Source organism: Clostridium sp. FP2 (genome assembly GCF_011065955.2).
Classification (GTDB): domain Bacteria; phylum Bacillota; class Clostridia; order Clostridiales; family Clostridiaceae; genus Clostridium_AD; species Clostridium_AD tagluense.
In genome coordinates, this window is the sequence record NZ_JAAMNI020000001.1 from 1,211,103 (window position 1) to 1,326,445 (window position 115,343).

Sequence of the window (115,343 nt, forward strand, 5' to 3'; positions counted from 1 at the left end):
GTGCAGATGCAGTAGCTATAACAAATAAGGAGTATATATTAGCTCATGTAGGTGTAGGTGCTGATCATCATATAAAGGGGCATAGAATTATAACAGAGGCTACAAAAAAAGTTATTAAGGAGGGGAATTTGGTCTCCTTAGCTAATGCAGAGCAAATAGATTGTCCTAATATAAATTGCAATTTAAAATCCGCAATTATTGCTCCTTTAAGAGAAGGAAACAAAATGACAGGCACATTAAAAATATATTATTGCAAAAACAATGCAATTTCCTTTAGAAATATAAATTTAGCTGTAGGATTATCTCAAATTATTTCTACTCAATTAGAAATAAGTAAACTTGGAGAGCTAAAGCATATGGCAAATAAGGCTGAAATAAAGGCATTGCAAGCTCAAATAAATCCACATTTTTTGTTTAATGCACTAAATACTATAATTTCTTTTATTAGACTTAATCCTAATCGCGCAAGAGAGTTAATTATAAATTTATCCACTTACTTAAGGTATAATTTAGAAGCAGGTGAAAAGCCTGTAGACATTTATAGAGAACTTGAGCAGGTTAAAGCCTATATAGAGATAGAAAAAGCAAGGTTTGGGGAAAAACTTCATATAATTTATAATATTGAAGATAATTTAGATGTTAAGATCCCAAGTCTTATAATTCAACCAATAGTTGAAAATTCTATAAAGCACGGTATTTTAGAGGGCAGTGGACATGGAACAGTGACAATTGAAATAAAGAAAATTGTGGGCAATAATATTATGATAACAATTGAGGATGATGGGGTGGGTATTTCAGAAGAGATTATAGAAAAAGTCTATGAAAGCAAAATGGAAGAAAATAGAATAGGTATGTCAAATGTTCATAATAGATTAAAATATATTTATGGCGAAGGATTAAAAATAGAAAGACTCCAGAATGGCACCAGAATCCATTTCAATGTTAGGAAAATAAGGGAGTGACAATGTGAACTGTATTATTGTTGATGATGAATTTCCTTCAAGAGAAGAACTAAAGTATTTCATAAACAATTTTAGTAACATTAAAATAATGGAGGAATTTGATGATTCGATTATTGCACTAGAATACATTGAACTAAACAAACCCGACATTATTTTTTTAGATATTAATATGCCCAAATTGGATGGAATGGCACTCGGCAAAATTATTAGCCACTTCCCCAAAAAATCTCTTGTTATTTTTATTACGGCTCATAAAGATTATGCTGTAGATGCTTTTGAAATTCAAGCTTATGATTACATATTAAAGCCCTATTCAGAAGAACGTATAGTTAGTACATTGAAAAAAATTGAGAAATGTTCAGATGAAAAATTTACAAATAGCAAAATAACCCTTTGGAAAGATAATAAAATGATTGTAAGGAGCATAACTCAAATTTCTTACTGCGAAGCAAAAGAACGGGAAACATTAATTTATATCAATGGGGAACAGTACAATGTGAGTTGTAGTATATCAGAATTCTATAAAAAGCTTCCAAAGGAATTCTTTTTTAGAAGTCATAGATCATATATAATAAATATTGATAAAATACTAGAAATAGTTCCATGGTTTAACAATACCTATATGTTAAAGATACAAGGTGAGAGCGCAGATATACCAGTAAGTAGAAATAATATAATTGAGTTTAAACACATAATGGGTATATAAAAGCACTTTATGTGCTTTTATTGTTTTTTCATGTATGAAACCGTCTTCAATTCCTGAAAACATATTATAATTTAGTTATTAAAAGTTTATAACTAGAGTATAGAAGGAGGAGTTCAAATGGTTTCATTTATTTTAGCAATTATTGCACTTATTGTAGGTTATTTTATTTATGGTACAATCGTAGAAAAAGCTTTTGGCGCAGATGAAAAAATTCAAACTCCGGCTGTGAGGCTGGCGGATGGTGTAGATTTTGTTGAGATGCCTGAATGGAAAATTTTCTTAATTCAATTTCTTAACATTGCAGGACTAGGTCCCATATTTGGTGCTATTGCAGGTGCAATGTGGGGACCAGTAGCATTTTTATGGATTGTCTTTGGATGTATTTTTGCAGGTGGAGTTCACGATTATTTTTCAGGTATGTTATCAGTAAGACATGATGGCGCAAGTATTCCTGAAGTAGTAGGAAAATATCTGGGGAAAGGCTTTCAAAACTTTATGAGAGTGTTTTCAATTATAGTTTTAATACTAGTTGGAGTAGTTTTCGTAACAGGACCTGCAGGTATTTTAAAAGATTTAACAGGAATGAATTTTCAAATATTAATTTATATAATATTTGCATATTATATATTGGCAACAATGGTTCCAATAGATAAGCTTATAGGAAAAATATATCCTATTTTCGGATTTTGCTTATTAATTATGGCAGTGGGTATTGCTGGTGCTTTGATTTTCGGAGGATTACCTATTCCAGAAATAACACTATCAAATTTAGTTAACATGCATTCAGCTCCAGATAAAAACCCAGTATTTCCCATGTTATTTATAACCATTGCTTGTGGAGCTATTTCAGGCTTTCATGCAACTCAATCACCTTTAATGGCTAGGTGTATATCTAGTGAAAAACAAGGTAAAAAAATATTTTACGGTTCAATGATAGTAGAGGGAATAGTTGCATTAATTTGGGCAGCGGCTGCAATGAGCTTCTTCGGAGGAGTTGACCAATTAAATGCTACAATGGCTTTGCCAGGCCATACAGCAGCATGGGTAGTAAATGAATCTTCAATTAGTTTACTTGGAAAAGTTGGTGGAATATTAGCTATACTTGGAGTTGTAGCTTGTCCTATAACCTCTGGAGACACAGCATTTAGAAGTGCAAGATTAACTATAGCTGATGCATTAAAATTTAATCAAGGTCCTATTAAAAATAGATTCATGATTAGTATTCCACTATTTGCTATAGGTTTCATATTAACTAAGATGGATTTTGCAATAATATGGAGATACTTTGGATGGTCAAATCAAACTTTAGCTACTATAGTATTATGGACAGCGGGTATGTATATGGTTAATATAGGTAAAAAGCACTGGATGGCAACGGTGCCAGCTACATTTATGACAGCAGTATGTACTTCTTATATTTTAATTGCACCAGAGGGGTTTAAACTTTCGCAAGGAATTGCATACCCTTTAGGAATTATAGCAGCAATTGCAGCAATGGTAATTTTCTTAATTGCAGCAAAAAAGGTAGAAGTAAAGACAACGGTTAAAATGTAAATTTTTTATAAATCCCCTTTATAAAATAAAAAGGCTGCTAACATAATTATTATGTTAACAGTCTTTACTTATTTGTTTTTGATAATTTTACCATTAACCATTACAAATTCTACTTTACTTCTTAAATCAAAGGGATGTCCACTATATATAATAATATCTGCATCTTTTCCAAGTTCTAAGCTTCCAACTTTGCTTTGGATACCAAGTATTTCTGCAGCGTTTATAGTTATTGCCTTAAGAGCCTCTTCTTCATCCATACCCTCTCTTGCAGCAATACCTGCGCATACTGGAAGATATTGAAGGGGAATAACAGGGTGATCTGTCATTATAGCTACCTTTATGCCAGCTTTTGAAAGGATTCCAGGGGTTTCAAAAGTTAGATTTTGAAGTTCTACTTTTGACCTATTAGATAGTGTTGGACCTAAAATTATACCCTTTTGGATGCCTTCTTTTAAATAATCTACAATTAAGTGGCCTTCAGTGCAGTGGTCAAGGGTTATATCTATATCAAATTCCTTGGCGATTCGAAGGGCAGTAAGTATATCATCAGCCCTATGAGCATGGGCTTTTAAAGGAATCTCTTTTTTTATAACCTTTGCTAGTGCTTCCATTTTCATGTCAAATTCAGGTACTTTATCAGGGGTTTCTAAGGCTTTATTTTGTTTTTCTACATACACCTTTGCTTTAAAAAGATTTTCCCTGAGGATAGCAGCGGTTCCCATTCTTGTACTTGGAGATTTTTTGAGGGAGTGATATACTCTTTTAGGGTTTTCGCCAAAAGCTACTTTCATAGCAAGACAATCATTTACAATCATATCATCAATTCTATCTCCATAGGTTTTAATAACTGCAAACTGTCCACCAATAACATTAGCGCTACCTGGACCAGTTGCAACCGTTGTTATTCCAGCTTCTAGTGCATCTTTAAAACATATATCTCTAGGGTTAATTGCGTCGATTGCTCTTAAATGAGGAGTAACAGGATCAACGGCCTCATTACCATCGGCACCTTCAAAGCCCATTCCATCTTCCCACATTCCTAGATGACAGTGAGCATCAATCATTCCTGGCATAACAAACTTACCTTTAGCATCAATGATTTCTGCATTGCCGGGTGGCCTTACGTCATTTCCAATAGCGATAATTTTACCATGATCAACTAAAATCATTCCATTTTGGAAATTATCATTAGCCATTGTATGTATATTGGCATTTTTAATTAAAATCATATAAAAACCCCCTTAATTTCATATTGTTAATTTTGTTGAAGATAGTATTTAGGTTTACGAACATTTCGACAATTAAAATATCTATAAACAATATTATAACATATTTATGAAATATTTATATGAAGACTAGTAACAATCATTACTTAATGAATTAATAATTGTTGCTAGTCGCAATTATCCTCATCTATACATTAGGTGATTGAAAATTTGGTTTAAGATTCCTATTGGGAAGATAGGCAAATTTTAAAAGTATAGGAGTAATTAAAGTAGTTGCGATTACCACAATGATTACAGGTCCAAAAAATTTGTCTGACATAAGATTCATTGCTACCCCAACATTTGCAACTATAAGGGCAACTTCCCCCCTAGAAATCATACCTATACCAATCCTTATAGATTCCACGCTTGTATATTTACAAACTTTTGCCCCGAGTCCACAACCAATAACCTTTGTTAATATTGCTACTATAAGTAGTGCTATTGTAAAAATTATCATAGGTGCGTCCATAGCACTAATAGTGGTTTTTATTCCGATATTAGCAAAGAATATAGGGGAAAGAAGTAGATACGACAGAGTGTCTATTTTAATAGAAACATACCTTGACTCACAAGTGGTTGAAATAATTATTCCAGCAATATAAGCACCGGTTATATCAGCTATTCCAAAATAGCGCTCTGCCATAAAAGCCATTAATAAGCAGAAAACTAATCCGTAAATAGATATTCTTTTTTTAGGACCATGAAATTTGCTTAATTTATTAAAAACATAATAAAATGTAATACCAATTATTGCGGTAATTACAAAAAAAACAATAATTTTAAATAGAACAAAGCCAATATTTACAGAAGAATTTGCTAAACTAGTTATTATGGTTAAGAGAACTATACCAATTACATCATCTATAACAGCTGCGCCCAATATAGCAGTTCCTGAGCGAGTTTTTAGTGTACCAAGTTCTTGTAATGTTTCTACGGTAATACTTACAGAGGTAGCAGTAAGTACAACTCCTATAAAAATGTTTTCTAATAATTTTCCCGTAGACATATTTAATAATTGTCCACTATTATTGTAAAATGCTGCCACAGCAAAACCACCAATAAGGGGTAAAATTACACCTATTATTGCAATTATTAATGAAGCTTTTCCACACTTTTTTAATTCTTTCATGTCAGTCTCGAGGCCTGCGCTAAACATTAATACTATTACACCTAATTCTGACATTTTTGATATAAAGTCAGTTTCATGAATAATACCAAGCATTGAAGGACCTAAAATTAATCCAGCTAGTAGTGCACCAACTACTTGAGGCATGTGAATTTTTTTTGTTACTAGGCCTAAAACTTTGGTACTTAATAAAATGATGGCTAAGTCTATAAGGAAATTGATTTCTAACATAATATGTAACTCCTTTCCAGTTGTGTATTTTTACCGAAAGTTTCTAATATTCTTAAACATTCAGTCATGTTATTTTAACACTATTACAAGAATAATACAATAAATGTAAATAAAAATAAAAAATAGTAAATAAGTAATATTTTAATATAAATTAGCAGTATAAAAAAACTGATTAGAAAGTAAAATTTCTAATCAGTTTTTTTTATTCTAAAACATTTTGTTTGAAAGTTAGAAAGTTTTGCATATCGAAGGTATGCATAAGTAAACCTTATTCAAAGTTAAGTTATCGTCTATGCTCCACAAGATCAATGGCTCCTAGCACTATGTGGGCTAGGCCAAATCCAATAACACCTGCTTCAATCATAGGAAGCATATTTTTCTTTTTCATATTATTTCTTGAAAATGATGCACCTGCAGCAGTTACAACTGTACCTAGCATAGTTGGAATTAATCCTTCACGCATATTAAAAGCCTCCCTTTTAATTTTATATTATTATCTTTTACAAATGTGAGATTTTTAATACTACAAAATATATAGAATATATGCTTTATATTTCTAGTGATTAATCCTTAAAATCTTTAAGGAATTTATTGAGTGCATTGTCTGTTTTTTGTTGATTTTCATAACTATTAGAACGCTTAGGGTCACTGTCTTTTTTTTTCATTTGAAATGAATTATTCTTGGAATTGTTATCATCATACATTTTCACACTTTTAATTTTCTTATTCTGTAAGTTGGTTTTAACTTTATTTGGACTAATATTTTCGTTTGTATTAGATGAATTATTAGAATTTTTGTTTTCAGATTTATCATCCTCTTTAATTTTATCCTCTTTTCTTTTAATTGGTTTATCACTGTTTTTAACTTTTTCTTTAATTTGTGAGGATTTATCATTTGATTTATTAGTATTAATGTCTGCTAAAGATTCTTTTTGAAGATGTTTCTTGGCATTCTCATTTTTACTAATGGACTCTTTTTTGTGACTATTCTCATTCAAAGTAGAGATATCTAGTTTTTTATTATTAACTGTAATATCTACTTTTTTATTATTCCTTGAAGAAGAATTAATTATAATATTTAGGTTATTACTATCTATAATATTTTTAAAATTAGAAATATCTATAGAGTTATCTTTATTACCTTTGATATCAACAGTAATATTTTTTTTATCATTTATATATTCAGCGTTTATAAAATTTTCAGACTTAGCTTCTTTAACTAAAAGCTCAAGACCACTATCTATAGACTTGTTATTTAACACAATATTATTAAGTATTGTTGAGCCATCTGAATTTAATCCTTTAGAACTAATAATTTTATTCCATCTGTTAGCTTTAAGAGAAATAGAAGGATTAATATTAATAACTATATCTGTAACTGGAGTATAGTAGCTATAAGCAGCCACACTAGAAATAAGTAGAAACATTAATGAAGCAGCAGTTATGGCATATTTATAGTGAAATAAATTTTTTTTATATAATTCTCCTGTATGAATTTCACCTACCTTAGGTAATACTTTACTGATTTTTATATATACAAACTCTCCACTTGAGGTCATAATCCCAACTTTTTTATTAACAATACACATTACAATACCTGTTTTAATCATTTAGTTCACCCTCTTTTATATTTAGGTAGGATTTTAAATACACATATTCTGGATTTATAAGTATCAATATCAAAGAAATTATATATATACGCCACTTTTCAATTAATTTTCTATTTGAGGCAGTTAATATTATTATTTCTTTAGTTGGAAGCCTTCTTTTGGTCTTTAAATGATTAAGCACTGATTCTTCTCTAGCACATAAAAAAGCAAGGTTTAATAGATTATTTCTAGTATCCTTGTGAGAAGGAGATAAACTAATAAGAGAATCAAAATTTATTTTGTACTTTAATAACTCCTCTGAAAATAACTTTATTTCATCAGCCCTAAATCCATTCTCAATTTGAATTTCAAAATTGTTAATAGAATTTTTCCCGTCTATGTAATCCACGTTGCCATTATTGTTATCAAAGATTAGATTGGGAGAGTTTTTATTTTTTCTGAAAAAATCTATAAGTGCATTTTTAATGATGATTTTAACAAAACCATAAAAATTTCCTTTAGTTTCATCATATTTGTCACAGGCCATGTTAAAAGCCATAAGTGAAATACTAAGCTCTTCATCATTTTCCCAAATTAAATGCCTTTTGCAGATTTTACTTGTAGTTGAATAAATAAAACCTTTGTTAGCTCCAATAAAATTGCTACGATTTTCGGGAAGTAAAGCATCTATATTAAAACTCTGTTCTTCATCTAAACTAGAGACTGTTTTTTTATTTTTATGAAAAAGAAGTTTTAAGTTCATTTGTCCACCCCTTATATTCTTTATACGTAAATACTACTAATTTTAAGAGGGAAAAGAAACATAAATATATTTTCCAAAGAAATATAAAATGCAATTCAAAAAAATCAAAAACCCTCTAATAAATAATAACATGTTTCGTATATATAGTGGAAATGAAGAATATGGGATAACAATTAATAATTGCTATTTACATAAGACAAATATGAGGATAAATTAACATAAAAAACAATAATAAAAAAACAAAAGAAGAAATAGAGCAGAAATCAAGTGAAACTAGAGAAAATAAAAGTAACTAAATAGAGTAGTATTAACTTAGCATAAAAATTTCTTTACAGGTAAAAATAAGATATTGTAATATACCATTACAATATCTTATTTTAATTGTAGAGGAGGAAAATGAAAATTTATGAAAAAAACAAAATTACCAAAAGGCCAGCATGAAGAACAAGTTGAAAATGTGAAAAATATGCTCCAAAGAGGTATGGGGATAATTGAAATTATAGGCTTAACAAGTCTAAATGAAGAGGAAGTTATAGGAATTAATAATGAATTTAGAGGGGAATAGTAGAAAATAAAATGACGGGGAGTTCCCCCGTCATTTATTTATTATTAATCCCTGCAACAAAATTTAATTCCCGAGCTGCAGCTAAAACCTGTTCCTTATCCACAGTACAAGTAACAGTGGAAAGACCATATTTTTCTAGGATGCTAGTTATTTCCTCATGAGTAATATCCGTAGATGGAGATTCTCCTTGTATTCGTAAATCTAAGTCATTATTATCACGCTTAAAAGAAACTAAATATTCACCTGCATCATTTTTGTCCAGTATAAAACCTTTAGCCATTATTATGCCCCCTTCTTTACACAAATAATACAATTATAGTATAATGCACAACTAATTAATTATCAAAGCATTTTATTTGCACAATAAAATGTATTAAACAAAATAATATGTAAAAGATAATAAATGTAATGTTTAAGTTAAGAAAAATTTAGGAGGGGAAATTATGCCAAAAAAAGGAATGAGTAGACCTCAAGTTCAACCTAAAGGTGATAATAATAAGAAAATGAAGGGTGACGATGCAAAAAGAGTTCCTGAAGTAGGAAAATAAAAAACATTAAAAAGCTGCTTATTTTATAGGCAGCCTTTTATTATTATAAAGCCATAAGCCTATATTTTATAGCTATAATGTAAAAAAATTAAACTTATTGAATATTAATGAATTTATTTATTGTTTTTAAATGGACAATAGGGTAAAATCTACATGTATGAGATAATAAAATAATATTTTTATATTTTAGGGGGATTTTAGTGAAGAGAGTTTGTAAAAAGATTTTTTTTGGATTGATTTTTATGGTTTTTATAATGAGCAAGTCTTTTAATGTTCTAGCAGTTAATTTACAAGATGAACAAAAGGTTACAAAGGATAAAATTTGGACAATAACTTTCAATTATTCTATTTTATCTGATGAACTAGTCCATGACAATATTACTGTAATAAATGATCAAGGGCAAAAGATGAATGTAATTCTAGAGATTAGTGAAGATAAAAAAAAGGTTATAATAAAACCACCTATTGATGGGTATGTAGAAGGTGGAAAATACCAATTAAACATAGGTGATAAATTACAGTCAATTGAAGGTAAGCCACTAACCAAAGCTCACAGTATTATGTTTGTCATAGAAAAACCTGTATCTATATTAAAAGTAAATAATATCAACTTATCTATAAAACAGGGACAAGCATATATTCCTCAAAAAAAAGTAACAGTAGATTTAAGTAATGGTATACGTCAAGATAAGGATGTTATTTGGGATAGCAGTATTGTAGATACAACTAAAGTAGGAATACATACTTTAAAAGGAAAAGTTGAAGGATATGAATCAGAAGTAATTTTAACTTTAACAATTTTAAAAATTGAAGTTAATTATAATGACCTGGTAAAAGCATCACCAGTAATTGCCACCATATCAAGGGATTCAGATTTATATGCGCAAATGTCGACTAAATCTAATAAACTTGCTTTGGCAAAAAAAGGAGTCAAGGTAGAGGTTATTAAAGACAGTGGATATAAATGGTATTATATAAAGACCAATGTAGGGAAATATGGCTGGGTAGAAGCAGAGAGTTTAATAATACCTAATGATCCGAAAACTAACACAGTTAGGCTTTCAACAGCACAACTAGAGGGCTATGTAAATGTTAAAAGCTTTAAAAGCAACACTAAATATTTCATGTGGGTAGATCTTAATCGTCAAATTGTTAACGTATTTCAAGGAACAGAGGGAAAGTACAAGCTTTTAAAAACTATGAGTTGTGCAACAGGAAGAAATATTTCTCCTACAGTGAGAGGTACTTTTGCTATTCAAAATAGAGGGGCTTCGTTTTTTAAAGGTAGTAGTGGAGCGAAGAATTGGGTGGCATGGAATGAACAATATTTATTCCATTCTATAATTATGGACGCCAATGGAAATGTAAAAGATTATACTTTAGGGAAAAGAGCCTCTGCTGGATGCATAAGATTATCAATAAATGATAGTAAATGGGTCTATGATAATATGCCTAATGGCACAGCTGTATGGGTTAATTAATCCTTATAAATGCAAATCAGTGTACAGTAATATTTTAAAAATTGACTTTAAATAAATTAAACACCATGTTGATTATCTCAACATGGTGTTTAATTTATTTAAAGCTGTTCCTTATTCATATAAACCAAAGCCAGTAATAACTAGTGTATCCCAATCAGTTTCTTCATTTTTAACCCAATTGTATTCAATACATAGCTGTTTTAACCAGGCATTAAGGCCACTACTTTTTTTACTGGCATTTGGAGCCTGTCTTCCAAAACTTTCTTTTATGGTTTCAAGTAATTCTATTTGATCGTCTTTTACCATCTCTTTATCTAACATTTCTTCTATAACATCGCAACATTCTTCATAACATTTTTTATCCTCAGCATACAATTCATCTGCCAGTAGCTGCCTTTTGTTATTTAGGGTATCTCGGACAACATTAATTTCTTCTAAATTTGATAAGTACTTTTTAGCTATATTCATAGCTGCAATATCATTATCTATTCTAATTATTGCTCTTTCTAATTTTGCATTTCTCATTTTAATCTTCTCACTTTACATTTTTTATTTAGTCATTAATTTAGGCATCTTGAAAAAAATAACTCATGTGAATGCTTGTTATTTTTTTTAAGATGCCTAATGACAATAAATCAATTATATCATTAAATTTACTATGATACAAAGCTTAGCTTACGATTTATGCAATTTCAATTCTTTATTTACTATTAAAAGATGAGTTAAAGCTGTATATCTGAACATGAAAAAAATAATATTGGAAAATATTGAAATATTATAAGAAAAAGTATAATATTAGAAGTACGATATACTATTAACAATTTTATTTAGTAATGTATATAGAAAATGCTAGATAACACTTGATAATTAGTATCTAAGCCAAACAGAAGGGAGAGGAATGACATGAAAAAATTAAAGGGCGTCTTGAATAATATTTATGGAGGCAAAGTTTTAGATGTAGGCACGGGTAGAGGAGAATTTATCGATTTACTTAAAGAAAATTTAAAGGATTATACAGAGATAATAGGTATAGATATGAATGATATTGCTTTAGAAAATGCAAAAGAGAGATTTAAAGATGAAAATATAGACTTTATAAAAATGGATGCAGAAAATTTGAATTTTAAGGATAACACTTTTGATACAGTATGTATTTCAAATGCTATACACCATCTCCCAAATATACAAAAAGTTCTTAATGAAATGAAAAGAGTTTTAAAACCAGGTGGATATTTTCTGCTTCTAGAAATGTTTTGCGATAATCAAAATGAAACGCAATTTACCTATGTGTATTTCCATCACTTTATTGCAGAAATTCAGACTTTGATTGGAGGATATCATAATAAAACACTAAAAAAACAAGAAATATTAGATATTGCTAATAGTTTAACGCTAGAAAAATTAATCTATTTTGAATGTAATTATGAAGAAGATAATCCAATGAGCGATGAGGAATTAAAAGGTATGCATAAAGCTGTAGATGATTATGTTGAGAAAACTAAAGATTTTCCTCAATATGAAAGTTATAAGAATCAGGGACAAATTATTAAAGAAAGACTTTTAAATATAGGGGTGTCCCTTGCTACAGAATTATTTATTATGGGGAATAAATAATTAAAGGAATCTAAACATATAATTGAAAATTTAAATAACAGGGGTGATATAACATGTTATCAAAAATATTAATCGAGGAAGTATTAAGCAAGGCGTTATGTACAGGAGGGGATTTTTCAGAAATTTTTTTAGAAGACACTGTAAAAAATAATATATCAATGGTTGATGGAAGAGTAGATAATTCTGTATCTGGAAGAGAGTTTGGAATAGGTATTAGGATATTTAAAGGCCTTAATAGTGTATATGCATATACAAATGATGCAAGTCGAGAATCCTTATTAGAAACAGCGTGCAAAGCTGCCTGCGCTGTAGGAAGTATTAACAATGATATATGTATAGATATAAACTTAACAGAAAGAATATGTTCAAACATTCATCCTATTTTATATGTTCCATCCACTGTTAGCAACTTAAAAAAGGTAGTGGAAATGAAAAAAGCCTATACTGCAGCTAAAAATTATAGCAGTGAAATAGCCCAAGTAACAATAACCTATGTAGATGTGGACCAAAAGGTTTTAATAGCAAATAGTGAAGGCTTATTAACTAATGATAGAAGAATAAGGACAAGAGCATTTATAGAAGCAGTAGCTAGTAATGGATTAGAAAACCAAATGGGTTACCAAGGGCCAGGAAGGAAAATGGGCTTTGAAATGTTTGATGCTATTAATATTGAAGAAATAGCAAGACAAGCTAGTAAAACAGCTGTTACTATGTTACATGCAGCAGTTTGTCCAGCAGGGAAAATGCCTGTAGTAATAGATAATGCATTTGGAGGAGTTATATTCCATGAAGCATGTGGTCATGCTCTAGAAGCTGCAGCTGTAGCAAAAGGTAACTCGATATTTGCAGGTAAATTAGGAGAAAAGATTGCATCAGACAAGGTAACTGCAATCGATGATGGTATTATGCCAAATTTATGGGGTTCAATAAATATTGACGATGAAGGAACTCCAGCTAAAAGGAATGTACTAATTGAAAATGGTATTCTAAAAGGATATATGATAGACAAATTAAATAGTAGAAGAATGAATATGGAGATTACAGGAAGTAGTAGACGCGAATCCTATAAATTTGCACCAACTTCAAGAATGACTAATACATTTATTGCTCCAGGAAATGATGATGAAAATGCTATTATAGCCACCACGGAACAGGGCTTATATGCAAAACAAATGGGTGGAGGTTCAGTAAATCCTGTAACAGGAGAATTTAATTTTGCAGTAGTGGAGGGATATTTAATTAAAAATGGTAAGATAGATACCCCAGTAAGGGGAGCTACCTTGATAGGAAAAGGAGCGGATATATTATTCAATATTGATATGGTAGGGAAAAATTTACAACATGGTCAGGGAATGTGCGGCGCATCAAGCGGAAATGTACCAACAAATGTAGGACAGCCTATGATTAGAGTATCAGAGATTACAGTAGGTGGAAGATAGGAGGAATTTATATGACATTAAATGAATTTGTAAAAAAAATATTTAAAAGGGCGAAAGAAGCTTGCTTTAGTGAGTATGAAATATATTATGAATCCGGAGAAAGCTTAGATATAGAAATATTTAAAAAGGAAGTAGATAAATATAGTTTGAATAAAACTATGGGTATAAGCTTTAGAGGTATTTATGAAGGCAAAATGGGATATTCATACACAGAAATTATGGATGATGAAGCAATAGAACTATTAATAGAAAAAGCAAAGTCAAATGCCCAAATTATTGAGAATGAAGAGAAAGAAATTATTTTTGAAGGCAGTAACAAATATGAAGATTTTAATGGATATAATGAGGAGATTAACAGCATATCACCTGAAGATAAGATAAAACTCGCAATGGCGCTTGAAAATGAGGCTTACAAATGCAGTGAGTATGTTAAAAATACAGGAGAATGTTCTTTAGGAACAACAGAAAATGAAAGAAGAATAATAAATTCAAAAGGATTGGACATTAGCACTAAAGTTAATGGTATATATGGATTCATGGAACCTGTTGTTACGAAGGAGGGAAAGACTAATAATTCCTATGCATATAAATTCACAAACGATATGAGTGAATTTGATATAAAAAAAATTGCAAGAGAAAGTGTAGATGAGTCTTTGGCTTATTTTGATGCAGAATCAGTGAAAACAGGTAAATATAGAGTGATGCTTAAAAATTCAGTATCTGCGGAATTTCTTCAAACTTTTGAAGGGATATTTAGCGCTGATAATACTCAAAAAGGCTTATCACTATTAAAGGGTAAAGTAGGAGAAACTATTGCTTCTAACAGTTTAACAATAGTTGACAATCCATTTTTAAAAGGGAGTCTATGTTGTACACCCTTTGATGCAGAAGGAGTAGCCACATATTGTAAGGATATAGTGGAAAAAGGGAGGCTAAAAACATTACTTCATAATCTTAAGACTGCTACAGTGGAGGGCGTAGTGAGTACAGGAAATGCTTCAAAAGCATCCTTCACGTCTCTTATAAAGGTTGCACCTACAACTTTATATATTGAAAAAGGAATAAAATCCTATGAAGATATGATTAGAGCTTTGGACAATGGAATTATAATAACAGAGGTACAGGGAACTCATTCAGGGGCCAATCCTATATCAGGAGATTTCTCACTAGCAGCTAAAGGATTTTTAGTGGAAAATGGTAAAATAATAAGACCAGTTGAGCAGATAACTATAGCTGGTAACTATTTTGAAGTTATGAAAGATACTCTGGAGGTTGGATGTGACTTTAAACTAGGAATACCAAGGTCGGGATCTTGTTTTGGTAGCCCCTGCGTTTTAATAAGGGAAATTTCAGTTGCAGGTCTTTAGATATAAGTAGAAGGCAATTGTGGACAGTTTATAGCTGTCCACAATTGCCTTCTAATCTAGTTTAGATTCTAATTCACTTAAAATTTTAATATATCTATCTTGTAGGTTATTTTTTGTAGCCTCAGTTTCTACTGTAAAGCATAGAGTATCTATTTCTTCTAACTGCTTTTCACTTAAACTTTTTTGTGCAAAAGTATAAATAGCGGTATCCTCCTTGTCGATATGCCTATTAAGTAAATCAGTGTAAGCTATAGCATTGGCGATTATATCTACTCTTGAGTCATTATCACCAGCTTTGAATTTAGCTAAGGCTGCTTCTAGATTGCTCATAAAAAGTCTTCCTAAATCATGTTCAACTAACATGCCCATAATAGGACCATTCGCTATTCTATCACCTAAAACTTCACTCATCTTTTTAAAAAGAATAACCTCTTCTTTATTATGATGGTGTTTATCTGCAAAATTTCTTACAAAATCAATAACAATATTAAAGTCATTATAATCCACTTTTTCATTGTTAAGTACTTTAATAGAGAATTTTCGAACCACAACTAACATTCTTTTTATAAGTTTATGTTCTTCCATCATTAATTCTATAGCATTCATAATACTTCCTCCTAAAATTAATATTTCATCAATTTAATAACCCTAGTTTTATTTTTATAAGAAAAATAAATATCTATATTTTAGTTTAACCAGAAAAGTATATTATATAAATATTTAAAAATTGACAATTATTATTAATCAATAATATATCATACAAAATTCTGAAAGTAAATGCTACTGGATACAGAACATTAAAAAAAATACTAAGTGAGGATATATTATTACAGGTTTAAAAAAACTCCATTTTAATTTCCTTGATTTTTAACATCACGCCTTAAAAATAAGGACAGTATAAAACCAATTACAATGACTATAACTGCAGCTTTCGTGGAATAACGGAAACCACTATATAGTGCTTGTACCTTAAATTCAGCAGTGTTTCCGCTACTTATATTATTTAAAAAATTGTTCTGACCTGCCGTTGTAAGACCGACAAATAGTGTGGATCCAATTGCCGCGGCTATCTGAATTGCTGTGTTTGTAATAGCAACTCCATCCGCTTGTTGCCTACTTGATAATTGATTAAGTGCGTTTGTTTGGCTAGGAGACAGTGATAGAGCAACTCCAAGACATACAAAAGAATATAATATGGCAATTGTTTTTATAGATGTGGAGACGCCAATATGTGATAATAACCACATAAAAATACATATTATAAATAAGCCAACAGGTATCAGTACTTTGCCTCCAAACCTATCAAAAATTTTGCCAGCTATGGGTGTGACTAAGCAGTCAATTACTGCGGCTGGAAGTAAAACAAGGGCTGCGGTTAAAGAAGAAGTATTTAAACCATTCTGTAATACCAGTGGCAGTAGCATATTCATGGAGAACTGTATCATCTGTGCAATTATAAGAAGTGTTATACACAGTGTGAATATGGGTTGCTTAAAAACACGTAGTTCTAACATTGGTTGTTTTAAGGATAATTGACGTTTAGTAAAGAAAATTAATGCTATTATTCCAAAAGCAAAGGATATAATAATAGTTAAATTGTTACCATTTGAATCATTTATAGAACTTATACCATAGATGGTTCCAGCAAAGCCTATAGTTGATAGAGCAATCGACAAGTAATCAATTTTAGGCTTTGTTATTACAGAAACATTCTCTAAAAACATTGCGCCAGTAATTATTGATATAAGAGATAAGGGAATCAACATTATAAATAAGAATTGCCAATTTAAAAACTGTAATATTGTGCCAGAAACTATTGGACCTAATGCTGGACCAACTAAAATTGCGCAGACACATAAACCCATTGCTGAACCACGTTTCTCTGGAGGATTTATTACTAAAGCGGTATTCATCATTATAGGTATTAGCATTCCTGTTCCTGTGGCTTGTATCATTCTTGAAATAAGCAGGGCAGGGAAAGAAGTAGAGAAGACAGCCAATATTGTTCCTACTAAGAATAATATCATTGCACTTAAAAATAGTGGCTTTGTATTGAAGCTATGAATAAGAAAAGCTGTGATTGGTATAAGAATACCAACTACTAGCACATAACCAGTGGCAAGCCATTGTATTGTGGTAGCAGTTACATGCATTTCCGCCATAAGCGAAGGGAATGCTACATTCAATAGTGTCTCATTAAATAGGGATAAAAAGCCCCCAAATAGCAGGACAGCCATCATAGCTTTTACATTATATTTCTTATCTTCTTCAAAATTATTTTTTTTTAATTCCATAAATTCCATTCTCCTTTTTACAATTAGACCAGTCTACATATTTAAAAAAATACTTCCTACATAAAATATGTACTATAAGAATTTAATTGTTTAATAATAGTTCTATTTGGTTACTTACCACTAAAAGTGCTGAAACATCCCTTTTGGTTACAGATACAGTAATTGCACCTTCAATCATTAAATTGATAACCATACCTAATTCTTCAGCTTTTTCTTTATTAAACCCACTTTCAATTAACTTTTCTGTGTATATAGTTTCCATAACTATAATAGCTTTTTTACACGCCTCCCTTAGTTGATCACTTAAGAGATGTGTTTCTAAAGATAACAAGCTAATGGAAATATCCTGAAGTCCATCTTCACTATTCAATTCTTCTATTATGGTTTTTATATTGTATTGCATAGCTTTGATTGGGTTTAAATATTTTCCTAATGCAGTTCTTATACTTTTCGCTATAGCTTCACTTGCCAGTTTTATAGCTTCTACAGCTAGTTCTTCTTTGCCATTTGGGAAATAGTAATATAAGGAGCCTTTAGGTGAAGCACTTTCCTTTAAAATTTCATTTAAGCCTGTGGCATTATAACCTTTAAGCTGAAAAAGCCTAGAGGCGGTGGTAAGTATTTTTTCTCTTGAATCAGTTTTATTATTCATTTACTTTCACCCTCTATCTTAAATTATAGTAACTGGTCTACATATAGTATATTATTATTTCTATATTGTCAATAAAAATCGATTGATGATGTATTCTAATAAGGTATTGCAAGGCAGTAGTAATTGCTGAAGAAATATAGTGAATTTTCAAAAAAAATATGATATTCTTAGATTATAATTTAGGCGTTTGATATTTTTGATAACATATTGAATTAGTAAATGAAATATAAAAGGCTAACAATGGAATATTCACATTTACAAATGTTTGGGGAGGATATGTATGATTGATTTGAATATAGGACAAATAGCAGCATTCGTTACTGCTATTTGTTGGACAATAACTCCTATTGCTTTTGAAGCAGCTGGAAAAAGAGTAGGTTCTCTTTCTGTAAATTTTATAAGACTTATTTTAGCATTTTTCCTAATAGGAATATTTACATTCACTACGAGAGGTATGTTTTTGCCACTAGATGCTTCAATAAACACATGGCTATGGTTAAGTGTTTCTGGAGTTATAGGATTTGTTTTAGGAGATCTATTTTTATTTGAAGCCTTTGTGCTTATAGGCTCACGGATATCCTTATTGATTATGGCAGTGGTTCCACCAATAACAGCATTAATTGGTTTTTTTATTCTAGGTGAAAGACTTACCGTTTTAGACCTCCTAGGAATGTTTATAACTATGGGTGGAATATTTCTTGTTATATTAGTCAAAGGATCTAATGAAAAAAAAGTAAAATTATCTCATCCAATAAAAGGTATTTCTTATGCATTTATTGGTGCAATAGGACAAGCTGTAGGCATGGTATTTAGTAAATTAGGTATGGGTAATTATAATGCTTTTGCAGCAACTCAAATTCGAATTATAGCGGCTACAGTCGCTTTTGCAATGATAATCACATTAAGGAAGAATTGGAGTAGCTTAGCGCTAGCATTGAAAGATTTTAAAGCTGTAAAATATATTTCCATAGGGTCATTTTTCGGTCCATTCATAGGGGTGTCCTTGTCCTTATTAGCTGTGCAATATATATCTACAGGAGTAGCATCCACAATTTCTTCGCTTTCCCGTATTTTAATTATACCTATTTCGATAATTGTATTTAAAGAAAAAGTGTCAGCAAAAGAGGTATTAGGAGCAGCAATAACCATAGGGGGAGTTGCATTATTGTTTATCTAAAGGATGTAGAGCATGAGCAGGCTCCAAGTTTTATGATGAAAAAGTGGAAATTTTTCTGTGTACTTTGCAAACGAGTTTGAAACTGAAATTTTGATTTAGAAATTCTAATGCTTTGCTTATGTAAAATTCAATTCAATAATTTAACAATAAATAAAACAAAATAAGGAATATTGATGATATAATTTACTTACAATATTTGTGCGGAAAGCCCACTCCTTCAGGTGTGGGATGGATAGCATAAGAAACTAGCTTTGTATTTTTTTGGTGGGTATAAAATCATTTACAACATACACATTTTGCGATATACTTTAATTATGGAAAATAAATATAGAACAACTAAAACTACAGTAAGTTTAATTAATTATCATTTTATATTTTGCCCAAGGTATAGAAGAAAAATATTCTTAATACCTAATGTGGAAGAAAGATTTAAGAATATGGTCAAATGTGTATGTGAGGAGATAGATATTGAAATTATCGCAATAGAATGTGATACAGACCATACTCATATGGTTTTGAATTGTCTTCCGACATTAAGTCCTTCTGATATTATGCAAAAAATAAAGGGTGTAACAAGTAGGCTTTTGAGAGACGAGTTTAACGAATTGAAGAAAATGCCTAGTTTATGGACTAGAAATTATTTTATATCAACTGCAAGAAATGTAAGTAGTGAAACGGTAAAAAAGTATGTAGAAAGTCAAAAAACAAGATATTAAAAAGCGAGGTGAATACTGTGCCAAATTATATTTTGACAGTAAAGCTAGATACGGAAAAATATCAAGAAAATATTTTAGATAAAAGATTAGAAATAGGTAGGAGTATATATAATAGCTGTTTAGGAGAATTATATAAAAGATATAATTATATGAGACAGTCTAAGGAATATAAGAAAGTTGTTAAAATGACTATAGGGAAAGACCGTAATAAACAATTCAATGAATTAAATAAAAAATATGGTTTGACAGAGTATTCACTTCATGATTTTGTAAAACCTATTCAAAAACATTTTAAAGGCAATATAGATAGCTTCACCACTCAAAAAATAGCTTCACGGTGCTTTAGTGCATTTCAAGGATTAATGTTTCATACTGCAAATAGGGTTTGTTTTAAGAAATATGGAGAAATGAACAGTGTAGAAGGAAAATCCAATAAAACAGGAATTAGATTTAGGGATAATAAATTAATTTGGAATGGATTAGAAGCAAATGTGATTATAAATAAAAATGATGAATATGCAGAAATTTCGCTATTAAACAAAGTTAAATATTGTAGAATAGTTAGAAAATTTATTCGTGGAAAATATAAATATTATATTCAATTAGTTTTAGATGGTATTCCTCCTGTTAAATATAATAAAGAAACTGGGGAAGTTAAAAATAGTATAGGGAAGGGCAATGTTGGAATAGATATTGGAACTCAAACTATAGGAATTGCTTCAAAATATGATGTTAAATTATTAGAATTAGCACCCGAAATTAATAATATTGAAACAATTAAAAGAAGATTATTAAGAAAACTAGATAGACAAAGGAGAATTAACAATCCTAATAATTTTAATGAAAATGGTACAATAAAACATGGTGTAAAATTAATATGGGTTAAATCCAATAAGTATATTAAAATGCAAAATGAATTAAGAGATATTCAAAGGAAACAAGCTGATATAAGAAAGCAAAGTCATAATATTTTAGCTAATAAAATAGTGGGTTTAGGTGATAGGATATTAGTGGAAACAATGAACTATAAAGGATTGCAAAAACGTTCCCAAAATACTACCGTAAATGAAAAAACAGGAAAATTTAATAAGAAAAAAAGATTTGGAAAGTCTTTAGCGAATAAAGCACCAAGTATGCTTTTAACTATATTAGACAATAAATTAAAGTGGAATAATACTGAATTATATAAAGTTAATACTTATAAAATAAAAGCATCACAGTATAACCATTTTGATGAGAAGTATAATAAAAAAGAATTAAGTGAACGTTTCAACATATTTAATATAGATAATGAAGAAATTAGAATTCAAAGAGATTTATATTCTAGTTTTTTAATAATGAATGTAAAAGAAAATTTAGAAGAAATAGATAGAGAAAAGTGTTTCAGCGAATACGGTAATTTTAAAATGCTTCATGATAAAGAAATAAATAGATTATTAAGTAGTGAAAATAAGAAAATATCAAGTATGGGAATATAAAAAAATAATAAGGTTTTGATATGAGCCTTTAAACTATCGTTAATTTATCCATTGGGATAATTGGTAGTAAAAGTCTTAGAGAAGTTATTTAGTTCTTATATGTTGTAGTTTATAGTTTTTATATAAATGAGAGTATAGGAGAAGATAATGTATTTAAGAACCCCATGCCTTTAGGCGTGGGAGTATCAGAAGTAAACTTATAGAAAAAAATATTTGGAAAAGGAGTTGGTATTATGACTATTAATTACGCACATAGAGGTGCAAGTGCATATTACCCGGAAAATACAATGCTTTCCTTTGAAAAGGCTTTAGAAATGGGTGCTACAGGAATAGAAACAGATGTGCAGTTAACAAAGGATGGTGTGTTAGTACTTATTCATGACGAGATGGTTAATAGGACAACTAATGGGGAAGGATTTGTAAAAGACTATACTTATAAGGAACTAAATAAGTTAGATGCTGGTTCTTGGATGGACGAGAAGTTTGCAGGAATTAAAATTCCTACAGTTGAGGAGTTAATTTACCTAACTTTGGATAAAGATATTATTATTAATTTTGAAATCAAAAACGGAATAGTAATATATGAAGATATTGAACAAAAACTTATTGATCTGATTTATAAGCATAAAATAAATCATAAAGTTATTTTATCTAGTTTTAATCACTATTCTATAGCTAAGTGTAATAAAATATCTAAGGGAATTAATACAGGCGTATTATATATGGAAGGGATTTATAAGCCATATAATTATGCAAGTACTGTTGGGGCAAATGCTATTCATCCATATTTTCCTGCCATAAATGAGGAAGTAATAAAACAAACTCAAAAGCACAGGACTCAGATAAATGTGTTTACTGTGGATGATGAAGAGAAAATGAAATTTTTCTTAAATATGAAGGTTGATGGTATTATAACTAATTGTCCTGATAAGCTCCATAAAATAATGATATTATATAAATAAAATTGATATCTAAAAAAGGAGAGGCTAGGGGAAATTATGAAAAATAAAAGTAATATATATTTAGCTTTAGGTATATTATGTGAAGTTTACTTTATAGGAACAATAATATTTGGAGGAATAGTAACTTTTGCTGAGTTTTATCTGGGTCTTGGAGTATTATTAATAACACTAGGGTTAATTAAACGGAAAAGTAAAAGTGAATATATTTTAATAAAACCTGGTAAGGCTCGAACAGTAATAAAAATATGCTTTTTTATAGGACTAGCTTCCTTCGTAGTTATTGAAGCATGTATAATTCAATCAGCCATATCAAAGCATAAAGATAAAAGTGATTACCTAGTGATTCTAGGGGCGGGAGTTAGAGGAGAAGTTCCGTCAACGGCACTTTATCAAAGGCTTTACGCTAGTCTAGAGTATATTAAAATCAACCCTAATGTTAAGATAGTAGTTTCAGGGGGGAAGGGCTCTGGTGAGAGTATCACTGAAGCAGAAGCTATGAAAAGATTTTTAATAAAACATGGAGTAGCACGGGGGCAGATAATAAAGGAAGAAAAGTCAACCAGCACTTTAGAAAATATGAAATTCACAACAGAAGTTTTAGAAGCATTAGAGGGAAGTGAAAATATAGAAGTAACTATTGTAACAAATAACTTTCATATGTTTAGAGCTAAATTTTTAGCACAAAGGCAGGGTTTAAAGGTATATGGATATCCTGCAGCACTTCATCCGATGCTAGTGCCTACATGCTTTGTTAGGGAGTACTTAGCAGTAATAAACTCCTTTGTATTTGATAGATAATCACATTACAATGCCATTTAAGCTAAGAAATTTTTCTTATATTATACTATAACGAAAAGTATATATTACTGAAAATGCTTTAATTTGCCGTGGTAATTTAAATTACTACGGCTTATTTAAATGCATTCTACGCAATATATACTTCTTTAAAATTAGCACAGCTATATAATCTATAAAATGTATATTATGGAGTGGACAAATTTAAATCAAATAGGTTTTCTTCTAATAAAAAATATCTGTACTACTAAAAACACTAATAATTCCCCACCTAAATTACTAAGCCATATGCCGTTATTTCCTATAATTCTAGGCAATATGAATAAAGAGATTTGTGTAGCCATAAAGCCTCTAAATAAGCATATAACAGTTGAAACCTTGCTCATTTTGATACATTGAAAATAAGATGACTTAATTATATTAATAGCAGTAAAGAAAGTTCCTAAACTAAATAATTTAAATGCACTATATGTTATGGATATTAATTCATTGTTAGAAGTGAAAAAGGATATTATGTATTTCCCAAATAAAAAAACAATAAAAAAGTTAACAAATGCTGCTATAAGCGCAGTATTTAAAGCTAGTGAATAGTAATATTTAACTTTCTTCTTATCTTTAGCTGCGTAATGAAAACTTAATAGAGGTTGCATACCTTGGGCTATACCCAAAATAATCATAGTTACGACTGTTATAGTATAGTTAATTATACTATAGGTAGCAGCTCCACTTCCACCAATTCTCTTTAAAATCACTATATTAAATGACATTGTTACTACCGCTATAGTACATTCTGTTAGGAATGAAGGAAATCCTATTATTGTTATATCTTTAATTGCTTGAAGGGATAGTTTGCATCTTTTAAACCTAAGAACTCCTTTTCCTCTTAAAAAATAAATAATTGCTATCATCATACTTACAAGTTCACCTAAACCTGTAGCTATAGCAGCCCCTATAATACCCCATTTAAATATAAAGATAAATATATAATCTAGCAATATGTTAGTTAGGGATCCGGCTATCATTGCACACATAGCAAGTTTTGGCGCGCCATCATTTCTTAAAAAACAGTTTAGTCCCTGGCTTAAAACTAAAGGTATGGAAAACAAGAAACAAAACCTTATATAATTATACACATCATCTATTAAATAATCTGGTGATCCTAATGCATAAGCTATAGGTTTTGAGAAAAACACACCTACTATAAATAATGCTATTGCCGCTATAATTAAAAGCAAAATAGATTCATTGAATTTATTTATAGCATCCTGTTTTTTACCATACCCTAAGTTCATTGCAACCAGAGTTGATCCACCAACAGAAATTATGAGCGTTAATGCTGTAGCTATTAGGGTTGGTGGGAATGCTATATTTACGGCTGCTAATGCATTACTCCCAACACCTCTGCCTACAAATATTCCATCTACAATAATATATAATGATGCAACTAACATTCCGGTTACAGCTGGGATCACATAATTAAAAAATTTTCTCATAAGAATTATCTCCTCTCTACAAAGAAGAATTATATACTCTACAACGACTATGCCTTAATGTTTGAACTGATAAATTAGATAGTTTTGAAATTTCTCCAATTGAAAAATATTTTTCCATAATAAATCCCTTTTCTATCCTAAAGTATAATATACCTTGTTATTCTTTTTTTATTATATCAATAAGGCTACAATTAATGCAACTAGGTATCTGGTGGTATGATATAAGCACCAGATATTTTTGTAAGTAGCGCGCGCAATATATATATATATATATATATACATGAATATGAATATTTATTCAATAAAGTTTGAATGGAAATTGAATTTAAAGTCATTATTTTAAAGTCTTAACTGTTGTAAACGCCTTAGTTAAATGCGTTTAAATCTTAATGAATTATCAATAGCATAATTATTTGTCGAAATAAACTATTGACTAATGAATTAAAATGCAATAGAATGTATAAAAGTAAACAAGTTATTCTATTAATTTAGGGGGTAATATAAATGTCAAACACACAATTATTTCAATCAAAAAAAGAATTAGTAGGTTTTATTTCGGAATATCTTATTAAACATGATGACACAATAGCAATCATAAAAAAAGATTTAAGAAAAGATTTAATTAAGTCTTTACTTATAAATGAAGATTTTAATATCTTTAAAGATCTTTCTGATTCAGATGAAAATGTATTATTTCTAATTAAGACAGGTGATAAAGAAGGAAAAAATCTAAGCCTTAAAATCTGCGATGCACATAATCAAAATACTAAAGCTTTTAAGATGGTGGATATTGATAATATATTGATTGTTGATAATTTGATTACTAAGGATGAAGCTAAAAGTATTACTTACTATAAAGAAATTACTAAAATGAAATTGCAATGAATATACCCTCCGACTATGGAGTCCATCTGAAATTTCCTATTATCTTAACTCATTACAAATACATATTCTATTTATAAAACAACCAACTTACTTAGTTCATTGTAAGTTGGTTGTTTTTTTTGATTTTTTTTGTATAAAAATCATTTAAATCTTTATATTTTTTATGATTATTTACCTCGAAATACCTATTAAAATTACTATTGCTCGCTACTTGACAATACAAAGTAGGGAGGATAATATTAACATATAACTATTGTGTAATACAAAGTAGGTGATGAATTGGCAAGTGATACACAAATACTAAAGGGCTTATTAGAGGGTTGCATTATAAAAATAGTTAAAGAAAATGAAACTTACGGCTATGAAATATGCGAAAGATTAGTAAATTATGGATTCGGTGATATAACAGAGGGAAGTGTTTATCCTATATTAATAAGACTAGAAAAGAAAAAATTAATATATTCTGTTATGAAAAATTCACCTTTTGGCCCTAAAAGGAAATATTATTATTTAACAGGGGCAGGGGAAGAAGAACTACAAAAATTTACTACTTCATGGAGTGAAGTAAAAAGAAATGTGGATAGAGTATTGGGGGGGAATTATGGTTAGAGTTATGATATTACAATTTAAAAAAAACAAGCTCAAAAAAGAGCTGAATGAAAGAGATTTAAAGAATTTTGAGGATATTGTTCAGTACATCGAAATTTCACCTTTAAGTTCAATAGAACGAGAGGAGGTATTTCAACAAGTACTGGATATGATGTTACAAGCAAAGAATGAAGGGAAATTTGCGAGTGAAGTTATAGGTGACGATATTAAGGGGTTTTGTGATTCAATAATTGAAGAATCAAGCTATAATAAAAGTGCTTTTAACATATGCTTTAATTATATAGAGAGTTTTTTTCAAGTAGGATTTATTGGGTTTGTAATGGTTTTTATAATTAGTATTGTGCTTAGGGATGGAAATTTTAAAAGACTGGATTTGTTATCTATAGAGTTATTTATGTATATGGGTTTAGTTACAGTAATACCACAACTAATAAAAAGGAGAAAAATATTTAATAAAAAGAAGAATAAAATAGATTATTATTGGGTATTTTTGTTTATATGCGTATATTTATTTTTAAGTTTAGCTGATGTAATTAAAGAGAAACTTCCACAATTAGCTATTATAAAAATTCCATATGTAAATAAAATATTTTTATTAATGGTATTTTTAATAGCCTTTGGACGAGAGATATTTTATTTTATAAAAAATATTAGCACAAAATGTTGTAAAAAATAAAGTGCTATGTTAAATAAGTTTGTGTATATGATGGTTCAAGTGGATTTAAATTAAAATCTTCTTGTGCCTTTTTGAATATACATTAATATAAATTTAACTAGAGCTCGTAGTATATCCTTACTGCTAAATATATCTCTATACCTTAGAGAAATGGTATAATTAGCATTATAAATATAAAATTAGGAGATTTACTATGAATAAAATTTTAATAATAGAAGATGATTTAAAACTTAAAAAGTATATGCAAGAATATTTAAATGCGTATGGTTATGACACTATTCTCTTAAATGCTTTCGAAAATGTATTAGAAGATGTGAGCCGTATAGAGCCTAACCTTATAATATTAGATATTAATCTTCCAACATTTGATGGTTTTTATTTTTTAAAGATCATTAGGAATAAATCGCAGGTTCCAGTAATTATTGTTTCAGCTAGAAGTGAAGAGGGGGAACAAATTAGAGGAATGGAACTAGGCGCAGATGATTATATAACTAAGCCGTTTAGCATGGGCATACTACTGGCAAAGGTAAATGCTGTGCTGCGAAGAACAAATAATGTGGTTGATACTGAAGATTTTAATGCTTCTGGATTAACTTTGCTTCATGATAGTATGAGGTTAAAGTTTGAAGAAAAGACAGTAGATCTTAGTAAAAATGAATATAAGCTATTAAAGTTATTTATGAGAAATGTCGGAAAGGTTATAACCAGAGAAGAATTACTGGAAACATTATGGGATGACACGGCTTTTATTGATGATAATACCTTAACGGTGAATATAACTAGGGTTAAAAAGAAACTTAAAGATTTGAAAGCTGAAAATTCAATTGTAACAAAACGAGGAGTGGGATATGTGTTTAACTAAATTAGTGTTAATGGTTTTGAAAAAAGAAAAAACTGCCATAATAATATATTTACTAAATGCGGGAGTTTTAGTGAGCTTTTATTATTTAATATTTAATAGTAGAGAAATTATATATCCTATAACTGTAAGCCTGTTTTTCTTAATTATTTTTATTATTTATAAAACTATTGAGTATAACAATTTCTATATGAGCCTTGATGAAGCTAAAAAAAGTCCGAATTATAAGGGGAAATCTGATAGTAATAAAGAGATTTTTGAAGCTGTTAATGAAATACATGATAGCTATATAAACAAGTTTTATAAAATGCAAAATAGAATAAAGGAAAGAGATACCCTTATGGCTCAATGGGTGCACAATATGAAAACATCTATAACGGTTATAGATTTGGCTTGTGAAAAGGGGTTAAAAGAGTTAGGTAGTAGTAATGTTATTGATGACATAATAGAAGAGAATAAGAAGCTGCAGGATAACTTAGAAGAAACTCTTAATTTGTTTAGATTAGATGAATTTGCAAAAGATTATATTCCTGAGAAAGTTAACCTAAGGGAGCTCGTAGCTACTGCTGTTAATAATAAAAAAAGAGAATTTATATATAGTAAGGTATACCCGAAGGTTATTATAGATGAAAATTATTATATATACACAGATAAAAAGTGGTCAAAGTATATGTTAGAGCAGATAATAGCTAATGCAATAAAGTATTCAGAAAAAGAAAATAGCTACGTTACATTTAATTTAAAACAGGAGGGTAATTACATAACATTATGTGTAGAAGACAAAGGGATAGGTATAAGGAAAGAAGATATATCACGAGTATTTCAGGCTTTTTTTACTGGAAGTAATGGTAGAAATAATAAGAAGTCATCAGGAATTGGGCTATATATGGTTAAGATGGTGGCTGATGAATTAGGTCATGAAATTCATATAAAGTCTAAGGTAGGAGAAGGAACTATAGTAGAAATTAGCTACCTTTCAAAATTGTAAGGTTAAGTAATGTTTTTCAATTAGAGAATTAGGACATTAGATTTATACTTAAATTACAATAAAGGAGTGGATTTATATGGAGATATTGCAAATTAAAAAACTTACTAAAGTTTATAATGCTTTTAAAGAGGCAAAGGAGGTTATAGCCCTTAATGAGGTAAGTTTTAATGTAGACAAGGGTGAGTTTATAGGCATAATGGGACCTAGTGGAAGTGGAAAAACTACGCTATTAAATATATTATCTGGTATAGATAAAGCTACATCAGGAGAAGTTCATATTAATGGACAGGATATTATTAAAATGAAAAAGGATGAGCTAGCTTTATTTAGAAGAAGGAAGGTTGGCTTTATATTTCAAGATTTTAATCTTTTAGATAGCTTAAGTGTTAAAGAGAACATAGCCTTTCCTTTAATAATAGATAAAGTTAATCCCCAGGAAATAGAGCAGAGAGCTAAAGATATTATGAAGTACTTAGGTATAGAAGAGCTACAAAATAAGTATCCTTATAATATATCGGGCGGAGAAAAACAAAGAACAGCAGCAGCGAGAGCACTCATATGTAAACCTTCAGTTATATTTGCGGATGAACCAACAGGTAATTTGGATTCAAAGTCTTCCAAAAGTATAATGACAACTTTTAAGAATATGAATGAGGAAAAAAGCTCTACGGTAATTATGGTAACGCACGATGCCTTTGCAGCATCTTTCTGTAAAAGAATAATTTTCATAAAGGATGGGGCTATAAGATTAGAAATAATATCAGATGGTGATAGAAACAAATTCTTTGATAAAATTCTAGAAGCACAAAGTGTTATAGGAGGGGAGAGATAATGACTTTTTCTTCTATAATAATAAAGAATATTAAATTTAATTTTAAAAAATATATAGCTTATTTTATAGCTAATAGCTTTATTATTGCTGTTCTACTAATGTATGGTAGTCTAATATTTAGTAAGGAATTTATGGAGGCCTCTGAGGCCAATGCTTTTAAAGGAAACTATATACCTATGTTGGTGTTAATGATTTCATTTTCAATTGTATTTATTTCCTATACAACTATATCCTTTATAAGATATAGGGGAAAAGAATTTGGAGTATATTTGACTTTAGGGGTTACTACTAAGGATTTAAGGAAGATATTATTTACTGAAAATATTCTAATATTGTTTGCGTCGATGGTAACAGGTATGATAGTTGGAACATTATTTTCTAGGCTGTTTTATATGGTAATAGGTAAAATACTTTGGATTGATAATTTTAGACCTAGTCTAAATATAAAGACTTATTCTCTGTGTATAGTTATAGCCCTAATTATTTTCTTAATAAATTCAATATTTCAGTTAATTTTTGTAGGAAAGCTGTCCATAATGGACCTTATAAAATCTTCTTCTAGAGCAGAGGTAGGTAAGAGTAATCTTATAATAGGAACAATAGCTTTGATAGCATTAATAGCAGCAATGTATCTTTTTCCTAAAATAGTTAAGCAAGAAATATTTATAGGATTTGAAAGTTCAATACTCATAATTATTATAATAACAATAATAGCACCTTATTTTGTAATAGGATCACTAATAGTTATGGTAAATAGAGTACTTGTGAATTTTAAAAAGACATACAATAATAATCTTTTAGTATTATCAAGTGTGCAGCATAAGTTTATGTCTTATAAAAATGTTATTTATTTAGTTTTAATATTGGCAGCAGCAGCTATTACTTTTATAAGTATGACATATAGTATGTATGGCACAATAGAAAAAAACATAAATATTATGTATCCTTATGATTTTGGCTTTATCGAAAATACTAAATTTAATAAAATATCAGACCAGGAACTTAAAAACATAGCACAAGCGAGTGGTGGAGAAATAAAGGAGCATAAACTTTTAGAAAGCGTAAATCTTATGGATTATAGGTCTTATGAAGGTAAGGTTATGAACTATGGTAGAAATATTGCTGTCATAAGCCAGAGTAATTACAATAATCACATGAATACAAATATTATTGTAAACACTGGAGAACTAGTACAGGTATCGAACTCTAATACAGATAATAAGTTTAAAGATAGTGACGTAATAATTAATTTCAATGACTTGGCTAAACAAGAAGAACAAATCGCAAAGCTTAAAGAAGATAAGAATGCACGGATAGAGAATTTCTTAGCTACTATGGATAAGGACAGTTATATATATGTTGATAAAAGTAAAAAGAAATATATAGAAGGCATATATACTAATGAATTTTACTCATTAGATTATTCAAGGGGAACAGCTCTTATAATTAATGATGAAGATTATAAAAGAATAAAAGAGAAGTTAGGACCACAGGTTATTTCTTATGACCATTTAATTAAATTAAAAGGCTCTAAGGATTATAAATGCTTTAATAGTATTTTAAGTGAATTAAAGAAGTTAAATCACGGAGATGAATCTTTAAAACCTAAATTTAAACAGCAAATTTTAGAAAAAAGTATAAGAGAAAATGGCTTTATTCTTTTCTCAAGTTCATTTTTAGGAATGATGCTTTTAATATCCAGTGGAGTGGTATTGTATTTTAAGGTATTAACAAGTGTTGATGAGGAAAAGCAAAGGGTAAAAAAACTGGTTCAACTAGGCATGACAGATAATGAGGTATCAAAGGTTTTAACAAAAGAACTGGCGATAATCTTTTTTACTCCAGTAGTTTTGGCTGTTAGTTTAATAACATATTTTTTATCAGTAATATTTGGAGTTGTACAAAATGGAGATTATATGTTTAATAAATCACTTTGCGTATTTTCGGCTTATATAGTTTTACAAATAGTAGCTTTCTTTATTACAAGGGGGAGGTATATTAGTGAGGTAGTTGGGTAGCACAAATGTAAGTATATTAATTTTTTTAGGGGGTAAAAATTATGAACAGAAAATCAGTAAAGTTTAAAGGAGTATGTTTAATAGTATTTTTAAGTGTTTTATTTCAAAATATCTTTATTGGAAGTTTTTTTAATAACAATGTATATGCAATGAATAATAGCGAAAGAAATAAAATGTGGATTGAGGATATAGATCATTTGAAAAATGAACTTCCTAAAAAGCACATAAATTTATTTGCAAATATGAAAAAAGAACAGTTTTATAAAGAAGTAGAAGATTTGAAAAATTCAATACCTAATATGAATGATGATGAAATTAAAATTAGCTTATATAAAATTGTTGCTAAAGTAGGAGATTCGCATACAAGTGTTTATGAAAAGACAAAAACATTCTACCCAATAATGACACAATATTTTAACGAGGAGTTATATATAACTGATACAATTTTAAAATATGAGAAGATACTTTATTGTAAGATTGTGAAGATAAATAATGAGGATATTAAATCGGTATGCACGGACATTTCTTCTGTTATACCTCATGAAAATAGTGCACAGATTAAGAAAAAAACACCTACAATAATTATGAATCCAGACATTATGAATGGACTGCATATTACGTCAAATAAAGAAAAACTTGAATTAACATTAGAGAAAAAAGATGGTGAACAGTTTAATATTATTATTGAAGCGATGGATAGAAAGGAAAAGATAGAGATTGTGCAAAAAGGAGACTCTAAGGAGTTGCCCCTTTATTTAAGAAATCCAAGGGAAAATTATTGGTTTGAGTATTTAAAGGATTCTAATACAATGTATGTACAGTATAATTCTTGTAGGGATATGAAGAATAAACCTTATGAAGAATTTGCAGATAAAGTAATTAAAATCACTGATGATAATAAGGCAGATAAGCTTATTATTGATTTGAGAAACAATGGAGGTGGAAGTGAAAAAATTATAAGACCATTAATAAATAAAATTAAAGAAAATAAAAATATTAATAAAAAGTACAAATTATTTGTTATAGTAGGTCGTAATACTTTTTCAGCAGCTATATGCAGTTCCGCAGAATTAAAAGAAACTAATGCAATTTTTGTTGGTGAACCTACCTCAGGAAAATTAGATCATTTTGGAGAGGTCCAGGACTTTATATTGCCTAATTCAAAAATATCTGTTCAATATTCAACAAAATATATTGAACTTTCTAAGTTTTTTAAAAATGTACCTAAAGGTGTAGATTCCTTGGTACCAGATATTATAGTTGAAAATTCTATTGAAGATTATATTAATAATAGAGATTTTGTTTTAGATATTGTTTTAAGAATTAAATAGAAAACAAGAACTTCCAGTTTTTGTTACGACCTCAAGGGACGTAGCATAAAATGGAAGTTTTTGTTTGTTAGTTACATTTCAAAATTGTAAGGTTAAGTAATGTTTTTGAATTAGAGAATTAAGGACATTTCTTAGTGAGAATAGAAAGTTGTTTTACATATATATTAAAAACATTAAAATATATGTAATGGAATGAAAAATTTTACGTATTAACATATGAGATTACTTGGCCGAGTAAAAAAACAATAAAAAAAAGGGGGGGGAAGATGAAGCAACTTGCGTTGTGTGATATTTCATATAAAAAAGAAATTACAGAAGAATTATGTAAAGAAGAAGAATTTGCTCATATTTTTGAAAGCTATTACAAAAGAGTTTACAACTATATGTATTATCGTGTTAATAGCATTGAAACATCTGAAGACCTTACAAGTCAGGTTTTTGAAAAAATAATATTTAAAATAGATATGTATTCTCAAAGTAAGTCACCTTTTGAGGTGTGGATGTTTGCTATAGCTAGAAACATAGTAAATGATTATTTTAGAAGTTTAAAAAAACACAAATTATTTTCTTTTGACACAATTAAGGACTTAGTATCAAGAGAAAAAACACCAGAAGACATAATATTATCAGCAGAAAGTAACAGTGAACTTTCAAAGGCTTTAAAGATTTTGAATGATAGGGACCGAAATATTGTTTCACTTAAGTTTGGTGCAAATCTTAAAAATCAGGAGATAGCACAAATATTAGATATTACGGAAAGCAATGTTGGAGTAATACTTTATCGAACAATGAAAAAGCTAAAAAAGAAAATCGAGGAAGAGAGGGAACGATATGAGAAATAAGAGAATTGAAGACAAGTTTTCTAGAGAAATAGATGCTTATTTTAATGGTATAGAGGATAAGAAAAAAATAGAGCCTAGTGAATATAATGAACTTTTACAATTTAGTAAGAATATATCAAATAAAGATTTTAGCAAAGATAGCAATAAACAAGCAGTATATAATAAAACTTTAAAAAGTATAAGTGAAAATAAAGGAGAGAATATCATGAAAAAATCCAATAAATTCAAAAAAGCTGCTATTTCAGTCGCAGCGATATGTATAGTAAGTGTTTCTTTAATGCAAACATCCTTTGCTCGAGATATAGCTGATAAAGTAATAAGAACTATATCTTTAGGACATATAAGTGTTGTACAAACGGAACCATCTAAAATAAAAGAAGTGAAAGTTCCAGATGAATTTAAAGGTAAAGTTTTTGATAAACAAGGAAAGTCAATAGAAGTACTTACAGTAGGAAATGCGAAAGAATTATATACAGTAAAAGGTGAGAAAATTGCTAATATGCAGGATGGTAAAATAATAACTGTGGCTGAAGATGAAAAAATGCGCAAAGAGGGGGTTGTTGAAGTAAAAGATTCTACTAAATTAAATGAGTATACTTGCTTTGATGTTAAGCTTCCAACGTTTTTGCCAAAAGGATATAAATTTGATAGAGCAGAAGTTTATAAGGAGAAAAATGAAACAAAAGTTAAAAATAGTAAATATATTGATTTGTATTTTACTAATAAGGAGACAGGGAAGTTTATATTTATGCAACAAAGGTTTCCAGATGAAACCACGAAATTTGCATCTGGAACAGACGGTACGATTGAAGAAATAAAAATTAATGGGGTAAATGCTGTAATAAGTGAAAATAGAAACATTGATTGGGAAACTAAAAATGCGCTTTATAATTTATCAGGTAGAGGAGGAATTACTAAGAGTGAATTAATAAAGATTGCAGAATCTATTAAATAATAATAATTAATGAATATGAAAGTAAATAACAAGTCAAATATATCATTATATTTGATTTGTTATTTTTTGTGAGAATTAGGTGAGTTGTTGGTAAAAACTATAATAAAAAGGCAGGTGAAAAATATACAATATTATGGGTTATGATTTAATATATTACATATTGACAATAAAAGATTACAGATGTAATATAACATTAAGGATTACTTTTGTAATCCTAGAAAGGAGGGGGGGGAATGAGTAATATACCAAATATATCAGAAGCAGAATGGGAAGTTATGAAAATTATATGGGAGCAACATCCGTGCACATCAAGCAAGATAATAGAACTATTAGAGAATGGTACAAATTGGCAGCCGAAAACTGTGAAAAGTTTAATAAGTAGGTTACTAAAAAAAAGTGTTATAAATTTTAACGCTGAAGGCAGGAGTTATTATTATTATCCTCTAGTAAGTGAAAAAGACTGCATTAAGGAAGAAAGTAAATCTTTTATAAAAAGGGTTTACAATGGTGTAGTTAAAAACATGGTATTAAACTTTATAGAAGATGATAAATTAACTAAAGAAGATATAGCTGAACTTGAACGTATATTAAAGGATAGGAAGTAATTTTTATGGAAAGGTTAATATTTGATTTACTTATTATATTTAAATGGGTACTGCATTTATCATTAATCAGTAGTGTATTAGTATTAATAATTCAGATAGTAAAGAGGCTGTTAAAAAATAAATTACCTATACAGGTTCAATATGCTCTGTATTTTTTAATAATAGCAAGGCTAATTATTCCTATAGTACCTCAAAGTTCTTATAGCATATTCAATTTTTTTCCGGTTACAGCAAATAAACCTATTACTATGCGTGCATTAGAGGGCATTGATTATGACAAGAAGTCCAGTTTAAATGAGAAAATAAACTTTAGTGGTAATAAAGATTTGAATTTCGAAATTGAAAATAAAAACAATCCCAAAGTAGGAACAATTAATAATGGTCAAGCTTTTTATATAAATAAAATTAACTATAAAATACCGTTTATTTTATGGTTAATTGGAGTTCTTATATTAGTGGTTAATACCATTATTGTAGACATAAAGTTTTCTAGGAATATTTGCAGAAGAAAAATAGTAACTGATAAAAGAATTTTAGATATAGTAGAAGAATGTAAACATAGCATGAGAGTAAATAAAGATATACCTGTTGTTAAGATTTCCGGTATTAAAAGTCCTGCAATATATGGTTTAGTAAATCCTAAGATATTATTTCCATATGATTTAATTCAAGAGGCTTGTGAAAATGATTTAAAAAATATATTTTTTCATGAACTTTCTCATTTTAAAAGAAAAGATATATTTATAAATTATTTAATAAGGATAATATGTGTTTTACATTGGTTCAACCCCTTTATTTGGTATATTTTTAAGCAAATGAAAAAGGATATAGAAATATGTTGCGATGCAATGTCGCTTAATTATGTTGAAACAGATAAAATTGGGAATTATGGAATTACAATAATAAATCTTATCCAGCATTCTAGTAAGCTTCCAAAGGTTGACATGCTTGCTGGAATGTTAAATAATAAATCTGATTTTAAGAGGAGGATTACTATGATAAAATCATTCAAAAAAAATTCACGTAGAATAACAGCAACTTCTTTAGTAGTACTACTAGCATGTGGGATAGTTACCTTAACTGATGCAAAGACAGGTGTTGCTAAGACTAATGATAAAGATATAACAGTAACTACTAAAATAGATAAAACAAAACAAACTACAAGTAAAGAAGTTGGTTCATTCACCATAACCTCTAAATATATAACAGATAAAGAAGGTAAAAGTAGAAAAGTTGATAATACAGATTTTACTTTTGAAAATGATCCAAAGCTTATTGGAAAATGGGAAAGTGTAGATTTTGTTAGTGATATAGTGGATTTTAAACCAAACCAAAAGCAGTGGAAGGAGGATTTGTATTTAAAGGATATGGAATTTAAAAAAGAAGGAAAGACAGCACATGATTGGGAAACATGGACAAATGGTATTATTTGCCATAAAGGTGATAGCACTGCTAGTCAATATTTCATAAAAGAGATTGAGGGAGAGAGTTATATGTTCTTTGAATGGAAAAGCGGAGATTACAGCTTTAGAGATATGATTCCTTACTATTATGTATTGAAAAAATCGAAATAGTATTTTGTAAATTTGATTTATTATAAGTGGAAAATATAATAGATTAAAAAAATAGTATCATTTCTAACAAAAAAAGTTTTATTATTAAATAAACATTTAATAATAAAGCTTTTTTTGATAATGATTTAATTAAAACTTTTATTATAAACCTTTGTTCTATAAGTATGTACAAATTTAATATATGGAATTTGTGCATACTTATAGAAAATTCAAAAATCATAGACTTAAAGCACGGAATAAATTATTATATAAGTGATTAAGCATAAGAAAAAATAACAAGTCAAAGATGGCTGGATATTTTTTTGAAGATGCCTTAATCTAATAAAATATGATTTTATAGGAAAGAAGGTAAGATGCAAGATGTTTGGAAAAATTAAAAGCTTTGAACGTTTAGGAAATAAAATAAAAATAAGTTTTGAAAAGAGAATAGGAGAAATAGAAGTAATATCTCCATACATAATAAATGTATTTGCAGCTTTTAAAAGAGAGGAACATTTCTCTCGCGCTATTGAAGGTGAGAAAGCTCAAAGTTGTGATATAAAAGTAACTGGCTATGAGGATAGAATAGAAATTCACACAGAAACTGTAAAGGTTTTAGTATATGATAATTTTAAAGTGGATTTTTTTGATGTAAACGGTATAGCACTTTGTGAAGATTATAGAGGTATCAGAGAACCCTTCATAAGGCGGGGTAATGGTAGTATTGGTGAGGGAGAAGGACACAAAACAGAAAACAATTACGATTTACATAAAATCGAAGTGATTAAGACTATGAAGGGAAATGAATACTTTTATGGTTTTGGAGATAAAACAGGACCTTTAAATAAAAAGGGCTATCAATATGAAATGTGGAATACTGATGATCCATCACCACATGTAGAAAGTCATAAAGCTCTTTATAAATCTATACCTTTTTTCATTACTCTAAGAGAGAAACAAGCTTTTGGAATATTTTTTGATAATACTTTTAAATCTAACTTTGATATGGGTAAGGAAAATTCTAACTACTATTACTTTGGCGCAAACGATGGCAATTTAGATTATTATTTTATAGCAGGACCAAAGATTACAGATATACTAGATAGATATACATATCTTACAGGTAAGACACCACTGCCGCAAAAATGGACATTAGGCTATCAACAGTGCAGATGGAGTTATGCATCAGAAAATAGAGTGATGGAGATTGCTGAAAACTTTAGAAAAAAAGACATACCTTGTGATGTGCTATATCTAGATATTGATTATATGGATGGGTATAGAGTATTTACCTGGGATAAAGAGAAGTTTGAAGATCCTAAATTAATGATAAAAAAACTTAAAGAAATGGGCTTTAAACTTGTTACAATAATTGATCCTGGTGTTAAAAAAGATAAGGGTTACAGTATATATGATCAAGGTATTAAAAATAATTATTTTGCTACAGATAAGGATGGAATTCCATATGTAAATGAAGTATGGCCAGGAGATTCACTATATCCAGACTACTCAAAACCGGAAGCTCGCACATGGTGGAGTGAAAATCAAAAAATCATGATGGATGCTGGAGTAGAAGGAATATGGAATGACATGAATGAACCTGCTAGCTTTAGAGGGCCACTACCAGATGATGTTATGTTTAATAATGATGGTAGACTTAGCGACCATACAGAAATTCATAATGTGTACGGGCACCTTATGTCAATGGCAACATTTGAAGGTATAAAAAAATATACAGGAAAAAGACCTTTTGTTATAACAAGAGCTTGTTATGCAGGTACTCAAAAATATGCTACTGCTTGGACAGGAGATAATCAAAGTTTTTGGCAGCATCTTAGAATGTCTCTTCCTATGCTTATGAATCTAGGGATTAGTGGGATTACGTTTTGTGGCACCGATGTAGGTGGCTTTAGTTCTGACTGCACTGCAGAGCTTTTATCAAGATGGGTACAGGTAGGATGCTTTACCCCATTATTTAGAAATCATTCAGCAATGCATACAAGAGATCAAGAACCTTGGGCTTTTGATAAAGTAACTGAGGAGATAAATAGAAAATATATAAAATTAAGATATAAGCTACTTCCATATCTTTATGATTTGATGTGGGTCTCAGAGAACGCTGGACTTCCAGTAATGAGGGCTTTAATGTTACATTATCAGCAAGATGAAAAAACTTATGAAATAAATGATGAATTTATGTTTGGTGAGAATATTCTTGTGGCACCGGTTGTGCAGCAGGGTCAAAAGGCAAGAACTGTATATTTGCCAAAGGGAACTTGGATAGATTACTGGACAAAAGAAGTTATAGAAGGAGAAAAATATATACTTCGGGAAACTCCTCTTGATGTATGTCCAATATTTATTAAGGCTGGTAGCATAATTCCGAGTTATGAGCCACAAAGTTATGTAGGTGAGGCTCAGAATAAAAACCTTATACTTGATGTGTATTTAGGTAAAGGGAAATATATCCATTATGGAGATGATGGTGAAAGTTTTAAATACAAGGATGGCGAATATAATTTATATGAATTTACTATGGAAGCGTCACAGGAAGCAGTAGTTTTAAATATAGATAATGTTCATAATAATTATAAAACAACTTATGAAAGATTTACATTTAATATTAACAATTTTATTGCTAGAGAAATATTAGTAGATGGAAAAGCAATTGATTTTAACATTAATAAGGATGAGTTTGAAAAAACTACATTTGTAGTTTTAGCTAAAAACTCAAAGATACTCATAAGATAATAAGGAGCAAACAATAAAAACCCCAAGCTACCTTGGGGTTTTTACTATTTGAAAGAGTTTTTAGAGAATATGATATAGTATAACTGAGTGAATTTAGAAAATGAAGTTTATTTGTTAGGAGAATAAGATAAACTTCACTTAACATTTAATAGTTTCGCCATATTATTTTTATTTAAACATATGTGAAAGAATTTTTTATAAAAAAATTAGAAATTATACTATAATAAATTTAAATAAGGTTAGCCTTTTACGCAACTAAATGTTTTTCACTAGCAGTTAACCTAGATCTTAAATATAAAAAAACAGGAACATAGGATTAAATCTTATGTTCCTGTTTTTTTACATTTAAGATCATTTAATCATGCAGAATAAATTATAGAAACTTTATTTTCTAACCCTTTTTTCTGTAACACAATAGCATAAATAGTAATAGTATATACTATAGATTACACCATAAATCCTACATTTTACAGAGAGTATCACGAAATTTTTAGCAGTAAGAGTTGAGGTAGAATGTAGTAGATTTAGTGTAATAGATATACAAAATTCACAGATTATATTTTGTTAGATTAAAAGGAGGATAATATTATTTATGAATATTAATTATAAATATAAAGATAGTGAAATGGGACAGTGTAATGATTCTCAAACTGCAGCTTGTTCTGTAGAAAGGCCGGCTTGTGCAACCGTTACTACTCAAGCTGAATCAATAACTGAACAAATGGATGTAACACCCACTGTTATTGCTGCTGGACATGTAGTAGTTAAGGTCCCCGTTGTAATAGCAGAGACAAATATAACAATCCCTGTTGAAGCTACTATCACATTAGACCAAAGAGTTATGGAAATTAAACGTATTAAAAAGAATGTATTTTTAACTCAATCTCGTCTTATCCCATTTTCTAATGACAGCCGTAATTGCACTGGAATACTATTTATATCAGGGTTTATTAGAAAGAATATTGAGTATGCAACTCAAACTTGTCCATCAGATACAAATGTAAATGTATGTGGAGATATAAGGCATTGTACAGTTCAAGTTCCCTTTAATTTCACTACTAGAATTACTTTCCTTAGACCACCTATTTTTATTGAAAACACTACTCCAAGTGAACTAGAATTCTTTACAGATAAACTTACAGGCTGCGATGCTTGTGCAGATCCAGTACTTGGACGTAATCCTTGCGATCAAAATTTCTCCTTCACAGAATACTTTAATGAAAAACCTTTTGTTGAATTAGTAAGGGCAGATATTACTGAAATTGATATTCACACAAATCCAACTTCAAACTGTCAAACTCCTACAGAGCAAAAGTTCACGGAACTCACCGAAAAAATAGTAGTGAATTTAACACTAAAGGTTTTACAAAACCAACAAATAAGAATTACAGCAGTTTAATCTTTAATTTTAGATATTAATTAATTTATATGCTCTAGACCCAAAGCTTACTAAGAGTGGTTTTGGGTCTCTTTCTTAGGAAGGGTTACATTTAAAGTTTTTTAGACTATAGTATTTTGAATAGGAGGAGAAGTTGTGTTCAGAATAAACAATTCAATGGAATATGATGATATCCGACATAAGAAAAAATGTGATGAAGAACATTATAATGAAAAGCAAGATAAAAGGGATCATAATGATGATGATCAGCATAAAAAAAGACAAGATGAAAAGCAACATAAAAGGGAACATAATGATGAGCGGCGTAAGAGAAAACAAGATAAAAAACAACATAAAAAGGATCATAATGATGAGCGTCATAAGAGAAAACAAGATGAAAAGCAACATAGAAAAGGTCATAATGATGATCGGCATAAAAGAAACAATAATGAAGAGCATCATAAAAAGAATCATAATAGTGAGCTACATAAAAGAAAACATCACGAAAAACATCATGACGAAGTAGATCAAAAAAGGGAGCATGATAAAAATTATTTTATAGAAAGGGATTTACTTAATTTTTTTAAAACTTATATTGCAGAAAATAATAACTATGTTCCCTTAGAAAATAATGTAGAAGACAAAAACCTTGATATACCCAAGGAGGATGACATAGAAAATGATGTAGAAGATGAAAACTGTAATTTATCCAAGGATGATGAATTAGAGAATAATGTAGAAGACAAAAACCTTGATTTATCCAAGGAGGACTTAGAAAACAATGTAGAAGATGAAAACTGCAACTTATCCAAGGACGATAGCTTAGAAAATAAGAATTATACTTGTTTTGAAGATTTATATAATGAAGACTTGCTAGAAGAAAATCACAATACCATTCCAATAGAAGAGTTTTCTAAAGATACGCCTAATAATCAAGTGGACGAGGTTAAAATTGTGAATTTTAAAACAATGGTTACTTCTGAAATGCTACCTCTTTGTGAGAATATTATTCATACTTCAGAAGTCGCTGTAGAGCCTGTAACAGTAAAAATTCCAGTAGTGTTAACAGAATGTACTCTAACTATTACTGTTGAGTCTTCGCTTAAGCTAGAGGATGTTGTATTAGAAATTAAACACATTAGAAAAAATGTATATTTAAATCAGTGCGAACTTATCCCTAACTCTGAAGATGGAAAACCCAATACAGGAATACTATTTGTAGATGGCTTTATTAGGAAGAATATAGAATACACAACTAAAGAGCATAATGATAAGGGGGTATCATGCGGAAGGGTTAAACATGCTACAGCTGAAGTTCCTTTTAAATGTACTACCAGAGTAACGTTTAAGACTTACCCCAAGTTTAAACCAAATAATTATCAAGATGAAGTGAAAATACTAAAAACTAGCATTAAAGTTTTTAATCCCTGTGAAGAAGGCATAATTGGAGGAGATACCCGAGAACAAAGTTTTAAAATAATCGAATACTTTAATGAAAAAGTATCCTGTGAATTAATTAGTGCTGAAATTATTGAATCTGATATTCTTGAAAACCCAATAAATAAAGAGTATAAAATACCTTTAGAACAAGGATTTCACAGCATCACTGAAAAGGTAGTGTTATCACTAACAATAAAATTATTACAAAATCAACATGTAGATATTTCAAAAAAAATTAGTAGTTCTGTAACGTAAAAACATAAATTGTAATAGTATATAATATAAAGATTACACTATAAATCTTATATTTTACCGAGCAGTTCACTAACTCTTGAACAATAAGTATACTTTCGTTAATTCAAAAGGAGGATAATTTATTATGAATATTGATTCTAAATTAAATCAAGAAAATCAAATAAACACGGGTAATGATTCGTATATTGCAGATATTGCAGATTGTTGTTTAAAAAATAATCATTGTGTAACAGTCACTACTCAAGCTGAAACAATAACAGAAGAAATTGATGTAATTCCTACTGTTATTTGTCCTGGGAATACAGTAGTTAAGCTCCCCGTTGTGCTAGCAGAGACAAAAATAATAATTCCTGTCGAAGCTACTATCACATTTGACCAAGTAGTTATGGAAATTAAACGTACTAAAAAGAATGTATTTCTAACCCAATCTCGCTTAATTCCATTTTCTCAAGACAGCCGTACTGGCACTGGGATATTATTTATAGCAGGTTTTGTTAGAAAGAATATTGAGTATGCAACTCAAACTTGTCCATCAGGTACAAGTACAAATGTATGTGGAGATATAAGGCACTGTACAGTTCAAGTTCCGTTTAACTTTACTACTAGAGTTACTTTCCTTAGGCCACCTGTTTTTAATGAAAACACCACTCCAAGTGAAATAGAATTTTTTACAGATAAACTTGAAGGTTGCGATAATTGTACAGATTCTGTACTTGGACGTAATCCTTGCGATCAGAGTTTCTTTATCACAGAATTCTATAATGAAAAACCCTATGTTGAATTAGTAAGGGCAGATGTTACTGAAGTTGATATTCACACAAATCCAACTTCAAATTGTGAAACTTCTACAGAGCAAAGGGTTACACAACTAACCGAAAAAGTAGTGATAAATTTAACGCTAAAAGTATTACAAAATCAGCAGGTAAGAGTTACGGCAGTTTAGTACATGTCTACAATAACTGCATGAGATTGTTAGAATACAAAAAACAGTAAACATAAGAGTAAATCTTATGTTCCTGTTTTTTAATACATAATTCTTTCTGTATTAAATGGATACACCTTGTTTTTATGAAATGTTAATAAAAGATTTATTGCTAATACATGGGGAGTACCTTACTATTAGTTAAATATATCTGATTTTTGATGTTTTCTACATCTAATGTAGCATTTTTTAATTTAAATGTGGATTCAATAGGAATATCTATATTTATTTTTGATATTATGATGGGAACTGGTGATATGAAGTTTTCATTATGATTAGTATTTATATTTTCAGTAATTTCATAAATATAATTGTCAGGAGTATTAGTATCAATATCAGTATTAGTATTATCATTATCATTATCATTATTATTATTATTATTATTATTATTATTATTATTATTATTATTATTGGTATTAATTTTAATTTTATCTTTTATACATTTTGTATCATCTTCTATATTTTTTTCTTGCATAGGAAATATACGGTCTAAATCCATTATACCTTTTGCATCCCTTTTGACACTTGAATTATTTAGGTCTATATTGTTTTTAAGCTTAATATTTGGTGAGTTTTTTTTAGAAAATTTATTAATATTTTCACTATAATATGATTGCTGCAGAATATTGATAATAATAATTAGTTTTAATATATTTAATTTATCACAGTTATTGTATTGTATCATAGAAAAATACTCCTTTCTTATAGAAATTAGGCACCTGAAATTCTTCCTTTTATTAAGGCATAAATACCTACTTTATAATATGTGGAAAATAAAAAAAGAGTTACTTTTAAAATAGATATATTTTAAACTCCAAAAATAAAAGATAAAAGCATAGAACAGTTGAAATAATATAGGTAAATGAAGTAATATATAAACAAGTAGGATATAATAGTCTTGTAGTAAAGTACAGAAAATAAACTTTATTAAAACAGTGGAGTTGGTAATTATGTCGCAGCAAAATATTTTTGATGAAAAAGTTAATATTAAAGAGAAAGTAGAAATTGACATTAGGAAGCCCAATAAGTACAACGTAATCATTCATAATGATGATTATACAAGCATGGAGTTTGTTGTGCAGGTTTTAGTTGGAGTTTTTAAAAAACAGGTTGTGGAAGCCACAAAAATTATGTTTGATGTCCATAAAAAGGGTAGAGGCATTGCGGGAATATATAGCTATGATGTAGGTGTAACAAAAATCATCCAAGCTATGGAGATGTGTGAAGAAAGTGGGTTTCCATTAAAATTAACCCTAGAAGAGGAGTAATTATGCAATTAGATAATATAGTAAATGAGATTATTACTGCAGCTTATAATGAAGCGCAAATGTCCAATCATGAATATTTCACACCAGAACATATTCTTTATGCCTCTTTATTTTTTGAAGAGGGAATTGATATAGTAGAGAATAGTGGTGGTAACGTTAAGAGACTAAAAAAACAGATAATTAAATTTTTAAAGGAAAATATAGATGTTGTAGAAGACTCGGAGCCAATACAAACCATTGGAATCCAGACAATTTTATCAACAGCTGAAGATCACGTTATGCTTTCTGGAAAAGAGCTGGTTAAGATTGGTGATGTGATTGTAGCCATGTATGATGACGAGGAAAGCTTTGCTTCATATTTTTTGAGAAAACAGCAAATGAAAAGAAGGGATCTTCTCAATTACATAGCTCATGGTATTTCTGTAGTAGATACTTTTGATTTTGCAGGGATAACAAATCATGAGCAAGAAGAAGCAGTTGAATTTGAGGAAGGCGAAGAAGATTTAGAACACACATACGACGAAGAAATAAATCCCAGTGGGAAAGAAAATTTTTTAAGTGATTTTACTGTGGAGTTAACGCAGAAAGCGAGCAGAGGGGAAATGGATCCTCTTATTGGGAGGCAAGATATTCTGCAAAGAACGCTACAAGTATTATGTAGGAGACTTAAAAACAACCCAGTGCATGTAGGAGAACCGGGGGTAGGTAAAACTGCTATCACGGAGGGGCTTGCGCAATTAATTGTAGAAAACAAAGTCCCTAAGATATTACAAGGAAGTAAGATATATTATTTGGACATGGGATCTCTCCTTGCAGGCACAAAGTATAGGGGCGATTTTGAAGAACGTATAAAAAGAGTATTAAGGGAAATTAGTAAAGAAGAAAAGCCTATAGTGTACATTGATGAGATCCATACCATAGTTGGAGCTGGTGCAGTTTCTGGAGGCGCTATGGATGCTTCTAATATTTTAAAACCATTTCTTGCAGATGGTAAGGTAAGATTCATTGGATCAACTACTTATGATGAATATAAAAAGCATTTTGAAAAAGATAGTGCACTAGCTAGAAGATTCCAAAAGATTGAAGTGCCGGAGCCATCTACCGAAGATACGTTTAATATTCTTATGGGACTTAAAGATAGATACGAAGCTTACCATAAGGTTACGTACAAGGAAGAAGCTTTAAAAACCGCAGCAGAACTATCTAGCAAGTATATTAATGATAGATATCTTCCAGATAAAGCTATAGATATTATGGATGAAGCCGGTGCTTATGCTAGGCTTAATTCTGAGGATAGTGAAGAAAATATTATTATAACCGTAAGTGCAGTGGAAAAAATAGTAGCTTCTATTGCAAAAATTCCAGAGCAAAGTGTATCAAATAATGAAACTTTAACACTAAAAAATCTAGACCAAAGTTTAAAGAAGCAAGTTTTTGGGCAAAGCGTCGCTATAGACACTCTAGTAAGAGCTATAAAGAGATCTAGGGCAGGATTTAATGATGAAGAAAAACCAATAGCATCTCTTCTTTTTGTGGGTCCTACAGGAGTAGGAAAAACAGAAGTAAGTAAGCAATTATCAAAGAGCCTCGCTATTCCACTTATTAGATTTGATATGAGTGAATACCAAGAGAAGCATACTGTGGCTAGACTTATTGGCGCACCGCCGGGATATGTAGGTTATGAAGAGGGTGGACTATTAATCGAAGCCATTAAAAAAACCCCTCATTGTGTGCTACTGCTTGATGAAATTGAAAAAGCTCACCCAGATGTATATAATGTGTTACTTCAGGTTATGGACTATGCAACTTTGACTGATAACACTGGCAAAAAAGCAGATTTCAGAAATGTTATTTTAATAATGACATCTAATGCAGGAGCCAGAGAAGCTAGTAAAAATATAATTGGATTTGGAGATAGAATAGAATCAGGAGAAGTAGTCACTAAAGAAGTAGAACGAGTATTTTCTCCAGAATTTAGAAATAGATTGGATGATATAATTGTATTTAATAAAATTGACGAAGCTATGGCTCTTCAAATAGCTAAGAAAGCTATGAAACAGTTCCAGGAAAAGCTTTTAACTAAAAATATAAAATTAGTGGTAACAGATAATTTATATGCTTGGTTAAGTAAAAAAGGCTATTCAGAGGCGTATGGTGCTAGAGAAATCAATAGAGTAGTTCAACAGGAGATAAAGACCTATTTTGTTGATGAAGTGCTGTTTGGTGATCTTTGCACAGGTGGTAGCGCAATAGTTGATATTGTGGATGGTAAACTTAAAATTATTAAAGAAAAGTAAAAAAAAGGTGTTGCTAATAAAAATAGCAGCATCTTTTTATTTGGTTTTTTCTGCTTTTGAAAATTTACTACTTAATATAATAATATCTACGGTTCTATTCTTGGCTTTTCCTATTTCAGTAGTGTTAGTTGCCACAGGTCTATTTTCTCCATAGGCTACTGCGGATATCCTTTTAGGATAAATTCCTGCTTTTGAAATAAGAAGTTCTGTAACATTAGTTGCCCTAATGGCAGAAAGCTGCCAGTTTGAGCTAAATTCATTATTGCTAATTGGTGTACTATCTGTGTGTCCTTCAATTCTTACATAGTTATCAACCTTATTTAGGATTTTCCCTATACTAATTAACTGCGTTATTGATTCAGCCTTAACATTTGCTTTACCAATATCAAAGAGAAGTGTACTATTGAGACTTACTTGAAGTCCTCTTTCATCAATTTTAGTGGATACGTTAGAACTTAATCCATTTTCTTTTAAGTACTTGTCCACATTTTTTTTAATATCTTTCATTTTACTTTCTTCTAATGCTTTACCTCCATCAGATGCGGTGCTTTCTACAGGGGGAGTCTCAACTACCTTAGTACTTGGATCTGTTATACTTATAGCTGAGTCATTTCCAACAATACTTTTACCACCACCTTCAAAAGCCACGTTAAGTGACTGTGATAGCTGTTTATATTTTGTAGCACTTACAGTGCTTGATGCATACATAATAACAAAAAATATCATAAGCAAAGTTATTAAGTCTGAATAAGTTAAAAGCCATCGCTCATGATTGGGTTCTTTTTCCTCTCTCTTTTTCATTATGATGCTCCCCCATTATCCATTTCATTAAACTTCTGTATTTGTTTCTTATCAAGGAACCCTTTTAATTTTTCTGCTAAGATATTAGGATTTGCACCTTCTTGCATAAGAAGAACAGCTTCTATTATTAGTGACTTCTCTTTAATCTCTTCATTATTTAAATCTTTTAATCTTGAAGAAATGGGAAGAAATAGTAAATTTGCAGACCCAACACCATATAGAGTAGCTATAAATGCAACCGCAATTTTCTCTCCTAAAACAGCTGGGTCAGAAAGGTTACTTAAAACTTGTACCAGACCCATAACCGTACCTATAACACCCATGGTAGGTGCAAGTCCACCCGCTGCTTCAAAGATACCAGCATTTTCTTTATGTCTTTCATAGGTTGATTCAAGTTCAAATTCTAAAATGGTTTTTACCATTTGAGGGTCTACGCCATCCACCACTAGTTGTAAACCTTTTTTAATAAAAGGGTCTAATGCATCAGTTATTTCGGCTTCAATGCTAAGTAACCCATCTTTTCTGGTTTTAAAGGATAAGTTTTTAAAATAACTTACAATTTCCACTAAATCCTTATCTTTTGCTGTAAATATAAGCTTAAGCATTGCTGGGATATTCTTTAATTTTTTAGGTGAAGATCCGAGGCCTACGGATCCAATTGTACCTCCAAACACAATCATAGCAGCAGTTTTAGCTACAAGCATAACAGGACTTCCACCCTCTAAAATGAATGCGGCTACCAGTGAACCAAAACTTACTATTATAAATATAACTGGGAAAATATTCATAAATTCCTCCTATTCTTGAAGTTACATAATTTTTAACTTAATGTAACAACATGTAAAATAATATAATATTATTAACAAATAAAATAATACCATAGAATAATCTTCGAAGAAACTTATTTTTTATTTAGTCTTTAAAGAAAAATATTTATTAAAATTTCATTATGACTATCTTCTTATGACTGTTTTCTTGGAATAATCTCTATCCAGTAGCCATCAGGATCCATAATAAAATATATTCCCATAGGCTTATTTTCAAAACAAATGCATCTCATTTTTTTATGGTGCAAATAGGCGCCCTCAAAATCATCGGTAACTACAGCAAGATGAAATTCATTTTCGCCTAGATTGTAGCCTTCAGTTCTATCTTTAAGGCACGTGAGTTCTAACTTATGATTAGTAGTTTCATCACCTAAAAATATAAGAGTAAAACTATCATCGGTGGCATTAAATCTCCTAGTTTCTACAAAGCCAAGTGCCTCTTTATAAAATTTAACGCTTTTTTCTAAATCCAATACATTTATATTATTATGGTCAAAAGAAAACTTCATTTAACATAACCACCTTTTCTGAAAAATTTAATATATCACATATACTATATCATCATTATATATTTGTGATAAAATAAGGGCAATAGATTTATTATTCATAAAAAATATTTTAAATATAAGGAGATGTAATTATGGAAAAAATAAAAGCGAAAATATACTATATTTATCATAGTGGTTTTGCAATTAAAACTGAAAATCATTTTTTAATATTTGATTATTATAAAGAGCCTATAGAAAATGATGATACTCATAAACCATCAGTCCTATTGTCCTCTGAAAATATTAAACAAATGAAAAATATGGTTGTGTTTGCTTCTCATAGTCATGAAGATCATTTTAACTCTAGTATTTTGGAATGGGAGAATTATAACAGTAATATAAAATATATATTTAGTAGTGACATAACAATAAATAAAAATAAACCTAGTTATAATTTTATAGAGGAAGGTGAAGAAAGAACATTTGACGACCTTTATGTAAAAGCTTATGGTTCAACAGATATTGGTATATCTTTCCTCGTAAAAGTGGACGGATTAACTATTTTTCATGCTGGAGATCTTAACTTATGGCGCTGGAAAGAGGATAGTTTAGAGGAGCAGTCCCTAGCGGAGTCTTCATTTAAAGCTCACATAGACAAATTAAGTGAAGAAAAATCAATTGATATAGCTTTTTTTCCTGTAGATCCAAGACTCCAGGAAGCTTATTATGTGGGTGGAGAATATTTTGCGAAAAAAATTCAACCTAAATTACTTATACCTATGCATTTCGGAGAGGAAGTAAATATTACTAGTAAATTTGCAGATAAAATGAGAAAACAAAACTTAAATGCAGTCCAAATAGATTATTCTGGGCAAGAAATAATATATTAAAAAAAAATTTCAATATATTTGAATAAATATATTGATTTATGTTAATCATTTAAGTAAACCAAATAAAAAAGCACTTGATGCAGTATTTTTTTTAGTCCCCCTAAATTAATATTGCATGAGGTGCTTTTTATTTGGGAATAGCTAATACTAAATTTATAAGACACTAAAAACTAGTAAGAGTAGTTTTTTTATTTACATAATTTAATAATTGTGATAACTTTATGGAGGACAAAATAGAAAGTAGAAAGTGAGATAAAGCAAATGAGAAGTGAGACTAAAGATGAAAACGTTTTAAGCTATATTTATATTATTATTGGAGCTACAATACTCGCAGCAGGGATAAATATGTTTTTGGCAAAAATAAAATTAGTAACAGGCGGAGTAGCAGGCCTTGCAATTATTATCCAATATGTTACAGAAAAGCATTATGGAAATGGAGTGCCTTTATGGCTTACTAATATTGTTGTAAATATACCATTGTTTGTCTTAGCTATAAAACTTAAGGGCAGAAAATTTGTAGGCAAATCTATGTTTGCTGCAGCCTATCTATCTTTTGCATTGTTTTATACAAGCTTTATACCATCACCAAAGGTGGATTTTTTGCTTGCAAGTGTATTTGGTGGGGTATTAGTTGGTACAGGCTTAGGATTAGTATTAAGAGCTTCTGCTAGCACTGGTGGTACTGATTTAGCTGCAAATATAATAAAGGTTTATTTGAAGAATGTGCCAATAGCTAAAATTATACTAACACTAGATTCAACTATAATACTAATAGGCGCATTTGTATTTGGAGCTGAAAAGGCTATGTATGCGCTAATATCTGTATATATAGTTGCTAAGGTTGTAGATAGTATACTTGAGGGAATAAATTTTTCAAAAGCGGTATTTATTATTTCAGATAATTCTAAGGAAATAGCAGAAATATTGATGAAAGATTTAAAGAGAGGTGTTACAGGGATAAATGGTACGGGAATGTATACAAATGGAGAAAAACAAGTGCTATTTGTAGTGGTTGGAAAACATGAAATAGTGCCTCTCCAAAAGATGGTTAAAGAAATAGACAAAAGCGCATTTATTACTATTGCGGATGTTAGAGAGGTATTAGGAGAAGGATTTACAGAATAAAAGGGTAATATGGTAAACAAAATTAGGCAACATTTTCAAAGTATATTTGGAACTCTTCCTGTGCAAACTATATTTAGAAAGGAAGTGAGTATACTATGAGTGATAGATTAAATAACAAGCCTGTTACCTTTGATCACCCTGAAAAACTTACACAAGGAGTATCTTTAGAAAAAGGTGATGTTATGGCAAAAACCTTTATTAATGAAGAAGATGGATGTGTAAAATGTAACATCATTCTTGAAAATAAGGCCACTGGAGAAGTAGCTAAGAGAGATGAAGTTATAGGTCAGATAGTTGAAGATGAAGATGATGAAGAGGAAGACGAAGAATTTTAGATAATATATTTGTTAGTAATGAATTGTAATGTAGTTGATTAAGAACAACTGTTAGATTATTAACAGTTGTTCTTAAATTTAAAATAAACAACTTTATTATATATTTTTTTTTTTGCTATTAAACAAGAAAATAATTTGAGAACTTCAGTACAAATGTATTATAATTATAAATATAGTTAAGTTATCATCGCCAATGCTATAATATTAACGACTTCAGGAGGAGATTTAGAATCTTAGTGAAGTTTTTATTTGTTATAGTAGGAAATGTCGTTAAAATACATTTGGAATAAGGAGAGGTCATTATGTTTTACATAGGAATAGATATAGGTTCAACAGCAGCTAAAGTAGCAATATTTAAGGAAGACAAGCTAGAAAAATACTTTGTAATGCCAACGGGGTGGAGTAGTATTGAAACTGCTAACACTATAAAAGAAAAACTAGAATTATTGGGAATAAATGAAGAAAATTCAAAGTCTATAGCAACGGGTTATGGAAGAGTATCTGTGCCTTATGCAGACAAAACTATAACAGAAATAACTTGTCATGGTAAGGGGGCAGCATATTTATTGTCTTCTGGCTGCACAGTAATCGACATAGGTGGACAAGATACAAAGGTTATTACTGTAGAGGATGGTATGATAACAAACTTTATTATGAATGATAAATGTTCTGCAGGAACTGGCAGGTTTCTAGAGATTATGGCTAATGCTCTAGGCATGGATATAGATTCACTTTGCGATTTAGCAGCACAAGGAAGTGGAATTACCATAAGCTCAATGTGCACTGTTTTTGCTGAGTCTGAAGTTATTAGCCTTATAGGTAGAGGAGAAAAAAAAGAGGATATAGCCTATGCTATTGTAGACTCAATAGTTAGTAAAGTTAGTTCCTTGTGTGGGAAACATTCTGAAGGGTTCAATTATTTCCTTACAGGAGGTTTATCAGGGAATGCATATATTTTAAGTAGTCTATCAGAAAAATTAGGGAAAGAAGTTAGTACAAATGAATTAGGAAGATATGCAGGTGCTATAGGGGCAGGGTTAATGGCCAGCAAGTTATAGTAGTTTAAAATACAAAATTTCAAAGGAAACACATAGTTTATGTTATATCATGAACTATGTGTTTTTTTTACGTTTTTTTAAACAAAAAGGCATAGCTATTTCACACATATTACATTGACACACATAGTAATATGCGATATCCTATTATTAGGAGGTGAGGTTATTGACTTTAAACAATGTTAGTAGCGACCTTATAAGAGGTAATATTGATACTATTATACTTTGTGTTTTATGGCAAAAGGATAATTATGGTTATGAAATTATCAAAGCTATAAAAGAAAATAGTAACGATGAATATGAGTTAAAAGAACCTACGCTCTATTCAAGCTTAAAAAGATTAGAAGGACAAAAGATGGTGGAATCTTATTGGGGGAATGAGAGTCAGGGGGGCAGAAGAAAATATTACAGGATTACTGATGAAGGCTTACGAATGTATAAAAGAAATTATGAAGCGTGGAAAGTTGCTCGTCAGGTTATTGATAAATTAATTGAAATCAGATAGGGGGAGTGTTTATGAGAGATATTAAAAAATATGTTGACGGACTATTTGTAAAGTATAAAATGACAAAAGAAACAGAAGAGCTACGCGAAGAAATTTCTAGTAATCTTGAAGCAAGAATTAAAGATAATATGGATAATGGATTAGATTATAGTCAGGCATATGATGAAGCCATAAAAAACATTGATAGTATTGATATGTTTATTGATGGTAATAAAAAAATATATATTAATGGATTCAAGAAAGAGTTGGCTCAAATAGCTGTACTATATATTTTAATTGGATGGATAATAACAATTCCGCTTAGATTAAATTTTACCATTGTAATTAGTGAAATATTTGTTGTGGCTTTAGTTGGTGTAGGATATATATATTTATCTATGTCTTATAAAAACTATGATGGATATTTAACTGAAACTTCAGTAATTAATATAAACAAAATATATAATTTGAAAAAGTATACTTGGATCATTTGGTGGATATATATTATTTCAAATACAATATATAATATTGGTATACATTTTGCGAGCAATATGTGGTTCTCACGTCCGATTCATATTGATGGACCATTTCAATTTGCAAGGCTTATAGTTTCATTTACCTTGCCTTTATTTTCAATAGTAGTGCCTTTAATTGTGAGTAGGGCACACAAATTACTAAATGAATATGAGGTGAATTAGCTATGGAAAAACGTAGAATTATAATAATCATTTTGCTTGTAATTGGTGTGTTAGGATTTACAGTTATGGATTTTATCATTAGACCAAGGCAAGAAAAACAAGAAGTTAAATATAAATTAGAGCAGAGAGATGCAATAACTCATGATTTTAAAAATGTGCTCCAATATAAAAATAAATACATGGGAAATGTAAGTAATATTTGCAATCTTAATTACGAACTTCCATTGTGTAATATTAATAGAACAAATGAACTTAATTCAGATGAACGATTAGAATATATCATAAATTATAAAGAAACAGTTTTTGGTATTGGTAAAGATAAAATAAAGACTGATCTTATTTATAATGCTGTTGCAAATTTTGCTTTGATAGATAATTTAAAAGCAATTACTTTTAACTTTATGGGCTCCTCATATAAAATAACACGAAGCCATGTTCAAAATTGGTATGGCATAGAATTAAATTCACTTACAGATGAAACAAAATGGAAAAATGAAGTACAAGGAAAATTATCAGATAAAAAGTATGTGAATGAATTCTGGAAGGTGAATTTTAAAGAAAATATAAATAAGTAGGTAGTCATGTGAAAATAAATAACAAGTCAAAGACGCGCAGACTTGTTATTTATTTAAATGTGCCTTATGTCTTTTTATATAAAGGCATAAGAAAAAAATTGACTAAAAACTCTTTGTTGTCGATTAAATAGTCTAGAAATTTTTAAACTTGAGGAGCTGACTTTAATTTTCTTTATACACTATGTCTACAGCTAAACCGGCAGCTAGTAGTAATATAATTTTATCTTGGGTATACTCACCTTCATCTAAAGAAATCATATAATTATCTGCGGATGTGAATAATTCTTTTCCTATTCCAGACCATTTTTTTGTAATAGTGCCCGCAGATTTTCCATTTTGGAAAAAATTAAAGTTCCAACCTTTCCAATCTCCTTTTAGTTCAGCTATTTCATTCCCGTTTGAATCAAAAACCCAAAAACCTCCACCTAAAGTTAATATTTTACCTTTAAAATATCCCTTATAAGTTCCAGCTCCATCATATACACTGACTTTTGAACGTAGAAATGTGAATGGTTTCTTTATTGTAAACGCAATTGAATTGGTTTCTGTATCGCAAACGTTTATTTTGTTAGGCAACATTCCCTTACCTATAATTAACCGTAAAAAATGAACAAGTGCACCAGGTTCTTCTTTGGCAAAACCAATTTGTGTATTAAGTATTGGATCAAAAATATCATATCTTCCTGAAAATTTCATAAATTGTACCTGTTCTTTAATAAAAAAACTTTTTTTATCTAGTAACATAACATCAATCCTTCCAAAATAGTTTAAGTTTAATATTTAATTTATAAGTGCTTATTATTTTACATTTAAATCAATTAGACATATCAAATTGATTTAAACATAAAGAGGGCAATAAAGAATTATTATAACATATTTATGGCAAAAATGTTAAATGCTCTCCTGGGAGAATAAGACCCTTCTAAAAATGCATTTAAATAGTTTAATGCAGCAGATGATGTTATAGCCTGTTTTGAAGATGAAGGGGTTTTAGGATTTAAAAAGGATTTTAGTACTACTATACATTTTCTAAAGTTAACCCATGGAAATTTAAAGTCTATCTAATTTATATAGAGATCATCAATATTTACTTGGTAGTGATAAATTATCAGAAATAGATAAAGAAATTTATAGAGATATGTTAAGAGGAAGTGCATATATTGCATATATTTGAGAAGGAATTAGTATTCTTATGAATTTTATGCATAACCATTATGGGAAAAGGGTAATGCTATTCATAGATGAATACAGGAAAAGAGGCAGAAAGATATAGTAAAACTTGCTATTGTGTTTAAAGGAAAAGAAATTAAGGTTACTCAAGGAAATATATGGGATAGTCGCCCAATACTAAAATAGTAAAGAAAATAATTTGACATCTATCATTAAAAATATTATAATTGTTAATAGAATATAAAAATGATTAGTATATATTCTAATTATTATAATTTTTAAATATAAAGACTGTGAAGAGAAAAGTAAATATAAAAGGTAGTCATAGCGAGTTGGTGGTGGTGAAAGACCAATACGAAGTTTATATTGAAGAACATCTCAGAGTTTCTAACCGAAATCATTAAGAGAGTAGGCTTAGACGGGTACAATCCGTTAATTGTTGTGCAGTATCGAATTTATAATTCTGTACTGATTTGAGTGGTCATATTTTATGACAAACTGGGTGGTACCGCGAAATTATAGCCTTTCGTCCCTTTATTATTAAGGGATGAAAGGCTTTTTTATTATTAAGAAAAGTATGAAATTATAAGGAGGGCAATTTTATGGAAAAATTGTTAGTAAAACAAATTTACAGAGAAAAAGAAAAATATGCAGATAAAGAAGTGTCTATCTCAGGATGGATAAGAACTTTAAGATCTTCTAAAGCCTTTGGATTTATAGAAATTAATGATGGAAGTTTCTTTAAAAACATTCAAGTAGTTTTTGAGGAAGGTTTAGATAATTTTTCTGAAATAGCTAAATTGCCTATAAGCTCTTCTTTGACTATAGAAGGAAAATTAGTTGTAACACCAGATGCTAAGCAACCTTTTGAGCTTAAAGCTACTAAAATAGTTTTAGAAGGAATGTCAGATGTCGACTATCCATTGCAAAAGAAAAGACACTCTTTTGAGTATTTAAGAACTATTGCACACCTTAGACCAAGAAGTAACGCTTTCTCAGCAGTGTTTAGAGTGCGTTCACTAACTGCTTTTGCTATACATGAGTTTTTTCAAAAGAGAAACTTTGTATATACACATACACCAATAATTACTGGTAGTGATTGCGAAGGTGCAGGCGAAATGTTTAGAATATCTACCCTTGATTTTAACGATATGCCTATGGGCGAAAACAAAAAAGCTGATTTCACGCAAGACTTTTTTGGTAAAGAAACTAGCTTAACTGTAAGTGGACAGTTAGCAGCAGAGGCTTTTGCACTAGCTTTTAGAAGTGTTTATACTTTTGGACCAACATTTAGAGCAGAAAATTCTAATACAACAAAACATGCAGCTGAGTTCTGGATGATAGAGCCTGAAATAGCATTTGCAGATTTAAATGATGATATGAAGCTTGCAGAAGATATGATGAAATATATTATAAAATATGTTATGGAAAATGCTCCTGAAGAAATGGAGTTTTTCAACAGCTTTGTAGATAAAGGCCTAATTGAAAGATTAAATAGTGTTGTAAATGCGGAATTTGGTCGTGTGACATACACTGAGGCTGTTGATATTTTACAAAAATCAGGAAAGGAATTCCAGTATCCAGTAACTTGGGGCTGCGATCTCCAAACTGAGCATGAAAGATATTTAACAGAAGAAGTGTATAATAAACCATTATTTGTAACTGACTATCCAAAAGAGATAAAATCTTTCTATATGAGAATAAATGACGACAATAAGACAGTTGCAGCCATGGACTTACTTGTACCAGGAATAGGAGAAATTATCGGTGGAAGCCAAAGAGAAGAAAGACAAGATGTTCTAGAAGCTAGAATGGAAGAATGCGGTCTTAATAGTGAAGATTATTGGTGGTATTTAGAGCTAAGAAAATACGGCGGAACTAAGCATGCTGGATTTGGACTAGGCTTTGAAAGGGCTATTATGTATATTACAGGAATGAGTAACATCAGAGACGTTATTCCATTCCCAAGAACAACTGGTAGTGCTGAATTTTAACGACATCTCAGTAGGTGTCTAAATCTCCTTCGTAAGTCGTTAATTGTAGCGACCCAGGAGATGATTTAACGAAAAGTGATTTGTATGGAAATTTTAATCTCTTAGCTGGTAGGCTGAGAGATTTTTTTTTCTTTAAGATTATTATAAAGTTTGACATAAGATTGAAATAGTATATAATTTTGTATAATATGAGAAAATATAAATGAGGAGGGATTAGCATGAAAAAAATAATTAAAGAATATATTTTAATAACTATTGGATTAGCACTAGTAGCTGTAGGATTTTATTTCTTTTTAGTTCCAAATAATTTAGCTGTAGGAGGAGTTAGTGGTCTTGCTATGATTATAAATTTGTATGTGCGAGCTCTTTCTATTGGAGCCATAATGCTTGTACTAAATTTAATCTTATTCATTATAGGCTTTATATTTATAGGATCTAGTTTTGGAGTTAAGACGATTTATTCTAGTTTGGGATTATCCGGTATGATATGGATATTAGAGAAGACATGTCCTATGAGTGGTAGTATAACAAATGATTTATTTTTAGAACTAATCTTTGGAATATTGATTGGAGCAGTAGGGCTAGGTATGGTATTTAACCAAAACGCTTCCACAGGAGGAACTGATATAATAGCAAAAATACTTTATAAGTATTTTCACTTAGACATAGGCAAGGCTTTACTTTTGTCTGATTTTTTAGTAACTATTTTAGCTGGTATAGCATTTGGACCTAAAATTGGAATGTATGCATTGCTTGGAGTTATTATCAATGGATTTACTATAGATGCAGTTATTGCAGGAATGAATATTTGTAAAAAAGTTGAAGTAGTTAGCTCAAGAGGTGAAGAAATAAAAAGATATATTATTGAAGAGTTAGGTAGAGGAGCCACTTTATATACTGCTAAAGGAGCTTATACTAATGAGGAAAAAGAAGTTATAACCACTGTTTTAGGTAAAAAAGAGTTTATAAAATTAAAGATTTATATAAAAGAAATTGATAAGAAAGCATTTATAATCACATATAACGTACATGAAATTCTAGGAGAGGGTTTTAAGGATATAAACGAATAAAAGAATACAAGCTACTGACAAAGTCAGTAGCTTGTATTTTAATTATGTGAAATATGTTCTTAATTAAGCTTCAACTGGAGCGCCTACAGGACAAACGCCAGCACAAGCTCCGCAATCGATACAAGTATCAGCATCTATAACAAATATAGAATCTCCTTGGCTTATAGCGTTAACTGGACATTCAGGCTCACAAGCTCCACAACTTACACATGCATCAGTAATTTTATATGACATAATAATCAACCTCCTTTTTTTATAATCCACGTACATAGTATCATAATTTTCCTAATAAATAAAGCATTTTTTATAAATAGAAAGTTATATAGACATTAACATAAATGCCATAAAGTATAACACTATAAGTATTAATTATATAAAACAAAAACCATAGAATTTAATCTATGGTAAATTAGAGGTGGTTAATTTGTCAGTATTAAAATTATGTATTAAGTTAACTAAATTAAATATAATTACAGCTAAAAACTATATTTAAAAAAGTTAACTTAATACAGTGCTAGTTAATAACTTTTAGCTGTATCTATATATTAAAGATGAGCTCATCTACTTAGCTGTGAGTTAATAACTATCGGTAGTATTATATGTAGAGAATTAATAAACTATTCAATGTAAATTTTAAATTTTATAATTAATCATTTATAACACTCTACATAACTTTATGATGATGCCATTGTGGCATAGCTTAATTAAATTATTTTTTCAGTAATTTAAGTGATCTACTAACAACATTTTCTGTTGTAAATCCAAATTCTTTGAATAGTGCTTCCGCTGGGGCAGAAGCTCCGAATCTATCAATAGCAATTATATCGCCATCAAGGCCCACATATCTATCCCAACCAAAGGAAGAACCTGCTTCAACTGCCAATCTAACTCTTACGTTTGAAGGCAATATAGCTTCTTTATATTCTTTTGATTGTGCTTCATATAGATCTAAACAAGGCATACTTATTACTCTAGCCTTTATACCTTGGTCATTTAATAATTTAGCTCCTTCATAAATAAATTCCACTTCAGAACCAGAAGCCATTAAAATGATATCAGGGTTTTTACCTTTTTCTTCATAGGTTTTTAATACATAGGCACCCTTTAAAGCTTCAATTGAGGTTTCGGCGTATAGTGGAAGATTCTGTCTTGTAAGTATTAATGCAGTAGGAGTTGTTTTTGAAGTCATTGCAGCATACCAACCAACAGCTGTTTCTCTAGAATCAGCGGGTCTAAACACATTAAAGTTTGGTAGAGCCCTAAGTGCTGCAAGATGTTCAATAGGTTCATGAGTTGGTCCGTCTTCACCAACGGCTATACTATCATGAGTTAGAACATAAACTATTGGAAGATTCATAAGTGAAGATAATCTCATTGCACCCTTCATATAATCACTAAATACAAAGAAAGTTGAAACAAAGGTTTTAAGACCTCCATGTACATAGATTCCATTTGCAATAGCTGCCATTGCGTGCTCTCTTACTCCAAAATGAAGATTAGAACCATTTCTATCTTCCATTGAAAAATCACCCATGTCCCTCATATATGTCTTATTAGAAGGAGCAAGGTCTGCTGAACCACCTATAAGGTTTGGTACATATTTAGCTAATGTATTTATTATTGCTCCAGAAGAGTTTCTTGTTGCGGCTTTGCCATCAAACTTCCACATTTCCTCCACCTTAAGTAAATCTACAGGAAGTTCTCCGCTTTGCCATGCTTCATATTCTTTAGCAAGTGCAGGGTTTTTTTCACTATACTGTGCATAAAGCGTTTTCCATGCTGCTTCCTTTGCTTTAAGCTCTGCTTTTACATTTTCCATATGCTTAGTTACTTCACTTGGAACTGTAAATGCTTCTTCGCTCCAGCCCATGCATTTTTTCATTTCAATTATATTATCTTCACCAAGTGGTTCGCCATGTGCTGAGGCAGTCCCTTGTTTTTTAGCACAGCCAAATCCGATAATAGTTTTAACTACAATAAAGGAAGGTTTATTTAGCTCAAGCTTTGCAGTTTCAATGGCTTTACCTATTGATTCCATATCATTGCCATTTTCTACATATAAAACCTGCCATCCATAGGCATCAAATCGCATACCTACATCTTCTCTAAAAGCAAGATTTGTACTTCCTTCGATAGTTATACTATTTGAATCATACATTACAATAAGTTTAGAAAGTCCTAAGGTACCAGCAAGAGATGCTGCTTCTCCAGAGATTCCTTCCATATTACAGCCGTCACCACATATAGCATATGTATAATGATCTACAATAGCATGCTCTTTTGTGTTGAATTTTGCTGCAAGATGACTTTCAGCTATTGCCATACCTACTGCATTAGCAATTCCTTGTCCAAGTGGGCCTGTGGTAACTTCAACACCATTTGTATGACCATACTCAGGATGACCAGGTGTTAAGCTTCCCAATTGCCTGAAATTCTTTAAATCTTCGATAGTTAGGCCATATCCAAAAAGATGGAGTAGTGAATATTCAAGCATCGATCCATGTCCTGCAGAAAGTACAAATCTATCTCTATCCTGCCATTTTGAATTGAGAGGATTATGTTTCATATGGTTTGCCCATAGTGTATATGCCATTGGTGCCGCTCCGAGAGGTAGCCCTGGGTGTCCTGAATTTGATTTTTGTATTGCTTCAGCTGATAAAACCCTTATAGTATCTACGGTTAATTGTTCAATTTTACTCAATTTAATTTCCTCCTTATTTTATACAACTTAATGTTTATGTTTATTTAAATTATTTATAATAGTTGAATGTTCTATTATAAATATAAAAGATAATCATTTATATTGCAAGAAAATATAATTTTTATTAAAAAATTTAGTTTAATATCTCACAACTTTCTATCATCAGTATTAAAGCATCATTGATTTTACATACCCTATCCTCATTAGTAAGCACAACTAAATAGTCACCAGGATAAATAACAGTGTCGCCTTTGGGGATTATTTCATCTTCACCTCTTTTAACAGATACTAATAAACATTGTGATGGCCATTTGACTTCTCTAATCTGCTTGCCATCTAACTGTGATCCCATACAAACTGCAAATTCAAGTATAGCCTTATGCTTATTGTTGCCAAAAGACATTTTTTCTCCTTGATTGTGTAAAAATTTTTCAAGTAGAGATTCATATATAGGTTTTGATGATAAAATATCAGCAATCATATAAGCCACTATAGATACAATAGCTAGAGAAAGCAAATGCTTAAAGGAGCCTGACATTTCAGCAATTAGAATAATACCAGTTATTGGTGATCTAACTACAGCTGTAAAATATCCTGCCATTGCAAGTATTATAATATTATTAATATACATACTATCAAAATGTACAAAATGTACAAGTGCTATTCCGTAAAGATTTCCTATTAAGGCTCCAATTGCAAGTAGTGGAAGAAAGATTCCACCTGGAGCACCCGATCCATAACATGCCATAGTGAATAAAAATTTAACAAGAACTAAAACCACTAAAATCGTTAGCGTAAAATTCCCCGTAACTAGTGATGTTATAAGTTCATGTCCTCCACCTAAAACTTGTGGTAATAAAATTCCAAAAACAACCGAAATTAGCAGGGGTATAATAATTCTCATTTCTTTTGGAAGCCATTTTTGACTTACATATAAATTTTGAGTTTTTAGAAGAAGGTTATTAAAAACTACGCCTAAAACGCCTACAATAACACCTAATAAAACTATATAAAAATAAAATTTAAGGGGCAATACAGATATATTTTCAAAATTAAAAACTGGTTTTAGTCCGAAAAAGCCTCTAGCTACAAAATCCGCGGATAGTGCCGCAGCTAGAGCAGAAAGCAAAACTAATGGAGAAAAGTTTTTATGAACTTCCTCTAATGAAAACATTACTGCTGCTAAAGGAGCATTAAAGGCAGCAGCAAGGCCTGCACTTGCTCCACTTGTAATAAGATATTTTTCTTCGACCTTTACCCTTTTAAATACCTTGCTAAAACCTTGCCCAACTGCCGCACCTAACTGAACAGAAGGTCCCTCGCGTCCAAGGGAAAGGCCTGATCCTATCGAAAGAACTCCTCCAATAAACTTACCAAGCAATACTCTCCACCATTTCATATCAAGTTTTCTAAGTAAAACTCCTTCAACTTGAGGAATTCCACTTCCACTTATCATGGGTTCATGTTTAACCATTAATCCTACGATATATCCCATAATTACTAAAGCACCGACCCATGGTAGAAGAAGTATAGGGTTAATAAATATAGTTTTATAAACTTCACTTAAAAGAATTCCTGCCTTTTCAAGTGCATAACGATACAGTACAATTAATAAACCTGTGATAATACCTACACATATCCCCTCAAACACAAGCTTTAATCTAAAGCTATGCCAGCGGAACAAGGTATTATAGGTGTTGTTTTTGTTTTTTGATTCCATTTTTCTGCCTCCATTATTATAAAACTATTATTTTTATAGTCTTTAATACTTTTTAAAGTATATAAAATAACTGTTTTATATCTTATATGTTATCACATATAAAAATATATATGTAGGAAACTTAAAGAAATTATCACTAAATAATATCTAGTTGATAATTAAATATCCAAGTTATTATAATTAAGTTGAAAAATTTTTAGTTCATTAATTGGAGGACGGGTAGGTCCTATTTTAATTTTATTAAATAGTACTTATCCGTCCCCTTATTTTATGCTTTTATCTTTATAACATACCTTATTCTTGAATATTCTTAGTGCCTTTTTTAAGATTGTCTTCGATTTCTATTAGTATTTTTTGTTGATAGAACATTAGTAAATAACAGATTGTGCTAGCCATAAATAATAATACAAAGTTAGAAACTTTAAAAAGTAGAAAGCCTACAACTAAAAAGCTAGCAAAATTCAATAGTGTAATATGAATTTTCTTAATGGAATAGTAGGTTGCAGTTTTAAGAATATCCTTCCAACTTAAATAAAATCTTGATATTATTGGGTATACATATAGACTTATTAAAAAAATAAAAATAATGATGATAAAAATAAACGAAGTTATAATTTGTGGGTAACCCTTTGAAATAAAGAATCTAGTATCAATAAATAATATACCTATTATAAGCATTTCTAGAATCCAAAAAAATAATGATTGAAAAAAATTAGTTTTATAAGCTTTAAAAAAGTCTTTTGTGATATTTATATCTTTTTCCCTTATAAGTTTTCCCATTACGCTAAGTAGCGCAGTTGCGGCGGGTCCTATGGGAATACAACATAAAATAACAATAGAAGCAAACCAGGGTGGCATTAGTACTCCACCATTAGAAATAAGCACAAGTAATATGAAAAGTAGTGGAATGTTGAGGAGGCAAAAGTAAAAATTGCCTGATAAAAACCAAAATATGTAATTAGATATGCTGTAAATAGGTCCTTCGCCAAATTCTCGTTTTGTTTTAGACATTAGTTCCTCCAATTGCATTTAAATTATTTTTATAACTAGTTAAAATGTAACATAAATTGTGTTAAATGCAAATAGGTAGAAGCATATTGTTATTTATTTGAATGTGCCTTATTATTAAATTAGAGATAATGAGGTAAAATTAATGAAATTACACTAGAAATTATGTTGATAAGGAGATACTAGATAATAAAGGAGGCACTCTATGATAGTTTTTAGAAAATTAACACCGGAAGATTATGAAGATATTGAAGAAATTTCAAAGGATATTTGGGAAGGTTGCGATTATCTGCCTAGTGTATTTCACAAATGGTTAGAGGATAAAGGAATATTTTTAGGTGGAGTGGATACAGATAATAATAAAGTTGTGGTAGTAGCTAAACTATCGATACTTTATGATGGAAGTGGTTGGCTCGAGGGTCTCAGGGTACATGCTAAGTACCGAGGTCAAAAATTGGCAAAGCGAGCTACAGAGGAGATATTAAAAAGAGCAACTGAATTATTAGAAAATGGTGTTATAAATAAAATTGCCTTTGCAACCCATATTACAAGTATAGAAAGCAAAACTATGATGGAGAAATTAAATTTTAAGTTAAAGGAAACTCAAGTTTTAGCAATTAAGAATATTTCATCCTTAGCTTTAAATATAAATATAGAAGATTTTCATGTAGAAGCTTGGGATATTACCTTTGAGGAATTTAAAAATCATCATTATATAAAAAGAAGAAATGGACTATTACCACTAGCCTTCGTTTTTGAAGAAGTTACTTTTAAGTTATATGAAAGCCTTAAAGCTAATAATTCACTTGTTAAAATAAATGGCCATACTGGATTGTTTAAACATAAAGGTGAAGCTAATTTTATTGCAATGGAAGATACATTTGAGGCCATAAATACATTTATGGATTATTATTTATTGAAGTATAAGAACACTGGGATAAAGGAGCTATCTACTCCTCTTTGCCCACAGGATAAGGCTCTAATAGAAAAATTAAAGTCAGTTGGCTACATTTCTTTAGCAGATTGGAAGCCGGATTGTTTATATTATATTGGTGAAAAATAAGATATAAAAAACTATTAGAAAAAAACAATATAGGTTAGGGGAGATTTTTATGAATTTAAAAGGTAAAGTAGCTATAGTTACAGGAGGATCTAGAGGAATTGGAAAAGGTATTGCTATAGAACTAGCTAAGGCTGGGGCTTGTGTGGTAATAAATTATAAAAGTAACGATATGGCAGCCGAAAAAACTATGCAGGAAATTAGAGAGATAGGAGCTTATGCTTTGAAAATTAAAGGTGATGTAAGTGATTATGAATTTTCAAAGAATTTGATAAAAATTACTGTTGAAAAATTAGGTAAAATAGATATATTGATAAATAATGCAGGGATATCTAAGGTAGGATTATTTATGGATGCTACGCCCAGTGAATGGGATAGTATTTTAAATGTAAATCTTAAGGGTGCAATTAATTGTTCTCATAATGCAATAAAAGAAATGATTAAACAAAAAAGTGGAAGCATAATAAATATATCCTCCATGTGGGGCAATGTAGGTGCTTCTTGTGAAGTAATTTATTCTGCATCTAAAGGCGCAATTAATTCTTTTACAAAGGCCTTAGCAAAAGAGCTTGCACCTTCGAATATTAGAGTTAATGCTATAGCGCCAGGGGTTATAGATACAGAAATGAATTCTTGGTTAACGGAAGATGATCGCGAATCCCTAGTGTCTGAAATACCTATGATGAAATTTGGAGAAGTGGAGGATGTAGGTATGCTTGTAACCTTTTTAGCAAGTGAAAATTCAAAATATATTACGGGACAAATCATAACAATAGATGGTGGAATGCAATAACTAAATAGAATAAATTGAAATTTATAGTATAATTTATATATATATACTATAATATACTATACATAAAATAGTTTGATAAGGAGGAGATAATTATGTATGGAGGAAAAGGAATTACGGATAGAAATAAAAAAACCTTAAAGTTTAACATTATAGCTATATGGGTATCCACTATTGTATTAACACTACAAACAGCAGTAGCACAAGGAATAAATGCGGGTCTAGAAGTTTTGATTGTAACTGGAATATCATCAATAATTGCAAGTATTTTTTATATTTCCAAGATGAATTTCAGAATTAAGGGGCTACTAGTAAATTTATCACCACTTTTTGGGTGTTTGTATTTAGCTTATTTACAAGGGGGATTAGAATCCGGAGTTTTAATATATAATGCTTGTCTGTTATTAGTAGCATTATACAGTGATATTATTTTGTTATGTATTTATGGATTTATTTTAGATTTTTCATTAATCTTAATGTATATTTTGTCACCAAAATCCATATTGGGAACTAGCATGGAATTTAGAGGATTTATAAGTAGTTTAGCCATTATAACTCTTAGCATATTTTTATTATGTTTACTTACAAAATGGAGTTCGGAGTTGATTCGTGAAAGTTTAGAAAAAGAGGAAAAAACTTTGGATTTATTAGGAAAATTAGAAAATACAATGGAAGGAATAGATAAAAGTACGGAGGTTTTGAATGGTAGTATAGGAAAATGTAACGTAAATATAAATATGGTAAAGGAAATAAGCGAAAGTGTGGTTTCAGCAGTTAATGAGATGACAAGTGGAATAACCATGCAAGCAGATAATGTCAACAATATAAGTCAAACTATAATTAGCACTTCCAATACGGTGGAACAAAGTAAAGAAATTTCACGAAAAATAGTAACTGTTTCAGAAGTGGTAAATAATGATGTAACAGAGGGGACACAGCAAATTAAAGAATTGGACAAGCAAATGAGTATAATTAAGAAGGCAGTTAAATCTTCTCTTGATACAGTAGTTACTCTTCAAAATCAGATGTGTGATATAGACAAATTTTTAGCTGGGATAAAAAATATAGCAGAGCAGACAAATTTATTAGCTTTAAATGCTTCAATAGAGGCTTCAAGGGCAGGAGAGGCTGGCAGAGGGTTTTCGGTTGTAGCCAGTGAAGTTGGTAAGCTCGCAGAGGAAAGTAATAGTACTGTTGAAAATATTTATAAGATTATAAAAAGTACAAGTAAGACCACTAGTGTAGCTTTAGGAGAGGCGCAAAAAGGCAATGAGGCAGTAAATATAGGAGACCAAATTGCTCGAAAACTTTATGGTACATTTGAGAATTTAATCACAACATTTGAAGAGTTAAATTTACATATTTCAAAACAAAGCCATGTTATAAGTGATGTTAAAGATACATTTGCTGTAGTTGATACAGAGGTGCAAAACATTGCAGCAGTATCGCAGGAGTATGCATCTACTACAGAAGAAATTTTGTCTGTGATACATGAGCAGAACAATAAAATTTCTGATATTGCACAGGAGATTCAAGAGATTAGTAATATAAGCAATGAATTAAACAAAATAATAAAATAGATGATTTAATAGATTATTAATACTTTCTTAAGATACAATTAATATATGAGCCCAATTATATGGTATAATTAGATTATTAATAAACAAATAAATCGCATAAAATGAAAGAAGGAAAATATTATCATGGAATATACAAAGGGCAAGAACACAATTTCAAAGTTAATGAAATCAGCTTTATCTATTGGTATTTTTATTGCTTTATTAGTAGCAATACCTTTTGTAGCTATCTTTGTTATTAGAGCCTTGTTTTTTATTGCAGTTTTTGGAGTTTTAGCATGGTATGGCGTAAAGCTAATAAAGACCATTAAAAATTTCATATATAAACTAAGTACAAAGAAAAGTGCGAATATACAAGCTGATATGTCTAGTAGTGAAATATATAGAGCAGAATCTATGGATATCAATTACGAGGATAGTGTTATTATCGATGTAGATTATGAAAAAGTAGAATAAGGCACATGCGAGTAAGACTAAATTTATAAATGATGTTTAAAAAACCAGTCTATATCTTAGATTGGTTTTTTATTTTCTGGATTTTATAAAGTCTTTATTATAATTTAGAAAACTCTTATAAATTGTAGTAATATTTGATATAATTTTAGTATTAGGTAAATGGGGGTGCAGAATGAGTAGAATATTAATAGTGGAAGACGAAGAGTCTATTAGAAAATTTATAAAAATTAGTTTAAAGAGAGAAAAATTCCAGGTTTTTGAGGCTGCCTCAGCGGAAGAAGGCATACAAAAAATACTTCAGGAAACCCCAGATGTGCTTATATTAGATGTTATGCTTCCAGGTATGAATGGATTTGAACTTTGCGAAAAATTAAAAAAACAAAATGAAAATATTGGGATAATTATTTTGACAGCTAGAGGACAAGATATGGATAAAATCATGGGACTAGAATTTGGTGCAGATGATTATATGGTAAAGCCCTTTAATCCATTAGAACTTATTGCACGGATAAATTCCCTTTTAAGGAGAATGAAGTACAAAAATAATGAAGGATCAAATTTTATTAATTCTAGAGAATTTAAAATTGATTTATACTCAAAGAAAATTTTTAAAAATGATATAGAGTTAGATTTAACACCAAAAGAATTTTTGCTTATGAAAATGTTTATTCAAAATCCTAGTAAGGCATTGAGTCGTGATGAGCTTTTAAATTCAATTTGGGGATATGAGTTTATTGGAGATACTAAAATAGTTGATGTAAATATTAGAAGACTTAGAAGCAAAGTTGAGAAAGACCCATCAGATCCTCAGTATATAGAGACAGTTTGGGGAACAGGGTATAGATGGGGGGCTTCTTAAATTGAAATCCATAAGAACAAAGCTTGCTGGTAGTTACCTATTAGTAATACTAATTACAGTTATAATTGTAGAGGGATTTTTAATAGCAGGTACTAAAAAATACTATTACAAAAATTTAGAATCAAATCTATCAAATCAGTTAAAGCTATCTACTAGCTTTTATAATACATACTTAGCTTCAGCAGGCGTAAAGGAAAATGTAACTAATAATGTAGACGTGTTTTATGAAAATATTAATGCTGAAGTTCAAATTATAGATTTAAATGGATTTGTTATTATGGATTCTCTAGGTTCAATACCAGTAGAAAAATTGGAAGGAAAGGATTTTAAAACAGCATTGGATGGAGGACTTGGTAGCATAATTGATAGACAAAAATACGAAAATGAGGGGGTTATGACAGTAGCATATCCCTTATTTTATAATGGGAAAATAAATGGAGTATTGAGGTTCATAACTTCACTTAAGAAAATTGATGAGGATATTTATACTCTGTCTAGATTTTTCCTTATTACTGGTGGAATGGTTATTATATTATCAGGAATAGTAAGCCTCTTTATTTCTAATATAATAACTAAACCTATAAAAAAAATCATGGTAGGTGCGCAAAAAATGGCCAGTGGAAATTTCAATGAGAAAATCAATATAAATTCAGATGATGAATTAGGACAACTAGCAAAAACCTTAAACTATATGACCGAAGAAATATTAAAAAATGAAAGGCTGAAGAATGAATTTATTGCCTCTGTATCGCATGAACTAAGAACGCCACTGACATCTATTAAAGGATGGTCTATTGTATTAAATTCTAGTAAATTAGAAGATGAAGAAGAGATTAAAGAGGGTCTTTGCATTATAGAACAAGAATCTGATAGATTAACTTTTTTAGTTGAAGATTTGTTAGATTTTTCTAAATTATCTTCAGGGAAAGTGTCTATAAAGAAGGATTTTATTGATTTAAAGGATATTTTAATGAATATAAAAATGCAGACTATGCCTAGAGCTTTGAAGGAAGATATTCAGCTAAATCTAGAAATAGAAGAAAATTTACCGAAAATATTTGTGGATAGAAATAGGTTAAAGCAAGTACTGATAAATATTTTAGATAATTCTTTTAAATTCACGCCTAATGGAGGAAATGTAATTGTTAGGGCAAATTTAGAAGTTGAAAATATTATTATAAAAATAATAGATACAGGATGCGGTATACCAAAAGATGAATTACCAAGAGTGAAAGAAAAGTTTTTTAAAGGTGAAAATGCTAATTCTAAAAATGGTATAGGACTTTCGATATGCGATGAAATTATAAAGCTTCATGGGGGGGAACTCCAAATTAATAGTGTGATTGATAAGGGTACAGAAGTATGTATAATTATTCCAGTATGATTTGTGAATAATTAATACTGTGCAAGGGAGCAAAGTTATGAAAAAAATATTATCTTTATTTATTTTAGTGTTAGTATTAATAAGTTTCACGGGCTGTAATGATGTTGATTTATCAACAACCAGCAGAGTAATACCACCTAAAGTAGCAATTCCAGTCCATGGAATTTGGAAGGTAGAAAGCTATGCCTTTTCAGCTATGTCTAAAATGGGAGAAGAGGGAGCGAAGGCGTGGATTGGAAAGAAGGCATATTTTAATGAACAAAAAATTGTTCTTCCAGATGATAATTGTGAAAAGCCTGAATTTAAGATTAAAAGTGTAGACACAAATACATATTTGTACAATAACTATAAATCTTCCATGAAGAGTATGAATATAAATCAAAGTGAAATGAAGATTATTACTATTACTTCTAATAAAAACTATTTTAGAGATATTATAAAAATTGATGATAGTAGGATAATTATAATAAAGGATGGAGTATTTTTCTTTCTGTCAAAGCAATCTAATGAAAACAAAATAAGTGTAGAAGACATTGAAAATGGAAAAAAATTATCTTATAGAAAATTAGAACCCTATACAAAAGGAAATCAATCTGGACTTTTGTTAGGCTTAAAATACTATAAAAATGTTGATTATAAATTGCCTTATGTTAATGAAAATAAAACTATATTGGAACCGGTATATAGAACATTATGGATTAGTTATGATGGTTCAGTAGAGCCCATATCCGAACTGCCGTTTTTATTTGTACCAAGGAGGACTGGGTTTTGGAAACTCCAAGTTAGCAGAGAAATTACTGATAATTATGGCGTTGATTCTCTGCTTGCAGCGCCCGTAGGCAAAGAAATAAAAAAAACTAGCATAAAAGTTAGAAACGCAGATTTCTATGATTTTAAAAGTATTAATTTTGTGGGAAATGATTATGTGTGTTATGAGAGAGATATTGAAAGTGATAAACAATTAAATGCATCTCATTTATTAGAAGTGGTTCCCTTGGATACTATATATACTGGGTCAGAAGTTCCAATTGTTGCATCAAAGGTATTAGGTGAAAAGGGAATAGAAGGTCTGAATTCTGGCGCAAAATCATATTTAAGAACTATTTTAAAAAAAGATAAAGATATAGTAACTGATACTCCATTACCTACAAGTTTTGGGATTTTTAGAAAAAACGGGAAATGGTTGTTACGTGGAAGATTAAATTTTTCAGAACCAACGGTAAAAAATGAATATGCAGACTTTAATGTTCCTATAGAAGCACCTGAAAACTTGGTAAACTATGATTCACTATTTCCATCTTGGGAGGTTATAAAGCAAAAGGTTCCTAATGCATTAGATGCATATACCTCTCCTAATAAAGATATTGTAGTAGTGTTAACTAACTCAAAATTAGCAGTTTATGCTATAAAAGATAATATATTAGGTGCGGTTCCCTTAAAAGAGTTGCAACTTAAGAATTCGGAAGTGTCTGTTATGGCACAGTGGGCAACAGATGACTATGTTAAAATTTGGTCTGAAGATGTAAAGAAAGTTCAAGGCAAATAATATAAAGGAATTTCATAGGGTGGTCACATATGTATGTGTGATCACATTTTATATATTAACTTTATGAGATGGATTAGGAGGAAATATGCAGATTGAAATTATTAAATTTATACAGTCTATAAAATCACCATTTTTGGATGCTTTTTTTCAAATAGTTACAATGACTGGAGAAGAGTATTTTTACATTATTGCAGCCGCTACAATATTTTGGTGTGTAAACAAAAAGTTTGGATATAAATTAGGCTTTGCATTACTTACAAGCACAATTGTAAACACCACGCTTAAGGATATAGTAAATTTAGCAAGACCCATAGGTGTGTCTGGCATAAGCTCTTTGAGAGTAGAGACTGCTACAGGACAATCTTTTCCAAGTGGACATACTCAAGCTACTGCCATGTTTTGGATCTCGTGGATTATTCAGGTGAAGAAAAAGTGGATGTATATAATGGGAATATTAGCTATTATATTAGTTGGAATTTCAAGATTATATCTTGGCGTACATTGGCCCATAGATGTAATTGGCGGAATAGTAGTTGCGGTTATATGGGTTTTTATATCCAATTATATTTTTGAATATGCCGAAACTACTGGGAGAAAATGGGCGTTAATGATAATTGTTGTACCTATGCTTATTGGAATGATATTTTTTAGAGAAAAAACTTATTATACAATATCAGGAACAGTGTTGGGTTTCTATATTGGATACATTATAGAATCAAAGTATGTGAAGTATGATGTTAGAAATACTAGGTTAAAGCAGGGAATGAAATTGGTGTCTGGATTAACTATTCTCATAACATTAAAAGGTATATTAAGGGTAATTTTGCCTATCAGCATATTTGCTGATTTCTTCAGATATTTTGTAATTGGATTGTGGATTACAGTTGGAGCACCCTCTATATTCAAAAGATTTGGTGGACATGTTTAAGGATTATATTATTTAATATTGAAATTTAAATGCTTGTAGACATGTTATAGAATATAGGCTAAACTTATTATAAGGACAGAGGAATAGAGCGTATTTTATAAAAAAGAGGTGCTAATGTGAAATATCATAAAAATATGTTAAAAAAAGTATGTATCTTATTATTAATTTTAATATTAGAAACAATGAATTTACACTTAATGTCAGTAAATGCATCAGCAATAGAACTAAATGGCAATTCAGTTATAGCATATAATGATTCAAATGTGGAAAAAACAGCATATTCATTACAGGATTTAAATAGTATTTTAAAAAGTCAGTTAGCGCAAAGAGAGACAAGCTTTAACATAATTTACAAAGCTGATACCATCAATCTAAAAACTATAATTGAAACTGATATTGATGAAATTTTAAAAGCTGATGATTATTTAGAAAGTTGCATAAAATCATATCAATGTAGCTATAAAGGATATGAAAATGATGTTACAATAAATTTTACTTTTAGTTTTTATACCACAAAAATACAAGAGGATTGTGTAAATTTGCAAGTAACTGAAATCCTCAAAAATATAATAAAAGTTAGTATGAATGATGATCAAAAGGAAAAAGTAATTCATGATTATATTGTAGCACATGTAGCTTATGATACTACACTTAGTAGATTTAGTGCCTATGAAGCATTAAAAAATGGAACAACGGTGTGTAGTGGATATGCACAATTAGCTTATAAAATGTTAAATGAGGTAGGGATTGAGACTAAAATAGTTTTAGGAAAAGGTAATGGTGAAGATCATGCCTGGAACTTAGTAAAGCTTAATAATATATGGTATCATTTAGATTGTACTTGGGATGACCCAGTACCTGATATTAAAGGTAGAGTACTTTATAATTATTTTAATTTAAATGATAAAAAGATTTCAGAGAATCATATATTTGAAAAATCAGACTATCCTGTAGCAAACCAAGTTTATAATGCTAGATTACCAGTATTCGATGAAAAACAATTTGTGCAATGGAATAAAGTAGATAGTAATGCTGTGGTTATGTCCACAAAAGAATGGAATATTAACTTTAACAAGGAAATTGATGAATTGAGTCTAAAGGATAAAGTATTTATATGTAGACAAGGAGAAAACTCCAATTTTCCTATAACACTTCAGCTATCTGAAGATAAGAAAACTGTGAAAATTATTCATAATATACCTTTTGAATTAGGTAAAAATTATATCTTATACATAAGTAAGGATATGAGTGGCTTATATAATTATATAAATTTAAAAACTTCTCTAAAAATGGGTTTTAAAATTTCAAATTTGAAAAATTAATTCTTTGAATTAGTAAGTACAAGGTTTAAAATAGAAAATGAGATAATTTAAAAAGGAGTTGATAGATGTGCCACAGTTAAAGTTGCAAGGTGTGGAAGTAAATGATATTTGTAAAATTAGCATAGATATGTTACAAGAAATGCAAGAACTTCTTGAATGCCCTAAAAATTATTTTACTTTTGAATGTGTTAGTTCAACATTTATTATGGAAGGTGAAATAATAAAAGCATATCCCACAGTAGAAGTTGCATGGTTTGATAGAGGTCAAGAAATTCAGGATACCATGGCTAAAATAATTACAAAGTATGTTCATTCGGCTGGGTATAAAGATGTGGATGTTATTTTCAGAATTTTAGAAGAAAAGCGATACTATGAAAATGGAGAGCATTTTTAGAATTAGACAAATAAAAACACTATTAACATTAATGGAGGATTAATGTTAATAGTGTTTTTTTAAAATCTATAGATTTAAAATTAATAAGTGAAATAGAATATAATTTTTAAAATAGCAAAACATATAAACATAAATATAGATAAGGGAGATGTTTTTATGCCTAAAGATAGTCAACCTGATAATAAATTTTCTAGATTAGTTAAGAGTAACTATGATACTCCAATAACAAGAGAAACTGGAAAAAATCAAAATGCTACAACAAAAAAACAATCTGCTGACAGAAAATAAAAAACAGAGCATATAAACTTTTGTTTATGTGCTCTGTTTTTATTTTATAGAAAAATATAAAAATAAAAGCAAATTAGCAAGCTTGTTCCTAGTTTTAAATTATATAATTTCCTAAGAAATAAAATAATATTGTGATAATTTATTGCATTATCTTAATATTATGTTAGAATTTATATATATATTTTTTTAAAAGCAGAAGGATTGATTTTGCTGTTGTTAATACTTTGAAGCTACAGCATACCTGTGGTTTTTTTATATTTTTTAATTATTGTGTGAGTTTAGGGAAGTCGTGGATACTATTGTACTATTTAAGAAGGAGTGAATATATTGAGTTTTTACGTTTATAATACTTTGACTAGAAATAAAGATGAGTTTATACCTTATAAAGAAGGTAAAGTTGGAATGTACACATGTGGACCTACAGTGTACAACTATGCACATATAGGTAATTTAAGGACATATATTTTTGAAGATGTGCTTAAAAAATCCTTAGAGTATGTAAATTATAAAGTTAAGCATGTAATGAATGTAACGGATGTAGGGCACCTTCAATCAGATGGAGATGAAGGCGAAGATAAGATGGCGCTGGGAGCAAGTCGTGAGCATAAAACTGTGTGGGAAATCGCTAAGTTTTATGAAGATGCTTTTTTTGAAGATTGTAAAAAGCTTAATATAAAAAGACCAACTATTGTATGTAGAGCCACAGATCATATTCGCGATATGATAGATCTAATAAAGAAACTTGAAGAAAAGGGCTATACATATGTTTCTAATGGAAATGTATATTTTGAAATTGATAAATTTGAAGATTACACTAAGCTTGCAAATATTAGTATTGATGAACTGAAAGCAGGAAGTAGAATAGAAATAGATCCTAATAAGAAAAATCCACTTGATTTTGTATTATGGTTTACAAATTCTAAGTTTTCTAATCAAATTATGCAGTGGGAGTCACCTTGGGGTAGAGGATTTCCAGGCTGGCATTTAGAATGTTCGGCAATGTCTATTAAATATATTGGTGAATACTTAGATATTCATTGTGGAGGAATAGATCATATTGCTATACATCACACTAATGAAGTAGCTCAATCCGAAGGGGCGCTAGGACATAAATGGGTAAAATACTGGATGCATGCAGAGTTTCTAGTAGTAGATAGTGGTAAGATGTCAAAATCTACTGGAGACTTCTTAACAGTATCAAAACTTGAAGAAGAAGGCTTTAGTCCTCTTGATTATAGATATTTCTGTCTTTTATCTAAATATAGAAAACAGTTAGTGTTTAGTTTTGAGAGCTTAACTGATGCTAAGAAGGGACTTAAAAAACTTAAAGAGAGAATTTCCAGTGTTTTAATTTCTATTGATGAAAATGATGTAGTAAGTGCTGAGAGAATTTCCGGCTACAAAGAAAAATTCGCAGTTTGTATCAGTGATGATTTAAACATAGCAAATGCTTTCACCGTACTTTTCGATGTTTTAAAAGATGATGAGCTTAATAATAAAGAAAAAGCTATACTTGTAGAAGATTTTGATAAGGTATTCTCATTAGATCTTATGACAACTCAAGATGTAGACTCAAATGTAGATGAGGAGCTTATAAATAAGCTTATAATTGAAAGAGCACAGGCAAGGGCCAGTAAAAATTGGGCAAGAGCAGATGAGATAAGAAATGAATTTATAACTATGAATATTGAACTTCTTGATACTAAGGAAGGAACAACTTGGAAAAAAAAATAAGTGCGAATTAATAAAGTACCTATGAGAAATCATAGGTACTTTATTTTAGATTAAGGTTAAGTCAATTTTAGTAAAGATAAATATATATATATATAAGGTTGAATTAAATTAAATTACAATTTATAATAATTAAGAGATAGATTGTAAATATAATTCAGTTACATAAGATACATATTATAGGTTGAAAGGAGTTATTTAATTGACAAGTAAATTAATAATTGGGGGGTTATTTTGTATAATATTTGTAATGCATATGGTTTTTACTAAAAATGAATATAACAAGGGGCGCTGTTATACAAAACCATTTTTAATGCCATTACTTGCAATTTATTATATAGCAAGTGTAGCGCAAGTTAATAAATTTATTGTGATGGCATTAGTATTTGGTTTTATGGGTGATATGTTTTTAATGTGGCCGGAAATGAAAAACAATTTTATATTAGGCCTGGTCGCTTTTCTTATAGGTCACCTTTGTTATGTTTTACTTTTTTTACAGGGAATTTCCTTTGTAAAAGATATACCAGTCTGGTTTTACCTTATTATCATAATATATATTATGGTCGCTTTCGTTGTAATGAAAAAATTGACAATGTATTTAGGCAATATGAAAATACCTACTTACATATATATGGCAGTTATTTTATTAATGAGCTTTGCTAGTTTAGCACGTATTTGGGTTATAGGTATGAGTATATCGTTTTTCCTTCCGTTTATTGGGTCATTATTGTTTTTATCCTCAGATGCTATGTTAGGATTTTACACTTTTAAGGGTAAATTTAAAAATGGAAATATATATATTATGCTAACTTATGTTTTAGCTCAAGCATTAATTGTTGGCGGATATTTGTACTAGATGAAATTAATAAAAATATATGCAATTTATTATTTAAGGAGCTATTCTATCTCTATCCCTTGGAAATAGAGTAACTTCGCGTACATTTCGAATATCTAAAAGTTGAGCGGTTAATCGCTCTAGTATCCAATTACTTCAACTACAGACTCAAGTTTTAAACCTTTGATATCTATAGTATTTTTATCTAGCACACATTGAACTACACCAGACCTGTCTCTTATTATTAAAAAAGATATTTTACCCATTTTTCTTATTTTGTGTATCCAACCTTGGATTTTTACCTTTTCTCCCATATGTCGATAAAGATTTTCTGTTAATAAACGTTCCATAAATATGTCCTCCTTTTAAAATATTTTTAGTATTGCAGCATAGTAGATGATGATTTAATTGATATAGCCTATACCAATTAAAAAATCCCTGAGCATAAACATTGCTCAGGGACCAGAAATTCCGGTGGTACCACCCTTATTAATCATTAAATATAAGTAACTATAGAATGGGTACAATAGCTTCTAGCAATTGAAAAACTAAAAGTTAATTAAAAATGTGGGATAATAAATATGTCAAAAAAAACTCACTCCATGTAGGAGTGAGAGTATAAATCCCACGGTACCATCCTTGTTAATCATAAATAATTGATTCACTTTATCCCTTTAACAGGGGAAACCGATACACTCTAATAACTCAGTAGTGAGATTTCAAATGCACAACTCCGAGATGTCTTTCAGTATAATGATTCTTATTAGGTTTACACTATCCCTAACTCACTTAAAAGATTTCATCAACTTACTATTCTCATCATAGTTTTTACAATAATTACTATAAATTTTAATAATCATAACATTTTTGTTTATAATTGTCAAGTAAAATTATTCTATTTTACTGCCCTCTGAAGCAGCTTGGATTTTTTCATCACTACCAAGTGATTTTGGTAATCTAGCATCATCATTTTTCTTAATCATAATTTGCTCTTGAGTAGTATAATTATAGTTTTTTGAATCTTTCCTTGCCATAGATATTACCACCTTTCTAAATTTTAATAAGATATTATCAATACTACTTAGATTAGTTTCTCCAATATTTAGAGTATAATGCGTCTAAGTTATTACTAAAAACTTTGCCATTTAGTATTTTTTTATTTGATTTATTGTAGAATTACAAATGTTTTCCATAATAATGGAAATTAGGTTGCTAATGTGATAAAATATTTAGAGTGTCTAAATATTCCAAAATAGGAAGTGACAAAAAATGCTAAATGTTTTAGTGGTAAAAATCAAAATTATGATTTTTAAAATGAAAAACCCTAGATCAAAAGAGGTTTTTAATATCGCTTGGCCTGTTTTAACAGAATTATTACTGGGGACCTTATTTGGTATGATTGATATGATTATGCTAGGGAGAATTAAAGACACAGCTGTAGCGGCTGCATCTGTAGCGGCAGTGGGAATTACTAATCAGCCATTATTTATTGGCTTATCTTTAATTCAAGCCTTAAATATAGGTGGAACGGCAATTGTAGCCAGGTACATAGGTTCAAAAAGACTAGATAAAGTTGAAAATACTATTAAACATATTATTTTGTTAAGTCAAGTATTTTTTGCCTTACCCTTAAGTATAATTGGATTAGTATTTACTAAGGAAATAATGGCTTTTATAGGGGCTCAATCGGATACCCTATTAGTAGGAGTAAATTATTTTAGGGCCATTATGGTTGGATTTATATTTCAATCCTTTAATTTTTCCTTATCAGCGGTATTAAGAGGTGCTGGTGATACTAAGACTCCAATGAAAATAAATTTAAAAGCTAACTTTATTAATGTTTTTGGAAATGCAGTTTTAATTTATGGATTAATAGGTTTTCCAGCTTTAGGCGTAACAGGAGCAGGCATATCTACGGCAGTTTCCAATATGATTGCAACTGTTTTATTATGTACAAAATTATTGTCTGGAAAGTGTATTATTAAATTCAATATTAAAAGTCATTTTAAATTTGATAAGAATATAATGTATAACCTAATTAAGATTGGGATACCAGCGTCTCTAGAGCAAATGGCAATGCGAGTTGGTATTATGATATTTATTAAAGTGGTTGCAGGACTCGGTACCCTTACTTTCGCAGCTCATCAAATTTGTTTAAGTATACTGGGGCTATCATTTACACCAGGGCAAGCATTTGGAATCTCGGCAGCTTCTCTAATTGGACGAAGCTTAGGAGAAGGTAAACCGGGCAAAGCTGATGAGTATGGAAAAGAAGCTAGGAGAATAGGATCAATAATATCTTCTATAATGGCAATAATACTATTTGTTTTCGGTCCACAATTAGTAGGATTATACACTAAAGATCCAGAAATTATAAAAATGTCATCTACTGCTTTAAAAATCATTGCATTTGTACAGCCATTTCAATCTTCTCAATTAATTTTAGCAGGAGCATTGAGGGGTGCAGGGGATACAATATGGCCATTAGTTTCTACGTTTATTGGTGTAATTGGCATTAGAACAATCCTTGCATATATTTTTGTAAGTAAATTAGGGCTTGGTCTTTCAGGAGCCTGGATAGCAGTATTTGTTGACCAATTTATAAGATGGGTATTAATATATTCAAGATATAGAACTGGAAAATGGAAATATATAAAATTAAGATAAATAAGATGGGTGGTTAAAGGTGTTTTATCAAAAGCTTTTTAAATGGTTCCTTACTTTACTTTTTATAATGCACTATAGGATAATTTAGTTTATAATATTACGTGTAGTTGAAAGTAGAGAGGGTAATATTGTTAAATAAAATAATTTAGATTTGAGGTGAAGAATATGGATAAAGTAACTTTAAAGGCTTCACTAGTAATTGGAATTATTGGTGTGATTTTAATATCCGTTATATATTTTAGACCGGTGAGCATAGAAAGAAACTATAGTGCATATATATATGCTGAGAATAGTGAATTTCAAAAGCCAACAGAAATTAAACTTGTTGGAGAATTAAAAAAGAAATTATCTCTAAATTATGTATTTACTGGAAGCGTAGAAGTGGATGGTATTAAACAACAAGTTATTTTAAAGAGAATATGTGCGAAGAACAATATTTTTAAAAGTAGGGGGTATAGTGCTTTTATAGAGACTAAAAACAGTAAAACAGGAAAATATGAAATCATTGGAACATTTGATACATCAAAGGACTTTAATGAGATAATTATAAGACATGGTAAGGTAGACAGTAAATATAATGGTAAATTTAATATTTGCGGTCCAAGTAGTACTAGAGAAGAGGCAAAAGCTATTGCAACAAACATAGGAAAAGATAACTAAACTGTATTATTACAGTTTTGAAAATATGAAAGAAACCCTGTATCTTAAAAAGCTTAGTTTATAATTTAGATTATTAAGGCTTTGGAGGAATGTAATGGCTAAAGGATTAACCTTGAAATTAAAGCCATACTTAAGTAAAAAAATATGGGGATGGGAGAAATGGGTACTTTCATGCCATGAAGAGGGGAACACTACAATAGAAGAAGGAATTTATGAAGGTCAAAAATTATCTTCGGTTTTAGGGTGTGGTAGTAATTTTCCTATATTAAATAAAATTATAAAAGCAGAAGCTACACTATCAGTGCAAGTACATCCAAATGATGACTATGCTAAAAGGATTGAAAATGCTAATGGGAAAACAGAGTGTTGGTATATATTAGAAGCAAAGGAAGGTGCGACTTTAGTATCAGGAATAAAAAGGGGCTTAAACAAAGAAAAGCTAAGAGAAATTATAAGAGAAGGCAAATTAGAGGATTATCTAGAACGAATTAATATCAAAAGAGGGGATTTCATCTATATCCCAGCAGGAACAGTACATGCCATAGAAGCCGGGGTTAAGCTTATTGAAGTGCAGCAAAACAGTAATATTACTTATAGACTTCATGACTGGGGACGTGGAAGGGAACTGCATATAGAAAAGTCATTAGATGTTATAGATTATGGAGATGAAAATAAAGCTGGGAAGATTAGTAAATTTGATAAATTAGAGACACCTTATTTTAAAGTGGAAAAGATAATTGTCCATAATAATTATATGGATGTGGTTAATGAAAGTTTTCATAGTTACATTGTAACAAGTGGCGAAGGCGTAATAAAAGCTAATAATGTGCAAACAAAATTAAAAGAAGAAGAGACAATTTATATATCCAAAGGAACGGAGTATATACTAAAGGGAAATATGGAATTAATAAAATCCAGTTTGTAGGATTGTGGCCAAGCAGGATTTTTAATTAATTATATATCTAAAAAATATAAAGGTGGTTTATAAGATGAAAAGAATGAAATTTTTAAAACGAGTAATTGCATTATTTACATTGGTTTTTGTGGTTTTTTTAGGAGGTTGTACTAATAAAGAGCAAGTTAAGGTTGATAGTACTCCCCCGGTAGTGGAAAAGGTAGAACCTGCAAAGGAAATTAAAACAGAAAAAACAGCAAAGGACAAAAACCCCTTGGTTACTATAGAAATGGAAAATGGCTCAATTATAAAGGTAGAATTATACCCAGAGATTGCACCTAATACTGTTAGAAACTTTGTTTCACTAGTTCAGAAGGGGTATTATAATGGATTGATTTTTCATAGAGTAATACCAGGTTTTATGATACAAGGTGGCGACCCAAATGGAACAGGTAGTGGTGGACCAGGGTACTCAATAGCTGGGGAGTTTAGTAATAATGGCTTTGAAAATGCTTTAAAGCATGAAAGAGGAGTAATTTCTATGGCTAGAGGAGGAACTGACAATAACTCAGCTGGGTCACAATTCTTTATAATGGTTAATGCTGCGAGTTCTTTAGATGGTGATTATGCTTCTTTTGGTAAGGTTACAGAAGGTATGGAAACGGCAGATAAAATAGTTGCTGTAGAAACTGAGAAAAAAGACCAAACTAAAAAAAATAAACCTATAAAAGATCAAAAAATGAAAAAAGTTACTGTGGACACCTTTGGAGTAAAGTATGCTGAAGTAGAAAAGGCAAAATAAAGTATAAGAGACGCCATTAGTAAAGTAACATTACTAGTGACGTCTCTTATGTTTTTAAGATAAGAGTTTTTGTGTATTGCAATTAAATTTATATGTTTTTTTGATTCTAACTTACAATTAATACGAGGACTTTGACTATTTTTTATTTTATGGCATACATTTATTAGTTTGGTCAGCAAAAACTGTAACAAATTTAATAGAGTAGATATCACACATTATTAAATTATTTGTACCAGTTTCCTTAAGGACAATAAAACTAATTCCAACTTCTTGTAAAGTTCCGCCTCTATCTTGAAATGTATTTGTTCCAAGTAAAAAAGAAACCCTGATATACTTACCAATTTGACCTTGCAACCAACCTTGATTATAGAGTGGATTATTTACTATGGGGGGAACGGGTGGAAGTTGAAAGTCCTGGTTAGTAGGAGGGGCTTGGGGTATAGGGTTCTGCCTTGTATCATCAGGCGCATCAAAATCTGGTAAAGGCATCATTGGAGGTTCAAAAAACATAGGGCCATTATTCCAGGTTGGAGTTCCATTAAAATTATTAGGTGGTACTATAAACATAAAATATCCTCCTTAAAAAATTATATTTAATCATAATATAAAGGTATTGTTAGTAATGATTTCTAATTAAGTTGTAAAATACTTTGCTGTGGGATTATAAAAGCAATGTTGACCTACGCTAACTTGATAGGTACCACTACCATTATAAGGGAACTCATATGGGCATGGTGCAAAGGGATTAAAGTACCACAAGGAAGAACCTGTGGTATATAATCTATTACCAGATAGAGCCCAATCAGCAATATCATAATGAATTTGTTCTGGTGGACTTGACCATATGGTCTGTGGGTTAGACAAGCCACCAAGTACAGAAGCTACACAATCAAATTGTCCTGGTTGGAATATAATCTTTCTTAAATCACCTTGACCTAGCCTAAGATATTCACCATCTGATACATTAACTCTGTTCATAACTACAGAGGCCACGGCCTTCATTCCGTTTTCTCCTTCCCCACCAGCTTCACACTTTATAATTCTAGCCAATAACTCTCTAGCACTGTAAGCCATCCTTAGTCATCTCCTCGATTTACTTTACAGTAGTATTATATTCATGATTTTAAAAATGGTACTTGAAAATTAAAATAAATTGCTACATTAGAGAGAGTGATTTATCATAGGCATCTAGTAAATCAAATGAAAGTTTGATATAATTAACTTGCATTTGCCTTCTCAGTTAGTGAGATATTATTATTTGTGATAAACCAATAATAGCAAATGCATTTTTTTATTTGTACAAGCTTGCACATAATAAAAAAAATATATATAAATATATATATTGATGTTGGACAAGATATATGACTATAAAGAAAATACCCCTCTAAAATTTGGTGGTTATACGTATATATTAAATAGACAAGTTAGGAAACATTTATATAAGAGGTGAATTGGTGAATTATGTTAAATAGTGGATATATATTAGACCGGAAATATGAGGTAATTAAAACTTTAGGTAAGGGTGGTATGGGCACCGTTTATTTATGTGAAAATAAAAGGCTTGGAAACCTGTGGGCTATAAAAGAAGTAGTACAAGATATAAAAAATACAGGCATTTTAACAGAAGCTAATATTTTAAAGGATCTAAACCATGTGGGGATTCGTAGAATAGTAGATATATTTTATGAGAATAATAACCTTTACATGGTTCAAGACTATGTAGAAGGTCAAACACTAAAAGAGTATGTTGAAGAAAATGGTAAAATGAATACAGAAAAAACATGCAGGATTACATCGGATTTGTGCGATATTTTATGCTATTTGCACAATCAAAAACCAGCTATTATATATAGGGATATAAAACCATCTAATATAATGATAACACCTAGTGGCAAAATTGTGTTAATAGATTTTGGTATTTCAAAAGTTTATAAGAGTGACACAGAACAAGATACAGTGAGTGCAGGTTCTAATGGATTTGCGGCTCCAGAGCAATATGGTCTAGGAAAATGTTGTGCTCAAACAGATATATATGGAATTGGAATGTTAATCTATTTTATGGTTAAAGGGAAGATCCCAACTACAGGCATAGAACCTCTTTTGGATGAAAATTATGAGGCGGATATTGATGGTAAAATAAAGGTAATAATACAGAAATGTGTTAAAATCGATATTGTGGACAGACATATTTCAGCTGAAATTTTAAAAAAAGAGATTTTAGAAGTATTAAAAGCTGATAAATATGAAAAAACGGTGATTTTTAATAATTATAATAGTAGCACCAAAGTGTTTATTAAAAAAGATAAAAGCAAAACTTTGGACAAGGGTAAACTTAAAAAAACTATTAGCGGATTTTCTGTTTTTGCAATTGCAATTTTAGCAAGTATTTATATTCTATATGGTAATAAAAAAGAAAGTATAGATATGAAAACTAATGATACACCACAAATAGTGAGCCCCATAGTAGGATCTTCAAGTGTAGAGCAAGAGGCTATTAAAAAATCTGTTATAGTCCCTGTTAAAGAGCCTACTGTAGTCCCCAAAAAAAGCACTACGGCCATCACACAAGATAGCAATATAAATGCAATAATGCCACCACAATCAAAAATTAAGGTAAAAGGAAAGCGGAAAAAATAAACAGGCACATTCAACAAATAAATTGAAATGCACTAAAGTTTTTCAGAAAATAATATAAAGATAATATAGTTATATTCGAATATATAATTATAAATGTTATTATTATATGTAATAATTCAAGGAGTGAAGACATGTCTAAATTTACAATGAAAAGAAATATGAATTTTACAAAGGTTAAAAGTATTAAGATCTTAATACTTATTTCCATTTTACCAATAGTTTTAATATCCTTAGCAATAATGGGCATTTTTACTAACTATACTTCTAAAAAACTTATAACTACAGAAATTGAAAATAGGATGAAACATCAGTTACAAGAAACTATTAATCTAATCGATAGGGATATGCAAAAACATGCTCAAATAGCAGTTGATTTAGGGAAATTTATTGGAACTAGTAGATTGGTATTAAGCAAGGCGGAAATCACAAAAACCCAAAAGGAAGTACTTTCTACTAATGAAGCTACACTAGGAGTGGGAGTGTATTTTGAACCATATAAATATAAGAAAGATATAAAATTCTTTGGACCTTATGTATACAAAGATGCCGGAGTTTCAAAGATTACTGATAAGTATGCTACTGAAAAATATAATTATCCAGCACAACCTTGGTATACTTTAGGTAAAAATATTGAAAAAAATGTTGCTTGGCAGGAACCTTACTATGATGATGAGTTGAAAATGGCCATGCTAACAACTACTGCACCAATATATGGTGATAATAAAGAATTTTTAGGTGTAGTAACCGCTGACATGAGTTTAAAGACTATACAAGAAAATATTAAAAGTATTAAAGTAGGTCAAACAGGAAAAGCGATGTTAATGGGAAAAGATGGAACATATTTGGCAGGTGTTTCTGAAGAATTAGTTATGAAGATTAAGGCTACAGAAGATAAAAATACTAGTATGGCAAGACTAGGAAAAGATATTTTACAAAACAAAGAGGGAATATCTTCTTTTGAAGATGAAAATGGAAAAAACATTACATATTATAAACAGATACCAGAACTTGGATGGAATGTAGTGTTAACAATTCCAGAAAAGGAGCTTTATGCTCCAATTAATAAGCTATTGTTTAGTATAGTTATACTAAGTCTAATTACTTGTTTATTAGTGACATTGGCAGTTGGTATATTCAGTAGATATCTTACTAAAAATGTTAAAGAGGTGAATGACCTTTCACATTCAATTGCAGAGGGGGATTTGACCCAAACAATAAATGTTAAAAGTGAGAATGAACTAGGATCAATGGGAACCAATTTAAACAAAATGAATAATAACTTAAGAGAATTAGTTCAAAAAGTTACAGAAAGTTTAGAACAAGTAGTTGCAACGTCAGAGGAACTTACAGCAAGTTCTGACCAAACACAACAATCTGCAGAACAAGTTTCTCTAGCCATTCAACAGGTGGCATTTGGTAGTGGAGAACAAGTTAATATAGCTAATGATACAACAAAAATTGCAGAAGAAATATTTACAGGTATGGAACAAATATCAAATAACGTACAAGCAGTAGCAAATACTTCACTAGAAGCAATTAAGAGAGCGGAAAAAGGTAATGATGTAGTGTATTCTGCTATAGCACAAATGAATAATATTAGTAACAAAGTAGAGGTTTCTACGCAAGCTGTGTCAATTCTTGGAGAAAAATCAAAAGAAATTGGAAGCATAGTCTCATTAATAACTTCTATTGCTGCTCAGACAAATTTATTAGCGCTAAATGCAGCTATTGAAGCAGCTAGAGCTGGTGAGCAGGGAAAAGGGTTTGCAGTGGTAGCCGATGAGGTTAGAAAGTTGGCAGAACAATCTGGATCAGCCGCTGGGAATATATCAAGCTTAATAAATGAAATTCAAAATGAAATAGTAAATGCTGTAAAGGCTATGGATAATGGTAGTAGTGCAGTTAAAGATGGTATAAACATGGTAGACCTGGCAGGTAAATCTTTTGGAGAGATATTAGAAGATATAAATCATATAGCTTCACAAATGCAGGATGTGTCTGCAGTGACAGAAGAAATAGGTGCAGGAACACATAATATGTTAGAGGCCATTGAAAATGTGGCTAAGATTTCTACTGAGTCTTCAGGAAATGCTGAAAATGTAGTGGCAGCATCGCAGGAGCAAACAGCGCTAATGAAAGAAGTAGCTAATGCTGCTGAAAATCTAACACAAATGGCAGTAGAACTCCAAAGTTTAATGAGTAGTTTTAGATTATAATACTGTGCTAAAAATAAGACTAATTTATTTTGTTACATTTATGGAGCCTTTCTTTTATAATCTGGGAAATTAGGTTAGTAAGTATTAGGGTTTGTACTAATATAGTGCTATAATGTTGTTAAAATGTAAAAGTCATAATCATTTTATAACTTTTAATGTGGGGGGGAATAATGATGAGAAGAAAAATATTATCTTTAATTATAGCTACTGGACTGACCATGTCTGTGAGTATGCCAACTTTGGCAGCACCACTAACTGAGCAGTTAAATAATCAAAAGAAGCAGCTTCTAGAGCAACAGGGTTCATATACTAAGTTGCAACAGGATTTTGAAAAATTACAGATATCTATTGAGAAGATAGATTTTGATATTGAAAGCATTTATACAGGAATAGATAAAGCAAAAAATGAGATAAATGTTACTGAAAATAAAATAGAGCAAACTACAAAAGATATTGTAGTTGCGGAAAGTAACATAAAGGGCGAGGAAGACTTATTTAATGAAAGAATGAGAGTCATGTTTATGAATGGAGCAGATACCTACTTAGAGATTTTATTGGATTCTAAAGGATTGGAAGACCTTATTTCAAGAGTAGAAAATGTTAAAAAGATTGTAGCATATGATAACCAAATTATTAGTGAATTGAATGTGAAAAAGCAAGATATCGAGCAAAGAAAAGAATCTCTTAATGACAATAAAAGAAAAATATTAACATTAAAAGCTGATAATGAAAGTAAATTGGACAAGCTTAGTACAAAGAAACAGGAACAAGGTAAATTAATAGTAGAAGCTGAAAAACAACAAAAATTACATAAGAATGAAATAACAGAAACTCAGGCACGGCTTGGAAGTACTATGAACCAAATAAAAGATGCAAATCAAGCGTCTAAATATGAGGTAGCAATAGCTACTAAAAAAGCTTCTGAAATTACCCCATCAAGAGGTATAGTAAGCGAGATAGTAAAAAATGAAATAAAAGACGAACCTAAAAATGAACCTAAAAATGAACCAAAAGAAGAAGTAAGTCAACCACAAAAACCATCATCAGGTAATTCAAGTGAAGTAATAGCTTATGCGCAAAATTTCCTTGGTACACGCTATGAATGGGGAGCAACAGGGCCAAATACATTTGATTGTTCAGGTTTTGTTCAATATGTATATGCACATTTTGGAGTTAGCACAGGGAGGTCTACCTATGATCAGATAACTGCGGGAGAATTTGTGCCTAGAGGAAATTTACAAGCAGGAGATTTGGTCTTCTTTGGATCAGGAAGTCCTCATCACGTTGGTATTTATCTAGGAGATAACTCATATATACATGCTCCAAGTACAGGTGATGTAGTTAAAATATCAGCATTAACAAGAAGTGATTATTTATCTGCAAGAAGAGTTAGGTAATAAATTGTAAAATAGAATGAAATGATTTGAATCAAGTAAAAATACAGGCATATTTGTGTAAACAAAGCTGCCTGTATTATTTTCTGTACTCAGCAAGAAGTAAATCCACCATTGCACCGTAACTTTTTGTTCCCGATTCTTGGTTTTGAGATTTAAGATAAGTGTCGTTAATTTTATCATTTATTTTTTCTATAGGACCAGAGTACTTATTCCAAAAATCTTGGTTGTACTTTAAGTCATTAAGTACAGCTATGCTACAGGCAGAAATCAATTCATTATATTTTTGAGTGTCACTTTTTCTTAATGCATTAAATGAATAAGATAAGGCTGAAAGCGCTCCAGAATATTGAAAGTTTATATCAGGATGCTTTATACAAGCTATATATGCAATATAATTTGCTTCATCTTCCTTGGCAAATCCTCTTTGGTGAGCCATTTCATGAGCTGTTGTAAATGGAAGGAAGGAATCAGGTTCTGCCATATTAATATTTGCTTCGTTTGTAAAAGGGAAATAAAAACCTGTAATTCCTGTATAGCACATTGGAATTGACAATAATATGCCCTTAGGTGTTCCGTAGTTACCTTTTAATTTAGGATATTTTATTGAGGCGTTATCATATCCTAATTGAGCAGTTTTTAGGATGTATTTTTTGTTATAGGGAAGTTCCATTACACCGTACTGATTTTCCTTTATTCTTGCTCTAATAGTATTTGAATTATTTATAAGGATTTCACATAGATCAGCAAGTTCTTTTGAAGATGACGTGCGAACATTTAATTGGAATACTTTATCTAGTGTAAGTCTTTGATAATTAAATCCCCATAAAAGTTGGAATGAAAAATATATTAATCCCGTTATTGCCAATATATTTAAAACAAAGTTTTTTGAAATTTCTAATCTTCTATTTTTGCCTTTAAATAAGTTGAAAATTGTTTTTGAAACGTACCATAATATGAAAGCTGAAAAAAATACAATTATAATTTCCGCAAGAGAAAAGGGTAAAAATCCTGTAATCCAACTTAAAATATTAGCAATTATTTTATAAAAAAACGAAGAATAGAAATTTTCAATGTAATTTGGAAATATTGTAGATATTTGTGAAAGTATAATACCTAAGGGTAAAAGTAAAATTAAAAATGATTGCTTATTAAATGAAAATTTTTTCAAAGAAACACCTTCTTTATATAATTAATTATATGAAAAACTCCAAGTGTAAATTTTACTTGGAGCTTTTTTATATTATTTTTTTCCTTTTAGTAAGTCTCTAATTTCAGTTAATAATAATTCTTCATTTGAGGGTTTAATAACAATAACTTCTTCAGCTTTTTTCTTTTTAATTGAGGTTATAGCCTTTATAAAAATAAAAAGTGAAAATGCTATTATTAGAAAATCAATAATAGATTGAATAAATAATCCGTATCTAATTGATAACTCTAACGTTCCAGCTACAGCTGGATGTATAACGTATTTTAAATTAGTGAAATTAATTCCACCTAATAGTAAACCGAGTATAGGCATTATAAGGTCATTTACTAAAGAGGTAACAATTTTAGAAAATGCCGCACCTATAACAACACCTAATGCTAAATCTAAAACATTTCCTTTAAGAGCAAATTGTTTAAATTCTTTCAACATATATGTAGCACTTCCTTTCAAATTCTATTTTACCAATTTAAATATAAATTATCAAAGGTATTTTCTGTGAACAATATAAGTTTATAAGTTCTATATTGTATTTATTGCTCATTATTTTAGTTGTAGGGATAAAAGAAGAAAGGAGCACGGCTGTGCTCCTTTCTATTTATTGGTGATGGTGTTCACCATGATGATTGCAGGTTACATCTTTATCTTCTAATGTTCCATTAATATATTCCTCAATGACTTTTTTATATTCGCCAGATGCTCCTTTTATTACGTTAAGGCCATTCTGCTTTAAGCCGGTAATTGCGCCTGCACCAATTCCACCAGTAATGACTACTGTAGCTCCATGGGCTGTAAGTAAGTCTGCTAAGCCTTGATGCTGATGTGCAAGCTCCACTGAAGATATTTCTTCAACGCTTACAATTTTGTTATCTTCTATAGTTGCAATTACAAAACTTTCACTTTTTCCAAAATGTTGATTTACCATATTTCCCTTATTAGGTAATGCTATTTTCATATTTTTTTCCTCCATTTTTATATTTAATATATTTATTTTTTATTTTCTATGTTATTGATAATTTTACTTATAATATTTTCAACTATTTCTGTTAATTCAGTATTTAGCTTGTATTCACCTTTGTTAGAAATATTAACAATTTCTCTACACATTGGAATTTCGCCAAGCAAATCTAGTTGATTTTTATTTAAAAATTCATCTATATTTGCTGATTCAAAGATTCGTATTTTATCATTGCATTCTGGACAAATAATATAGCTCATATTCTCTATTAAACCTATTATGTCTATATTAAGTTTGTGAGCCATATTTACTGCTTTCCCAACGATCATTGACACTAAATCCTGTGGCGTTGAAACCATCACTATGCCTGTAATTGGTATTGATTGCATTACAGTTAATGCAACATCTCCTGTACCAGGAGGCATGTCTATAATTAAATAATCAAGTTCTCCCCATATAACGTCAGTCCAAAACTGCTTAACAACCCCAGAAACTGCGGGTCCTCTCCAAATAACTGGATCCTCTTCATTTTCCACAAGGAAATTCATTGAAATAACATCAATACCCTCTGTGGTTCTAACGGGTACAATACCCAATTCATTCATTAGTGGTTTTACATCCTTAATACCCAGCAGCCTTGGTATACTTGGGCCTGTAATATCAGAATCCATAAGTCCCACCTTATAGCCTTTTTTATTAAGTTCATGCGCAATAAGAGCAGATATTGTTGATTTACCTACACCACCTTTTCCACTCATGACGCCTATAATATTTTTAACCTTATTTAATGGGCTATTTTCTATGCTACATGTGTCTTTGCTATCACACTTAGCATTTGATGGACAACTTTTGCAATTAGCCATATACTATCTCCTTGTGTTTTTATTTGTCATATGCCATCTATATTATAATGCTAGCATTTATTATTGTCAAATGCCAATAAAAAAATATTTATTTAGAGCGAAAACTCATGAATTTATTTCTTATCTATTATCTGCTTTATTGCATTGCCTATGACAAAAATTACTTCTTTTATTACAAGTCACATCTTGCGAACCACAGGCAGGACAAATTTTTCGATCTTCTTCATATTTTATTTCATAGGTCTTCTCACAGGATATACACCTAAATTGACATACATTTCTTGTATAGTTTCCACCACTTATATTTATTGCTTTTCCCTCTATTAAAGCTACAGCAATCTTTTTTCGTGCACTATCAATTATATTTTGAAAAGTTTGTCTTGAAACTTGCATCCTTTCAGCACATTGTTCCTGATTTAGTTCTTCAACATCTTTAAGTCTCATGGCTTCAAACTCTTCAACTTTTATAAGTATTTCTTCAATTTCACATTTTCTTCTACCTGCGGGGACAAAGTATGTATACTCTGGTAAATTTTCTACTCTTCTATTTTTAACCGGTCTTGACATTAATATTCTCCTCATTTTTCATATATTTTTTAAATTAACAATGTTCTTTATTGGTGGCATACGCTAATAAAATATTACAACTGATTAATATTAATGTCAAATAAAAATATTCACTATTAATTTATAAAAGTAAATAATATTCCGATTCAAGGATGATAGAATTACTGGAAGAAAAAAGAAGCATGGAAATACTAATCCATACTTCTTAAAATATTAAATAAACAAATTTACATTGGAATCTTCAGCCTCACCTAAGTAATAACCGACTCCGCCAATTTTTACTCCATCAATGAGTTCCTCTTTCACAATTCCCATAACGTCCATGGACATTGAGCAAGCAACTACCTCTACGCCACTATCCATTGCTGATTTTATTAGGTCTTCAAGAGAGGTTATATTCTTGTTTTTCATTACGGAGCGAATCATTTTTGCTCCAAGACCCATCATGTTCATTTGGGAAAGTTTAAGCTTTTTACTTCCTCTTGGCATCATAAATCCAAACATGGAATCTACTAAGCCTTTTTTTACAGATACTTTTTCAGGTTTTCTTAAGATATTAAGACCCCAGAAAGTAAATAATATGGTAACTTTACTACCCATGGCAACTGCCCCATTTGCAATAATGAAGGCAGCAATTGCTTTATCTAAGTCACCACTAAAAACTACCATGGTTTTATTGTTTTTTTCTACTGTATCTGATGCAAGGTATTTATTTACTTTTGTGATATTGTTACTTTTTTTTTTATAAAGGCGTAAACCATACCTTTTTCTTTTCTTAAATCTAACAATTCATTGTTTGTTTTGTCACACCAAGATTTAATATCCTCATAAAAGCCAGGGTCAGAAGCTGTAACTTTTAATATTTGGCCATCATTTAATTCGTCAATACTAGATTTTACTTGCATTAGTGGTCCTGGGCAACATAAACCGCAAGCATCTAAGATTTTATCATAATTATAAATGCCTTTATCTACTCCGTCTTTTATAACTTGAGTATCAGGATCTAAAATCTGATTTTTTGGTGTATCACCTTTATTTGGAGTGAAATTTGAAATTGAAACTGATTTATAGCCTCCAGTTAAGTTTTTAACCTTAAATTCATTTTGAGCTAAAATTCTTGCAGCTACATATCCACGAAGTCCTACCTGACAATATTCAAGGATTTCCTTGTTTTTATCAAGTTCACCAATTCGTTCTCTTAAACTATCTACAGGAATGTTTATAGCACCTTCTATATGTCCATTACTAAATTCCATTTCAGTACGAACATCCAGTACTATGGCATTTTCTTTATCGTAGGCCATAAACTCATCTGTGGTCAATACATCCATTCTTCCAGCTAGTACATTTTCAGCTACAAAACCTGCCATATTTATTGGATCCTTAGCAGATGAGAAAGGTGGTGCATAGGAAAGTTCAAGCTCTGTTAAATCAGTTACTGTTCCTCCAAGGCGTATAACCGTAGCAAGCACATCTATTCTCTTGTCTACCCCATCATAACCAACAGCTTGAGCTCCTAGTATTTTTCCTTCCGCATTAAAAATAAGTTTTAAAGTCATAGAAAGAGCGCCAGGGTAGTAAGATGCATGACTTGCAGGATGAACAAATATAACCTTATGGGGAATGTTCAGCCTAGTTAAAGTTCTTTCATTATTACCTGTGCTTGCAGCTGTTAAGCCAAATACCTTAATAATTGAAGTTCCTTGGGTTCCCTTATAAGTAGTGGCGAGGCCTGCTATATTATCAGCTGCTATTCTACCTTGTTTATTTGCAGGACCAGCTAGTGGTATTGCAGTATTTGTTTTGTTTATAAAATCTACAACTTCAATAGCATCGCCTACTGCAAATATACCTTGTGCATTAGTTTCCATTTTATCATTTACTAAAATATGACCCCTAGCCCCTGTTTTAATACCAGCTTCTTTTGCAAATCCAGTGTCTGGAATTACACCTATAGCCAATATAACCATATCGGCGCTTAGTTTTGTGCCACTATTTAAAGTTATTTCAACGCTATCTTCATTATCTTTAAAAGCCTTTACTCCATCGTTTAATACTATTTCCACACCATTATCAGAAATCTCCTTTTCAACAGTTAAAACCATATCTGTATCAAAAGGAGCCATTATGTGAGGAGCCGCTTCTACTATAGTAACACTCAGGCCTCTTTGTTTTAAGTTTTCAGCCATTTCCACGCCAACATATCCTCCACCAATAACTACAGCAGTATTAATGCCTTTTTTATCCACATATGCTTTTATGTTATCAGTATCTGGTATATTTCTTAAAGTGAATATTCTTTTACTGTTAATACCTTCTATATTAGGTTTAATTGCTTTTGCTCCAGGGGATAAAACTAAATAATCATAGCTTTCTTCATAGGTACCACGAGTCTTACTATTAACTGTTATAGTCTTTTGGGCAGTGTCGATTCCTATTACATCACTGTTGTTTCTTACATCTATATTAAATCTTGCCTTCATACTCTCAGGTGTTTGTACTAAGAGTTTATCTCTATCTTTTATTACTTCACCAATATAATAAGGCAGTCCACAATTTGCAAAAGAAATGTATTCATCTCTTTCAAACATAATTATTTCTGCATTTTCATCTAGTCGTCGTAGTCTTGCTGCGGTTGAAGCTCCACCAGCTACTCCACCTACAATTAATACTTTTTTCATAACAAATATTCCTCCTTTTACTTTTTAAATATATTTATTAACTCAATATCAAAATTGAATTTATTAACTTTATTATTCTTTCATCTTTAATTTTATAGTTAACTACAAGGCCATGGCGAGTGCCTTCTATTACACCAGCATACCTTAATTTCTGTAGATGCTGAGATACAGTAGATTGCGGAATATCAAGACAAGACTGCATATGGGAAACATTACACTCACCTTGATTTAATATACCTTTTACTATGCATAACCTAATAGGGTGTGCCAATACTTTTAGAGTTTCAGCAATTTCATTGTATTTTTTATAATCTGTATTCATAGCGCTCCTCTTTCCTGAATTTTCATATTAATATTATCTAGTTATAGTGTATCTCCAAGAGGATAAGCCGCGAGTGAGGTGGTAAATGTTTTTAAAGGAATTGTTTGCCAAAGTATCAACTGCTCTGGGGCTTCTTCCACCAGATGCGCAATAGACAAGGACGGGTTTGTTTTTATATTCATCAAGTTCAGAAAGCGACCTAGGAAGAATCTGAACTGGAAAAAGCTTTGCTCCTGGAATGTGACCATCATCATACTCTTCTTTAGTTCTTACATCTAAAATAACAAATTCATTATTTTCGCTTATAAGTTTATAAGCTTCTTCTGCAGTAACATTTTTAATAGTTGAAGTTAACACAATATATGCCTCCTTAAAAATACAATTCTATATATTGTTATATTACAATATTACGATATAACAATATAATAACATATATAAAACAAAAAGCAATAGAAATATCAAAGTTTATTAAATATTTCTATATGCCATAATATGCTATAACCAATCATAATAGAAAAACTAATTATTTTTACCGAATACTGCTTCTACAATGTATTTTATTCCATTTGATGGACTTGGTAACTGTACCCCCAGAGTTAGAAGAACGCTAATTATCATTGAAAATATAATAAGAGAAAAATAAAAAAATATTTTACTGCTATTTTTTTCTTTTAAAAGTGGGATAGTTTCGAAAAAGATAACTATGATATATGAAATTATTACAAGTAAAAACATCTCTAGATTCTCCTTTTATTATTTTCCTGGGGCATAGGTGCATGTTTGCTATCACTACTATTTATTTCCAGTAGTTACGCTTGTGGCTACTAAAATTCTACTTCTAATCTCAGCCACAACAAAAATAATTAATGGTATTATAACTTCAAAAACAAAGGAATAATATGGCCATATATTAGAAGTCCAGAATGACATTTCCATGATACTTTTATAAACGAAAAAAGAGAAGCTTAACATTAAAAGAGTTACAGGTGTTGTAATAAATTTGTAATCATCAAAGCCAAAGACCTTTGAGATTCCATTGCAAACTGCAAAAATACATATACACACTTTAATGAAGATACATACTAAAAAAATTATAACTACTAACATTTCAAGTCTTTCAAGCAATTCACCCAGGTGAATAAGGCTTATTGCCATGGGGGATGGGAAATATACTCTAGATATGGTATTACTACCCAATATTAAAGTGTTTCTTAATGTTGATAAAACTATAAGCCCTCCACCTATGAATAAGCCTACCATAAATGTTTTTTTGTAATTTTTAACTTTGGATATATTTGAAAATACCATTGTAAAGATTACGGTTTCACCTAAGGGATAAGAAAAACTTGAGAAAGCACCTTTTAAAATTGGTGTGACACCATTGTTTAGTATTGGTTTTAATCTGCTTACATTCATTTGTGGAATTGCTAATATAGAGATAGTTAAAAATATTATAATTACAACCCAAATGAAGAATTCAGACCATCTTCCTAAGACCTCAATGCCTTCTTTTGTACACCATATAAGTAGTATAGTAAAAAAAATCATAGGTACTACTATCGGTGTTTCATCGAATACTAAAGCACTAGTAAAGTCTGATAGGGTTCTAAGAATTAAGGTTCCATCATGAAATGCAAACCATATCATTAGTATACTTATTAATTTCCCAAGGAACTTCCCCATAAGGATTTGAAGTATATCAAATAAATCTTTTCCAGGGAATAAGGATAAAATTCTAGAAAAGATAAGTAACAATATAATAGACCAGGTCATAGCAATAATTATTGCAATCCAGGCATCTTGTTTTGCCTGGCCTCCAGATCCAGCTAAAAAACTACTTCCAATTATGAAAAGTATTATAAGTATTACAGCTTGCCTTTCAGAAATAACTTCATTTTTCATTTATACCTCCTACACTACTTACTGTTATAATATATAGTAAATAACAAGCTTATTGTTTTACCAGAATTGATTAGGTTATTTTTCTATTATAATAGGAGAGTTTGTCGAACCACTACCATTTATTTGAAGGTGTACGTTAACTTCAGTTTTTATGTTAGAAAAAATATCTTTTCCGTTTTTTTTGAAAATTTCACTTACTTTTGGTTTTTCTTTATCGAAAATCTCTCCAAAACCTAAAATATCGCTTTCATAATCTTTCTGTAATTTATTAATTAAAGACTGCATCTGGGCCTTGATTTTATTTTCTGCTTCGCCCTGAAGTATTTTTAAGGATTCCTTTTCCATAAGATTCTTACTTCCTCCAATTTCATCTATAGTTACAACAGGGTATATATCTATTATAAGTGATACTATTCCATTGTTGTAAAGGGGAGTTAATTTAGTCTTATTTTCATGTATTCCTAAGGTTACAATAGTGTCAGAACCTGAAACGTTTTTTATAACAATTAGTCCTTCTTTTAATTTGTTTTTAATCATAAGCATGTATAGGGTTTCGTTCCCATTTAGATATCCTATAAGTTTATCTGATTTAAAAATAGCAGAGCCTTCTATATGAGGGGATATAGTTCCGTTATTTAGTTCATTTTTAACTATAGCTACTGTTTCAGACCTTCCTTTTTGAGATATCCCATCTATAAATGACCATAACCTTGAATCAGTAAATTTAGAAAGTGTTTTTCCTGACTTCATGGTCTCGTCAAGGTGAAAGGAAGTTACTTCGTTAAGCTTAACCTTACCTTCTAAAATTTCGGCAGCGCTATTCCCCTTTGCTATTAGCATCCACATATCTGATCTAACGTCGGAGGATCTATCAACCCAATCAATTACAGGAATTACACCTTCCTTTGCTAAAGAATCACTTATTATTACTACTTTTGCGTCACTCCAAAAAAGTTTTAAACCGGTTTTTTCTATGGTATCTCTCACCGCGTTAAATATACTGTCACCTTCGGATTTGTAAAGCTCAGAACTAATGATTGAGGATACACCTTGCATTTGTGTGGTTATAATTTCCGTTGTAACAATATATTTATTTGTTATTACATCTTTATCTATTGCCATACCAGCTACTATTGCTAATTTATTTATTTCTACATAATTCCAGCACCCGCATAATATGATAGGGCATATAGCTATTAAAAAAACTACCATTACTAATTTTTTTTTTTCATTTTAAACCTTCTTTCGCCCTTTTTTTATGCGCTTTTTATTTTTTGAAAACATCTTTGGTCTTAAATACATAGCCCACCAGGGAGCCCTAATTGCTGTATCTTTTATATCCTGGGTGGAAAAAGAAGGGACGTTAAGCATATAGGGTATACCAAAGGATCGTATAGACATCATATGAAGCACTAAACCCATTACGCCGAAAATATAACCATACAAACCTAGAAAGGAAGATAACAACAAAAAAATTATTCGTATCTCTACTAGTCCTAAAACTTGAGGAAGCATAATACTTGCAATTCCTGTTATTGCAGTAATTATTACTATGGGGGCGCTGACTAGTCTTGCACTAACTGCAGCATCACCAAGCACTAAGGCACCAACTATACTAATTGCGCCACCAACTTGCTTAGGCATTCTAAGACCAGCTTCCTTAAGTATCTCAAATATAATCATCATAGCCATGGCTTCTACAATTGAAGGAAAAGGTGTTCCTTTTCTCGCAGAATATATACTTAGAAGAAAGGGAGTTGGAATAAGTTCTTGATGGAAGGTAACAAGTGCCACATATATGGCCGAAGTACTAGTACTAATAAAAAAACATAACCATCTAAGCAACCTTACAAAAGATGAATATAAAAAATTGTCATAATAGTCTTCATTACTTTGAAAAACCTCAACAAATATAGTCGGAAGAGTTAAAACAATAGGACTTCCATCACAGATTACTGCAAACCTTCCTTCGAGAAGCTTTGCTACAACAACATCAGGTCTCTCTGTATTAATTATGGTTCTAAAAGGAGAATAAGGGGCATCTTTAATAAGTTCTTCAACGTAACCAGAATCTAAAATACCATCAATATCAATATCATTTAGTCTTTTCATTAATTCCTTAAGTATAGGTTCCTCTGCTATGCCCTCAATATAACACACACAAATTTGAGTTTTAGTTTGTTTCCCCATTTTCATAAATATGAATTTCAAGTGAGGATTGATAACACGGCGCCTAATAAGTGTAAGGTTCAGGTTCATTGATTCGGTAAAGCCCTCGCGAGGACCCCTAACTATAGTTTCTGCTTGAGGTTCTGAAATATCCCGTGTTTCCCAACCGATAGTATCTATAATAATTGCATTAGCAAAACCATCTATGAAAAGCATAGTTTTTCCATATATAATCCCACTTATAATATCATCAACAACGTCGGATTTTTTATTGTTTCCGGTTAAAAGTACTTCTTGCATTAAAACATCCATAATTTCACTATGATTAATGTCGGCTATATGACTTAATAAAATTGGTTTTATAATGTTTTCATTAATCAATTGGGTATTTGCCATTCCGTCAATGTAAATCAGCATACACTTAGTTATATTAGGTCTACCAACTGATAGCGCTCTATATATAACTGTTGTATCATTAGTAAAAATATTTTTTATTATATTAATATTTTCATCTAATGAGGTTACTAGTTTTATATTTGAAAGGTCATTTGTATTCATAAATTAAGCTTCCTTTATATTATAATAATTAACCACGTTGAGATATTTTATCCAATTTGTAAATACATTATTCGCGTAGGTTTTTAGGGGTAGACTGTGTTGAAGAATCTTCACCACTTTGAAAAGTGAGTAAAAGGAATCCAAAACTTATAATATAATAATAAGACAGGGACGGTTAACAACTAATTGCCTTAAAGTGCAATTAGTTGTTAACCGTCCCCTTGTTTTTTAATTTTGTTTTACTTGAAATACTCCAAAGCAAAATCAGGTACATATTTATCTTCAATATTTAAATAAGTAATACTATCACCATTTTTCATATATAAACCTAGAGCATATTGCCCTTCACGATTATTTGAGTAGTTCGTTAAACAGATTTCAAGCTTATTCTTATCAGTTATTTTAAGTCTTTTTACATTGCCATTCTTCATGGAAATATCAATACCAGCATTTGCATTATTAACATTCCTTTTTTCTATAATAGCATAGTCTATATCTTCAGGCATAATTCGAGCCTTAGCATAGTAGCCATTTTGTTTTAACCAGTTTTCAAATTGTTTATAGGATTTTTTCCAAGATAAATATATTCTTTTATCATTTGATAGTAATATATTAATATTCTCCCATTCAGCTCTTGAATCTACTATATCTTCATAAGTTTCATTAGAGGCTTCATTTTTTAAAATATTTATAGCCTCTTTAATTTGTATTGGATTTGTTATGGTTACATTTTTATTTGTGTGGTCTGGATTAATTAAAATTTTATCAATGGATCTATAATCAGTATTTAAAATACTGTTATGGTTGTTTTTATATTCTTTTGATTCATATATAGGTTTTAAATATTCGCCATACATTTGTTGCGGAATCTTATATTGTCTTTTTATTTGTTTTCCACTTTTCAAGTTATATAAAAGACAAACTTGTTCATTAGAATTTGAATAGTACTTTAAAGTTTTTTTATCAGCTATAAGCTTCTTATGCAATTTTTCAATGTTATTGAAATTTCCTGTTTCGGAGTAAAGGGGTATTTGGATGTCCTCTTTTTGAGTTAAAAAATAGAAGTTATTATCCATATAGATACTCTCTATATTTTCTAGAGCAGGTATTCGTTTTTCATATCCAATAATATCGAAATTAGCAACAACTATTACTAAAACAATAATCATTGCATACATGAGATAACCTTTCATATTTCTAAAGATTTTTAGTGATTTAGTTATTATAATTTCTGCAATAACATATCCAAATAGAGAGGCCATAACATATCCGAATACTACCCAATAAATACTGTATTGGACGCTTCTAAAATATATTCCACCTACTAGCATACAGCAGAAGGTTATACCATATTTAAATATAGGCTGTAGATGCTTAAAAGCAACAGCATTAGATGCGGCTTCTAAACTTCTTTTGTGGTATGCAGCTCTAGCTGCAAGGTAAAAAATAACACATAAAATTATATATACCAACATATCCGTAAAAATAATTGGTTCATGAGCTAGATATCTTGTCATTGGAGAATAAAATGCTATCTCACTGTTGATGTAATAGTCACTGGCAACACCATAAATAAAGAAGTTAAGATTATAATTAATTAAGGTAGTTAATCCCATAGGTAAAAATAAAAATATATAGGTAAGTATACCTTGTGCAGCTGATAGTCCTGTGAACATACCAACAAAAACACTTAAAAGGAAAATAAATGTGTTAAATAAAATTGTTATTCCAGCCCAGGATATAACATTTTTAACTGTAAAGTGAATACTGGCAGTGTTTAAACCCAAGGCTCCTTTAAGTAGTAGTGCAGAAAGTGCAGTGATTATTACTGGTACTATAAGAAGTAGTATTCCTATAAATATATGATTATCATATAATTTCACCCTCTTTATAGGAAGACAGTGGATCATATCTACAGATTTTTTGCTTTGTATATATCTAAATAATAATATAGCAGTTAAAACTGGAATCACTGCTATGGAGACCATTAACACCTCATTAGTAAATATATTTTGCATTGATGTTAAATACCCTGGATTACCAGTATTATTAGCATCGATAGTTATTATTTTAAAAGGTACTTCAAATAATAAAAATATTAAGTAACATATGCCTATCCAGGCAAAGCGTTTTATATCATTTATTAACACACCTTTATTAAAGTATGATATTTTCAATTTCATAGCCAACTTCCCCCATTTCATATATAAATATTTCTTCCAAGGTAAGAGGAATAACATCAATAATCACAGGATTAAACTTATTAAAGTGCTCAATAACATCAGATTTATTTCCACGAACGATTAGAAGAAGTACGCTTCCTCTTTCCTCTTTGTGAAGTATATGAGCATTGTTTAAAAGTTCTTCTGGTACTTTATCCTTAAAGGCAATTTGTATTTTATGTACATCAGCCTTTAACTCATCTAAATCTTTTTCTAATATAAGGTTTCCTTTATGAAGAATTCCTATGTGGTCACATATATCTTCTAGTTCCCTTAAATTGTGGGAAGAGATGAGAATAGTCATTTCTTTATCTGCCACATCTTGCATTATTAAGTTTTTAACCTTTTGTCTCATAACTGGATCTAAGCCGTCAAGAGGTTCATCTAAAAGCATAACCTTAGGCATAGTTGATAGTGAAAGCCAGAAGGCAACCTGTCTTTGCATACCTTTAGATAAACTATTTATACTTTTATTTACATCTATATTAAATATTTTTATTAGCTTTTCATATCTTTCATTGCTCCAAGATGGATAAATAGTTTTATAATAGTTAGCCATATTAGTTATTGTATATTGGGGGAAAAAATAAAGAGAATCCGGTATAAATACAGTTCCTGATTTGATTTTTACATTTTCAAATACATTTTCACCAGCTATTTGAACTTCTCCCCTGTCTTGCTTATAAATACCTGCTAAAAGCTTTAAAAGCGTGGTTTTACCGGCACCATTTGAACCTACAAGGCCGTAAATAGAGCCTTTATTAACATTTAAATTCACCTTTTGTAATGCGTCTAAATCACCAAAGGATTTAGAAACATTTTTTATTGAAATCATATTTATTCCTCCTCTTTACTACTTTCAACCTGTGAAATTATTTTTAGAATATCTTCTTTTGTCATGCCTAGATACATTGCTTCAGATAGTATTTTCCTTAATTCACTTTTTATTTTTTTTAGTTTTTCAGAATCCACTACTTGTGCTGAGGGAGTAACAAAACTGCCCTTTCCCTTTATGGAGTAGATATATCCTTGTATTTCTAGTTCCTTATATGATTTCTGAATAGTATTTGGGTTCATAGTAAGCTCTATTGAAAGAATGCGCACAGAAGGTAGTTGTTCATTAGGTTTCAATATTTCACTAATTATAAGTTCTTTAAACTTTTCTACCAGTTGTTCGTAAAGGGGTAACCTGCTTCTTAAATCTAATTCAAACATCTCATTCCTCCTTTTTTATTATTTACATAACTCTTAATTTTGAAATGTATAATGCTGGTGTATTAACTGTACTATCAAACGAGATACAGTTATGATATAAACTATAAAGGATAAATACTAGATTGTAAAGGTATAAATGTAAAATAGTAGGTAAATTAATATTTAAATTTATGGTGTATTTTAATAAAAATTAAAAAATATTTGAGAAATATTGTTAAAAGACAATAATAAATGTATTGCATTTTACATTTATATATGGTAATATAAGCTCATACTAACTGTTTAGTAGCATTTAGTGCTGAGATTAAACTAGATAACAACATATCCTCTTTTTAGAATATAATTGTTAATCGGTTGTTAGATCTTAATATTTGGAAAAAGGAGGAATGTTTAAAATGGCAGATAAAACTTTAGTTTGTAAAGACTGTTCTAAAGACTTCGTATTCACTGAAGGCGAGCAAGAATTCTACAAAGAAAAAGGATTCGATAATGAACCTCAAAGATGTGTTGATTGCAGAAGAGCAAGAAAACAACAAAATGACAGAGGATTCAGAAGATAGAAAAAAGATTATTATAACTCTATAGGATTAAACCTGTAGGGTTTATTTTTTTTTGCTCTAAAATTATAATTATACGGTTCCGTGGGCTTTGGAATAGAGTATAATAATTAATAAGGAGTGGATTAAGTGATTAAAAACAAAAGTAAACTTTGGTACAAAAAAATAAAAATATTAAAGTATTTTGCAGCTATATTTTTACCCCTACTTATAATTTTACTATCAGCATTAGCTGCTGTTAATAATCTGCAAATACAAAAGGACAAGCAAATATTTATGGAGAGAGAAAAGACTGTAGGTAAAATCAATAAATTAAATATCCAGACTACTTTTAACTCCGTAACTGCAGATTTGAAGGTTATAAAGGATGCAGCTATACTTAATGATTATGTTAATAACTCTACAACGCAGACTATTTCTGAGTTAAATAAAATGTTTATGAGATTTAGTAAAACTAAAACAATCTATGATCAGTTAAGACTTATAAATGTAGAAGGAACGGAGATAGCTAGCGTAAATTACAATGGTGGAAATATATACATAGCTTCCCCAAAACAGCTTCAAAACAAAAAACAAAGAGATTATTTTAAGGCTACAATGAACTTAAAACCTAAAGAAATATATATTTCACAATTTGATTTAAACCTTAGAAATGAAGAGACAAATAAGCCTACTATACATTTTGGGGTACCAATATTTAAAGTCAATGGTGAAAAGTTTGGTGTATTGATTTTCAACTATTCAGGTAAAAATGTATTAGATGAGATTAATGAAAATGTAAAACAAAATAGAGAATTTAATGTTGAATTATTAAATTCTGAAGGATACTTTCTAAGAAACAGGGATGAAAAACATATTTCATTTAAAAGTGAAAACAAAGACATGTGGGATATTATAAGCCATAATGAAAGCGGATATTTAGAAAACAAGAAAAATATATATTATTATGATACAATTTATCCACTTTCTTATATTAGAGAAAAAAGGGACGTTAACTTTACGCATAGCACAGGATACACCTATTGGAAAACTATCATTAGCTATCCTAAAGATGAATTTAGTTTTATAAAAAAATTAGTTGATAATGGGTTTCTGGACATAGGATATATATTTTTCATAATCATTTTAGTATCTTCTGCTGTAATTACGCACATAATCTTTAAACGGCAAGAAGCTTTAGAAAGATTAAAGGCAGCAGGCAATATTTTTGATAATTCAAAAGAAGCTATATTAATTACAGATGCTGAAACTCGCATTACATATGTAAATAAAGCTTTTTTACATATTACAGGGTACAGTGAAGATAAAGTTTTGGGTATAAAAACTTCCTACTTTAAATCAGGAAAACATAATAAAGAATTTTATAAAAATATGTGGCAATCCATAATAACTTATGGAAATTGGCAAGGTGAAATTTGGGACAGAAAGAAAAATGGAGAATTTTATCCTAAATTGTTAAACATACTTGCAATAAAAGGGGATAATGATAAAGATACACAATATGTAGGGATTTTTGAAGACTTAACTTTACTAAAAGAAAAAGAAGAAAAAATTAATATTCTAAAAAATTATGATGGACTTACTTCATTGCCTAATTTATCTTTAATGAAAGAGTTAATGCATAAAAAAATTAGTGAAAATTCTAATATGGAAGATTGTAAATATTATTTGGTATCATTAACAGTTACAAACTATGATATTGTAAAGAATGGATTAGGCTTAAAAAAAGCTGATTCATTAATAGTAACTACACTAAAAAGAATAAAAAATCATATGGAGGATAATTTTATTATAGGTTCTTCAGGTAAAAATGAATTTATGATTCTTTTAGAATGTATTAAAAATGACAATATTATATTGGAGTTTGCTACGAATGTTTTAAATGAATTTAAAAATCCTTTTTTGATAGAGGATGAAGAAATAATCGTTCAGTTAGCCATGGGAATTACAAGCTATGAACAGGATTCAGATACCGTAGAACTTCTAATTGAAAATGCTAATATAGCAAAGATGTATGCTGCGGAGGAAGCTGAAAGTAACGTGAAGTTTTATAAACATGAGCTTAAGGAGGAATATCTGGAAAGTATTAAGATTAAGCAACTACTAAGAGGAGCATTAGAAAGAGGTGAACTATATTTAACTTATCAACCTCAAGTTGATTTAGAATCTGGACAAATAGTGGGAACAGAGGCTTTAATAAGATGGAAGAGTCCAGAACTTGGAAATATATCACCGGTTAGATTTATTCCTCTTGCAGAAAAAACAGGACTTATTTTGCCATTTGGTGAATGGGTATTAGATGAGGCTTTAAGGCAGACCAAAAGGTGGAGAGATCAAAAATTGAAACCTATTCTAATGTCAGTAAATATTTCTCCTGTGCAATTCAAAAAAGTGGATGTTTTTAAAATCATAAAGGAAAAATTAAAGAAGTATGATTTAAGTGGTGAATCGTTGGAAATAGAGGTTACAGAGGGGTTACTCCTTGATGATGATCCTAATTTGATGACTCAACTAGAAAACATTAACAATATTGGAGTAAGACTAGCAATGGATGATTTTGGTACAGGCTATTCTTCACTAAGTTATTTAAGGAAATTTAAATTCCATAAGATAAAGATAGATAGAGAGTTTGTTAAAGATTATCCGGAAAATGATGATGGTACCATAGCGAAAACAATTATAAATTTATCAAAGAATTTAGAGATTACAGTTATAGCTGAGGGTGCCGAAACGGAGGAACAAATTGATTTTTTAAGAAAAAACAAATGCGATCAAATTCAAGGATATTATTATAGTCCACCAGTTTTACCTGGGGAATTTGAAAAACTACTTAAGTCAGGGCATTTTGAGAAAAAATAGAAGCTTAAAAGAAAACCCAAAGCACTTAAGTACTTAAGTGCTTTGGGTTTTTAGTATTTAAGACAAATCATTTAAATTTTTAATTACAGGACTTTCTTTTACTTTGTTGTGCTTTGAATTATTAAAAAACTTAACAATTTCCCACCAACCAGTAGACGTGGCACCGAGTATGCAGGCTAGTATAGCGGTTTTAAAATTCAGAGTCACAGTTTTAAAAATAGGGTGAGCGGCTGGAATATACACTATGGAAAATAACATTACTAAGGCTAAACTATTAATATAAAATCTAGCTTTACTACCTTTTTCCTTAAAAATGCTAATTAGATATTTAGTGTTAGATCTATTAACTAAGACTAGAATTACATTTCCAACTATCAAGACCATTAGTGAAAAAGTTCTTGCAAAGTCAGCGCTTAAACCTGAATCTACCATATAGTGAAAAGGCAAAAATGATGCTAAAAACATTGTTGTACCCTGGAGTAGGACTTTTTTTGTTAAGCCTTTTGTAAGTAGTGGCTCTTCTGGCGAGCGTGGTGGCTGCTCCATTATATAATCTTCTGCTGGTTCACCTTCGAAAACTATAGAGCAAGTTGGATCTAAAATTAGCTCTAAAAGCACAATATGAACGGGTAGTAATATTTGCGGTAAATTAAAAATAGGTGAAAATAATGCTAAGGTCATAATAGGAATATGAATTATCATTATATATACCATAGCTTTACGAATGTTATCAAAAACCCTTCTTCCATCTTCTATGGAGTGAACTATAGTTGTGAAATTATCGTCCATTAGAATCATATCCGCAGCTTCTTTCGCAACCTCTGTTCCTCTTTTTCCCATTGCAATTCCTATATTAGCATTTTTTAGTGCGGGGGCGTCATTTACCCCATCGCCAGTCATTGCAACGATTTCACCGTTTTTTTTAAGTGCCTTAACTATCTTCATTTTATGTTCTGGAATTACTCTTGAAAAAATATCACAATGCTTCACTGCGTCGCTAAGTTCATCTCCTGTCATAGCATCAATTTCATCTCCAGTAATTGCACAATTATTAGATTTAAGACCTATTTCATTGCCTATAGCCATAGCTGTTTTACAATAATCTCCTGTTATCATCATTACTCTTACGCCAGCTTTTTTACATACATTTATAGCATCCTCTACCCCTTTTTTAGGTGGATCCTGAAGTCCGATTAATCCCTTAAAACATAAACTATACTGTTCTAAACTATCATTAAGGGTAGAAGTTACTAGGTCAGCTAAAGCAAGAACTCTTAATCCTTTGTTAGCCATACCATCTATAATATCTAAAATTTGTGTTTCTTCATTTTGGGTTAAATTACATAAGGGTAGTATAGTTTCTGGGGAACCTTTAGCTGCTACATAATAGCTATCATTTTCTTTGTAGATATTTGCCATTCTTTTAGTTTTAGAATCAAAAGCAAATTTTTTAGATAGCTCAAGCTTGTAAAGCTTAGTTATGTCTACTTTATTTTTGCCAGCAGCTACTATAGCTTTCTCCATAGGGTCATAGGGATCTTTTTCACAAGCTAAAACTAGAAGTTTAGCTAAATCTTTATCCTGCATTTTATTAGGGTCTATAAATCCATTGCTATATATAGTTTTTGCGCACATTACATTTTGCGTTATTGTTCCTGTTTTATCTACGCAAAGCACTGTGGTAGAACCTAAAGTTTCCACTGCAGGTATGCTACGAATTAAGGTATTCTTTTTAGCTAGTCTAAAAGCGCCTAGGGATAAGAATATTGTAAGCACTACTGGAAATTCCTCTGGTATAATGGCCATAGCCAAGGTTATACCTGCAAGGATGCTCTTAACAAACTCACCGGTGTGCATATAGGAAAAACCTATTACCAAAATGCATAGAATAAAACCGGCAATAGCTAGGGTTTTTACTAAATAATTTACTTTTTTCTGAAGTGGGGAAAGTTCCTGTTTTGTTTCACTTATTGCTTTCCCTATTTTCCCATACTCAGTTTCAAAGCCTATTGTTTTTACTCTAGCAGTACATTTTCCGAAATTAGACAGTGTACCAGCATATAAATAATCCTGTTTAAAATAGTCTTTTGAGGAATCTATAGTTCCAACTACTACCTTGTATACAGGTTCACTCTCTCCAGTAAGGGAAGATTCATCCACGGAGAAATTTGATTCCTCTATAACTTCACAATCTGCAGGAATACGGTTTCCCTCGGATAAAAAAATTATATCAGAAGGCACGAGTTCAGAGCTTTTGATTATCTGTTTTTTACCATTTCTCATTGCCGTAACATGAGGCGCAGTCAAATCTTTTAGCGAATCTATAGTTTTTTCGGTTTTCCACTCCTGAACGAAAGTTATGGTGGCAACAAAAATAACAAATATAAGCATTATACTACCTTCGCCAGGTTCACCTAATACAAAATATAAGGTAGCGGCTCCCGCGAGTAATAAAAACATAGGCTCTTTGAATACACTTAAAAACTTTAGTATAGGGTTAGACTTTTTAGTTTTTATAAGCTCATTAAAACCATATTCCGCTCTAAGGGATTCTACTTGTTCATTGTTCAGACCATTTAATAAATTATTTTCCATTTATTACACCTCGTTATCAATTAATAATTAGTACATTAATTATTATATGCTACAAACATAGAAATGTTAAGCAATTTTTAAAAATAATTATATGAATAATATTATCAATTGATAATTAAAAATAGATATTAATGGGAATTAATTGTAAATAATATGCATTGATATATGATAATAATTATTAAATGAATGGAATTGATGTATAAGAATTAAATATTCTATAACAGATGCGAATATACTCGTGTATAACACGGCTAAGAATAAGGGTGCCAAATTTGGCACCCTTATTTTAAATGTATTAAGTAAAAATTAATATTTTTATCTCCCCATCCTAAATCCCAAGGCACATGATATCTATCAATGGTGTGTGTGTTAACAAGAGGGTATCCATGAGAGTCAAAACCTGTAACTATAGCAAAATGATCTATATCACTACCTTTGGCATAACAAATAAGATCTCCTATATCTAGTTTTTGCATTGCTCCACAGGGATAGCCAGGAAGGGGAGAAATTAACTGGTTAAATGTCCCTTTACCCAGTAGCTTCCCTCTGCCACTATAAAGTAAATAATTTTTAAAGGCATCAGCATTAACCCATGCTGAGCTTCCGTCAGCTCCACCATATTTTTTATAAGTACATTGCCAAATACTATCAAATCGTAGTCCGCCACCTTCACTATCTCCAATTGATTGAGAAACATAATTAGTGCAATTGCCCCCATTGCCGGTATAGTTTGTGTATTTTTTATTATATTTTGTTGAATTTCCACTTGCCCAGGGTATTCCACAGTATTTATCCGCATATTTAACCGCACTTATTTTGTCATATCCACCTTTTGGAACAACATTTACCTCAGATGATATTTTAGGACAATTACCTAGGTTATAAATAGCTTTTTTGTCAGCAGCAAGTTTAAAGTTTTTTAACTCTCCCACATAGGATTTCAAAGCATCTTCAAAACAATCTAAATACCAATCGGAATAAATTATCCATTTTTCGTCTTTTTTAATTAGCTCCATGGAGTGTGTTAATCCTACACCAAAAACATTTGTAGTAGGGGTTATATCATTTTTGTAACTATACTCGAATTTATAATATTCGTCCACCAATAAGCTGAGGCCTCTTTTGGTTGTAGTTACTTTTCTAACGTTAGGAGTAGATTCAACTTTTGTAAAATTCATGCCTCTTTGACTTGACCAATCATTAAAATAATTTAATCTTTTAACTTCATGCCCTAAGCTCCACTTTCCAAGTTTTTGAGAAGAATCATAATAACTAGGCAGATTAGTAAGATCTTTAGTAATAAACATGGAACAACGATCATTATAAATATTTCTTATCACCTGTGTAATTTCAGTTTTATCAGGAGGCAATAAAGCCATTGTAGGAATAGTTATATTTTTATTTGTGTAAAAATCATTGAATTTATAAAAAAACAAATTCAATAGTAAAACAAAAGACAAAATAACAGTAAAAATGCCAGCTTTGCAAATGTGTTTTTTCATGAATTTATACACCTCCGAATTAATTGAAACAAAAAATAAGCACTAAGTTAGTATTCCACATTAATAAGATTTATTGCAAAAATAAATTATAAATTAATTTCAAATGTTGGAAAATTGTTCATCAAAATCAATTTTATTAATATACTTAATAATGGTAATTAATTTTGTGAGGTAGCTTATGTATGGCGAATAAATATACAACTAATGAAGTTCTCAATACCTCCTTGCCTGTAGTTGCGGAGATAACAATATATACTTTAATGTCTATTTTCGATTTAATGATGATCGGGAAATATGGCGGGAATATAGCAGTAAGTGCAGTGGGGATAAGTAATAGTTTAACAAATGCATTTATAGGTATATTTATTTTTGGGGGAGTTTGTATAAGTATTGTTTCATTAGTGTCTAGACTAGTAGGTGCAAAGCAGTATAAAATTGCTGAAAAATTTGCGGTAATAGGATTTATTTTAGGTGCTAGTATTTGTTTAATTATTACAGTTTTATTTTTTTATTTTGGAAAAGAACTCCTTTATATACTTGGAGCTAGGAATGAAATTTTACAAATAGGATATTCATTTATAAGAATTAATTCTATAGCCTTATTCTTTTGTATGAATATGCGGCTTTTAAATTCTGTTCTAATAGGATACGGAAACACTTTTATACCATTCATATGTTCTTTAATTGTATTTTCATTTAAAATATTTTTCAATTATTTGTTTATTTTTGGTGTTATGTTTAAGGTGAGGGGTATAGAAGGAGCTGCTATAGCTTCTACAATTGCTTATTCATGTGGTTTTGTTTTTTCTTTTTACAATACTATTATTAAGGCAAAAATCAATTTCAAAACTATTTTTAATTTCAAGATTTCGAATAGTGATATTAAAAAAATATTAAGATTAGCTATTCCTTGTTCATTGGAAGAAGCAACCTTTAGCATTAGCAAATTGATATGTGTTGCTATTATAATTAAATCTGGCAGTATTTCCTTTGCAGCTGATGAAATAGCTAATATGATAGAGGGAATTTCAGTTATGCCTGGTATTGGATTTGGTATGGCGGTTATTACTTTAGTAGGACATAATATAGGGAAAAGGGATTATAAAAAAGCAAAGTCGGCTACTTTTAATTGTGCTTTTTATGCTTTATTTATGATGAGTATATTCGCAATGATATTTTTGTTTATGCCAAATATTTTGGTGAATTTTTTTGTTAGTGAAAAAGAAAAAAAAGTTGCTTATTTAGCTGGGAGGTGTCTTGCTATAGGAGCAGCGGAGCAACCGTTTATAGGGATATCCCTAGTCTTTGCAGGTGCATTAAAAGGCTTAGGAGACGTTAAGAGTCCCTTTTTAATTTCTTGTTTTACAAGTTGGGTTATAAGATTACCATTAACATACTATTTTATACATCTTTTAAAGTATCCAGTTACAGCAGTATGGTGGATTACAACGCTACAATGGGCAATAGATGCATTACTTATGTTTATATTTTTTAAATATAAATTTAATAAATTATCAAAAAATCAATAGGGATTTAGGTAATTTAATTTCTTACATAAAAGGTTCTCTAAAATTTTCTTTGATTTTCTTAATACTAATCCATGATTTTTCAGGTGCATTGCATTAATTTCCACTTGTTATATAGGCTACTTTTGATAATAATAAATTATAAGGTTATGTACTTAAACGTAACAATATATTTTTAACGACATTTCAGAAGGAAGTCTCCTACTTCTATAAGTGGGAGTCCTGTATTTATAACAAAGAGAAAACTTCAGTGGGGATCTAAATCTCCTTCTGAAGTCGTTAATATTGCAGCTTCGCAGAAGATGATTTAATTAAATTTAAGAAGGAGAAAACATGAAAAAGAAAGGTTCAACTAGGTTTATAGTTTTATTAATTGGGTTATTTTATATAATTGTTAATTGTTGTTTATTAGGTAATCAAAAAACATTAGCATACTCTAATTTAAGTAAAGACGAGGAAAAAGTAATATATTTAACCTTTGATGATGGACCTAGTGTCCTGACAGATAAAGTGTTAGATATACTTGACGAAAATCATGTAAAAGCTACTTTTTTTCTTATAGGAAATCAAATTAAAGGTCAAGAATCGGTGGTAAAAAGAATATATGATGAAGGCCATAGTATGGGGCTACATACTTATACTCATACATATAAGAAAATATATTCTAGTAGAAAAGCATTTATAGATGAGATGCTACAAACTCAGGATGAAATTAATTCCCTAACGGGAATTAAACCAACAATAATAAGATTCCCTTTTGGCAGTAGAAAACATTTAAATGGGCCTTTTTTAGAACAACTTCATAGTTGTAATTTTAAAATATACGATTGGAATGCTATTATGTCTGATGGAGTAAATTTTAGAACTCCTACAGAGCAGTTGTATAGAGAAGCTACGAAAACTACAATCACAGAGCATCCTATAATATTGCTTATGCATTGTGACTATATGCATAAAAATACTTGTAAAGTACTACCTAGAGTAATAAAGTTCTATAAGGATAATGGATATGAATTTAAAATTATTAATGATGCAACGCCAGAGCATTACTTTCCTATTAGAAAGTAATAAAAGACTAATTGCAAAATCTGCAATTAGTCTTTTATATTATAGTCAAAGATTAATTATGACTTTCTAAGTCGTGAATAAGATTAGTTTTAGCTTTAATAATACTAGACAATGATATATATGCTTTGGAGGTTGTACCATTGCTATTTGTAATCAATCTTCCTTGTATGTCAAGAAATAAGGCTAATATTTCTTTTTCAGAATTAATAGAAAAACTCAGGAATTCTTTAGGCGTTGTAGCGTCAGTAGAATATACTCTTAAATTAAATTGACTTATTAAAAATGAAATTTTATCATATATTGCAAAGTCAATTTTTTCAGTTTCATCATCAGTGATTTCTTTTTTTAGTTTTTGGTAGTAAACAACAATTTTATCTACGTTGTAAGCTAAAACCTTAGATAATACCTTTACAGCAGGAGGGAGATTGGGTTGCTTACTAATTTCTGTGTAAAGAATTTCTCGTTTATATGCAATGGCTATAGCTTTATCTATAATGTCTATAATGTCGTATCCCAAAACAAAATAACCCCCTTTTAAGATTGCGTGGTGGATAACAATTATATTTCCTAAAGTTGTAAAATTTAAATATCACTAATTTTTCAAGCTTAACTGTTTTGATGATTTATTCAAGATACTGTAATTGTACTATAACATAAGAGGAAAAACTACGGAGAGGTTGAAATTAAATTAATATATTTTACACCATTTTCTGGACCTTTTGGGCCCCGGAATCGTATTTTTGCAAAAAAAAGACTGCTACACTAATTTCTTAGTGCAGCAGTCTCTTTGTATTAGAAATTTATTTTTTTTATATAGTGACAATTAACGTCGATATGGTTTAAGAACAACAATAATCTTTCATAAAGTGGTTGAACTTTATCACCATACTTTGATTCTAGACTTTCTCCAATATCTTTTACAGTTTTCTTGCCATCTATCTGTAAAAATACACAACTTCCGTATTCGTCTAAAGAAATCTTTTTATACTCTGGAATTCTGAATTTAAGTTTTCTAAAGAACTTTTGGAACTTATGATCTTGTTTTTCAAGTATAGTCACAATATTGTCTTTATCTACTTCATATTCTAAATTGTCAGGGAGTTTATATATTATATTTAAAACCTCTTCGTTATTAGTCAGCATTTTTTACCTTACTTTTTACTATAGGCATTATAGTAGCTATTATTAGAACTACTAATATTATAATTGCCATTCCATTAGAAGCAGTAAATCCACTTGGTGCATTATCCTTAAAAAACTTTAATCGAAGTATTATACCTATAAGTCCTATTATAGACCCACCTGCAACAAGTCCAGAAGATAAACTTATACCGTTAGAAACTTTAGCTTCTTTTTCTTTTTCAGATTTAGAAGTTTTTTCTATAAATAAACGAACTAATGCACCTATTAATATTATAGAAGTTGTAGCTATTGGTAAATAGAATCCTATAGCCACTGTCATTACAGGAAGTTTTAATAAGAATAAAACAACTCCCATAGCAGCACCAACGATGATCATAACCCAAGGTAATTTACCTGACATTATACCAGCAGTTAATGTTGACATTAAGTTAGCTTGAGGTAGTGCAAATGGAACCTTATCACCAGTTATTGCAAGTTGGCTTGAAAGTAATAATATAGTACCAATAACTACTATAACACCAACTATACCAGATATAGCAAAGTACTTATCCATTTCATTTTTGTTACCACCTACAATGAAAGTAACCTTTTGTGATTGAGCGTAACCTCCAGCCACAGATATAGCGGTAACTATAAATGTACCAAATAAAAGTAATGATTTGTTGTTTCCAGGATTTTTCCATCCCATTGCAACAAATAATAATGTTACAACAACTATAGAAGCTATAGTCATACCGGATACA

At 30.1% G+C, this 115,343-nt stretch carries 107 protein-coding genes, 1 pseudogene and 2 other annotated features (2 of these 110 cut by a window edge); of the genes and pseudogenes, 64 read left to right on the forward strand and 44 right to left on the reverse strand.

Annotated features, from left to right (window positions below; all coding sequences use genetic code 11):
- From G9F71_RS05615 to G9F71_RS05625, 3 genes are all read left to right on the forward strand, one after another.
- On the forward strand, positions 1–962 hold the 3' portion of the coding sequence (locus G9F71_RS05615; protein ID WP_164950026.1) for a sensor histidine kinase. It extends 712 nt beyond the left edge of the window; the window shows 962 of its 1,674 coding nt (coding positions 713–1,674); the start codon falls outside the window, past its left edge; its stop codon occupies positions 960–962.
- A gap of 4 nt (positions 963–966) precedes the next feature.
- Entirely contained in the window at positions 967–1,668 is a 702-nt protein-coding gene (locus G9F71_RS05620; protein WP_164950025.1) for a LytR/AlgR family response regulator transcription factor, read from the forward strand.
- A gap of 117 nt (positions 1,669–1,785) precedes the next feature.
- Complete coding sequence (locus G9F71_RS05625) at positions 1,786–3,222, forward strand: carbon starvation protein A (protein WP_164950024.1); 1,437 nt, start codon at positions 1,786–1,788, stop codon at positions 3,220–3,222.
- Positions 3,223–3,290: 68 nt separating this feature from the next.
- Here the strand turns inward: G9F71_RS05625 and G9F71_RS05630 are convergent, their stop codons facing one another.
- The 5 genes from G9F71_RS05630 to G9F71_RS05650 all read right to left on the reverse strand — a co-directional run bounded on the left by G9F71_RS05630 (position 3,291) and on the right by G9F71_RS05650 (position 8,199).
- Positions 3,291–4,451: an amidohydrolase gene (locus G9F71_RS05630; RefSeq protein ID WP_164950023.1), complete on the reverse strand. Its 1,161-nt coding sequence runs from the start codon at positions 4,449–4,451 to the stop codon at positions 3,291–3,293.
- 184 nt (positions 4,452–4,635) lie between these two features.
- A complete protein-coding gene (locus tag G9F71_RS05635; protein ID WP_164950022.1) occupies positions 4,636–5,847 on the reverse strand; it encodes a cation:proton antiporter in 1,212 nt (403 codons plus the stop codon).
- 283 nt (positions 5,848–6,130) lie between these two features.
- The gene (locus tag G9F71_RS05640) at positions 6,131–6,310 is read right to left on the reverse strand and encodes an asparagine synthase (RefSeq protein WP_125001894.1); all 180 of its coding nucleotides are present in this window, start codon (positions 6,308–6,310) and stop codon (positions 6,131–6,133) included.
- Between the two features lie 100 nt (positions 6,311–6,410).
- Positions 6,411–7,457, reverse strand: a complete 1,047-nt coding sequence (locus G9F71_RS05645) for an anti-sigma factor domain-containing protein (RefSeq protein ID WP_164950021.1) — start codon at positions 7,455–7,457, stop codon at positions 6,411–6,413.
- Positions 7,450–8,199 (reverse strand): sigma factor, encoded by a 750-nt coding sequence (locus tag G9F71_RS05650; protein ID WP_164950020.1) that lies wholly within the window; start codon positions 8,197–8,199, stop codon positions 7,450–7,452. The genes G9F71_RS05645 and G9F71_RS05650 overlap by 8 nt, the downstream gene beginning before the upstream one ends.
- Before the next feature lie 406 nt (positions 8,200–8,605).
- On the opposite strand from G9F71_RS05650, the gene G9F71_RS05655 reads away from it, so the two are divergent.
- Positions 8,606–8,764: a hypothetical protein gene (locus G9F71_RS05655; protein ID WP_164950019.1), complete on the forward strand. Its 159-nt coding sequence runs from the start codon at positions 8,606–8,608 to the stop codon at positions 8,762–8,764.
- A gap of 34 nt (positions 8,765–8,798) precedes the next feature.
- Here the strand turns inward: G9F71_RS05655 and G9F71_RS05660 are convergent, their stop codons facing one another.
- Positions 8,799–9,044, reverse strand: coding sequence for a hypothetical protein (locus tag G9F71_RS05660; protein WP_164950018.1), 246 nt, complete (start codon positions 9,042–9,044; stop codon positions 8,799–8,801).
- Between the two features lie 468 nt (positions 9,045–9,512).
- On the opposite strand from G9F71_RS05660, the gene G9F71_RS05665 reads away from it, so the two are divergent.
- Positions 9,513–10,793 carry a L,D-transpeptidase family protein gene (locus G9F71_RS05665; RefSeq protein ID WP_164950017.1) on the forward strand — a complete coding sequence of 427 codons (1,281 nt, stop codon included), beginning with the start codon at positions 9,513–9,515 and terminating at the stop codon, positions 10,791–10,793.
- A gap of 111 nt (positions 10,794–10,904) precedes the next feature.
- Here the strand turns inward: G9F71_RS05665 and G9F71_RS05670 are convergent, their stop codons facing one another.
- Positions 10,905–11,318 carry a hypothetical protein gene (locus G9F71_RS05670; RefSeq protein ID WP_125001909.1) on the reverse strand — a complete coding sequence of 138 codons (414 nt, stop codon included), beginning with the start codon at positions 11,316–11,318 and terminating at the stop codon, positions 10,905–10,907.
- 378 nt (positions 11,319–11,696) lie between these two features.
- On the opposite strand from G9F71_RS05670, the gene G9F71_RS05675 reads away from it, so the two are divergent.
- The 3 genes from G9F71_RS05675 to G9F71_RS05685 are packed head-to-tail and all read left to right on the forward strand — an operon-like array spanning position 11,697 to position 15,213.
- Positions 11,697–12,407: a class I SAM-dependent methyltransferase gene (locus tag G9F71_RS05675; RefSeq protein WP_164950016.1), complete on the forward strand. Its 711-nt coding sequence runs from the start codon at positions 11,697–11,699 to the stop codon at positions 12,405–12,407.
- A 53-nt stretch (positions 12,408–12,460) separates the two neighbouring features.
- On the forward strand, positions 12,461–13,846 hold the full coding sequence (locus tag G9F71_RS05680) for a TldD/PmbA family protein (protein ID WP_164950015.1): 1,386 nt from the start codon (positions 12,461–12,463) through the stop codon (positions 13,844–13,846).
- Between the two features lie 11 nt (positions 13,847–13,857).
- Positions 13,858–15,213, forward strand: coding sequence for a TldD/PmbA family protein (locus tag G9F71_RS05685; protein ID WP_164950014.1), 1,356 nt, complete (start codon positions 13,858–13,860; stop codon positions 15,211–15,213).
- Between the two features lie 51 nt (positions 15,214–15,264).
- Here the strand turns inward: G9F71_RS05685 and G9F71_RS05690 are convergent, their stop codons facing one another.
- The 3 genes from G9F71_RS05690 to G9F71_RS05700 form a co-directional block, all read right to left on the reverse strand.
- Positions 15,265–15,819 (reverse strand): hemerythrin domain-containing protein, encoded by a 555-nt coding sequence (locus tag G9F71_RS05690; RefSeq protein WP_164950013.1) that lies wholly within the window; start codon positions 15,817–15,819, stop codon positions 15,265–15,267.
- 245 nt (positions 15,820–16,064) lie between these two features.
- Positions 16,065–17,507 carry an MDR family MFS transporter gene (locus G9F71_RS05695; protein ID WP_164950012.1) on the reverse strand — a complete coding sequence of 481 codons (1,443 nt, stop codon included), beginning with the start codon at positions 17,505–17,507 and terminating at the stop codon, positions 16,065–16,067.
- 82 nt (positions 17,508–17,589) lie between these two features.
- On the reverse strand, positions 17,590–18,159 hold the full coding sequence (locus G9F71_RS05700; RefSeq protein ID WP_164950011.1) for a TetR/AcrR family transcriptional regulator: 570 nt from the start codon (positions 18,157–18,159) through the stop codon (positions 17,590–17,592).
- Between the two features lie 280 nt (positions 18,160–18,439).
- On the opposite strand from G9F71_RS05700, the gene G9F71_RS05705 reads away from it, so the two are divergent.
- From G9F71_RS05705 to G9F71_RS05725, 5 genes are all read left to right on the forward strand, one after another.
- Positions 18,440–19,336, forward strand: coding sequence for a DMT family transporter (locus tag G9F71_RS05705; protein ID WP_164950010.1), 897 nt, complete (start codon positions 18,440–18,442; stop codon positions 19,334–19,336).
- A gap of 314 nt (positions 19,337–19,650) precedes the next feature.
- Positions 19,651–20,052 (forward strand): IS200/IS605 family transposase, encoded by a 402-nt coding sequence (gene tnpA / locus G9F71_RS05710; RefSeq protein ID WP_164950009.1) that lies wholly within the window; start codon positions 19,651–19,653, stop codon positions 20,050–20,052.
- 17 nt (positions 20,053–20,069) lie between these two features.
- Positions 20,070–21,530, forward strand: a complete 1,461-nt coding sequence (locus G9F71_RS05715; protein ID WP_224626205.1) for a transposase — start codon at positions 20,070–20,072, stop codon at positions 21,528–21,530.
- A gap of 233 nt (positions 21,531–21,763) precedes the next feature.
- Positions 21,764–22,492, forward strand: coding sequence for a glycerophosphodiester phosphodiesterase (locus tag G9F71_RS05720; RefSeq protein ID WP_125001928.1), 729 nt, complete (start codon positions 21,764–21,766; stop codon positions 22,490–22,492).
- A 36-nt stretch (positions 22,493–22,528) separates the two neighbouring features.
- The gene (locus G9F71_RS05725; protein WP_164950008.1) at positions 22,529–23,290 is read left to right on the forward strand and encodes a YdcF family protein; all 762 of its coding nucleotides are present in this window, start codon (positions 22,529–22,531) and stop codon (positions 23,288–23,290) included.
- Positions 23,291–23,496: 206 nt separating this feature from the next.
- Here G9F71_RS05725 and G9F71_RS05730 read toward each other — a convergent pair whose 3' ends face one another.
- A complete protein-coding gene (locus G9F71_RS05730; RefSeq protein ID WP_164950007.1) occupies positions 23,497–24,780 on the reverse strand; it encodes an MATE family efflux transporter in 1,284 nt (427 codons plus the stop codon).
- A 504-nt stretch (positions 24,781–25,284) separates the two neighbouring features.
- Between G9F71_RS05730 and G9F71_RS05735 the strand changes: the two genes are divergently transcribed.
- From G9F71_RS05735 to G9F71_RS05810, 16 genes are all read left to right on the forward strand, one after another.
- Positions 25,285–25,665 carry a hypothetical protein gene (locus G9F71_RS05735; protein WP_164950006.1) on the forward strand — a complete coding sequence of 127 codons (381 nt, stop codon included), beginning with the start codon at positions 25,285–25,287 and terminating at the stop codon, positions 25,663–25,665.
- Between the two features lie 279 nt (positions 25,666–25,944).
- Entirely contained in the window at positions 25,945–26,274 is a 330-nt protein-coding gene (locus G9F71_RS05740) for a PadR family transcriptional regulator (protein ID WP_164950005.1), read from the forward strand.
- On the forward strand, positions 26,267–26,950 hold the full coding sequence (locus G9F71_RS05745; protein ID WP_164950004.1) for a DUF1048 domain-containing protein: 684 nt from the start codon (positions 26,267–26,269) through the stop codon (positions 26,948–26,950). The genes G9F71_RS05740 and G9F71_RS05745 overlap by 8 nt, the downstream gene beginning before the upstream one ends.
- 193 nt (positions 26,951–27,143) lie before the next feature.
- Entirely contained in the window at positions 27,144–27,812 is a 669-nt protein-coding gene (locus G9F71_RS05750; protein WP_164950003.1) for a response regulator transcription factor, read from the forward strand.
- On the forward strand, positions 27,799–28,797 hold the full coding sequence (locus G9F71_RS05755; protein ID WP_164950002.1) for a sensor histidine kinase: 999 nt from the start codon (positions 27,799–27,801) through the stop codon (positions 28,795–28,797). The genes G9F71_RS05750 and G9F71_RS05755 overlap by 14 nt, the downstream gene beginning before the upstream one ends.
- 76 nt (positions 28,798–28,873) lie before the next feature.
- Positions 28,874–29,629, forward strand: a complete 756-nt coding sequence (locus tag G9F71_RS05760; RefSeq protein ID WP_164950001.1) for an ABC transporter ATP-binding protein — start codon at positions 28,874–28,876, stop codon at positions 29,627–29,629.
- Complete coding sequence (locus G9F71_RS05765; RefSeq protein WP_164950000.1) at positions 29,629–31,647, forward strand: FtsX-like permease family protein; 2,019 nt, start codon at positions 29,629–29,631, stop codon at positions 31,645–31,647. The genes G9F71_RS05760 and G9F71_RS05765 overlap by 1 nt, the downstream gene beginning before the upstream one ends.
- A gap of 41 nt (positions 31,648–31,688) precedes the next feature.
- Complete coding sequence (locus G9F71_RS05770; RefSeq protein WP_164949999.1) at positions 31,689–32,978, forward strand: S41 family peptidase; 1,290 nt, start codon at positions 31,689–31,691, stop codon at positions 32,976–32,978.
- Positions 32,979–33,244: 266 nt separating this feature from the next.
- Entirely contained in the window at positions 33,245–33,820 is a 576-nt protein-coding gene (locus G9F71_RS05775; RefSeq protein ID WP_164949998.1) for a sigma-70 family RNA polymerase sigma factor, read from the forward strand.
- Positions 33,810–34,775, forward strand: coding sequence for a DUF4367 domain-containing protein (locus G9F71_RS05780; RefSeq protein ID WP_164949997.1), 966 nt, complete (start codon positions 33,810–33,812; stop codon positions 34,773–34,775). The genes G9F71_RS05775 and G9F71_RS05780 overlap by 11 nt, the downstream gene beginning before the upstream one ends.
- Before the next feature lie 233 nt (positions 34,776–35,008).
- Positions 35,009–35,380 carry a BlaI/MecI/CopY family transcriptional regulator gene (locus G9F71_RS05785; protein WP_164949996.1) on the forward strand — a complete coding sequence of 124 codons (372 nt, stop codon included), beginning with the start codon at positions 35,009–35,011 and terminating at the stop codon, positions 35,378–35,380.
- Positions 35,381–35,385: 5 nt separating this feature from the next.
- Positions 35,386–36,954, forward strand: a complete 1,569-nt coding sequence (locus G9F71_RS05790; RefSeq protein WP_164949995.1) for a M56 family metallopeptidase — start codon at positions 35,386–35,388, stop codon at positions 36,952–36,954.
- A 360-nt stretch (positions 36,955–37,314) separates the two neighbouring features.
- Entirely contained in the window at positions 37,315–39,684 is a 2,370-nt protein-coding gene (locus G9F71_RS05795) for a glycoside hydrolase family 31 protein (RefSeq protein WP_164949994.1), read from the forward strand.
- Positions 39,685–40,309: 625 nt separating this feature from the next.
- Positions 40,310–41,083, forward strand: coding sequence for a CsxC family protein (locus tag G9F71_RS05800; RefSeq protein ID WP_164950107.1), 774 nt, complete (start codon positions 40,310–40,312; stop codon positions 41,081–41,083).
- Positions 41,084–41,218: 135 nt separating this feature from the next.
- Positions 41,219–42,757: a CsxC family protein gene (locus G9F71_RS05805; protein ID WP_164949993.1), complete on the forward strand. Its 1,539-nt coding sequence runs from the start codon at positions 41,219–41,221 to the stop codon at positions 42,755–42,757.
- Positions 42,758–42,881: 124 nt separating this feature from the next.
- The gene (locus G9F71_RS05810) at positions 42,882–43,700 is read left to right on the forward strand and encodes a CsxC family protein (protein WP_164949992.1); all 819 of its coding nucleotides are present in this window, start codon (positions 42,882–42,884) and stop codon (positions 43,698–43,700) included.
- A 151-nt stretch (positions 43,701–43,851) separates the two neighbouring features.
- Here the strand turns inward: G9F71_RS05810 and G9F71_RS05815 are convergent, their stop codons facing one another.
- Positions 43,852–44,424, reverse strand: coding sequence for a hypothetical protein (locus G9F71_RS05815; RefSeq protein WP_164949991.1), 573 nt, complete (start codon positions 44,422–44,424; stop codon positions 43,852–43,854).
- A gap of 265 nt (positions 44,425–44,689) precedes the next feature.
- Between G9F71_RS05815 and G9F71_RS05820 the strand changes: the two genes are divergently transcribed.
- Positions 44,690–45,007 (forward strand): ATP-dependent Clp protease adaptor ClpS, encoded by a 318-nt coding sequence (locus G9F71_RS05820; protein ID WP_125001954.1) that lies wholly within the window; start codon positions 44,690–44,692, stop codon positions 45,005–45,007.
- A 2-nt stretch (positions 45,008–45,009) separates the two neighbouring features.
- Entirely contained in the window at positions 45,010–47,304 is a 2,295-nt protein-coding gene (gene clpA / locus G9F71_RS05825) for an ATP-dependent Clp protease ATP-binding subunit ClpA (protein WP_164949990.1), read from the forward strand.
- Between the two features lie 36 nt (positions 47,305–47,340).
- Here clpA and G9F71_RS05830 read toward each other — a convergent pair whose 3' ends face one another.
- The 3 genes from G9F71_RS05830 to G9F71_RS05840 all read right to left on the reverse strand — a co-directional run bounded on the left by G9F71_RS05830 (position 47,341) and on the right by G9F71_RS05840 (position 49,441).
- Entirely contained in the window at positions 47,341–48,105 is a 765-nt protein-coding gene (locus tag G9F71_RS05830; RefSeq protein ID WP_164949989.1) for a flagellar motor protein MotB, read from the reverse strand.
- Positions 48,105–48,893, reverse strand: coding sequence for a flagellar motor protein (locus tag G9F71_RS05835; RefSeq protein ID WP_164949988.1), 789 nt, complete (start codon positions 48,891–48,893; stop codon positions 48,105–48,107). The genes G9F71_RS05830 and G9F71_RS05835 overlap by 1 nt, the downstream gene beginning before the upstream one ends.
- A gap of 173 nt (positions 48,894–49,066) precedes the next feature.
- A complete protein-coding gene (locus G9F71_RS05840) occupies positions 49,067–49,441 on the reverse strand; it encodes a VOC family protein (RefSeq protein WP_164949987.1) in 375 nt (124 codons plus the stop codon).
- 131 nt (positions 49,442–49,572) lie between these two features.
- Between G9F71_RS05840 and G9F71_RS05845 the strand changes: the two genes are divergently transcribed.
- From G9F71_RS05845 to G9F71_RS05875, 7 genes are all read left to right on the forward strand, one after another.
- A complete protein-coding gene (locus tag G9F71_RS05845; RefSeq protein WP_164949986.1) occupies positions 49,573–50,310 on the forward strand; it encodes an MBL fold metallo-hydrolase in 738 nt (245 codons plus the stop codon).
- Positions 50,311–50,571: 261 nt separating this feature from the next.
- The gene (locus G9F71_RS05850; RefSeq protein WP_164949985.1) at positions 50,572–51,435 is read left to right on the forward strand and encodes a YitT family protein; all 864 of its coding nucleotides are present in this window, start codon (positions 50,572–50,574) and stop codon (positions 51,433–51,435) included.
- A gap of 95 nt (positions 51,436–51,530) precedes the next feature.
- Positions 51,531–51,770 (forward strand): hypothetical protein, encoded by a 240-nt coding sequence (locus G9F71_RS05855; protein WP_164949984.1) that lies wholly within the window; start codon positions 51,531–51,533, stop codon positions 51,768–51,770.
- Between the two features lie 302 nt (positions 51,771–52,072).
- On the forward strand, positions 52,073–52,828 hold the full coding sequence (locus tag G9F71_RS05860) for an acyl-CoA dehydratase activase (RefSeq protein WP_164949983.1): 756 nt from the start codon (positions 52,073–52,075) through the stop codon (positions 52,826–52,828).
- 163 nt (positions 52,829–52,991) lie between these two features.
- Positions 52,992–53,330, forward strand: a complete 339-nt coding sequence (locus tag G9F71_RS05865) for a PadR family transcriptional regulator (protein WP_164945371.1) — start codon at positions 52,992–52,994, stop codon at positions 53,328–53,330.
- A gap of 11 nt (positions 53,331–53,341) precedes the next feature.
- Positions 53,342–54,007, forward strand: a complete 666-nt coding sequence (locus tag G9F71_RS05870) for a permease prefix domain 1-containing protein (protein ID WP_164945372.1) — start codon at positions 53,342–53,344, stop codon at positions 54,005–54,007.
- A 2-nt stretch (positions 54,008–54,009) separates the two neighbouring features.
- Positions 54,010–54,582, forward strand: a complete 573-nt coding sequence (locus tag G9F71_RS05875) for a DUF4825 domain-containing protein (protein ID WP_164949982.1) — start codon at positions 54,010–54,012, stop codon at positions 54,580–54,582.
- A 162-nt stretch (positions 54,583–54,744) separates the two neighbouring features.
- On the opposite strand, the gene G9F71_RS05880 is transcribed toward G9F71_RS05875, so the two are convergent.
- Positions 54,745–55,326: a phospholipid scramblase-related protein gene (locus G9F71_RS05880; RefSeq protein WP_164945374.1), complete on the reverse strand. Its 582-nt coding sequence runs from the start codon at positions 55,324–55,326 to the stop codon at positions 54,745–54,747.
- 710 nt (positions 55,327–56,036) lie between these two features.
- Positions 56,037–56,289, forward strand: a binding site (T-box leader).
- 65 nt (positions 56,290–56,354) lie between these two features.
- Between G9F71_RS05880 and asnS the strand changes: the two genes are divergently transcribed.
- Entirely contained in the window at positions 56,355–57,746 is a 1,392-nt protein-coding gene (gene asnS, locus G9F71_RS05885) for an asparagine--tRNA ligase (RefSeq protein ID WP_164949981.1), read from the forward strand.
- A 218-nt stretch (positions 57,747–57,964) separates the two neighbouring features.
- A complete protein-coding gene (locus G9F71_RS05890) occupies positions 57,965–58,816 on the forward strand; it encodes a YitT family protein (protein WP_164949980.1) in 852 nt (283 codons plus the stop codon).
- 63 nt (positions 58,817–58,879) lie between these two features.
- Here the strand turns inward: G9F71_RS05890 and G9F71_RS05895 are convergent, their stop codons facing one another.
- From G9F71_RS05895 to G9F71_RS05910, 4 genes are all read right to left on the reverse strand, one after another.
- Positions 58,880–59,050 carry a 4Fe-4S binding protein gene (locus tag G9F71_RS05895; RefSeq protein ID WP_125001991.1) on the reverse strand — a complete coding sequence of 57 codons (171 nt, stop codon included), beginning with the start codon at positions 59,048–59,050 and terminating at the stop codon, positions 58,880–58,882.
- A 475-nt stretch (positions 59,051–59,525) separates the two neighbouring features.
- Complete coding sequence (gene tkt / locus G9F71_RS05900) at positions 59,526–61,517, reverse strand: transketolase (protein WP_164949979.1); 1,992 nt, start codon at positions 61,515–61,517, stop codon at positions 59,526–59,528.
- Between the two features lie 133 nt (positions 61,518–61,650).
- Positions 61,651–63,237: a H(+)/Cl(-) exchange transporter ClcA gene (gene clcA, locus G9F71_RS05905; RefSeq protein WP_164949978.1), complete on the reverse strand. Its 1,587-nt coding sequence runs from the start codon at positions 63,235–63,237 to the stop codon at positions 61,651–61,653.
- Between the two features lie 294 nt (positions 63,238–63,531).
- On the reverse strand, positions 63,532–64,248 hold the full coding sequence (locus G9F71_RS05910) for a YesL family protein (RefSeq protein WP_164949977.1): 717 nt from the start codon (positions 64,246–64,248) through the stop codon (positions 63,532–63,534).
- A gap of 202 nt (positions 64,249–64,450) precedes the next feature.
- Between G9F71_RS05910 and G9F71_RS05915 the strand changes: the two genes are divergently transcribed.
- From G9F71_RS05915 to G9F71_RS05970, 13 genes are all read left to right on the forward strand, one after another.
- A complete protein-coding gene (locus G9F71_RS05915; RefSeq protein ID WP_164949976.1) occupies positions 64,451–65,308 on the forward strand; it encodes a GNAT family N-acetyltransferase in 858 nt (285 codons plus the stop codon).
- 49 nt (positions 65,309–65,357) lie between these two features.
- Positions 65,358–66,098 carry an elongation factor P 5-aminopentanone reductase gene (gene ymfI, locus G9F71_RS05920; RefSeq protein ID WP_164949975.1) on the forward strand — a complete coding sequence of 247 codons (741 nt, stop codon included), beginning with the start codon at positions 65,358–65,360 and terminating at the stop codon, positions 66,096–66,098.
- Positions 66,099–66,190: 92 nt separating this feature from the next.
- Positions 66,191–67,675, forward strand: a complete 1,485-nt coding sequence (locus G9F71_RS05925) for a methyl-accepting chemotaxis protein (RefSeq protein WP_164949974.1) — start codon at positions 66,191–66,193, stop codon at positions 67,673–67,675.
- A gap of 123 nt (positions 67,676–67,798) precedes the next feature.
- Positions 67,799–68,128: a hypothetical protein gene (locus G9F71_RS05930; protein ID WP_164949973.1), complete on the forward strand. Its 330-nt coding sequence runs from the start codon at positions 67,799–67,801 to the stop codon at positions 68,126–68,128.
- 172 nt (positions 68,129–68,300) lie between these two features.
- Positions 68,301–68,987, forward strand: coding sequence for a response regulator transcription factor (locus G9F71_RS05935; protein ID WP_164945383.1), 687 nt, complete (start codon positions 68,301–68,303; stop codon positions 68,985–68,987).
- A gap of 1 nt (position 68,988) precedes the next feature.
- Complete coding sequence (locus G9F71_RS05940; protein ID WP_164949972.1) at positions 68,989–70,371, forward strand: sensor histidine kinase; 1,383 nt, start codon at positions 68,989–68,991, stop codon at positions 70,369–70,371.
- Positions 70,372–70,408: 37 nt separating this feature from the next.
- Positions 70,409–71,917, forward strand: coding sequence for a hypothetical protein (locus G9F71_RS05945; protein ID WP_164949971.1), 1,509 nt, complete (start codon positions 70,409–70,411; stop codon positions 71,915–71,917).
- An 85-nt stretch (positions 71,918–72,002) separates the two neighbouring features.
- Positions 72,003–72,845 carry a phosphatase PAP2 family protein gene (locus G9F71_RS05950; protein WP_164949970.1) on the forward strand — a complete coding sequence of 281 codons (843 nt, stop codon included), beginning with the start codon at positions 72,003–72,005 and terminating at the stop codon, positions 72,843–72,845.
- Positions 72,846–72,961: 116 nt separating this feature from the next.
- Positions 72,962–74,167 (forward strand): transglutaminase domain-containing protein, encoded by a 1,206-nt coding sequence (locus tag G9F71_RS27555; protein WP_224626208.1) that lies wholly within the window; start codon positions 72,962–72,964, stop codon positions 74,165–74,167.
- A 67-nt stretch (positions 74,168–74,234) separates the two neighbouring features.
- Positions 74,235–74,561 (forward strand): DUF1904 family protein, encoded by a 327-nt coding sequence (locus tag G9F71_RS05960; RefSeq protein WP_164949968.1) that lies wholly within the window; start codon positions 74,235–74,237, stop codon positions 74,559–74,561.
- Positions 74,562–74,717: 156 nt separating this feature from the next.
- Positions 74,718–74,849: a hypothetical protein gene (locus tag G9F71_RS27200; protein ID WP_258881059.1), complete on the forward strand. Its 132-nt coding sequence runs from the start codon at positions 74,718–74,720 to the stop codon at positions 74,847–74,849.
- 327 nt (positions 74,850–75,176) lie between these two features.
- Positions 75,177–76,583 (forward strand): cysteine--tRNA ligase, encoded by a 1,407-nt coding sequence (gene cysS, locus G9F71_RS05965; RefSeq protein ID WP_164949967.1) that lies wholly within the window; start codon positions 75,177–75,179, stop codon positions 76,581–76,583.
- Between the two features lie 199 nt (positions 76,584–76,782).
- Positions 76,783–77,436, forward strand: coding sequence for a lysoplasmalogenase (locus tag G9F71_RS05970; RefSeq protein WP_164949966.1), 654 nt, complete (start codon positions 76,783–76,785; stop codon positions 77,434–77,436).
- A 119-nt stretch (positions 77,437–77,555) separates the two neighbouring features.
- Here the strand turns inward: G9F71_RS05970 and G9F71_RS05975 are convergent, their stop codons facing one another.
- On the reverse strand, positions 77,556–77,765 hold the full coding sequence (locus G9F71_RS05975) for an OB-fold nucleic acid binding domain-containing protein (RefSeq protein WP_164949965.1): 210 nt from the start codon (positions 77,763–77,765) through the stop codon (positions 77,556–77,558).
- A 253-nt stretch (positions 77,766–78,018) separates the two neighbouring features.
- Positions 78,019–78,247, reverse strand: a binding site (T-box leader).
- A gap of 58 nt (positions 78,248–78,305) precedes the next feature.
- Positions 78,306–78,449 carry a hypothetical protein gene (locus G9F71_RS05980; protein ID WP_164945392.1) on the reverse strand — a complete coding sequence of 48 codons (144 nt, stop codon included), beginning with the start codon at positions 78,447–78,449 and terminating at the stop codon, positions 78,306–78,308.
- A 235-nt stretch (positions 78,450–78,684) separates the two neighbouring features.
- On the opposite strand from G9F71_RS05980, the gene G9F71_RS05985 reads away from it, so the two are divergent.
- The 4 genes from G9F71_RS05985 to G9F71_RS06000 all read left to right on the forward strand — a co-directional run bounded on the left by G9F71_RS05985 (position 78,685) and on the right by G9F71_RS06000 (position 82,439).
- Positions 78,685–80,082 carry an MATE family efflux transporter gene (locus G9F71_RS05985; RefSeq protein ID WP_164949964.1) on the forward strand — a complete coding sequence of 466 codons (1,398 nt, stop codon included), beginning with the start codon at positions 78,685–78,687 and terminating at the stop codon, positions 80,080–80,082.
- 165 nt (positions 80,083–80,247) lie between these two features.
- Positions 80,248–80,742 (forward strand): hypothetical protein, encoded by a 495-nt coding sequence (locus G9F71_RS05990; protein WP_164949963.1) that lies wholly within the window; start codon positions 80,248–80,250, stop codon positions 80,740–80,742.
- Between the two features lie 94 nt (positions 80,743–80,836).
- On the forward strand, positions 80,837–81,667 hold the full coding sequence (locus G9F71_RS05995; RefSeq protein ID WP_164949962.1) for a type I phosphomannose isomerase catalytic subunit: 831 nt from the start codon (positions 80,837–80,839) through the stop codon (positions 81,665–81,667).
- 64 nt (positions 81,668–81,731) lie between these two features.
- Complete coding sequence (locus G9F71_RS06000) at positions 81,732–82,439, forward strand: peptidylprolyl isomerase (RefSeq protein WP_164949961.1); 708 nt, start codon at positions 81,732–81,734, stop codon at positions 82,437–82,439.
- Between the two features lie 147 nt (positions 82,440–82,586).
- Here the strand turns inward: G9F71_RS06000 and G9F71_RS06005 are convergent, their stop codons facing one another.
- Together G9F71_RS06005 and G9F71_RS06010 are read right to left on the reverse strand one after the other, a co-directional pair.
- On the reverse strand, positions 82,587–83,006 hold the full coding sequence (locus G9F71_RS06005) for a hypothetical protein (protein ID WP_164949960.1): 420 nt from the start codon (positions 83,004–83,006) through the stop codon (positions 82,587–82,589).
- A gap of 66 nt (positions 83,007–83,072) precedes the next feature.
- Entirely contained in the window at positions 83,073–83,513 is a 441-nt protein-coding gene (locus G9F71_RS06010; RefSeq protein ID WP_164949959.1) for a cell wall hydrolase, read from the reverse strand.
- A gap of 387 nt (positions 83,514–83,900) precedes the next feature.
- On the opposite strand from G9F71_RS06010, the gene G9F71_RS06015 reads away from it, so the two are divergent.
- The 3 genes from G9F71_RS06015 (at position 83,901) to G9F71_RS06025 (ending at position 88,689) form a co-directional block, all read left to right on the forward strand.
- The gene (locus tag G9F71_RS06015; protein ID WP_164949958.1) at positions 83,901–85,076 is read left to right on the forward strand and encodes a serine/threonine-protein kinase; all 1,176 of its coding nucleotides are present in this window, start codon (positions 83,901–83,903) and stop codon (positions 85,074–85,076) included.
- A 131-nt stretch (positions 85,077–85,207) separates the two neighbouring features.
- Positions 85,208–87,292 (forward strand): methyl-accepting chemotaxis protein, encoded by a 2,085-nt coding sequence (locus tag G9F71_RS06020; RefSeq protein WP_164949957.1) that lies wholly within the window; start codon positions 85,208–85,210, stop codon positions 87,290–87,292.
- A gap of 170 nt (positions 87,293–87,462) precedes the next feature.
- Positions 87,463–88,689, forward strand: a complete 1,227-nt coding sequence (locus tag G9F71_RS06025; protein ID WP_164949956.1) for a C40 family peptidase — start codon at positions 87,463–87,465, stop codon at positions 88,687–88,689.
- A 76-nt stretch (positions 88,690–88,765) separates the two neighbouring features.
- On the opposite strand, the gene G9F71_RS06030 is transcribed toward G9F71_RS06025, so the two are convergent.
- From G9F71_RS06030 to G9F71_RS06105, 15 genes and pseudogenes are all read right to left on the reverse strand, one after another.
- Positions 88,766–89,857: a DUF3810 domain-containing protein gene (locus G9F71_RS06030; protein WP_164949955.1), complete on the reverse strand. Its 1,092-nt coding sequence runs from the start codon at positions 89,855–89,857 to the stop codon at positions 88,766–88,768.
- A gap of 72 nt (positions 89,858–89,929) precedes the next feature.
- Complete coding sequence (mscL, locus tag G9F71_RS06035) at positions 89,930–90,325, reverse strand: large-conductance mechanosensitive channel protein MscL (protein WP_164949954.1); 396 nt, start codon at positions 90,323–90,325, stop codon at positions 89,930–89,932.
- A gap of 166 nt (positions 90,326–90,491) precedes the next feature.
- Complete coding sequence (locus G9F71_RS06040) at positions 90,492–90,848, reverse strand: NifB/NifX family molybdenum-iron cluster-binding protein (RefSeq protein ID WP_164949953.1); 357 nt, start codon at positions 90,846–90,848, stop codon at positions 90,492–90,494.
- Positions 90,849–90,880: 32 nt separating this feature from the next.
- Positions 90,881–91,714 carry an Mrp/NBP35 family ATP-binding protein gene (locus tag G9F71_RS06045; protein ID WP_164949952.1) on the reverse strand — a complete coding sequence of 278 codons (834 nt, stop codon included), beginning with the start codon at positions 91,712–91,714 and terminating at the stop codon, positions 90,881–90,883.
- 120 nt (positions 91,715–91,834) lie between these two features.
- A complete protein-coding gene (locus G9F71_RS06050; protein WP_164949951.1) occupies positions 91,835–92,281 on the reverse strand; it encodes a DUF134 domain-containing protein in 447 nt (148 codons plus the stop codon).
- A 213-nt stretch (positions 92,282–92,494) separates the two neighbouring features.
- Positions 92,495–94,962, reverse strand: a pseudogene (locus tag G9F71_RS06060) (CoA-disulfide reductase).
- A gap of 37 nt (positions 94,963–94,999) precedes the next feature.
- On the reverse strand, positions 95,000–95,284 hold the full coding sequence (locus G9F71_RS06065; protein WP_164949950.1) for an ArsR/SmtB family transcription factor: 285 nt from the start codon (positions 95,282–95,284) through the stop codon (positions 95,000–95,002).
- A gap of 33 nt (positions 95,285–95,317) precedes the next feature.
- A complete protein-coding gene (locus G9F71_RS06070; protein WP_164949949.1) occupies positions 95,318–95,641 on the reverse strand; it encodes a rhodanese-like domain-containing protein in 324 nt (107 codons plus the stop codon).
- Between the two features lie 162 nt (positions 95,642–95,803).
- Positions 95,804–96,019: a hypothetical protein gene (locus G9F71_RS06075; RefSeq protein ID WP_164949948.1), complete on the reverse strand. Its 216-nt coding sequence runs from the start codon at positions 96,017–96,019 to the stop codon at positions 95,804–95,806.
- Positions 96,020–96,076: 57 nt separating this feature from the next.
- Complete coding sequence (locus G9F71_RS06080) at positions 96,077–97,186, reverse strand: endospore germination permease (RefSeq protein WP_164949947.1); 1,110 nt, start codon at positions 97,184–97,186, stop codon at positions 96,077–96,079.
- Between the two features lie 75 nt (positions 97,187–97,261).
- Positions 97,262–98,398, reverse strand: coding sequence for a Ger(x)C family spore germination protein (locus G9F71_RS06085; protein ID WP_164949946.1), 1,137 nt, complete (start codon positions 98,396–98,398; stop codon positions 97,262–97,264).
- Positions 98,399–98,419: 21 nt separating this feature from the next.
- Entirely contained in the window at positions 98,420–99,913 is a 1,494-nt protein-coding gene (locus G9F71_RS06090; RefSeq protein WP_164949945.1) for a spore germination protein, read from the reverse strand.
- Positions 99,914–100,152: 239 nt separating this feature from the next.
- Positions 100,153–102,096 (reverse strand): DUF6449 domain-containing protein, encoded by a 1,944-nt coding sequence (locus tag G9F71_RS06095; RefSeq protein WP_164949944.1) that lies wholly within the window; start codon positions 102,094–102,096, stop codon positions 100,153–100,155.
- Complete coding sequence (locus G9F71_RS06100) at positions 102,071–102,970, reverse strand: ABC transporter ATP-binding protein (RefSeq protein ID WP_164949943.1); 900 nt, start codon at positions 102,968–102,970, stop codon at positions 102,071–102,073. Before G9F71_RS06100 ends, G9F71_RS06095 begins: the two co-directional genes overlap by 26 nt.
- A gap of 2 nt (positions 102,971–102,972) precedes the next feature.
- On the reverse strand, positions 102,973–103,350 hold the full coding sequence (locus G9F71_RS06105) for a GntR family transcriptional regulator (RefSeq protein WP_164949942.1): 378 nt from the start codon (positions 103,348–103,350) through the stop codon (positions 102,973–102,975).
- Between the two features lie 395 nt (positions 103,351–103,745).
- Here G9F71_RS06105 and G9F71_RS06110 point away from each other — a divergent pair, with 395 nt between their 5' ends.
- Together G9F71_RS06110 and G9F71_RS06115 are read left to right on the forward strand one after the other, a co-directional pair.
- Positions 103,746–103,910, forward strand: coding sequence for a zinc-ribbon domain-containing protein (locus G9F71_RS06110; protein WP_125002068.1), 165 nt, complete (start codon positions 103,746–103,748; stop codon positions 103,908–103,910).
- A 126-nt stretch (positions 103,911–104,036) separates the two neighbouring features.
- Entirely contained in the window at positions 104,037–106,766 is a 2,730-nt protein-coding gene (locus tag G9F71_RS06115) for an EAL domain-containing protein (protein ID WP_164949941.1), read from the forward strand.
- Between the two features lie 57 nt (positions 106,767–106,823).
- Here the strand turns inward: G9F71_RS06115 and G9F71_RS06120 are convergent, their stop codons facing one another.
- Both G9F71_RS06120 and G9F71_RS06125 read right to left on the reverse strand, forming a co-directional pair.
- Positions 106,824–109,361 carry a cation-translocating P-type ATPase gene (locus tag G9F71_RS06120; protein WP_164949940.1) on the reverse strand — a complete coding sequence of 846 codons (2,538 nt, stop codon included), beginning with the start codon at positions 109,359–109,361 and terminating at the stop codon, positions 106,824–106,826.
- A 281-nt stretch (positions 109,362–109,642) separates the two neighbouring features.
- On the reverse strand, positions 109,643–110,863 hold the full coding sequence (locus G9F71_RS06125) for an amidase domain-containing protein (RefSeq protein ID WP_164949939.1): 1,221 nt from the start codon (positions 110,861–110,863) through the stop codon (positions 109,643–109,645).
- Between the two features lie 182 nt (positions 110,864–111,045).
- Here G9F71_RS06125 and G9F71_RS06130 point away from each other — a divergent pair, with 182 nt between their 5' ends.
- The gene (locus G9F71_RS06130; protein WP_164949938.1) at positions 111,046–112,392 is read left to right on the forward strand and encodes an MATE family efflux transporter; all 1,347 of its coding nucleotides are present in this window, start codon (positions 111,046–111,048) and stop codon (positions 112,390–112,392) included.
- A gap of 330 nt (positions 112,393–112,722) precedes the next feature.
- Positions 112,723–113,457: a polysaccharide deacetylase family protein gene (locus tag G9F71_RS06135; RefSeq protein WP_164949937.1), complete on the forward strand. Its 735-nt coding sequence runs from the start codon at positions 112,723–112,725 to the stop codon at positions 113,455–113,457.
- Between the two features lie 52 nt (positions 113,458–113,509).
- On the opposite strand, the gene G9F71_RS06140 is transcribed toward G9F71_RS06135, so the two are convergent.
- From G9F71_RS06140 to G9F71_RS06150, 3 genes are all read right to left on the reverse strand, one after another.
- Complete coding sequence (locus tag G9F71_RS06140) at positions 113,510–113,974, reverse strand: hypothetical protein (RefSeq protein ID WP_164949936.1); 465 nt, start codon at positions 113,972–113,974, stop codon at positions 113,510–113,512.
- 275 nt (positions 113,975–114,249) lie between these two features.
- A complete protein-coding gene (locus tag G9F71_RS06145) occupies positions 114,250–114,600 on the reverse strand; it encodes a PqqD family peptide modification chaperone (protein ID WP_164949935.1) in 351 nt (116 codons plus the stop codon).
- Positions 114,590–115,343: the end of an OPT family oligopeptide transporter gene (locus G9F71_RS06150; RefSeq protein WP_164949934.1), read on the reverse strand. Its footprint extends 1,163 nt past the window's final position; only the last 754 of its 1,917 coding nucleotides appear in the window; the start codon falls outside the window, past its right edge; it ends in the stop codon at positions 114,590–114,592. The genes G9F71_RS06145 and G9F71_RS06150 overlap by 11 nt, the downstream gene beginning before the upstream one ends.

Coding starts and splice junctions, on each gene's coding strand:
- G9F71_RS05640 (WP_125001894.1), bottom strand. CDS start 6,310: ATGCGTGAAGGATTAATTCCAACTATGCTAGGTACAGTTGTAACTGCT.
- G9F71_RS05950 (WP_164949970.1), top strand. CDS start 72,003: ATGCAGATTGAAATTATTAAATTTATACAGTCTATAAAATCACCATTT.
- G9F71_RS05835 (WP_164949988.1), bottom strand. CDS start 48,893: ATGAATATTTTCCCAGTTATATTTATAATAGTAAGTTTTGGTTCACTG.
- G9F71_RS06095 (WP_164949944.1), bottom strand. CDS start 102,096: ATGAAATTGAAAATATCATACTTTAATAAAGGTGTGTTAATAAATGAT.
- G9F71_RS06040 (WP_164949953.1), bottom strand. CDS start 90,848: ATGAAAATAGCATTACCTAATAAGGGAAATATGGTAAATCAACATTTT.
- G9F71_RS05910 (WP_164949977.1), bottom strand. CDS start 64,248: ATGTCTAAAACAAAACGAGAATTTGGCGAAGGACCTATTTACAGCATA.
- G9F71_RS06130 (WP_164949938.1), top strand. CDS start 111,046: ATGGCGAATAAATATACAACTAATGAAGTTCTCAATACCTCCTTGCCT.
- G9F71_RS06075 (WP_164949948.1), bottom strand. CDS start 96,019: ATGTTTTTACTTGTAATAATTTCATATATCATAGTTATCTTTTTCGAA.
- G9F71_RS05995 (WP_164949962.1), top strand. CDS start 80,837: ATGGCTAAAGGATTAACCTTGAAATTAAAGCCATACTTAAGTAAAAAA.
- G9F71_RS05990 (WP_164949963.1), top strand. CDS start 80,248: ATGGATAAAGTAACTTTAAAGGCTTCACTAGTAATTGGAATTATTGGT.
- G9F71_RS05820 (WP_125001954.1), top strand. CDS start 44,690: ATGTCGCAGCAAAATATTTTTGATGAAAAAGTTAATATTAAAGAGAAA.
- G9F71_RS06020 (WP_164949957.1), top strand. CDS start 85,208: ATGTCTAAATTTACAATGAAAAGAAATATGAATTTTACAAAGGTTAAA.
- G9F71_RS05635 (WP_164950022.1), bottom strand. CDS start 5,847: ATGTTAGAAATCAATTTCCTTATAGACTTAGCCATCATTTTATTAAGT.
- G9F71_RS05655 (WP_164950019.1), top strand. CDS start 8,606: ATGAAAAAAACAAAATTACCAAAAGGCCAGCATGAAGAACAAGTTGAA.
- G9F71_RS05765 (WP_164950000.1), top strand. CDS start 29,629: ATGACTTTTTCTTCTATAATAATAAAGAATATTAAATTTAATTTTAAA.
- G9F71_RS05895 (WP_125001991.1), bottom strand. CDS start 59,050: ATGTCATATAAAATTACTGATGCATGTGTAAGTTGTGGAGCTTGTGAG.
- G9F71_RS06120 (WP_164949940.1), bottom strand. CDS start 109,361: ATGGAAAATAATTTATTAAATGGTCTGAACAATGAACAAGTAGAATCC.
- G9F71_RS05845 (WP_164949986.1), top strand. CDS start 49,573: ATGGAAAAAATAAAAGCGAAAATATACTATATTTATCATAGTGGTTTT.
- G9F71_RS06135 (WP_164949937.1), top strand. CDS start 112,723: ATGAAAAAGAAAGGTTCAACTAGGTTTATAGTTTTATTAATTGGGTTA.
- G9F71_RS05725 (WP_164950008.1), top strand. CDS start 22,529: ATGAAAAATAAAAGTAATATATATTTAGCTTTAGGTATATTATGTGAA.
- mscL (WP_164949954.1), bottom strand. CDS start 90,325: ATGTTGAAAGAATTTAAACAATTTGCTCTTAAAGGAAATGTTTTAGAT.
- G9F71_RS05945 (WP_164949971.1), top strand. CDS start 70,409: ATGAAAAAAATATTATCTTTATTTATTTTAGTGTTAGTATTAATAAGT.
- G9F71_RS05745 (WP_164950004.1), top strand. CDS start 26,267: ATGGTTAGAGTTATGATATTACAATTTAAAAAAAACAAGCTCAAAAAA.
- G9F71_RS06005 (WP_164949960.1), bottom strand. CDS start 83,006: ATGTTTATAGTACCACCTAATAATTTTAATGGAACTCCAACCTGGAAT.
- G9F71_RS05935 (WP_164945383.1), top strand. CDS start 68,301: ATGAGTAGAATATTAATAGTGGAAGACGAAGAGTCTATTAGAAAATTT.
- G9F71_RS05975 (WP_164949965.1), bottom strand. CDS start 77,765: ATGGAACGTTTATTAACAGAAAATCTTTATCGACATATGGGAGAAAAG.
- G9F71_RS06050 (WP_164949951.1), bottom strand. CDS start 92,281: ATGTCAAGACCGGTTAAAAATAGAAGAGTAGAAAATTTACCAGAGTAT.
- G9F71_RS06080 (WP_164949947.1), bottom strand. CDS start 97,186: ATGAAAAATGAAGTTATTTCTGAAAGGCAAGCTGTAATACTTATAATA.
- G9F71_RS05650 (WP_164950020.1), bottom strand. CDS start 8,199: ATGAACTTAAAACTTCTTTTTCATAAAAATAAAAAAACAGTCTCTAGT.
- G9F71_RS05675 (WP_164950016.1), top strand. CDS start 11,697: ATGAAAAAATTAAAGGGCGTCTTGAATAATATTTATGGAGGCAAAGTT.
- G9F71_RS05730 (WP_164950007.1), bottom strand. CDS start 24,780: ATGAGAAAATTTTTTAATTATGTGATCCCAGCTGTAACCGGAATGTTA.
- asnS (WP_164949981.1), top strand. CDS start 56,355: ATGGAAAAATTGTTAGTAAAACAAATTTACAGAGAAAAAGAAAAATAT.
- G9F71_RS05625 (WP_164950024.1), top strand. CDS start 1,786: ATGGTTTCATTTATTTTAGCAATTATTGCACTTATTGTAGGTTATTTT.
- G9F71_RS05880 (WP_164945374.1), bottom strand. CDS start 55,326: ATGTTACTAGATAAAAAAAGTTTTTTTATTAAAGAACAGGTACAATTT.
- G9F71_RS05735 (WP_164950006.1), top strand. CDS start 25,285: ATGTCAAACACACAATTATTTCAATCAAAAAAAGAATTAGTAGGTTTT.
- G9F71_RS05690 (WP_164950013.1), bottom strand. CDS start 15,819: ATGAATGCTATAGAATTAATGATGGAAGAACATAAACTTATAAAAAGA.
- G9F71_RS27200 (WP_258881059.1), top strand. CDS start 74,718: ATGCCTAAAGATAGTCAACCTGATAATAAATTTTCTAGATTAGTTAAG.
- G9F71_RS05720 (WP_125001928.1), top strand. CDS start 21,764: ATGACTATTAATTACGCACATAGAGGTGCAAGTGCATATTACCCGGAA.
- G9F71_RS05760 (WP_164950001.1), top strand. CDS start 28,874: ATGGAGATATTGCAAATTAAAAAACTTACTAAAGTTTATAATGCTTTT.
- G9F71_RS05890 (WP_164949980.1), top strand. CDS start 57,965: ATGAAAAAAATAATTAAAGAATATATTTTAATAACTATTGGATTAGCA.
- G9F71_RS05775 (WP_164949998.1), top strand. CDS start 33,245: ATGAAGCAACTTGCGTTGTGTGATATTTCATATAAAAAAGAAATTACA.
- G9F71_RS05645 (WP_164950021.1), bottom strand. CDS start 7,457: ATGATTAAAACAGGTATTGTAATGTGTATTGTTAATAAAAAAGTTGGG.
- G9F71_RS06125 (WP_164949939.1), bottom strand. CDS start 110,863: ATGAAAAAACACATTTGCAAAGCTGGCATTTTTACTGTTATTTTGTCT.
- G9F71_RS05670 (WP_125001909.1), bottom strand. CDS start 11,318: ATGAGAAATGCAAAATTAGAAAGAGCAATAATTAGAATAGATAATGAT.
- G9F71_RS05810 (WP_164949992.1), top strand. CDS start 42,882: ATGAATATTGATTCTAAATTAAATCAAGAAAATCAAATAAACACGGGT.
- G9F71_RS06145 (WP_164949935.1), bottom strand. CDS start 114,600: ATGCTGACTAATAACGAAGAGGTTTTAAATATAATATATAAACTCCCT.
- G9F71_RS06065 (WP_164949950.1), bottom strand. CDS start 95,284: ATGAATACAGATTATAAAAAATACAATGAAATTGCTGAAACTCTAAAA.
- G9F71_RS05680 (WP_164950015.1), top strand. CDS start 12,461: ATGTTATCAAAAATATTAATCGAGGAAGTATTAAGCAAGGCGTTATGT.
- tnpA (WP_164950009.1), top strand. CDS start 19,651: ATGGAAAATAAATATAGAACAACTAAAACTACAGTAAGTTTAATTAAT.
- G9F71_RS05785 (WP_164949996.1), top strand. CDS start 35,009: ATGAGTAATATACCAAATATATCAGAAGCAGAATGGGAAGTTATGAAA.
- G9F71_RS05875 (WP_164949982.1), top strand. CDS start 54,010: ATGGAAAAACGTAGAATTATAATAATCATTTTGCTTGTAATTGGTGTG.
- G9F71_RS05850 (WP_164949985.1), top strand. CDS start 50,572: ATGAGAAGTGAGACTAAAGATGAAAACGTTTTAAGCTATATTTATATT.
- G9F71_RS05985 (WP_164949964.1), top strand. CDS start 78,685: ATGCTAAATGTTTTAGTGGTAAAAATCAAAATTATGATTTTTAAAATG.
- G9F71_RS06090 (WP_164949945.1), bottom strand. CDS start 99,913: ATGAATACAAATGACCTTTCAAATATAAAACTAGTAACCTCATTAGAT.
- G9F71_RS05815 (WP_164949991.1), bottom strand. CDS start 44,424: ATGATACAATACAATAACTGTGATAAATTAAATATATTAAAACTAATT.
- G9F71_RS05925 (WP_164949974.1), top strand. CDS start 66,191: ATGTATGGAGGAAAAGGAATTACGGATAGAAATAAAAAAACCTTAAAG.
- G9F71_RS05780 (WP_164949997.1), top strand. CDS start 33,810: ATGAGAAATAAGAGAATTGAAGACAAGTTTTCTAGAGAAATAGATGCT.
- G9F71_RS05755 (WP_164950002.1), top strand. CDS start 27,799: ATGTGTTTAACTAAATTAGTGTTAATGGTTTTGAAAAAAGAAAAAACT.
- G9F71_RS05980 (WP_164945392.1), bottom strand. CDS start 78,449: ATGGCAAGGAAAGATTCAAAAAACTATAATTATACTACTCAAGAGCAA.
- G9F71_RS05930 (WP_164949973.1), top strand. CDS start 67,799: ATGGAATATACAAAGGGCAAGAACACAATTTCAAAGTTAATGAAATCA.
- G9F71_RS05800 (WP_164950107.1), top strand. CDS start 40,310: ATGGGACAGTGTAATGATTCTCAAACTGCAGCTTGTTCTGTAGAAAGG.
- ymfI (WP_164949975.1), top strand. CDS start 65,358: ATGAATTTAAAAGGTAAAGTAGCTATAGTTACAGGAGGATCTAGAGGA.
- G9F71_RS05660 (WP_164950018.1), bottom strand. CDS start 9,044: ATGGCTAAAGGTTTTATACTGGACAAAAATGATGCAGGTGAATATTTA.
- G9F71_RS06045 (WP_164949952.1), bottom strand. CDS start 91,714: ATGGCTAATTGCAAAAGTTGTCCATCAAATGCTAAGTGTGATAGCAAA.
- G9F71_RS05830 (WP_164949989.1), bottom strand. CDS start 48,105: ATGAAAAAGAGAGAGGAAAAAGAACCCAATCATGAGCGATGGCTTTTA.
- G9F71_RS06105 (WP_164949942.1), bottom strand. CDS start 103,350: ATGTTTGAATTAGATTTAAGAAGCAGGTTACCCCTTTACGAACAACTG.
- G9F71_RS05855 (WP_164949984.1), top strand. CDS start 51,531: ATGAGTGATAGATTAAATAACAAGCCTGTTACCTTTGATCACCCTGAA.
- G9F71_RS05915 (WP_164949976.1), top strand. CDS start 64,451: ATGATAGTTTTTAGAAAATTAACACCGGAAGATTATGAAGATATTGAA.
- G9F71_RS06015 (WP_164949958.1), top strand. CDS start 83,901: ATGTTAAATAGTGGATATATATTAGACCGGAAATATGAGGTAATTAAA.
- clcA (WP_164949978.1), bottom strand. CDS start 63,237: ATGGAATCAAAAAACAAAAACAACACCTATAATACCTTGTTCCGCTGG.
- G9F71_RS05870 (WP_164945372.1), top strand. CDS start 53,342: ATGAGAGATATTAAAAAATATGTTGACGGACTATTTGTAAAGTATAAA.
- G9F71_RS05695 (WP_164950012.1), bottom strand. CDS start 17,507: ATGGAATTAAAAAAAAATAATTTTGAAGAAGATAAGAAATATAATGTA.
- G9F71_RS06085 (WP_164949946.1), bottom strand. CDS start 98,398: ATGGTAGTTTTTTTAATAGCTATATGCCCTATCATATTATGCGGGTGC.
- G9F71_RS06110 (WP_125002068.1), top strand. CDS start 103,746: ATGGCAGATAAAACTTTAGTTTGTAAAGACTGTTCTAAAGACTTCGTA.
- G9F71_RS05685 (WP_164950014.1), top strand. CDS start 13,858: ATGACATTAAATGAATTTGTAAAAAAAATATTTAAAAGGGCGAAAGAA.
- G9F71_RS06100 (WP_164949943.1), bottom strand. CDS start 102,970: ATGATTTCAATAAAAAATGTTTCTAAATCCTTTGGTGATTTAGACGCA.
- G9F71_RS05700 (WP_164950011.1), bottom strand. CDS start 18,159: ATGAATAATAAAACTGATTCAAGAGAAAAAATACTTACCACCGCCTCT.
- G9F71_RS05795 (WP_164949994.1), top strand. CDS start 37,315: ATGTTTGGAAAAATTAAAAGCTTTGAACGTTTAGGAAATAAAATAAAA.
- G9F71_RS06010 (WP_164949959.1), bottom strand. CDS start 83,513: ATGGCTTACAGTGCTAGAGAGTTATTGGCTAGAATTATAAAGTGTGAA.
- G9F71_RS05705 (WP_164950010.1), top strand. CDS start 18,440: ATGATTGATTTGAATATAGGACAAATAGCAGCATTCGTTACTGCTATT.
- G9F71_RS05840 (WP_164949987.1), bottom strand. CDS start 49,441: ATGAAGTTTTCTTTTGACCATAATAATATAAATGTATTGGATTTAGAA.
- G9F71_RS05790 (WP_164949995.1), top strand. CDS start 35,386: ATGGAAAGGTTAATATTTGATTTACTTATTATATTTAAATGGGTACTG.
- G9F71_RS05630 (WP_164950023.1), bottom strand. CDS start 4,451: ATGATTTTAATTAAAAATGCCAATATACATACAATGGCTAATGATAAT.
- G9F71_RS05860 (WP_164949983.1), top strand. CDS start 52,073: ATGTTTTACATAGGAATAGATATAGGTTCAACAGCAGCTAAAGTAGCA.
- G9F71_RS06000 (WP_164949961.1), top strand. CDS start 81,732: ATGAAAAGAATGAAATTTTTAAAACGAGTAATTGCATTATTTACATTG.
- G9F71_RS06025 (WP_164949956.1), top strand. CDS start 87,463: ATGATGAGAAGAAAAATATTATCTTTAATTATAGCTACTGGACTGACC.
- G9F71_RS05750 (WP_164950003.1), top strand. CDS start 27,144: ATGAATAAAATTTTAATAATAGAAGATGATTTAAAACTTAAAAAGTAT.
- G9F71_RS05770 (WP_164949999.1), top strand. CDS start 31,689: ATGAACAGAAAATCAGTAAAGTTTAAAGGAGTATGTTTAATAGTATTT.
- clpA (WP_164949990.1), top strand. CDS start 45,010: ATGCAATTAGATAATATAGTAAATGAGATTATTACTGCAGCTTATAAT.